Here is a 115,343-nt window from a genome sequence, read left to right as displayed (position 1 = left end):
TATTTCTCTTCTCGTGTTTGTCTGCATTCAGCCAGATCTCGTTTGGAGATTCAAAGAAAATCAATGACAACTGGAAATTCAATCTTCAGGATACCCCGGATGCTCAAAAACAAGCTTACAACGATAGCAAATGGCAGTCAGTAAACGTTCCTCATGACTGGAGCGTAAAAGGACAATTGAGCCCAACATTGGCTAGTTGTACCGGTTTCTTGCCAGGCGGAATTGGCTGGTATCGTAAATCAGTTACGATTCCTCAAAGTAAAACGGGCCAAAAAGTCTATTTGTATTTTGAAGGCGTTTACAACAGAAGCGAAGTTTTCATCAACGGACATTCATTAGGAAAACGTCCAAACGGTTATATTTCTTTTGCTTATGATGCCACTGCGTATGTAAAATATGGTGGAGAAAATACGATTTCGGTTCGTGTAGATCACAGTCAAAGTGCCGATTCAAGATGGTACACAGGTTCAGGAATTTACCGTGACGTGTGGTTGGTATATTCTAATGAGGTCCATATTGCACAATGGGGCGTTTATGCATATCCAGAAGTAAAAAAAGGAACAGGAACACTAAATGTTGAGGTTGAAGTAGAAAATGGTTCAGCAGCAAAATCAAGTCTTACAGTAGTAAATGAACTGATCTCAAAAGACGGAAAATCGGTTGGAAAATCTTCATCTAAAGTAGAGATTGCAGCCAATAAAAGCGGAAAAATCTCCACTAAAATAAATGTAAAAAATCCGCAATTATGGGATTTAGAGAATCCGAATCTATATCAACTTAAAACAACTGTTTTTAAAGACGGAAAACAAATTGACGAAACGCTAACCAAAACCGGTTTCAGAGATTTCAAATTCGATCCTAATAATGGTTTTGCATTAAACGAAAAATGGATGAAAATGAAAGGTGTTTGTCTGCACCACGACGCGGGAGTTTTAGGATCTGCAGTACCAAGAGAAGTTTGGGAAACAAGATTGAAAACATTAAAAGAAATTGGTGTAAATGCAATCCGTACCAGTCATAATCCGCAAGCGCCTGTTTTCTACGAACTGTGCGACGAGTTAGGAATATTGGTTTTAAACGAAGCTTACGACGAATGGGAATTTCCAAAACGCAAATGGCTGGAAGGATGGAATTACGGAACTCCGGGATTCGAAGGTACCTTTGATATTTTTGCAGACTATGCAGAGAAAGATCTGGAAGATTTTGTACGTCGTGACAGAAACCACCTTTCGGTTTTTGCGTGGAGTATTGGTAATGAGGTAGATTATCCAAATGATCCTTATTCTCACCCGGTTCTCGATAAAGGAAAAGACGGATTCGGACAAGCCAATTACGGTGGTTACAAAAAAGATGCGCCAGATGCTATGCGTCTTGGAGCAATTGCAAAACGTTTGGTAGCTGCGGTTAAAAAATACGACAAATCACGTCCAACAACTGCTGGTTTAGCCGGAGTTGCAATGTCTAACGAAACAGAATATCCAGGTGCTTTAGACATTACAGGATATAATTATACGGAAAGCAAATACCAATCGGATCACGAGAAATACCCAAACAGAGTTATTTTTGGAAGTGAAAATGTTCACGATATGGAACCTTGGTTAGCGGTAAAAAACAACAAACACATCTTTGGACAATTCTTATGGACAGGAATTGATTATTTAGGAGAATCAGGAAGATGGCCATCAAGAGGTTTTTACTCAGGATTGGTTGATTTTGCAGGAGTAATCAAACCTAGAGGATATTTCCGTCAGTCACTTTGGTCAGATAAACCAATGACATATATCGGAACTTATCCATTAAAAGATGTAAAAGATGTTTCCAAAGATGCATGGGCTATTTGGAATTACACTCAAGGTGAAAAAATTCGCGTAGTGGTGTATACCAATGCAGCCAAAGCACGTTTAGAACTGAACGGAAAAGTAGTGGGTGAAGCAAAAGCTTACGACGAAAAAACCGGAATTATCTATTGGGATATTCCATTTGCTTCAGGAAAATTAGAAGCAATTGGTTTAAGCAAAGACGACAAAGAGGTAAGCAGATATGCTATTTCGACTACGCAACAACCTGTAGAGTTAACAATTGCAGACAAAAACATCACAATTTCTAAAGATAAAGGAGTTGCTAAAATCATGGTTCAGGTGAAGGATCAAAACGGTTTGCCGGTTATGCTTTCGGATAATGAAGTTACCTGCACCATTAGCGGACCTGGAGTTTTATTAGGACTAGAGGCAGGAAACAACAGCGACATGACTGATTATACAGATAATGTACAAAGAGTATATCACGGTCATATTGCCGCGTACATTCAGGCAACTGGAGAAGCTCAGCCTATAAAAGTAACCTTTACAAGTCAGTGGTTAAAACCCGTTGAAGTTACCATTAATGTGAAATAATAAAATCGGCAAGACTTAACAGGTTTTTAAAACCTGTTGAGTCTAAGAAAATGTCTAAGAAATAAATAAATCAACACAAGTAAAATTTATTACAATTCACTTTAATTTGTGATAAAAAAGGAACCTGTCTGTTTATACAGGCAGGTTCTTGTGTTTAAGGACTAAATTTTATTATATTTGAAGTGTATGTTTTACATTTATTAATTTTTACAAGCTTAAAATGAAAATAAAAAATACAATTGCTTTGGCAATAGGCGTTGTTTTAGCATCTGTTTCATCGAATGCTCAGAGCACAACATTCAAAAAAGAGGAATTCAAACAATGGGCACAAACTCCGCCAATGGGTTGGAACAGTTGGGACTCTTACGGTTCGACAGTAGAAGAACACGAAGTAAAAGCCAACACCGATTATATGGTAAAAAACCTGAAAAAATTTGGCTGGGAATATGTCGTAGTTGATATCAGATGGTTTGTAGAAAATGACAAAGCAGGAGGATACAATCAAACAGATCCACGTTATGTAATGGATCAATACGGAAGATATTTGCCGGCTTTAAATCGTTTTCCATCTGCAAAAGACGGACAAGGATTTAAACCTTTGGCAGATTACATTCATAAAAAAGGATTGAAATTCGGGATTCACATTATGCGCGGAATTCCTAAAAAAGCCGTTGAAGACAAATTGCCTATCAAAGGTACAAACGGAATTACCGCTGATCAGATTTACTCAACAGCATTACAATGCGAATGGTTAAGAGACAATTATACCGTTGTTGCAGACAAGCCGGGAGCACAGGAGTACTATGATTCATTATTTGAATTGTACGCACAATGGGGCGTTGATTTCATCAAAATTGATGATTTATCAAGACCGTATCACCAAGGAGAAATCAACCTGATTAGAAACGCGATAGACAAATGCGGACGTAAAATTGTATTGAGCACTTCGCCGGGAGAAACTCCTATCGAAGCCGCACCACACGTAACCACTCACGCCAATATGTGGAGAATGGTAGACGACGTTTGGGACACCTGGCCACACATTACACATCTGATGAATGTAGCTCAAAAATGGTATCCTTACATTGCGCCGGGAACATGGCCAGATTGCGATATGATTCCCCTTGGACGTATTTCACTCAGAGGAGAACGTGGCGAAGACAGAATGTCGCGACTCACAAAAGACGAGCAATATACTTTGATTACTTTCTTTAATATTTTTAAATCGCCGTTGTTTTTTGGAGGAGATTTACCAAGTAACGACGCTTTCACTTTATCATTATTAACCAATAAAGAAGTGGTAAAAATGCACAATGAAAGTACCGATGTAAAACAACTTTTCCAGAAAGACGCAAAAATAGCGGTGACTTCAAAAAATCCAAAAGATGCAAGTGTTTATCTGGCGTTGTTCAATATCTCGGATACGGCGACAGAAACGATTTCGGTAAATTTATCAGATCTTGGAATTTCAGGTTCGGTTCAGGCTGTTAATTTATGGACAGGGGAGAAATCGACAGTTTTAGCTACGGCAGTTTCAGCAGAATTAAAACCTCATAGCTCAGTACTTTTTCAATTAAAAGCTAAAAAATAATGAAGAAGTTTTTACTGGGTCATCGAATTCTGATTGTACTTTTTGCAGTTTTTGTTTCATTTGCATTTGGTTTAAAATCAAAAGAAGACAAACCAGGCAAGGTATATCTTTTCGCGTACTCCACATTAAAAAATAATGGAAAAAACGGACTTCATTTTGCCTGGAGTACAGATCAGAAAAACTGGTTTGGCGTAGGTCCTGAACATTCTTTTTTAAAATCAGATTATGGGAGTTGGGGACCAGAGGGTAAATCAATGTCTGAAGCTTTTTTAATTGAAGATAATAACGGAATTTTTCATTGTTTTTGGGGAGTGCAGGATGATGTTTTTGCATCTGCTTCAAGTAAAGATTTGATTAATTGGACAAGACAAAGTTACACTCAGGCAATGAAAAATGTAACAAAAAATGAATCAGGAAAATCAATTATTCAAAACATAAAAGTCAGCAAAAAACAAGGAGAATATACCATTCATTGGAAGACAGATAACGCAAATTACGCTAGTGTTACCAAAGATTTTAAAACATATTCTAAAGCAATAATTGATAACAATAAAGCTCCTGGATTTAGTGAAATTACACTTCAGGGAGAAACTCAAAAAGGAACTATTACTGAAGTTGATTGGACTTTAGTGGATTCGCTGATAAAAAACATGGAATCATCAAAGTTTAGGGACAAACAAGATAATACTTCACCCAAAAGTGATAGTGTAATGTTTGTTGGTCTGAAACCTGTAAGGGCTCAAATTAGCATTGACGCAAAAGATTCTAAAAAAATAAGCAATATGCTTACGGGAATGTTTTTTGAAGATATTAATTATGCTGCAGATGGTGGTTTATATGCTGAATTGATCCAGAATCGTGATTTTGAATATTCACTGCACGATAAAAAAGGCAGCGATAAGAACTGGAATGAAACAATGGCTTGGAGTGGAAATTTTAAGCTGGAAAAGGAAAATCCAATTCACCCTAATAATTCGCATTATGCTGTACTTACAAAGAGTAAAATCAGCAATTCAGGTTTTGACGGAATTCCGCTTAAAGCCAATGAAAAATATAATTTCAGTGCTTTTGCAAAAGGAGCAAAATTTACAATAAAACTAATTGGGGCTAGGGGAGAAACTCTGGCGGAAGCCGCACTAAAACCAAATACTTCGTGGAAAAAAATTAGCGCAGTGTTAAAAGTATCCAAAACAGTAAGCGATGCTCATTTAGAAATTAGTTCTGATGGAGAAGTTGCCCTTGATATGGTGTCTCTTTTTCCTGAAAAAACCTTCAAAAACCGTAAAAACGGACTTCGTGCTGATTTGGCTGAGACCATTGCCGATATGCATCCAAAGTTTGTTCGTTTTCCTGGGGGATGTGTGGCTCATGGCGATGGAATAGGAAATATTTACCGTTGGAAAAATACTATTGGACCTTTAGAGAGCCGAACTCCCATGCGTAATATTTGGGGATATCATCAATCACTTGGATTAGGATATTTTGAATATTTTCAGTTTTGTGAAGATCTGGGCGCGCTTCCTGTTCCGGTGTTGGCGGCAGGAGTTCCGTGTCAAAATTCATCTGACGGTGGTGCCGGACAACAATTTGGTATTGCGATGCAGGACATGGATCAATACGTACAGGATGTTCTGGATTTAATTGAATATGCCAATGGGCCCGTAACAAGTCTTTGGGGTAAAAAACGTGCTGAAGCAGGGCATCCTAAAGCTTTTAATTTAAAATATGTTGGTATTGGTAATGAAGATTTAATTAGTGATGTTTTTGAAGAACGTTATAGAATGATTGTAAAAGCCGTGCAGAAAAAATATCCGGAAATTATCATTATTGGTACTGTTGGACCCTTTTTTGAAGGCACAGATTATAACGAAGGATGGGCAATTGCCAATGATTTGAAACTGCCAATTGTAGACGAACATTATTATCAAAGTCCGGGTTGGTTTATCAATAACCAGAATTTTTATGACAGCTACGACCGTTCTAAATCAAAAGTGTATTTGGGAGAATATGCATCTCGTGGTAATAAATTTTACAATGCTTTGGCCGAGGCTCTATATCTTACTGCTATTGAGCGAAATGGCGATGTAGTTACAATGGCTTCTTATGCACCTTTATTAGCGCGTGAGAAACACACACAATGGAATCCTGATTTGATTTATTTTACAGGAAATGAAGTAAAACCAACAGTAAATTATTTTGTACAGAAATTGTACGGAGAGAATCCGGGTGATATTTATTTGCAGCATAAAATAAAATTATCAGATGCTAGTAATGAAGTTCATAAGCGAATTGGCGTGTCAGTGGTTCGGGATAATGCTTCGGGAGATTTGATTGTAAAGTTGGTCAATATGCTTCCGGTTGCTGTGATTCCGTCAATAGATGTATCGAATTTAGCGACAACTGAAAATGCAGGTTATACTACATTTTCAGGAAATCCTGAGAGCACAACTGCCAGACCAATATCTCAAACTATTACAGTAAAGGAAGCCTTTTCAAAAGAATTGCCTGCTTATTCATTTACTGTGATTCGTATTAAAACTAAATAATTTTTCGACTATTTAAAGTTATTTTTTAAAAGTTGAAAAACCATAAACAGAATAGATAATGAAAAAAACACATTTTAGCCTTGTATTATTTTTAGTGATTTTGAATTTCTTACAAGCCCAGAATACTCCAAAAGGAACTCCGCCTGTAATTGCTGATAAAGATTTAACAGCTTACTTGTTTGTGTACTTTACAGGAAATTCTGTAGAAGAAGAAGCAGTACGATACGCCATAAGTGCCGATGGGTATCATTATTATCATTTAAATAATAACAAACCGGTGATCGACAGTAAAGTGATTAGTTCAACAGGAGGTGTTCGTGATCCGCATATTTTGCGTGGCGATGATGGTAAAACATTTTATATGGTCTTGACCGATATGACTTCGTCTAAAGGCTGGGACAGTAACCGCGCGATGATTTTGCTTAAAAGTACTGATCTGGTAAAATGGGAAAGCAATGTTGTAAATATTCAAACTACTTTTCCTGGAAATGAAAACCTGAAACGTGTTTGGGCGCCACAAACCATTTACGATGCTAAAGCAGGAAAATATATGATTTACTTCAGTCTGCAATATGCAGGAGGTCCCGATAAAATTTATTACGCTTATGCCAATAAAGATTTCACGGCTCTGGAAAGCGCTCCAAAATTGTTATTTGTACCAAAATCACAGAGAGCTTCTATTGACGGAGATATTATCGAAAAAGATGGCGTATACCATCTTTTCTATAAAACCGAAGGCGGAAAGGCCGGAATAAAAGTGGCCACAACAACAGATCTAACTTCAGGGAAATGGATTGAAAACGACAATTATCTGCAACAAACTAATGATGGGGTTGAGGGGTCAAGCGTTTTCAAACTCAACAATTCTGATGATTATATCCTGATGTATGATGTATATACCAAAGGAAAATATCAGTTTACCAAAACCAAAGACCTGGAGAACTTTACAGTAATTGACAATGATATTTCGATGGATTTTAATCCACGTCACGGAACTATTTTACCTATTACCCGCTCTGAGTTGAAAAAACTTATTGCCAAATGGGGAATGCCGGAAAAATTTCCAAAAATAAATAATAATCCGGTTCTTGAAGGGTATTATGCTGATCCTGAGATTTTATATTCAAACAAAACTAAGAAATATTATATCTACCCAACCAGCGACGGATTCGATGGCTGGTCAGGAAATTATTTTAAAACCTTTTCATCAGATAATTTAACCGACTGGAGAGACGAAGGAATTATTGTAGATCTTAGAAAAGATGTAAGCTGGGCCAACAGAAACGCCTGGGCACCTTGTATTGTCGAGAAAAAGATCAAAGGAAAATACCAATATTTCTATTATTTTACAGCGGCTCAAAAAGTGGGCGTAGCTTTCTCAGAGAATCCTACTGGACCTTTTAAAGACAGCGGAAAAGCTCTGATAAGCACAAGACCCGAAGGTATCAAAGGCGGTCAGGAAATCGATCCGGATGTTTTTACAGATCCTAAAACAGGTAAAAGTTATCTCTACTGGGGTAATGGATATATGGCCGTTGCTGAATTGAATGCCGATATGATTTCGCTTAAAGAAGGAACTACAAAAGTCATTAAAGTAGACAATACATATAGAGAAGGAACGTATGTTATTTACAGAAACGGACAATATTATTTCTTGTGGAGCGAGGACGATACCAGAAGCCCAAATTATAAAGTAAGATATGGAGTTTCTAAATCGCCTTTAGGGCCAATAGAAATTCCTAAGAATAATATTGTCATACAAGGAAATCCTGGTCAGGGAATCTATGCAACGGGACATAATTCGGTTTTGCAAGTTCCAAACAAAGACCAGTGGTATATTGTGTATCATCGATTTTCATATCCAACAGGAATAAAAATGGGAGATGCTGGCGGATTTCATCGTGAGGTTTGCATCGATAAACTGGAGTTTAATCAGGATGGGACTATTAAAGAAGTAATTCCAACTCATTTGGGCATAAAAGCAATTAAATAATTTTATATATTAATTTTGGTCAGTAAGGGCTATTTCTTTCGATAGAAATAGTCCTTATTTTTTTTGTATGATTCTAAAAAACAGGTGTAGTAGAAAAATGTTTTCATAAACTAAATAGTAAAGGGCGGGGAACTAATTGGAAGTAAAAATTTACATTTTGGATTTAATTACAACTTTTAGTTATATTCTATAAGAGGGTTTGTAGGAAAAAAAAACGAGATAATGCGTAATATTGCGAAGATGAATATTGTTTTAAAATAATTAAATGAAATCGTTGTTTTAACCGTTTCTATTAATTCTTTACTACAATAAAATGCATAATTTTTTTTAAATAATCCCCCCAATTATTATGTTCTTTACACTTACTCATGACCTAGTTCAATTTCAGTATGGATCAAATCAGTGGCAATACAGCTATAATGAGATTGTAGAACTTGGTTTACTCAAAAAAAAGAAGACTTACCTTCTTGAAAATTGCGCTTTTATTGCAGTAACAGCCTTAGCGTATTATTGCATGGTTTTCTCTAATTTATCTGAGTTGTATTATTTAGGGCCTACCTTACTGGTATATACAATTCTTATTATTTTGAGATTTCACAACGACATTGAATTTGAATATTATGTCATTGTCAAAGATATCTATAAAAAAGAAACCAAAGTAAAAATCAATGGTATGGATCGTTCTGTAATAGGAAAACAGATCGATCATTTCTTAACTCTGAATTTTAATCGATTATTACAGAAAACAAAAAACAACCTATAAAATTAAGCCATGTTATTATCAGGAATTTCCCCTTACGATTTAGTTTTGATGGCTGCGGCTATTTTATATGGTTTTATTATTACCACTAAAAAAAAATGAAAACACACTATTACACTAACCTACTATTGTGGTAGTATGAAATTAAACCTAATAGTATAGCTGTACTACTAAAAGTTTAATACCGGTCAGTTTTAGCTATACAAAATACCCCAAATAAAATTATGACCACTTCGATAAAAAATAAAATCAAAAGCATTAGAGAATTAAAAAATTATACCCAGGAATATATGGCGGATCAACTAGGAGTTACACAGGCAGGTTATAGTAAAATTGAAAAAGGAAAAACGATTCTTTCCTATGTAAAATTGGTCGAAATTGCCCGTATTCTCGAAGTTAGTGTAGAGGATGTTATTAGTTTTGACAGTCAGAGATATTTTAATAATGTCAATAAAGTTAGAGGAAACAATAACGGAAGTATTCAAATTAATTCAGACAATAGTGCTGCTCTTAAGGTGCTTTATGAAGATAAAATAAAGCTTTTAGAAAAATTACTACTTAAAACAGAAGAAGAATTATGTCGTTATAAAGACAGATTTGGACAAATCTAAAAACAAAAAACGGGGCAGTATAACCCCGTTTTTTCTATAATTATAAAATCTATTATTATACTGTTTGATCATCTGTAGTTGCCTCGGACGCATTTGTTTTGACAGATGCAATTCCGTTATCTCTGGCGCTTGTACTTTCATACATTTCGCTCGATCCAATGATTTGACCGTTGCTGGCTTTTAAATTGAAGTACGGTTTTCCGCTTTTAGATTCCAGCTTATCAAATTTAGAATCATCCTTGGAATTGGTTTTCACAGATTCAATTCCGTTTAAGCAAGCTGCCTTTGTCGTATAACCTTCGCTGGTTAAAATAGTCTGGCCATTACCTGCCTTTAAATTAAATTGGAATTCACCATTGGTTCTTTTAGTAATTACAAATTTTCCCATGTAGTTTTATTTAAGTTAAATATTATTTATTTTGCTACAGATAAAAATACAAAACTTGATTATATAAATCATACAAATACAAAAAATAATTGATTTTTAAGGTGTTAATAAACAGTAGGTTTTGGTTCAATTAATTCCCCATTCTAAAATCTGACACACTTTTTTGATCCAGGCTAATGTCTTCAAAAATACTTTGTGTTCCTTTATCGACAGGACATTGTGTACTGATTCCCATCCAGATTGTTTTAGGATAATTGTTTTTGTACAAACGAACCATTTGCCAGTTTTTCTTATCCAAAGAATAATAACTAGCCACCGTACGGGTGTCAGATGATATTTTCATATAAATCGTTGGATTCTGGACAACATCATGATTATTATCGTCCGAAGTGCCAATGGTACGTACCGTTACCACACGATGATTGCCGCGTTCGTCTTGCTCGAAACAAAATTTTTGGTAGAAATTATCATTGACATAAATATATAAAACACCTGCATTGTACAATCCTTTCTCTGTAAACTCAGGGGTTACCTTAGCAATTAAAGTAAAAGGTTTTGTATTATCGACTCTCGATAGCAAAATAGGAGCACTATTGTTGGATAATTCGCCATTGGGATCAGAAAAATAATCTTTCTTTTCACCTGCGCGGAAAATTACTTTGCCATTTGTATCGGCTCTTGCCAAAGTATCAGCCCCATTAATGGATTTTGTAAAATGAATATTAGCAAGTTTAATATCGCAAGGACTGCCGTTTACAAAGGCAGAATCTGTTTTTTGGCTGTTTTTTGAAGTTACTTCTGATACTTCTTTTTGGTTATTGTTTCCGCAGGCCGATAATAAAGTTAAACCGGATAAAACGCAGAAAACATAAAATTTTGATTTCATAAAGTGCTTTTTTTAAATAGAAAAATTATATTTTAGTTTATCAAAAATACCATTGCTTTCCAGAAGCCACAATACGTAAAATTAACCATTTTTAATCCTGTTTATGTCAAATGTATCCGTCGAGAGTCAATTATCAGCCACTTTATTAGAACAAACATTTTCGATAGAAGAATGCAATGATATAGAAACCTTCAAAAAATTAGTAGCAGGATATGTAAGCCTGGATCAATGCGTGGCCGTTTTATCTGATTTTCAAGCTGATTGCAGTTATATTTATGCCGGTAATTTCGGCAAAGTATTTGGTTTACCGGCAGAAAACTCCGTGATCGATTCTGCCTTCGAAGAATGTATTTTTACCAAAATTCATCCTGACGATTTAATCGAGCGTCATGTTTTGGAACTCAATTATTTTCAATATCTAAAAACACTGCCTTATCAGGAGAGTCATAAATACAGTACATCGAGCCGTATTCGTACTCAAAATATACTGGAGAATTGTGCCTATATCAATCACAGAACCATTTATCTAAAAAGCTTTAGTAATGGAAGTGTGTGGCTGGCATTGTGTCTTTACGCGCCATCGGCAGATACCCAACCCCGTTTAGGAATCGACCCTAAAATAGTAAACATTGAAACCGGTGAGGTTATTGCGATCGAAAAATACAAACATTACCAGCGAACCCTGCTCTCCAAAAGAGAACTCGAAATCCTGACACTTGTAGCAAAAGGAAGCAACAGCACACAAATTGCAACACAACTCAATATTTCGGTTTATACCGTACGGCGCCACAGGCAAAATATTATCGAAAAAATGAAAGTAGCCAATACTACCGAAGCGGTAAAAACAGCTATGGTTATGGGAATCATATCGATTTAAATATCATGGTTAAAAATATTTTTTTTTGAATTAATACTTTAAGAGATTTAGATCTTCGGCAAAAAAATAATTAGCTATTTTTGTTAAGCACGATTTATTAATATGAAGGAAATAAGCGAGATTCTAAAAGCACATTCCCAGGCAAAAGCTACCGGAAAAAAGACAGCACTTGCCACTGTGGTAAAGGTCGAGGGTTCATCTTACCGTCAGCCCGGAGCACGAATGCTCGTTACCGAGGATGGCTTGCTTACAGGCGCCATTAGCGGAGGCTGTTTAGAAGGCGATGCATTGCGAAAAGCGCTTCTTTCAATCCATCAGCAACAAAACAAATTAATTACTTATAATACAAGTAATGAAGATGATAGCGAAGTAGGTTTGCAATTAGGTTGCAACGGAATTGTGCATATCCTTTTTGAATATATTGATGATGAGGTCGGGAATAATCCAATTAAGCTTTTGCAGCAATTAGAACTGGAAAGAAAAGATGCTGTCATAGCAACCGTTTTTTCATTAAAAAGACAAGCGACTCAGCAAGGAACCATATTGTTTTACAGGGAAAATGAAGCCCCAATCTACAGAAGTGATAGTATGTCTGATATTCTGGAAGATGTAAAACAGGCATTGAATACCAAAACAACATTGATAAAAAAACTTCACGATGAGCAGCAGAATGAGCTTTTGGCAGATTATATAAATCCTCCCGTTTCTCTTATTATTGTTGGAGCAGGAAATGACGTTCAGCCATTGGTAAAAATGACTTCGTTATTAGGTTGGGAAATTACCATTGGCGAAGGCCGAGCCACACATGCTACAAAAAAGAGATTTCCCCAAGCCAAAGAGATTTTAGTTGTAAAACCCGAACAATTATTAAAGAATATAATTATCGATCAACAGACTTATTTTGTCCTGATCACCCACAATTATAGATATGATTTGGCAGTTTTAAAACTTCTGGTAAAAACCAATTGTAATTATATTGGAATTTTGGGTCCAAAAACAAAACTCAATCGTATGCTCGATGATTTAAATAACGAAGGCATAGAATTGACTGACGAAAAACTAAACACCATTTACGGCCCAATAGGACTTGATTTGGGAGCAGAAACATCAGAAGAAATAGCCTTATCGATCCTGGCAGAAATTAAAGCAGTGATGAGCGGTAAGCAAGGTATTTCATTAAAATATAAAACAGAAAAAATACATACTCCAACCAATAGAATTTGTGTGATATGAATGAGCTAACAGGAATTGTTGTTTTAGCAGCCGGAAGCTCCTCAAGATTGGGACAACCCAAACAATTGCTTTGGTATAAAAATACTTCTCTTTTAAAAAACACAATTTTCCAAGCTTCTCAGATACCAAATACTACAATTATAGTCGTGACAGGATCGAATCACGAATTGATCCAAAAAGAAATTATAGGTCCCAAAATAAAAACAATTTTTAACTCTGATTGGGAATTGGGTATGTCGTCTTCTATTGTAAAAGGTTTAAAAGAATTGCTAGGCCTAAATCCTGATATCAAAAAAGTAATTTTAGCAGTTTGTGATCAGCCCTATCTTACAAGTATAGTGTTTGAGAATCTGATAAGCGAACATCAAAAAACACAAAAAGGAATTGTAGCCTGTACATACTCAGAAACTTTAGGAACCCCAGTACTTTTCGCTAAAAAATATTTCAACGAATTACTACAACTAAAAGGCCAGGAAGGCGCAAAAAAAATAATCAATAGATTCTTAGAAGATACCATTGCAGTTCCTTTTGAAAAAGGAAATATAGATATCGATACCATAGAGGATTATAATGAGCTTATTTCTTAAGGAGGTTTAAAGGTTCAAAGAGGCAAAGGAACAAAGATTCAGAGTAAAAAAAAACAATAAAGGATTGAGATAGGGTACACAAGGATAGTTTAATCTTAGTCTGATAAAGTAACAATTTGAGTTTTCAGGAAAATTTCCAAAATATAATTCCGTTTCAGAATCTTAGCGCTTTAGCGACTAAAAAAAATCATCTTAACAGTGAAGAAAAACTAAGATCTCAGCTGTCCTACCAAATCACAAATCCTCTTAATCACTACCAAAATTTCTTCTTCAGTGGTAAATTTTCCTAAACTAAAACGAATCGAATTCAAAGCATTTTCATCAGATAACCCCAAAGCCTTTAACACATGCGAAGGTTCAGAAGTAACAGCAGAGCAGGACGAACCATTAGAAACCGAAATATTTTGCAAAGCCAGAATCAGACTTTCAGAATTCACTCCCGGAAAGCAAATATTCGACGTATTATATATTCTGTTGGTGGTGTTTCCGTTTACAAACGATCCTTCAATTTGTAGTAAAGATTTTTCTAGCTGATCCCTAAGATTTTTTATTCTTTCCTGATCTGTTTTCATTTCCTCTTGGGCAATTTCACAAACTTTTCCCAAACCAATAATTCCAGGAATATTTAGCGTTCCGCTGCGTAATTTTCGTTGTTGCCCTCCGCCGTGTATTTGGGGAGCTAATTTTATTTTCGCTTGCGCGGAAAGATATAAAGCGCCTACACCCTTTGGTCCGTAAAATTTATGTGCCGAAAGAGCCAAAAGATCAATCCCTGATTTTTGTACATCAACAGCCATTTTTCCAACAGCCTGGGTGGCATCGCACATAAAAAGAGAATTTTTAGAGTGAACGATTTCTGCTATTGCATCAATATGCTGAATTACACCAATTTCATTATTGACCATCATTACAATAACCACTAAAGTTTGATTAGTAATAGAGTCATTTAAAAGCTGAAGATCTAAAATACCATCAAAAGTCGCGGGTAAATATGTGAGCTCAAAACCAATACTTTCCATAAATTGACAAGTATCCAAAACAGCTTTATGTTCTGTACTAACCGTAACAATATGTTTCTTGTTTTGATTTACGAGCCCTTTTATAGCCAGGTTGATTGATTCTGTTGCGCCCGACGTAAAAATGATTTCTTCCGGAGTTGCCCCAATTAGGTTTGCAACTTGCCAGGCAGCCTCTTGGACAGCTTCATTTATGTTCAATCCTGCTAAATGAGCACTGCTCGCATTCGCATAGGAATCAGTAAAATAAGGAAGCATGGCATTAAGTACACGTTTATCAAGTGGAGTTGTAGCGTTATTATCGAGGTAAATGGGTTGCTGTAGGGACATTTTTAAATTCTTAATAAAGTAAAAATACAATTTAGTAATTAAAATCTAATTTTTTTAATGATTCTAAATTGTATTTAAAATGGTGTTTATGTGAATTTTGTAATTTTTTGTCACATAGGATTCTTAAATTTGTTAGGAGTAACATTAGATTTTACTAATTTAAAAACAGTATTCATGGCTGCCAAAAAAACAATTACTAACAAAGCAGTAGAAGAAGAATCCAGTTCTTCCCGACGTGATTTTATAAAAAAATCAGGCTTATTTACTGCGCTTGCTTTGACTCCGCCTTCATTGGTGATGGCTTCTGATAATAAATGGGATGAAAAAATCGCAGAATATTTAGAGACCGTTCCCTTATCACTTGAAGTAAATGGCGTAAAGCACAATATAAATGTTGAGCCCAGAACCACGCTGCTTGATTTATTACGAGAACAATTGTTACTTACCGGAACCAAGAAAGGCTGCGATCATGGACAGTGCGGGGCTTGTACCGTTCATGTAAATGGCACCAGAATACTTTCTTGCCTTTCATTGGCATCCATGCAGCAAAATGCTCAGGTAACCACTATCGAAGGACTTTCAAAAGGAAAAAAACTACATCCCATGCAGGAAGCTTTCATTAAAAATGATGGTTTTCAATGTGGCTATTGCACTCCCGGACAAATTATGTCAGGTATAGCCTGTATCAAAGAAGGTCATGCCAACAGCAGAGAAGAAATAAGGGAATATATGAGCGGAAATATTTGCAGATGTGGAGCTTATCATAATATTGTCGATGCCATTACAGAAGTTAAGGAAGGAGGGAAGCCATTATGAAAAACTTTCAGATCATAAGAGCATTATCATCAAAATCAGCAGTAACTACTCTTGCCAAAGAAAACTCAGCCATGTTTATTGCCGGAGGAACCAATCTTGTCGATTTGATGAAGAAAAATATTGTTGCTCCTGACAAGCTTATTGATATTAATGCAATCGATTTAAAACAAATACAATTCCTGACAGGAAAAGTTTCAATTGGCGCAATGGCCAAAAACAGTCAGGTTGCCGAAGATAAAGTAATACAGGAAAAATACCCTTTACTGGCTTTGGCATTAGCTGCCGGTGCATCGCAACAAATCAGGCATATGGCCAGTGTAGGAGGAAATATGTTACAGCGTACGCGTTGTTCGTATTTTTATAATACCGATATGCCCTGCAATAAACGTACTCCTAAAAGTGGGTGCGGCGCCATTGGCGGATCCAATAGAATGCATGCGATTTTTGGTGCTTCGGATAGTTGCATTGCAGTGCATCCCAGTGATATGTGTGTGGCCCTTGCAGCCTTAGATGCTACTGTTTTTGTTGAAGGTCCTAAAGGGAAAAGAGAAATTAAGTTCACTGATTTTCATAGACTTCCAGGCAATATGCCCGAAAAAGACAATACACTTGAAAATAAAGAAATCATAACTTCAATCGAAATTCCGGATAATAATTTTTCAAAGAACAGTCATTATCTAAAAGTTCGCGACAGAACCAGTTATGCTTTTGCATTAATATCTGTTGCCGTAGGTTTAGATATTCAAAATAATACAATTAAGGATGCAAGGCTTGCAATGGGAGGAGTGGCACATAAGCCATGGCGACTTACAGAAGCAGAAGAATTTTTGAAAGGAAAAACAGTTTCTCAAACCACATTCAGGCAAGCAGCTGATTTGGCTATGCATGGCGCAAGAAGTTACGGTGATAATGATTTTAAACTAACACTTGGACCAAACGCCATTACTGAAGCATTAACAATAGCGGCATCTAAATAATTTGAATTATGAGCAAGACAAGTAATATAAACAGAGTTGACGGATTTGCTAAAGTAACAGGTTCAGCCACATATTCAGCCGAGTATAAAACTCCGGGTGTGGCTTATGCGTGCCTGGTAGGAAGTACGATTGCCAAAGGAAGAATTAAAACCATCGATACAAAAAAAGCCGAATGGGCTCCGGGAGTTTTGGCTGTTATTACACATCTTAATGTCGATAAACCAGTTGGATACGAACAACCCAAAAAACGTGATAATTTAGGTCAGCCACTTCAGATTTTCAAGGATGATTCTGTTCGTTATTATGATCAGCCCATTGCTTTGGTAATTGCAGATACCTTCGAGCGTATGCAATATGCTGCCAGTCTGGTCAAAGCGGATTATCTAAAAGAAGACCACTCGACAGAACTTGAAAAAGTAAAAGATAAAGGAAAAACTCCGGAACGTGCAAAAGATTATCACCGTGGCGTTGAGGACGGCTATAAAAATGCAGAGGTAATTTTAGAAGAAGAATATACCATACCAACCGAAGTCCATAACCCAATGGAACTGGCTAATATCATTGCCAAATGGGACGGAAATAAACCTACACTTTATACCAAAAGTCAGGGTGTAGAAGGAACCCGCAGAAGTGTGGGAGATGTATTTGGGATTCCTGCCGCAGATGTATCTGTAAATTCAGAATATCTGGGAGGTGCTTTCGGGATGGGGTTACACACCTGGCCTTATGAAATTGCAGCCCTTATTGGCGCTAAAAAAATAAACCGCCCTGTAAAACTAGTATTGCATAGAGAACAAATGTTTACCAATGTAGGGTTTCGACCTTATACGATTCAGAAAATGGGTCTGGGTGCAACCAAAGAAGGCAAACTAACAGGATTAACCCATGAAGCCGTGGCAATGACTTCGAGTTATGAAGATTTTATGGAAGGCACTGTAAACATGTCCCGATTTATTTATAATTGTGCCAATGTTTCAACCCGATACCGTATTGTTCCTCTTGACACATGCACACCAATCTGGATGCGTGGTCCGGGAGAAGCAACAGGTTCTTTTGCGTTAGAAAGTGCTATGGACGAATTGGCCCACAAATTAGATATGGACCCAATTGAATTTCGTAAACTCAATTATGCCGAAAAAGATCTTGAACAAAACAAACCCTGGAGCAGCAAATATCTTCTGGAATGCTACGAAGGCGGTATGGAACGCATTGGCTGGAAAAACCGTAAGAACAAACCCGGATCTGTTCGTGAAGGCGAATGGCTTGTTGGTTACGGAATGGGAACAGGAACTTTTGGCTGTTATAGAAGTCCAACTTCAGTGAAAGCTAAATTTTTAACCAATGGTACTTTAGTTTTACAATGCAGCGTAAACGATATGGGGCCCGGAACAGCCACTATGATGACTGCAATTGGTGCAGATGTAATGGGAATGCCAAGTGAAAATGTTATGGTCGAAATGGGAAAAAGCGGTCTTGCAAAAGGACCAACCCAAGGAGGTTCAGCAACGACTTCGTCAGTTGGATCAGCGGTTAATGATTCTTGTCAGTTATTAATCACCAAAGCTATTGAACTGGCTAGTAAATCAGAGCTATTAAAGAATATACCAATTGCTGATCTGGCCTTTGTTAATGGCTTAGTAACTTCAAAAAAAGACAGTTCAAAAAGTGTTTCTTTAGCTTCGGTATTGAACTCGAATAAACTAGCAGAATTAGTAGTAGAGAATGAATCGAAAGCTTCAGAAGAAGCCAAAAAATATTCGATTTACTCTTTCTCTGTACATTTTGTAAAAGTATTGATAAATCCCAACCTTGGAAAAATCAGATTGGCACATGTGGTTTCCTGCGCTGATATTGGAACTGTAATCAACCAGAAAACTTCGGCAGGGCAAATGTATGGCGGAGCAGTTGGTGGAATCGGAATGGGATTGATGGAATCCCTGGAAATCGATCACCGATTTGGCCGTCCGATAAACAATAATTTTGCCGATTATCATGTTCCCGTAAACGCTGATATTGAAAAGCAGGAAGTGTTTTTTGTCAATAAAAAAGATCCAATCAGTAACCCAATGGGAACAAAAGGACTTGGAGAAACCGCTTTGGTAGGAATGGCTCCGGCAATTGCCAATGCAGTATTTAATGCAACAGGAGTACGTGTTAGAGATTTGCCAATTACACTTGATAAAATATTAGAATCATCTGTGGCAACGGCCTAATTATCTCTAAATAAAATCCCTAAAATGTACTGATTTTTCATAACGTTTGTTTTAGGTTTATTTGTATTATATACTTAACCATTATATTAAACAAAAAAAGAGACACTATTTTTTATTTAGTGTCTCTTTATATTTTGTTTCAATTGTAAAGGATTATTTAACCGTAATAGGCAATTCAACAGTTGTTTTATCCCAGCCAATTACCAGATTTGCTAGAGAATCTTTACTTGTAAAAGCAATTGATAATGCTTCGATTACTTCAGATACTGGTTTTACAGGAACCGAAACTCTCACAACATCTTTACTTTCTTCATAAGCATAACCTCCCCATAAATCAAGTTCTTTATTAATGATGATGGTCCATTTGTCTTTTTCAGGAATAGCAAATAAACTATAAGTACCCGCTGCAATTTTTTTACCACCAATTGTTACTGGTTTATAGAATTTGATTTCTGTGTTTTCGTTTGCACCAACTCTCCAAACTTCACCAAACTTTACAACATCACCAAAAATTGTACGTCCTTTTGCAGAAGGTCTTGCGTAAGTAACTTTTACTACAGGATTCGGATTATCAGTTTTTTTGAATTTAACTGCCTTGTTTGGGAAATAAGAAATATCAACCGGACTTGCATCAAGCGGAGCAAATTTTACTACTTCCTGAGCTTGAACTGTAAAGGCAGCAAACAAAGTAACTACCATTAAACTTAATTTTTTCATAGATTACAATTTTTAGAATAACTACAAAGTAAGTTAATAATGAATAAAAATCATATCATTACAGTTTGTTTTTTGTTAATGAATTGATAATAGTTCTTAATTTTTATTATTCATCTTTCTTTTTGGCGTACCAATTCTGCATGATATAAAAAGCTTTCTTCTTTTCACCGTCATTCGAAATTAAACCTTTACGATTATATCCGTCCTGAATTCCCGGAAGCAATCTTTTTGGAGATCTGAAATCTACCAGAATCCATGGGCTTAATCCGCTAAGATGAGGTATTTTTTCGATCATCTTCAAATTCTGAATGTATAAATATTCCTGATATTCCTCTGTCCAGCGTTCGTTTTTTTCTCCGTGAAAACCAGCTTTGGCATCTCCACCAAATTCAGAAACAATTACAGGTTTGTTGTATGGCGTGTCCCAAAAGGTCTTTTCAGCATTTTCTAAATTTCCGCCATACCAGCCCAGATATTGGTTGAAAGCAATAATATCAAGAGATTTACCAATTTCATCATCGATCATTCCAACACCTTTTACATTATGGGTTAATAATGCAGCACTGATTAATCTTGTATTATCCAGTGATTTTGTATGTACCACCAAATTTTTCAGAAACGTATTTCTGGCATCAGAAATAGGGGTTTCATTGGCCATCGACCAAATAATAATACTGGCTCTGTTTTTATCTCTGGTAATGGCCGCTGTCAATTGATCTTGAGCATTTTTATATGTTTTTTCGTTGGTAAATTCCACCGTCCAGTATACGGGAATTTCTTCCCAAACCATTAATCCAAGTTTATCGGCAAGTCTGATAATGTTTTCGTTATGCGGATAATGTGCCAGACGGACATAGTTGCAACCCAATTCCTGAGCCCAGTTTAATAAACGTAAAGCATCTTGTTCAGAATTGGCACGTCCGCCTTTTGCATTTTCTTCATGAATGGATATTCCGCGCAAAAAGAGTTGTTTTCCGTTTAATAAAATTTTGTCTTGCTGAGTTTCAATGGTTCTAAAACCAATATTATCTTTCAGTTTTTGTCCGTTAAAATCAATTACGACATCATACAATTTTGGATTTTCAGGCGACCAGTAAGAGATTTTCTTAGCAGGAATTTCAAAATTTACAATTCCGTTAGCCCCCACTTTTGCTTTATAATTGATTTTTAATTCCGGAATCGAAATCGCCACTTGGTTTTGTGCCGCATTGAAATTGTTGATTTTCACAAAACCAGAAATCAAAGCTGCATTTCCTTTTTTTAACTGAATATTATAATCTTCAATAAACGATTCATTCTCTTCGATTAAAGTAACATCGCGCGTGATTCCGCCATAATTCCACCAGTCGGTATTAACCGTAGGAACATCTTCTTTATGGCGTGTATTATCGACTTTTACCACCAAATAATTATCTTTTGGTTTTATTATCGAAGTTACCTCATAATTAAATGGCGTAAAACCGCCTTCATGAGTGCCCAATTTTTTTCCGTTCAAATAAACATCGGCTTTATAATTAATCGCTCCAAAATAAACAAAAAGACGTTTTTTCTCTTTTAAATCATAATCGAAAGATTTCTTGAACCACACGTTTCCTTCATAATATTTAAGTTCCGGAACCTGCGAATTCCAATCTCCCGGAATATTGATTTTTGCCGATTTATCAAAATCATATTCTACCAATTCCTGTTTGTTTGCAGCATGGTAATTATTAAAAAAAGCACCATTTGATGGTTTTGCCTGTTTATCGTATTGATCGAGGTGAAAGCTGTAAAATCCCGTTTGATAAGGATCGATGATATAATTCCAAACACCGTTTAAGGATGTTGTATTTCGATTAGGAACATTTGAAATTAAATTTTGCGCCTGCCCGATAAAAGCAGTTGTTATTAGTATTAAGGTAATTAGTTTTTTCATTCTTGTATTTATTTTGATCATTTTATATTCTTGGTCACTACTTGTCTTTTCCAGAAGAAGTAGTTAATTCTCGTATGGAAAAATCAGAGAATCGCATTGTTTCATCTTTCATATTAGCGATATCTTTCAAACTGCGATACATTCCCCATTTAGGTCTAATGAAAGAATTATCAGTTCGAATCGTTTGAATATTGGGATTGCTGTAATTCATTAAAACAGTTCCGTCGCTTACTTTTTTTATAGTTATGGCATAAGTTCCTTTTAAAGCAACTTTAATAGTTTCTGTCGCTTCAACCCAGTTTCCTTCAAACAGAGACATATTTACCGTTTGAAATTTTATCATTTTTGTGGCTTCGTCCTTTACATAAATAAGTTCTAGTTTGTTCGAACCATTTGTCATTTTCCTTAAAGTCAAAGTAAACAAAGGATTGCCCGCATCGCCATCGACTGCTTTAATCTGGTGAATATGGGTAAAATCCTTAGTAGGTTTAAAACCTGTAGGTATTTTAAAACGCCATTTGTATTGCACCGTTTCGCTAGTTGTTCCCTTTAAATTATCAGGAGAAGGTTCGAATGACTTTATTTCAACACGCTGCCTGTCCGTTTTACCTTTTACAGGTTCATTGTCCGGAGGCGTATTGGAAACGTGTAAATTAAACTCGAAAACGTATTTCTTCAGATCATTATCATAAACCTCCGTAATATGACGCCCAAAACTGGGATGAATAGCATCTGGAGCTTCTACGGCACCGTTTGTTGTTCCGGGCGCTAATGCTTTTGTAATTAATTCGCAGGTGCTAAGTCCCTCAGGACCATCAGCATTTAAGGTTACTTGTGCATTGGTTGCAAGACTGGTAAGTGCTAAAGCAATTGCGTAGAAGATTGTATTTTTCATAGTTGTTGATCTTTATTATTTTGCGCCTCTGCAACTTTGCGACTAAACCATTAAACCAATTATTAATTCGCAATCTTCAAATATTCCCCTTTAAAACTCTGATTCAAAGCCGTCATTTCAATCGGAATACCTGATCCATCAGGAACCACTTGGATAGAAGCTTTTCCGTTAGCCATTTTTATCGATTCGCTTCCGGTTGGAGTTCCCTGATTTCTCAGGGTTTTTCCACCTTTCAAACACTGAAAATAAACGCTTTCCTCATAATCTAAACAACGTAAATTGTTATTATCAATTGCAATTGCCGTTACCAGATAATTGCCATTTTTTAATTTTTCTGATGATAATTGTAAAGAAGTTGCCGTGTCATTTTTATTGAAACGATAATTTACTTTGATCGTGTCCGAAACTTTTTTTGCGTCTTTTGTTTCTCCAATAGCAATCAGGATGTTTTCGCCTTTTACAAAATTCACATCCCAAGTTAAGCCATTTGCGGGATAAAGCGAAAGGTTTCTTTGTTTTTGTCCCAATGATTTTCCCTGATGAAATAAAGTAACCTTGTCGCAGTTACTAAAAACACTCAACGTTCTTGGCGTATTTTCAGGACCTTGGCGTTCTGTCCAGGTATGCGATTCGATGTAGGTAAAAGGTTCATTGCTCCAGTAACTTTTAAAAACATAATAAGCATCTTTTGGATTTCCGTTACGGTCTACCAATCCTTTTTGATTCATGTATGGAATATCATCTTCTGGTCTTAACGGCGTTGCAAAATCCTTAAATGCCCATTGAACGTTACCCACGAACGTTGGGTCATTCTCGGATATATGCAAGTGCCAGTCGAATAAATCAACGATATAGTTCTCACTCCAATCGCCAATTTGTGCAATATTGGCCACTTTGGTTTGTACAATAGCTTCTTCCCAGCCTTCAGATTTTATAATGTTTTCGCCTGTAATTGGGTTTTCGCTATGACGACCAACGTGACTGTCCCCACCATATTCGGCGTGAATAAAATGCTTGTATTCTTTTTTGTAAAGGTCAATTGCTTTTTGGTAGTTTTTATAACTTCCCGAATACCATCCTGACCAGATCGAAGGGGAGAAGACATCTACAATTTGCGAACCTTCATAATATTTTCTAATGGCCGTTTTTCGCGTTGGATCCATTTTATGAGCGATGTCGTTGAGTTCTGTCAGGAATACATTTGTTTTTTCGGTATTATCTCCGTCAGGAAAATCAGGCAGCCAATTCATTTCGTTACCCAAAGACCAGATAATAATACTTGGGTGATTGTAATTTTGATTGATGATTTCGGCCAGCATATTTTTGGTATTCGTTTGCCAAAGTTCACCGCCAATTCCGCCGCGACACCAAGGCAATTCATCCCAAACCAATAAACCCAGTTCATCGCAGGCCTCATAAACTTCAGGATCTTGCGGATAATGTGCCAAACGAACAAAATTAGCTCCCATTTTTTTAATCGATTCCATATCAGCGCGATGTTGCTCGTTGCTCATTGCAGCACCGACTCCAGCTTGCTCTTCATGACGATGCGTACCACGAATCAGTAATCGTTTTCCGTTAAGGTAAAACGGACCATGATCTTTAAATTCGAACCATCTAAAACCTACTTTCTGGTTTATGCTGTCTCTAACTTGATTTTTCTCTGATAAAAAAGCAGTGACTTTATATAAATTGGGTTTCTCTGTATCCCATAATTCAGGATTCTTTAGATTCTCAAATTTAATGGTTGTTGTTTTATCCGAAACCGGAATTGTTTTACTGGCAATCTTTTTCCCTTTTGGATTTTTAAGAATTACCGTCAACGATAAATCTTTTGCATTTCCAGGATTTACAGTAGAAGCCACAATGTTTAAAGACGCTTTTTTTGTCGAAACTTCTGGTGTTGTAATTTTTAGATTCTCAATATGATTTTTGTATTTAGACAATAACCAGACATCGCGGGTTATTCCGCCATAAATAAAGAAATCACTTTTTTGAGACGGGATAACTTCAATATCATAACTGTTATCCACCCTAACAAAAATGTCGTTGTTTCCTTCTTTGATAAAATTGTTAATATCAATGGTAAAGCCAATGTAGCCGCCAATATGTCCGCCGGCTTCTTTACCGTTTACATATACTTTTGTGGTTACATTCGATCCTTCAAAATAGAGATAATAACGCTTATTTTGATCTATTTGCGGAATGTTTAGCTTTTTTTGATACCAGCTTGCATCGCGCCTGTAACCCGGATTAAGATCAGTCGCATCTTCGGCATTCCAGGTATGGGGTAAATTTAAAGTAGTCCAGTTGGTCGCTTTTTGTGCTTCGCTAAGACTTGGCGTATGATTTTCCAGATATTGCCAATTCTCATTGATATTCATTTTTGTCTGAGCAAAACTGCTGCTCAGACAAATTTGAAAAAAAACAAAAAGTGCAAAAGTATAAAATGTATTGTAGTGGTTTGATGGGTTGTTCATAAATTATAAAGCTTTTTTTGAGGTTCAAAGGTTCAAAGAGACAGAGGCTCATAGGCTAAAAACCTTTGTCCCTTTGCAACTCTGTACCTTTGCTACTTTCTTCTTAGTAATGCTTCCAAAAAATAATAGTCGGCATAGATTATTGGTTCGTCGATTTCGTCGTGTTTTGGCCAGTTTCCGGTGCTGTGATCAAATATAAAAGGCGCATTTATCTTTGGATCTAAAATGTATTTATCCGAATGTAGAGTTGCGATTATTTTATCGGCGAAAGCCAAATAACTGTTGTTTTTAGTGTAGCCGTATAATTCATATAAAGCAGAAGCCATAACGGTTGCAGCAGAAACATCACGCGCCGAATTTGGAATAGCAGGATCTCGAAAATCCCAATACGGAATTCCGTCTTCCGGTAGGTTTTTATCTGTCATAAAAAACTTTGCGGTAGCTTCAGCTTGTTTTAGGTATGCAGGATCTTTGGTGTATCGGTACGACATGGTAAATCCGTAAACCGCCCAGCCTTGCCCGCGTGCCCAAACCGAATGGTCATTATATCCCTGAAGGGTAGTTTTCTTTCTAAGAGCTCCTGTTGTTGGATTGTAATCAATAACATGGTAGCAGCTATTATCGTTTCTAAATTGATTTTTGAGCGTTGTATTGGCGTGCTGAATCGCAATATCCTGATACTTTTTATTACCGGATAGTTTTGTGGCTTCAAAAAGCAATTCGAGATTCATCATGTTATCGATAATTACAGGATAATCCCAAATTTCCTTATTGAAATCCCAAGAACGGATTGCGCCAACTTTTGCATCAAAACGAGTACATAGAGTTTCAGCTCCTTTGATGATGACGTCTTTGTATTCTTGTTTGTTTTCTACTTTTAATGCTTCTCCATAGGCGCAATATACTTTGAAACCTACATCATGAGAATTTCTGTTTACGCTTTCTTTTTTGCTGAAAGGCGTCCATTTTTCGGCTTGTTTTTTATATTCAGAGTTGCCTGTTAAGCGGTACAACTGCCAAAGATTTCCGGCAAAGAATCCGCTTGTCCAGTCTCTTGATGGAACTTTTTTGATCTCATTTGTTTTGATGTTCATACTTCTTGGCATCGACATAGAATCAACCCGATAAGCGAGTAACATTTTGTATCGCGTTTCCAGAAGATTATCTGCTGCTGCAGAGGTATTTTTTGTTGGGGAATTAATCCTTGATTTGCACGCTGTTACCAGCAATGCAAACCCCAGGATTAAAGCAAAATTACTAACTTTATTCATACTTATTATTGTTTTTAACGGAATCTAAATTTCGTTGGGCATAATTTTAAACACATAGAAACATAGTTTTTAGCAGTTTAAAAAGGTATTTTACTTATTTAAGATGCACATAGGAATGTGTAATAATTTTTTATTTGACGCAGATTTTAAAAAAAAATTAAGCAGATGCGGCAGATTCTTATTTTAAATTAAATCTGCCAAAATCTGCAGAATCTGCGTAAAACAATCATTTTTAATCCTTTAATCTGTAACAGACTTTTTAATACCCGGGATTATTTGGTTTTAAATTAGGATTGATCGCCAACTCAGTTCCCGGTAACGGGAATAAATAATCTTTTGCCGGATTAAAATTGGCGTGTGGCTCTAAACCATTCGGACCAAAAACTTCAGGACCGTTTTTGAGTCTTTTGATGTCATACCATCTGATGTATTCAAAAGCGAATTCCAGTCTTCTTTCCTCAATGACCATTTTTCTAAAATCGGCCTGAGATAATCCCGGTGTTACATTAGCGGGAAAAGAAACCAGTTTTCCGGCCTTGTTTCGGGCTCTGGCACGCACTCGGTTTATATAACCATCAGCTTCTGTAGTCCCAGGGGTAATTTCGTTTAAGGCTTCGGCAGCAGTTAGCAATACTTCGGCAAAACGCATAGTGATATAGTTGTGTTGGGATGTTCTTCCGTTAGCACCAGCTTTTCCTGGAAAACGGTAATATTTTGCAATATGCGGACGTGGCGCTTTTTCGTTATCGCTCGAAGGATAAATTTGTAAGGCTCCGCCCGGACCGGTTTTCTTTCTGATAATCGTATCAAAACTTACCGCTCTTCTGTAATCTCTCTGATCCCAGGTATTAAATACTTTTAGTGAAGGAACTGCTACTGAGAATCCTTGCCCGTAACTATAGCTGTCATCTTTTAAGGATCCTGTAAAAAATGCCGTATAATCCTGGCCGTAATTTCCTGAGACTAAATTGTTAAAGTCGATTGTAAACAAAGGTTCTTTTAGAGCCGCTGCTTTTGTAGCATTAAATAAATCCTGAAAATCAGCATCTAAACCTAAACCAAATTTTGCTTCGTTTGCAATTACATATTTCGATTCATCATACGCTTTTTGGTAATTTCCCAAAGTCAGATAAACGGATGCTAAATAACCCGCAGCTGTACCTTTTCCGGGAACGGCTTTTACTTTTGGTTTGTCCTCAAGCCATTGTTTGGCAAATTCTAAATCGGCGATGATTTTGGGATAAATTTCAGACTCTTTTGTTCGGCTTAATTTATCCACCTGAGAAACTTCGTTTACAGGAAAATCAATATAAGGAACATCTCCAAAAATGCGAACCAAATGATAGTAAGTAAAAGCTCTTGCAAAATAAGCCTGCGCTACAATTGCGTTTACTTTTGCTGGATCTCCCGGAGTTTTTTTAGCACCTGCTATGGCCTGATTTGCTGCGCCAATGATGATATAGGATTGTGGCCAAAAGTTGGCTACAAGCGCGTTAGTATCATTCATATTCATATCATTTACATCGATACGTGCCGCCTGAGTGGTTCTGTCGCCAATATCGGCCATATCATCGCGCAACATTAGTGCTATTGTAAATTCTCTTCCCCAATAATTATTGTGTGCAATGTTGGCAAAAGCTCCGTTTACAGCAGCTTGCAGATCATCTGTATTATTGAAGAAATTTTCAGGACGTATAGTTCCTACAGGATGTTCTTCCAGATCTGAACATCCAAAAGCGAATATTCCCAGGAAAAGAAAAGCTATATATTTTTTCATAACGTTGTTTTTTAAACTAGAATTTTAAATTGAAACCAAAAGTGAAGGTTCTTACATTAGGGTAACTTCCGTAATCCAATCCTAAATTGGTATTACTTCTGGAATTGTTATCATTTAAGTAATTTACCTCAGGATCAGAACCCGGATAGTTGGTAATGGTCCATAGGTTTTGTGCACTGATGTAGAAACGAACTTTACTCAAGCCGATTTTTGACACTACTTTATCGTCTAAACTATATCCTATAGACACGTTTTTTAAACGAATGTAACTTGCATCATAAACAAATCTTGAAGTAATTCTTTTAGTTCTAGCCGCATTTATTGGCACATTGGTATCGGTGTTTGTTGGAGTCCAGGCATCCAGAACTTCTGTAGTGGCATTGTTATTTCCTGAAGCCAGTTCCATCAAAGTATAATTTAAAATCTGATTCCCCTCAGAACCCTGAAAGAAGATATTTACGTCGATGTTTTTATAAGTGAAATCATTATTGAATCCGAAAATGAAATCTGGATTCGGGTTTCCGATGATTGTTTTATCATTAGAATCCAGTTTTCCGTCACCATTTACATCTTTGAATTTTTCTCCTCCGGCTATGGTTTCAAAATTTCCGGGAAGAACCGCTTCTCCCTGCTGAATTACACCATCATACACAAACCCAAAGAAGGAACCAACCGGTTGACCAACTCTTAAGATTTGAGACTCTGTTGCAAGGAAATGCCCAGGTGCAGAGTTGATCAAAAGATCTTTGTTGTCAGCCAGTTTCAGGATTTTATTCTTGTTCGAAGAAATGTTAAAATTGGTTGACCAGGTAAAATCTGCTCCAATAAAGTTTTTAGTATTAATGCCCAATTCCCAACCTTTGTTTTCTAATTCTCCCACATTTTGAAGCTGGGAAGCAATTCCTGAGATTCCTGGTAAAGGTCTGTTGAACAATAAATCTTTGGTAATCGTTTTATAATAATCGGCTGTTATGCTGACTCTGTTGTCAAATAAACCTAAATCAATTCCGTAATCCTGTTGATAAGATGTTTCCCATTTTAAATTAGGGTTATTGATTGCAGTGAGCTGAACCGCATTTACAATTACATCACCACTTACATCATACACTTCAGAAAATTTAGACAGCGTAGAGTAGGCATCGATAGAAGGATTTCCCGTTGCACCATAACTGGCTCTTAATTTAAGATTAGAAATGGTTTTGTTGTCTTTTAAGAAGTTTTCTTTGCTGATGTTCCATCCAACTGCTCCAGAAGGAAAAGTTCCGTATTTGTAGTTTTCACTAAAGCTTGAAGAACCGTCACGACGCGCTGTAAAGGTAAATAAATATTTATCGTCATAATCAAAATTCAACCTTCCAAAAGCCGATATTAATTCTGTTTCAGACAAACTCGATTCCGGTTTTAAATACACTGTTCCGGCACCTAAATTATGGTAAGAATTAGAATTGGTCAAAAATCCTCTTGATGCGGCATAAGCGCGGTCGTTTTTGTTTTTTTGATACGAATATCCTCCAAGAACCGTCAGAATTCCTTTGTCGATAATCTCGCGCTTAAACGTTAAGTAATTCTCTGTAAGGAAAGAGGAAAATTTAGTATTGTTTATCGAAGCTTCTCCCTTTACATTTTTTCCTGCAATCAAAGTCGAGGGAATATATCTTCCGGTTTGAGAATTATTATCGGTTAGACCTAAAGTCGTTTTAAAGTTTAAATCTTTGGTAATTTGGTAAGAGGCAAAAAAGTTGCTTCTGTTTACGGTAGTAAGGGTCTCCAAAATATTTTCCATCGCTGTTGCATACGGATTATCGATATCGTCGCCAATTGGAGCCGTTGTAGTATAGGTTCCGTCGGCATTATAAACTCCTTTATCAGGCATAAATCTGTAAGCCGCTGCAATTACACCTGCTGCACCTGTTCCTCCGGCGCCCGTCTGGGAGATAATTCCTTGTTTGTTTTGTTTGCTCTGAAACATATTCAAACCAACTTTAAACTTGTCTGTTAAATCAGCTTCAAGGTTACTTACAATGGTGTATTTATCGATTTCCGAATTAATGACCACTCCGTTTTGATTGAAATAGTTTCCTGAAACATAATACCTGATTTTATCAGAACCTCCAGAGAACGATAATGAGGTATTCGAGATCAGTCCTTCGCGATAAATTACATCCTGCCAGTCTGTATTTGCTCCGCCATCTGTATGTGTGGTAAAACTTTTTCTATAAGCTACAAACTGTGGCCCATCTAATAAATCTAATTTGTTGTTGACAGATTGTACCGATGTTGAATTACTGAATTCGATTACCGGTTTTCCTGGTTTACCTTTTTTGGTTGTAACCATAATAACCCCGTTTGAACCTCTTGATCCGTATATGGCTGTAGCCGATGCATCTTTAAGAACCTCAATAGAAGCAATATCCTGAGGTGCCGGCATAGAAACTCCTGCAAAACCATCGACAACGATAAGAGCGTCTCCACTTGCATTGATTGATGTTCCTCCACGAACCCTGATTTTTACCGGAGCACCTGGTTCACCGCCATTATTAGATTGTACCGAAACCCCCGCTGCACGACCTTGCAAAGCCTGTTCTGCATTAAGAGTAGGGTACGCAGTAAGTTCTTTTGCCGTTACCGAAGAAACTGAACCGGTAATGTCGCTCTTTTTACGGGTTCCGTAACCTACCACAATTACTTCGTCAAGATTTTTAGTATCTGGTTTAAGGCTGATATTAACTACAGATTTATTTCCCAAAGGAACTTCAACGGTTTGATATCCTACATAATTAAAAACTAAAACAGCGTTTTTCTCTGAAACGATAACACTGTAGTTCCCATCCATATCCGCAGATCCTCCAACAGAAGATCCTTTGATATAAACATTTGCACCAGGAAGCCCAAGTAAATCTTCGCTGGAAGTAACTTTTCCGGTGACTTTTCTCTCCTGTGCATTTACAATAACATTCACCAGTAAAAAAGCTACCAGCAAACACCATTTAAGCGATTTGAAATTTTGGTTTGTGAACATTCATTTTGGTTTTTTAGGTTAATGTCAGATAAAGTAGAAAATCAATAAACTCATTGCGATTATCACTATCACAAATAGAATTTGCAGTAATAGGAATTTTGTTTTTCTGATTTTCATAATGACAAATGTAGTAGCCGAAAACGATATAGAAATACAAAAAAGGGTATCTAAAAATACAGATACCCTTTTTTTAACCCTTTAAAACAGCGAATTTGCTATAAAACTTCTGAAGATTTAAAAAATTTGTCAGCAAACTGAGTTGGCGTTTCCCCATACTTTTTCTGGAAGCATTTGCTGAAATATTTTGGATTGTTGAAACCGACTTTATAACTAATTTCGGAGATGTTTAATTTATTTTGTTCTAATAATTGAGCGGCGCGTTTTAATCGTATTTCATGAATGAACTCGTTGGGCGTAAAATTTGTCCACGCTTTTATTTTTAGAAATAACATCGTACGGCTTACACCTAATTCTGTACAGAAAAACGGAATATCGAATTGCTCGTTCGAAATATTTTCCTCGACAATTTTGAAAGCTTTTTTCAATAGATCTTCGTCCAGTGAAGAAACCGTTATTTCTGACGGAATGAAATTATCATCGCTGGAGAATTTGTTTTTCAATCGTTCGGTCGAATTCAGCAGGTTTTTAACTCGAAGCTTGAATTCAATTAAATTGAAAGGTTTACTGATATAATCATCTGCGCCACTTTCTAAACCTTCAAATTTATAGACCAATGAAGTTCGTGAAGTCAGCAAAATTACCGGAATATGGCTTGTTTTTAGATTCTCTTTGATTTTCGAACAAAGTTCCGTTCCTACCATTTCAGGCATAATAACATCACTTATTATTAAACTCGGAACATTCTGTAATGCTTTCTCAAAGGCTACTTTTCCGTTTTCGGCTTCAATAATATTGTAATCTTCTTTGAGTAAATTTTTCATGAACGAACGTAAAACCTTGTGATCTTCGACAATCAGGATGGTTTGCTTTTCGTCGTTGACTACAAAATCATCAATGTCTTCAGGCTCTGTTATTTCGGTTTTTTCTAATTGAGCAGTGTATTGGTCGATATCATCACTAATTTTAAAATCGGTAATAATTTCGTTGTCTAAAAGATGCGCTCTGCCTAAGGGGAGTGTAACTTTAAAAACTACACCCTGAGTTTCTTTATTGGTTACCTCAATATCTCCTTTATGAAGTTTTACAATGTTTTTTACAATTGAAAGCCCAATTCCGGTTCCTTTATTATAGTTTTTCTGAACGTTGTTGTGCATTGGAACTTCAAAAAACAAATCAAAAATTTTGTCAATATGCTCAGGCGCAATTCCAACTCCTGAATCTTCTATGGCAATAAAAAGATTTTCCTTGTCGTGTGATATTTTTAGGTGAATATTTCCGCCTTTTGGAGTATATCGAAAAGCATTTGAAATCAGATTATAAAAAACACGCTCCAGTTTATAACGATCAAAATACACCAGAATTTCTTCTTGAGAGGATTCGAAAGTATAGTTGTAACCGCCATCTTTGGCATATTCAATAAAAGATAAAAAGATTTCTCTGGTAAATTTTACAATGTTTCCTTCAGCAGATTCAAGCGTAACCTGATGGTTTTCGAGTTTCCTGAAATCCATTAAACGATTGATCAGACTCAAAAGATGATTTGCACTTCCTTCAATCACCAATAACTTTTTGTACATTTCGTTAGTACCGTTATAATTGGCTAGAATTTGTTGCAAAGGCCCTAAAATCAAGGTTAACGGCGTTCTGAATTCATGTGAAATATTAGTAAAGAAATCCAGCTTGGCAATATTATTTTCCTCAATTCGTTTGGTTTCCAAATATTCCAGTTCCAGTTTTTGTTTCAGTCTGGCTTTGGATTTCATGATCCAGATCAAGCCGTATAATCCCAGACCAATTACAATTCCGTACAATAAAAATGCCCAGATACTGCGCCATGGAGCAGGTTTTACGATAACGGTCAGGGTAGTAGGGACTTTATTCCAAACACCGTCATTATTAGAGCCACGAACTTCAAAAGTATAAGTTCCGGGATTCTGAATGGCAAAAATGGCTTCGGTACTTTTGGTTGTGGTCCAGTTGTTTTCTAATCCTACCAAACGATAACTGTATTGATTGTTTTTGGATCGAATGTAATTTGGGATCGCAAAATCTATCGAGAAATTGGCCTTGTCGTAATCGAGGGTAATGGTCTTGGTATAACCAATACTTCTCTCTAAAATACCAACAGAATCATTAGGATGAATGCTTTGGTTTTTGATTTTTAGATTCGTAATTAAAACCTGTGGGGCATAAGTATTTAGGGAGATTTTCTTGGCATCAAAATACGTAGCGCCAGACGGACTTCCGAAATAAAATTGATTCGAAGAGAGTTTTAAAGCCGAATTATCATTAAATTCATTACTTGCCAAACCATCTTTTTGATCGTAAATAACCACTGTTTTTAGTATTGTGCTGTATTTTATAATACCCTGATTGGTACTAATCCATAAGTTTTTACCATCGTCTTCAAGTATAGAATGTATCGAAGTAATAACGGTGTTTCCGATTCTTAAATTGATTTTATTGAATTTTTTTCCATCAAAATAATGCAAACCTTTTGCTTTTGTTCCCACCCAGATTTTCTTTTGGCTGTCCTGAAACAAAGTTAAAATATCATCTCCCGATAAAGAAGCCGAATCGAAAAAGTAATGTTTAATCGAATATGTATTAGGAGCAAAATTGTTCAGTGGAATATAATTTAGCCCGTTTTGAGTTCCTACCCAAACGCCTTTTTTTTGATCGACTAAAATAGTACGCACAATATTATTGGTCAGATAATTGGCTTTTGTATTGTCGTTTCCTACTACTTCAAAAGTTTTAGAAATCATATTGTAGCGAATCAAACCTTTGCCAAAAGTACCAATCCAAAGAATATCATTTCCTTCTGCTTTGATAGAATAAACGCCGGATTCTCTTAATAAAAGATTTAGTTCAGCAGAGATTCTGTTGTCTTGGATTTGTTTTGAAGTAATATTATAAGCCGATAATCCTTTTGAGAAAGTTCCAATCCACAAAATATTGCCCGAAAGACACATCGATTTGATATCATTTTTAATGGTTTGACCGCTTTTGCTATTGATGTAACTCGTAGCTTCGGTATTTCTATTGTAAATCGTGATTCCGCCGCCTTCAGTTCCAAAATAAATATTCTGATTTTTATCGGCAATAATAGAACTCACAACATCAAAACTCATCGAAATCTTTTTAGAATTCTGATTGTAATTGGAGAAATTCACATTCGAAATATCCCAAATATTCACACCTTTATAATAACATCCAATCCAGACAGAACCTTTTCGATCCATGTAAATCGATTTTACCTTGTCGATTCCGTTGCTGTTATTGCTGCTGTTTATTTTTTGAACGCTTTTATCTTTTCCTAAAATATAGATTCCGTCATACGCACCAATCCATAAGGAACCTTGATTATCAAAGGCCAGAGAACGAATATCAGTATTGATTTCGCGGTATTTATCATCCGATAAAAAAGAAACAAAAGTATTGGATGTTTTATCAAATTTAAGAAGTCCTTTGTTTTTTGTTCCCACCCACAAATTACCCGACAAATCTTCGGAAATTGCCTGAACATTGAGAAGATCCGTATGGTTTAAAGGAAAATTTTTAAAGGATAAATCACCATTTTTTCGACGTACAAGCTTACATAAACCTTTTGTTGTACCAATCCAGATTTCTCCTTTTTTCGTTTTTAAAATCGTAATAATATTGTTGCTGGGAACCGTTGTAGGATCTGTATCCGAATGAAAAATCGAGGTAAAGAGTTTTGATTTTTGATTATAAATCGTCAATCCTTTTGAGGTTCCAAACCACATCTCGTCGCCAATTTCTTTAATCGACCAAATGGCATTACTGCTTATCGTATGATTGTTTTTTGTATGTAAATATCGTGTAAAAGTATTACTCACAGGATCATAACAATTAAGCCCGTTGTAAGTTCCTACCCAGATTTTGCCTGTATTATCTTCCTCGATAGACAAAATATCGTTGTTGCTTATCGAATGTTTATTGGTTACATCGTTCCTGAAAACCGTGAATTTACTTCCGTCATATTTATTGAGTCCGTCGCGCGTACCAAACCACATTTGCCCAAATTTATCCTGATGTATAGCAATGACAGAACTCTGCGAAAGTCCATCTGTAGTAGAGATATTTTTAAGGCGGTATTTATTTTGGGAAAATACATTCCCGAAAATAAGTACAGTTAGAAGAAAGGCTATTTTGTATTTCATAGCGGTCGAATTTTATTGTGGAGTTGATCTCTGGCAAAGTCTCGAAGTTGCAAAGTTTTTATTATTTAAGTTTCTCTTTAAGTTTCTCTTTAAGTTTCTCTTTAAGTTTTTCTTTGCGTCTTCGCGTCTTTGCGAGATTAAAAAAAGAACGTACTTCAAGCGCTTTTGATACGTTTCGAAGATGTTTTTCGAGAAAAGAGCAGAGATAAAGATTTTACCTTAAAAAACTTTGCGACTCTGCGACTTTGCGAGACTATTTCTTCAAGCGCCTTTTTAATTGATACTCATAAAGCGACGCCACTTTGTCCATTGGTGTATTTAAGAATTCAATATAAGGGTCAGGTTCATATTTTACTTCGAATTTAGCATTGCCATTCACACCAATCATTCTCGCAAAAGGTCCGTCTTTCATGCCGTAAAGCAAAACTGGTTTCGTGATTTCAGCTGGTTTCTCGACCAGAATATTCAGATTCCAAAAAGTACTATATGGCCCGTGTGAAGGCTTCCAGTAATCAGCACCGCCACCGCCAAACAAGTAATAACTGTTGTTTTTATCCGGCGTTATATGCAGGGTAATATGATCGAATAAGTTTTGATGATTTGCCCCCGAATGCTGATCTAAAAGAGCATCGGCAAAAATCTCACAATCCTGATACACGTTTTTAGTTGCAAAAGTGTTGAAGCTTAACGGATGAACGGCTTTGTTGTAGATCTTCAGATTCTTCACCAATACATTATGCACGCCGCCCAAAGTCACCGTGTAATGCGACATATGCGGGCCATCGGTAACAATATCCTGTATGGTAACATTTGAGATTTCTTCGCCCAAAATTCCGCTATCAGCATTTGTAATCGTAACATCTTTGACCCAACTATTAAAAACACGGGTTAGAAATATTGCATTATTTCCGGGTTCAACATGATGTGCCACTCTTGGAATATCAGGAAAAGTAAAACGAAGATGTTCAATCCCGACTTCATTCAAATGTTTCCATTCGACCAACTGCGCCTGATAAGCTGGTTTTATGGCAATGGTCAAAGGAGTTTTAATTGTTATTTTTGAGTTTGAAATTTTGGTGATTTCAACTTGTTGCCTGACAATGGGAAGTTTTGGAAATTTCCAGTGATGTGAACCCGGTTTTACATTCGCGCCTTTGTATAAATCCTTGATGATTTCGCCGTTTTCACCATCTTTATTAAAAAGCTGTAGCTCGACAATATCGCCCACTTTCAAATCTTTTACATCCGAAACATTGATCGTATGTTCACCTATATTTCCCGAACTTACTTTCGCCAACGAATTGGGCGTTGGTTCATGTTTATCCAAATACGATTTTACACGTTCACCGGGAATTTGCGTCCAGATAAATCCACCCGACCAGGCATATTGCGAGAAAGGCAAATCGACATTATTATCAGGCTCACGTTGCCTTTTATCAAGCGTAGTGAGATATTCACGAAGTTCTGCCAATGATTCGGGATCTTTAAGATACATCATCGGTCTTGGACAATAAATTTCTGTTCCTTTTTCACCAGAACCCTCACCACGAAGTACGAAATTGCTTCTTTCGATATATACAATTTCGCTCAAAATAATGCGTCCGGCAGGCAATTGCAAGATCACATTTCCCTCAATAGCATTTGCAGCTTTTACGGCCTTTAGTAATGCTTTGGAATCATCAAGACCATCATTGGCTTTTACGCCATAATCTGTAGCATTAATAATTTTTCCCTGAACTTGTGGAATTTGGCTTTCTCCGAAATGATAGCCCGCATAACTAAAATCAGGTAAATAATTCGCTTTTGAGTCCGTAAGTATTTTAGGCATTTCTTGCGCCATGGCAACACTATTTACAAAAAGGCTGCAACAAATCAGCAGGGTTTGGGTATTCATGGTTGTGGTTATTTGGTTAGTTAGTGGTTTGCAACGAAGGCACAAAGACGCAATTTTTTTGTTTCACGCAGATTTAATTAATAAAAATCTGGAAATAATCTCTGGGTAAATCCGCTTAAATCTGCTTGAAACTTTTTTTAGTTCTTTAATACTATAGCTTAAAAAAACTTTGCGACTTTGCGACTCTGTCAGATTATCTTAAAGCGACTTCTTAATTCCCATTTCAAGTCCTCGCAATTCAGCTAAACCTCTCAAACGCCCAATTGCCGAATATCCCGGATTCGTCTTTTTATTCAAATCGTCCAGCATTTGGTGTCCGTGATCCGGACGCATGGGCAACTGGCTGTTATTTCTTTTTTCGACTTCAATAATGGCTTTTACCACTTCATACATATCAACATCGCCTTCAAGATGATTGGCTTCGTAAAAGCTTCCTTCGGCGTCTCTTTCTGTGCTTCTTAGGTGAATAAAATTCATTTTATCGCCGTGACGTCTTACAATTCCCGGTAAATCATTATCAGCTCTTACACCGTATGAACCCGTACACATCGTGAATCCGTTCGATTTTGATTCGGCGCAAGCCATCAATTCTATCAAATCTTCCTCAGTACTTACCACTCTTGGCAAACCTAAAATGGGGTAGGGCGGATCGTCAGGATGAATCGCCATTAGAACGCCTTTACTCTCGGCAACGGGAATAATCTCTTTTAAAAAGAAGAATAAATTCTCCTTCAACGCTTTTCTGTCAATATGATTATAGCCGTTTAAAGTAACCAGAAAATCTTCTACAGAATACGCCTCTTCAGCACCCGGCAGTCCAGCCAGAATATTTTGCTGTAATTTTACTTTATCGGCCGCTGTCATGGCTTCAAAATAACTTTTAGCCTTCGCGATTTGCTCTTGCGAATATTGATTTTCTGCTCCGGGTCTTTTTAAAATATACAATTCGAAAGCAGCAAAAGCATTAATATCAAAGCGCAAGGCTTTAGATCCGTCGGCAGTTTCAAAGGCCAAATCCGTTCTGGACCAGTCTAAAACCGGCATGAAATTATAGCAAATACATTTTATCCCGCATAACGCCAAATTTCGGATGCTTTCTTTATAATTTTCAATATACTCAATATAATTCCCGGTTTGTTTTTTTATGTCTTCATGAACCGGAATACTTTCTACAACCGACCATGTCAAACCCGAAGCCCCTTTTTTAGGGTCACCGTTTTCGTGTTCAATTTCAACTTTTCGTTTGATAATCTCTTCAATATCCCAAACCTGTCCGTTGGGAATATGGTGTAATGCAGTCACAATTCCAGTTGCGCCGGTTTGTTTAATATCTTGTAAAGAAACCGGATCGTTTGGCCCGAACCATCTTAACGTTTGTTCCATTTTTGATTTATTTTTTGTCCTGCAAGGTTTTCAAAAGCTTGTAGGTATTATTTGTACTAATATTTTTAAGGAGCTATTTCCAGCTATCCGTTAGAATCTTTTATTCTGAACCCGGGAATAAAAGGATTTTTACCTCTATCGGGGCTAGAGCACTGGTTTTTATCACAATTATTTTTGCCTCTTATGTCATACTGAGCGGACTCGAAGCAACGCAAGAACCTCCATAAATTGAGTTGCCAATCTTTGTCGAGTTTCGTGTGTGATCCTTCGTTGCTCAAGATGACAAAACTAATACCGCTATATATTTTTAAATACTTGTAGCGGCAAATCCTCCATCGACTTTTAAGATTGTTCCCGTAACAAATTTTGACATATCGCTGCATAAAAATAAAAGTGCCCCGTCGATATCTTCAGGAGTTCCAAATCTTCCCATTGGCGTATGCTCGATAATTTTTTCGCCTCTTGGCGTTAGTTTTCCATCAGGGGCTAGTAACAAAGCCTTGTTTTGTTCTCCTATAAAAAATCCCGGAGAAATCGCATTTACACGAATTCCTTCGCCATATTTTTGAGCTAACTCAACTGCCATCCATTGTGTAAAATTGTCAATTGCAGCTTTTGAAGCCGAATATCCCACAACTCTCGTCAAAGGTCTTTGTGCCGATGCCGATGATATATTGATGATAATACCTTGTTTTTGTTTTGCAAAAAGCTCCGAAAACACTTGCGATGGCAGCATAGTACCAATGATATTCAGATCGACTACTTTTTGCAATTCGTCTACCTTCATATCAAATATCGCCTGATTAGGGCTTATTGTTGCTCCAGGCATATTTCCGCCCGCAGCATTAATTAAAATGTCAAGACCCCCGTATTTTTCTACGATAAAATCTCTTGCTTTTTCTAATTCTTCTTTGTTTAAAACATTGGCCTGAACCGCAAAAGCTTTTCCACCGTTGTTTTCTATGTTTTGTACAGCCTTATTAGCCTTTTCAATCGATTGAGAGACGATTCCAACAATAACGCCTTGTTTGGCCAAAACGTTTGCAAAGTTGCTTCCCAATACTCCGGCACCTCCGGTAATTAATGCAATTTTTCCTTTTAGATTAAATATTGAATCCATATTAAGTTGTATAATTTATTGTGTTTTTTTTCCACAGATTAAAAGATTGAAAAGGATTTTAAAATAATCTGTGTTAATCTTTTTAATCTGTGGCTAAATTTTCCAGTGCTAAATATCTAAAGTTTATATTCTTCTTATTGTCTGGATAATTTCCAGCATTTTTTTAGTTTCGTTTTCAATTACATCGTAATCCTGTTCTTCAATGCGTTTTTTGCTGATGAGTTTGCTTCCCAGCCCAACGGCAGAAGCACCGGCAGAAAACCAGCTTTCAATACTGGCATGAGTAGGTTCTACACCGCCAGTGGTCATGAAAACCAAGGATGGAAAAACATCTTTTATGCTGCTTAAAAATTCTGTTCCCAATATGTTTCCCGGGAATAGTTTTACGAGTTTTATTCCCGCATTTTCTGCTGCTATGATTTCTGTTGGAGTCATACAACCCGGAGCGTATAAAACTTCCTTATCTTTTAAGAAATCAGCCACTTCGGGAACAAATCCCGGACTGATAAAAAAGTCGGCTGCAGCATCGCTGAAGTCTTTGGCATCTTCAAGGTTTTTAATCGTTCCTATACCTAATAACATTTCGGGCAATTCGGCATTTCGAACCGCAACCATTTTTCTGAAGTTGGATAAAGCTTCAGGGCCTCTGTTGGTATATTCAACGGCTCTGATTCCTGCTTTGTAAAGCGTTCTTAGAATTTCGACACTAATGGTTTGATCTGTTGTGAAATACAGCGGAACAATACCTTGCTCAGCAATAACATCGATGTTTTTTTGAATTGTACTCATCAGTTTTATATTTTAACTTTAATGACGATTTTTTTGAGTGTTCCTTCACCAATCATAGCCGCGTGAACATCTGTAGGAAACAAAATCGCAAATTGTTTTTCCTGCAATTCAAAAAACATATCGGGTCTGTCGTGAAAAAAACGAACATCTCTTTCCTCGCTATAATCCCCATTTGGGCTCACACATTTTTCTCTTGGTTTCCAGGCAAAAGTTTCCGGACCTTTTATCGAAATCTGGATATCGATGTTTTGATCGTGACATTCAAAACCTTTTATGCTTTCTTCTCTGGTTGCGCCTTCGCCAAGAATTACAATTACTTTTAATCCTTGGGCAATTTCAAATGCGCCTTCTTCAAGTTTACTAATGTCATTTTGATTTACGTAATCAAATGCTTCTTTGAATTTAGGGTGAAGACTGAAATATTTTGCAGCGTTTTGTAATGAATCTACAATCATTTTATTTGGTTTTTATGTTCTAATTTTATTTCACACAAGGGTAACTTATGTTTTTTATAATTGAAGTTTTACTTTATATAACGTTATTTAGTATACTGGCTTTAAGTAATAACTCCTTAAGATGTCAGTAGCCATTTTTTATGTCATAATTATAGAGTAAACTCTTAATTATCAAAAATCATAATAAATAATCTATTTGATATTATGTTTTTTAAAATACACATGTGTATATTTGCGTGTACGCACACGGTATTTTACAAATGTATATAAAAAGTTAAGTAAAACAACTTATATTTGATAAAAAAAATAATAATTTCAAGTGCATTACAACATCATTTAACTTAAAACTCATCAATATCATAACGATAAAAAAAATTGCCGAATTAGCCAATGTTTCCCCCGGAACTGTTGATAGAATTATCCATAATCGTGGGCAGGTTGCTCAGGAAAATGTAGATAAAGTAAATGCTATTATTGAACAATATGGCTACAAAAGAAATATTCTGGCGAGTAATCTGGCCTTGAATAAAAAATTTCATTTTGCAGTTTTTTTACCACAATATGAAAATCTGGAATATTGGAAAAGCCAAATTACCGGAATAGAAAAAGCAGCAATTGAGTTTAGTAAGTTCGGAATTGTACTGGATTATTTCTTTTATGATTTTAATGCATCTTCGTTTAAAGAGGCCGTTAAAAAAGTATTGGAATTTGATTGCGAGGGACTTTTATTCGCGCCTATTTTTTACCAGGAGTCGGTTCGTTTTTTGGCAGAATATGAAAAGAAAAATATTCCCGTGGTGATGATCGATTCGAATATTTCTAATAATGACGAACATGCTTATGTGGGACAAGATGCTTTTCAGAGTGGTTATTTGGCCGGAAGGCTAATCAGTTTTGCGGTAAAAAACGAAAGACAAATCTTGATTTTCAAAATCACCAGAGAGATCGAAAGTACATCGGTTTATTTACAGCGCATCAATGGTTTTTATTCGTTTTTTAAAGATCATAATGAACTTAATAATTTTAAATTTTCTGAAATCACCATTAAAGATTCGGGAATTGATCAGCTCAATTTAGAAATGTTCACTGCAATAAACAGTGTTTTTGTCCCTAATTCCAGAGCGTATATTGTCGCGAGATTTTTAGAGCAAAACAATATAAAGGGCGTGAGAATAATTGGTTACGATTTATTGAAGGATAATATCGAATATTTAAATAAAGGTGTAATCGACTTTTTAATCAACCAAAGACCCGAAGAGCAGGGCTATATGGGAATTAATCATTTGTATAAAAAACTCGTCTTGCAGGAAACTATAGAGAACACACATTATATTCCGCTAGAAATTATTCTAAAAGAGAATTATTTTCCTGCGAGGAAATGATTTTTTTCCAAGCCTTTTTAATTAATCTCGCAAAGGCGCTAAGTTGCAAAGTTTTTAATCTTAGTAACCTAAAATCTTAGCCACTTAGCGTCTTTGCGAGAAACTATTTCTTCACCTTAATAACCAATGGGTTATTTATTTTTTTAGCAAACGAAGTCAAATACGTTTCCCATTGTTTTTGAGTTTGAAATGGACTTCCTTTTTTCCATCCAAAGCCAACGTAGTAAATCGCTTTATTATTCTTTACCTCAATATTTCCGAATAGATTACTTAGATCTTTATCTTCGGTAATATGATTATCAAAACTTTTTAAAGTGTTTTTGGGAGCTACGATTCCAGTTCCAATTTCAGAATCGTCGATAGGTTCCCAATGGCTTAACCAGCCTTCTTTTATATTGGTTCCAATAGTTCCTTTTTTGTCATGAAGCGTTAATCCGGCAGCAATAGATTTTGTTCCGGTAATATTGATTTCAAAACGAGAAAGATAACTTCCGTAATCCAGACTGATCAGTTTTGACTCGGTTATTTTGTTGCCTTTTGCATCCCAATCGGCATACGTCAGGATAAAACTCGTTCTGATAGGTCCGGTGGTGATAGTTTTCCAGCTAGTGAAATTCTTGGAAAAATAGTATTTATCATCGACCTTAACGGCAATTCCGCCCACGCCACGACTGTCACCCACATGAAAATTATCTAAACCTTCACCAGTATCTTTATGATACGTTCCGGTTCCGTTAGTAGCTTTTTGGTACCATTTATTGATAATTGGGTAATCGACTCTTTTTAGCCAGGCGTCAATTCCGCTGGTTAGAGTTCCACCCGCAATTTTGTCTTCTACCATTTTTTGTGCTACCGGACCATAGGTTCTAAAGGCGACTTTATTATTTTCCCACGCATAATCATCTGTTCTTTCAGGAACAAATCTCGAATAGCAGCTAATTGTAGTTTCTTTTGATGGATTTTCGGCAACCAACACTTCAAAATCTTGTTGCGATGACGCTTTTATTTTAGGTTGAAATAAGAGTACATCAATAGTTCCGTCACCATCATTATCGATAGATTGGGTGGTCAAAAAAGCATTTGTACCCACTTGTTTTACAGCATAATTTTCCAGTTTAACAGAAGTTGCTAATCCCAGAGATTTTTTAGTTAATTCAATAGTTTCGAATTCACGATCTATGGGAAGGAAATTAGTAACGGTAATGATTTTGTTTTGAGCATGAACGGCAAAACTACTTGCCAGAATTGCGGTGAATAAAATATGTTTTTTCAAAGCTTTACAGGTATTAATTAATCGAAAATTGGATTTTTTTTTTTGAATCATAAAGATACAAATCAAATATAACTTTAGAATACGGAATTGGGGTAAAAAAGTACAAAGTGTTATTTTTGAATATGTGGATTCTTTTTTTTATAAGTTGAGTTAAAAAACTTTTTTTGAGTGATAAGGGAGTGTTTTTTTTATATGATTTAGTTAGTATTCAGGTACTTATACGTGGTTTTAATCAATAATTTATTTGTTGCTTTGTCAGTATTATTAACCCCTAAAAACAATTAAAATGGAATCAGAAAGCAAAACAGTTACAGGTACAAAGAAAGAAACGATAGATATCATGTCGGGTAGTACAAGAGGTGTGGATGTGGGAACCAATACACCTTCTTTGGAAATTACAATTACGAATGAAGGACCTTCTGACAGTGTCATAGTTTCCGGAAACCGTTACGAATTAAGAAACGGTCATCAAAGTACCTTTAAATTAGGTGATTTGACAAGTGGAAGTGTTATAACTCTTCAAAATAATGGGATGGACCGTGCGCGAGTTCAAATCTCCTGGTAAACGTAGTCTTTTATAACGAAATCCATGCTCTGTTTTGTATGGATTTCTTTGAAATTTTATATCTCTTAATGGTTGGGCTTTCAATCCATGTTCATTTTTTCATTTCGATCAATAGCATCGGGCTTTTTACATTGTAAATACTTCACAGTTTGCGCAAGCCACCAATTCTTCATTACATTAGAAATATTTTCAGGTACTTGTTTTCTTAGATAAGCAGACAGGTTTAAAAAATATTATTTTAATGATGCTGTAACTTCTTATTTTATTTTTTGTAATTTACATAATGGGTAACTTCTATCAGGTTATTGTATAATTAAATGTAAATCAACAGTATGATTAAATGTATTATTTTCGATTGTGATGGTGTGCTTGTCGATACAGAAAAAATTGGTAACGGAATTATGCTTGAAATGGCAGCAGAATATGGTTTTAAGATGAAACTGGAAGATGCTTATCGCGATTTTAACGGTCGTAAATTAAAGGAATGTTTCCTGTATATTGAGAATGCTATCGGCAAAAAACTTCCCGATACTTTTGAATCAGATTATCGTGAGAAAAGTTTTGAAGCTTTCAAAACACAGGTAAAACCAATGGAAGGCATAGTTGAATTTCTTAATAAATTAAAAATCCCTTATTGCGTAGCTTCCAGCGGTCCTGTCGATAAAATACGATTGAATCTTGGAGTGGCTGGTTTGCTCGATAAATTCGAAAATAAAATATTCAGTTCTTACCAGATTAACAGCTGGAAACCAGAACCGGGAATTTTTCTGCACGCCGCAAAAGAAATGGGATTTGAGGTTAAGGAGTGTATCGTAATAGAAGACAGCAAAGCAGGAGTAATTGCCGGAATTAGCGGTGGGTTTAAAGTTTATGGTTTTGCCAATGGTTACAATAATGAAGATTTAAAAAAAGAAGGAGCGGTCCTTTTTAGTAACTATGAAGAGTTAAGTCAGCAACTTTATTTTTAGAATTTAAATTTCGTTTACTATTTATTAATATTGGTACTTTACAGTTGAGAAAGGTTTCCCATTAACAATATCAACCATTTTTGTTGTAGGATAACCTTTTGAATTGTATTCGTACAAATTAATTGTTGTGCCTATAAAAACATCTTTAGTAGTTTTAGTTGATTTAATAATGTTGTTAACCGATGGCATGAGATTTAATAATAAATTATAGCCTAAAATATTTTTGAAGCTATCATTTTTATTATCGTATTCGTACAATGTTGAAATTTCTAATACAGAATTTGAGTAATATTCCTCTTTAACAATATTACCCTCTTTAATAAAAAGTTTACCAGAAATGAGATCTTTTTCCTGTTCAGCCCCGTTTAAGGCATTAACTTTATATATTTGATATGAAACGGTTCCGTCCTCATTATAAATATACTTTGTAAGGTTTTTATATTGAGGTCCAAAATCGTACTCGATTCTCAAACAAGAATAAATTTTACCATTTGAATATTTATATTCCATAGTCGAAAAGAGTTTTCCGTTTGCGTCCAAATCTTCAATTTTTGTAATTACATTATCACTATAAGTATAATTGGTTTTTTCTCCATCTTGAAAAGTGATTGATTTAATTTTATTTTTATCATATGAAAATTTTTGAGTAATCGTTTTACCATTATAATTAACTGCAATTTCTTTAACAAAAACAGATTCTTCTAAATTTGATGATTCATTTTTATCGTTAGAACAAGAAGAAAGCAATAGTAAAGTAACGCTTAGTAAACAAAGGATTTTTTTCATATTTGATTTTTATCGGATGCAAATTAACAAATTTTAAAATTACTATTTCAAGATTGTAAAGCATAAATTATTACTTTTTAGAGAAAAAAGTTTCAGGTTTCAAGTTTCAGGTTTGCGCTACTTTTAAGGAGCTTTGTCAAAGTTTTAAACTTTGACAAAGCTTTCATATTTTAAGCTTTTTCTAATTCCCATATTCTCTAATTTATTCATTATCAAATCCTCTAATTAAAATGTAATTTGTTGCATTAAAATAATATTTTATATATTTGATTATAAAGATTTATTTTTTTTAATGCTTTTAATTGTCAAATTATAATTTTAAGAGTAGTAATAAGAATATCTTTCTTGCTTAGAAATACCTTTTCCCAAAGGGGTATTTTTGAGACTGTAGCTCTTAAAAAGCTACGCACTAACCTACAGACAGAAACAAAAATGACAAAATTTTCACTTAGAATTTTAGTTCTATCCATATCCCTTTTGTATCCAATTGCTCATGCCCAAATTAAGAAAATTGGAGTTCCCTTTATTACCAACTATAACCCTAAAACCTATAAAGCAGCATCTGAAAACTGGGATGTTTTGCAGGATTCTAAAGGCATGATGTTTTTTGCGAATCATTTTGGTATTATGCAATTTGATGGCGTGAGATGGAGTATTGTTGCACAGCCGGAAAATAAAAGCATGGTTCGTTCTCTTGCGATCGATAAAAATGATAAAATGTATGTTGGCGCTCAGGGCGAATTCGGTTATACGGTTCAATTACCAAATGGGCAATATAAATATACTTCTCTGATAAAATTATTGCCGGATTCTGCCAGAAATTTTGGTGATGTTTTGCATACGGTTATTCTAGATAAAGAAGTAGTTTTTTTCTCGAATGAAGAACTGTTTATTTATAAGGATAAGAGAATCAAAGTAATAGGATCTGAGGCCAAATTTGATGAATTTTTTGAAGTTGGTAAAGAAATCTACGTCTTAGATAATGTAAAAGGTCTGCTGAAATTAGAAAATAATGCTTTAGGCGAAATTCCAAGCAGTAAAGAATTTATCGGAATGAAGATCAGAAAAATTTTTAAAACCAATGAAGGTTTGATAATCCTGACACAAAAGAAAGGTTTATTGGTTTACAAAAACAATCAGTTAAAACCTTTTGTAACCGAAGCAGATAATGTATTGAAACAGAATCAGATCTCAACAGGAATTTTGCTCCCTGATGGCTATTTGGGAATTGGAACGCGTCAAAACGGATTGATAGTTATTAATAGTAAAGGAAATTTAATTCAGCATATTAATAAGCAGACAGGTTTGCAAAACGATTATGTGACCAATCTTAAAATGGATAGGGAAGGTAATTTGTGGGTTAGCTTGAAAGATGGAATTTCGATGATTCAGATTTCGTCGCCTTTATCAAAAATACTGGACGCGTCTAATTCAGAAACCAAAATATATTGCAGTGAGATTTATCAGAACAAATTGTATATCGCTACCGATAATGGTGTTTTTTGGTTGGATTGGAATGCTTACAAAGATGGTCAACACGAGAATGTTCATTTTCAGCATATTTCAGGAATGTCTGAAAATGTATGGAATATTAGCGTTTTTGGAAATTCACTTTTGGCTTTTGAGAAAAATGGAGTTTTTGAAATCAAAGATAATTCGGCGCAATTATTAGCCAGGACAGATGGCGCATGGCAAGGTGTTCTAATTCCGAACCATCCAGATTTATTGCTTGTGGGTGGTTATAACGGTTTATATTTATTAAAGCAGATTAATAATTCCTGGGTGTATCAGCATAAAATAAAAGGTTTTGAACAAAGCAGCAGAGTAATTGTAACGGATAAGGATGAGAATATTTGGATTGCACATGGTTATAAAGGAATCTTCAAAATGAAATTGAATCAAACATTCGATACTGTTTCGAATATTGAATTTTATAATGATAAAAATGGTTTTCCGTCGAGTCTGTTTTTAAATAATTTCAAAATTAAGAATCAGATTCTTTTTGGAACCACAAAAGGCGTCTATAAACAAGATGCTCATTCAAAGAAAATGATTCCTGATGCTATTTTCAAAAAATATCTCGGAATGGAAAGTCATATTCGGCTGCTTAAAGAAGATCCTCAAAACAATATCTGGTATATTTCGGGAGAGAATACCGGAAAGATGAATCAGAAAACAGGCGCAGGTTTCACTATCGAAGAATTGCCTTTTCGCAAACTGAGATATTTATACATTCCGGGTTTCGAGAATATTCAGACCACTACAAAGGGAGATGTCTTTTTTGGGACGCAAGAAGGTTTGATTCATTACAATACAACCAAAAGCAAGAAATATGAGGCGAAGTACAAAGCAATAATTTCTGAGGTTAAATGTATCTTTCCAAAAGACAGTTTGTTGTTTTCCAGCAGATACGATGTACTTCCAACTAATATGGAATGGGCAAATACATTTTCGCCTGTTTTATCGTATTCGAATAACGCTTTACACTTTTCATTTGCTTCACTTTGTTATGATCAGGCCGATGCAACTAAATACGAATATTGGCTGGAAGGGTTTGAACCCAAATGGTCAGAATATACTCTTCAGACTGAAAAGGAATATACCAATTTACCCGAAAACGAATATATTTTTCACGTAAGGGCAAAAAACATTTATGATGTAGTTAGCCAAGAGGCTATTTTTAAATTTGAAGTTTTGCCGCCCTGGTACAGAACAACCTGGGCTTATATTTTGTATTTGATATTATTTGGGGTTTTGATTTATACCATTATCAAATACCAAAAAAATCTGGCTGAACGCGAACGCGAACAACTAATCCTGAATCAGGAAAAGGAATTGCTTAGAAATCGCGCCGAATTAAATGAACAAAAACTGGCGTTAGAACAGGAAAACATGGCCATTATGAAAGAGAATCTTCAAACCACGATTAATCTCAAAAATGCTAAAGTAGCTTCGAATACCGTCAATCTTATTCATTTAAATGAAATTTTACTTTCGATAAAAGATCTTATTGGCCAGATTGATAAAAACAATGATTTTAATACCAATTTTGGTTTATTAAAGAAAATTAACCGAATCATTGATCACGAATTACAGGGAGATAAGCATTGGAACGAGTTTGAAGAGATTTTTAATCAGCTTCATGATAATTTCATGCAACGATTGAAAACGAGTTTCCCGGAATTGACTCCGCGTGATATGCGATTGTGTGCCTATTTGCGAATGAATTTCAATACCAAAGAAATCGCACCGCTTTTGGGGATTTCTGTAAGAGGAGTTGAAGATACCAGATATCGCATTCGTAAAAAATTGCAGCTTTCATCAGAAGCAAATATTACGGAGTTTATTTTGAATTTTTGATCTTTTATTATTCATACCAATTAAGGTTTGAAAAATCTGAAATTTGTGCCGTTAGGAACTACATGTTGGTAGTTATTAGATTTTAAATTCGTTTGCGTGCTGCAGGTACGCAACAAAATGATGAATATTACCCACCTAGGGCACGTTAAACTTATTTTCAATTGTGTTTCTCTACCAATATTTAGTGTCTAAAGGCACATTTCATATCTCGTTTTATTATTAAGTAAAATCTCAAGTAGTTTTACGCTTTTTGCGGGCTAATTATTACATTTTTTTGCAAACACCGTAGTCAAACCGTATTCAAAAATGTAAGTCTTGCCTGATTTATTTGTTAATATTGTCCCTTTATTATTACAATATAATCTGTTTTTTACAAAGCAGGTATTTATTGCGCTAATAATCTTTACTAACAAATAACCTAAAGACAAATGAAGCAAAAAGACTCTTTTTTCGGCCGACCACCGAAAAGCAATTACAATGTATTAAAAAGGTGTTTAATGTTACTGGTTCTGGCATTATTTCCACTTTTAAAAGTTCACTCACAATGCAACACTTTAATTTGGTCAGATGAATTTAACGGGACAACGGTAGATGCGACCAAATGGCAAAGTATTTCCGGAAACGGCTGTCCATCGCTTTGCGGTTTCGGAAATGCCGAAGCCCAACGTTACGATCCTGGTCAGGCAACCATTGTCAAGGAAGGAACAAACAGTTATTTGAACATTCAGGCAAAATACGAACCCAATGCGGCATTTCCCTCGCAGCCGTATTCTTCGGCCAAACTCACAACAGAAGGTAAATATGCCATCAAATACGGAAGAATCGAAGCCCGTATGAAATTATCTAACGCAATGGGCGCGTGGCCGGCTTTCTGGATGTTACCGGCAGGAACTTCAAACTGGCCTTTTACTGGTGAAATTGATATTATGGAAGCCAAACACAGAAACCCAAAATCTGTAGACGGAACGCTTCATTATGACGCAGGCGGTTATCATTATACCGGAAGAAGTTATTCTTCAACAACTGATTTATCTAACGAATTTCACGTTTATGCCGTAGAATGGGGACCAAACATTATCAAATGGTTTATAGACGATACTTTATTTCATACCGCAACACCTAATACGACTGTAAATGGCGGATGGCCTTTTAATGATCAACAGTTTTATATTATTTTAAATCTGGCTGTTGGTAGCGGGGGAACGCCTTATACAAGTGTAAACGGAGTAGGTGTAGAGCCAATTCCGGCTGACTTTCCGGCAAAACTCCAGGTAGATTATGTTCGTGTTTACAGCGGTAGTTTTACCTATGGCGTTTTAGGCGATGCAAAAGTGTATCATAACGAAACAGGTAAAACCTATTCTATCAATGCTATTGCGGGAGCGACTTATAACTGGACCGTTCCGGCAGGAGCATCCATTACTTCAGGGCAAGGAACAAATACAATCACTGTGAATTGGGGAACTACTGGCGGAGACGTTTCTGTAGCCACTAGCGTTTCAGGATGTGCTGGAAATACTTATAAATTGGCCGTGGTTACCGAAGTGCCTTTACCGGTAGAGAGAATCTACGAAGATTTTCAATCGAATCGAAATGTTGTTTATGGACTTAAAACAGGAGTTCTTACAGAAGCTGTTGCAAATCCATCGGCTACAGGAATCAACACATCGGCTTTGGTGGGGAAATATGTTCGTAACGCTTCTGAATTATACGATGTTTTAAATATCAAAAATGTAACGATCAGCAATGCGAATGATTATGTGTATGGCAGAAAAAAACTTTCTTTTGATATCTATACCTCGGCGCCTGTTGGTACAAAAATTTCGATGCAACTCGAAAATAGTCTGGTAACCACAGCCACGAATTTCCCATCAGGAAGACACAGCGGTTACAAAGCCACAACTACGGTTCAGAACAAATGGGAAACCATTGAATTTGAATTCGAAAAAGTAATCGATGCCAATACAAGTGCTTTAACAATTAATAATGTAGTATTTCTTTTTGAATCCAATTCGAATACCGCAACGACGTATTATATTGATAATTTGCTTACAAGAGCTGCTCTGGAAAAACCAATTATTGCTACAGATGTTTTACAAAACTATGATGGTATCAATAAAATAATTAAAGGAACGACAACCGGAGTATATTCTGTTGTGGCAAATCCGGGAGTAAATGCGGTTAACTCTTCTGCAAATGTGGCGAAATATGTTCGAAATATTACAGAACAATACGATGTGCTTTTCTTTAATACGCAAGGCAATATCGAAGATGCAGGTTTACTAAAAAATCAGACCAATAAAATCATGATCGATGTGTATACTACCGCGCCAATTGGTACAGTGGTCAGTCTGAATTTAGAGAATAGCGCAACGTCGCTTCCTGCTAATTTCCCCACGGGAAGAAATAGTAATTATGTAGCGATTACAACCAAACAAAATCAATGGGAAACCCTGACTTTCTACTACAATTCAAGTCCGGATCCCGGAACATCCAATCTGGCGGTAAACCAAATGGTGATACTAGCCAATTCAGGTTCTTTTACAAACGACACGTATTATTTTGATAATATCAGAATTGGTTCAACCAAATTACCGGACACTTTTACGCCCGGAGTAGTTTATGAAGATTACCAAACAGTGCACAATATCACGTTTAGAGATGCCATTGGAACCTATACAGCAAACACGCCAAATCCAAGCGTAAGTGGAATCAATACCTCTACAAACGTTGGAAAATATGTTAGAAAATCCACAGAGTTGTACGATAACTTTTCTTTCAATACCACTTTAAATAATATTGGAGATTTTAAAAGCGGAACCAAGAAATTTGCTATGGATGTGTATACTTCTGCGCCGGTTGGATCAGTAATTTCATGGCAGGCAGAAAGCAGCGCATCGGTTCCTTCCAATTATCCGGTGGGAAGACATAGTATTTATCAGGGTGTTGTAAAACAAACCAATACCTGGCATACCATTACCTTTACTTATGCGAGCGCTCCGGATGCATCGACATTGGATACTGAAGTAAATCGTTTTGTGTTCTTATTTGAACCGGGAACGAACTCAGGAAATACCTATTATTTTGACAATATCAGAGCAGTAAATTTAGTGGGAACAGAAAATCCTCCGGCAACTTTACCAGCGCCTTGGATAAGTTCAGATTTAGGAGATGTAAATCCAGCCGGAGAAGCCACTCATGCCAGCGGAACTTTCACCATAAAAGGATCGGGAACTGATATTTGGGAATCGAGCGATCAATTTCAGTTTGTAAACCAATCCATTACAGGCGATGCTGAAATTATTGCCAAAGTAAATTCATTAACCAATACCAACACTTACGCAAAAGCAGGAGTAATGTTCCGTGAAACTTTGACGCCAAGTTCTAAACACGCTATGACCGATATTACGGCCGCAGCAGGAGTAGAATTTCTATCCAGAGATACTGTTTCGGGAATCACAACAGCTCAGACAGCTACAGGAACGGCTCCAAAATGGCTTCGTGTAACAAGAGCAGGAAATGTATTTACATCTTATACCTCAGATAATGGTTCAACCTGGACACAATTGGGTACGCCAAGAACAATTGTTATGGCCAATACCATTTATGTGGGAATGGCGGTAACTTCTCACGCAAACGGAACTTTGGCAACAGGAGTTTTTAGTGATGTTATTGTTCGCAATAGTACGCCTCCTACTAACAATGTCAATTTGGCTTTAGCCAAAACTACTTTAGCTTCTTCAGAAGAAAACGCAACTTATTCTTCGGCGAAAGCCACAGATGGAGAGACAGGAACAAGATGGGCAAGTAGTTTTGTCAATGCAAGTGAATGGATTTATGTTGATTTAGGAAGTAATTACAACATCAATCGTGTAGTATTAAAATGGGAAGCCGCTTTTGCAACTCAGTATAAAGTACAAATTTCGACCGATAATGTTTTCACCGAAAATGAAACTATAAATACACAAACGGCAAGCGACGGGGGAACTGATGATTTGACGGTGAGTGGAACCGGAAGATACATTAGAGTTTTATGCACGGCGAAAGCTTTGGCTCCATACGGATATTCTTTATTCGAAATCGAAGCGTACGGGTCTGCTTCTACTGCCAAAAAAGCTGCGGTTGTAACTCAAGAAACTCATGCAAGAAGTACTGCATTTGCGGTATATCCCAATCCGGCAAGCAATTATATTGAGCTGGCAATACCTGGTGAATTAAACAACAAAGTGGTAACGATTTATGATGATTCAGGAACCTTGCTAATAGAGAAAAAATTGAATGCTGATACTCAGGAAGACCTGATCGATGTGAGTAAACTTAGAAAGGGAATTTACATTGTGAACTTTAAATCCGATCAAAAAAGCTGGTCAAAAAAACTGATCAAGCAATAATCTAAAACCCGGTTGGGTGTAATGATCCTTAATAGTTACACCCAACTTTTTATACCTATAATTTTCTCATTCTTACTAATGAATTAAAAACAAGTTTATTAACCCAAAAAAAATTAAACAATGAGAAATTTTAAATTACAAAAAAGGTTTTTTACCGCATTGCTTCTGGCATTGCTATGCAATTTTATGTACGGGCAGGGCCCAATTCCCTTTACGATAAGTAATACGTCAACATTTAATGACAACGAATTGTACGTCGCCATAGTGGGTATTGATTACAATACCGGAAATCACGTTTGGGTCAACGCCAAAACGAGTCAGGTGTTGCCTATGAGCGCTTCTTACAATACCGTTACAGGACCTACAATTGGGGGGAATACCGGACCGGGACAAAACTCAAAATATGCCAATTGTTTTACCAAATTAAGCGAAATCCCAAACAAGACTTTTACGCTGCCTCAAATTGCAGGTTGCAGGGTTTTTATTGCCAAAGGACAACAATTGTATTTCTACTTTTTTGGTGCAAACGGAGCTCCTTCGGGATATACCTCGCCAAATCCGTTAAATGCTACTGACCCGAATCAGGGCATTTTATATGAAATTATCGAATTAACGAACAATCAATATGGTTTCTTTGGAAATCCATCCAGAGTCGATTCGTATAAATACCCAATGGGATTAGAATTATTCGGTGCTAATGGATATCAGAAAAGAGTGGGTGAATTAAAAAAACACGCCGATATTGTGGCGGCTTTCAAAGCCAATGTACCATCAGAATTTCAAGGTTGTGTAAATGATGTAACGGGCGAAATTACGGCGCCATCAAAAACTCCCGCCTTCGCCGATGGAACCGGAGGAACTTCTGTAGGGGCTCAGGCGAATTATCTAAAATCTTATATTGATGCCATTTGGAACAAATATAAAAATGAAGATTTAATTTTTTATGCAGGTGATGCAGGAGTTTTTAAAGGAAGAGTGATTGGAGAACAACTTGAAGTTGTGGGACAATCAGGAGGTTTTGTGGGAAGAACAGGAAGAGTTCAAAGCCGACCTTCGACTCAGGAAGCCCTTGAAGGAAAAGGCGTTCTGGACAGAAGATTGGTCGACGGAGATCTAGATCTTGTGGTTCAGGCGCAATTAACGGCTGCCATTAACCGTCATGTGGTAAATGTGACGACGCCAAATCCTGGGCAACAAAACTGGTACGATGCTTCGAAATTCTATCAGGTAAACCCAACGAATCATTATTCTAAATTCTGGCATTTACCGGGAATAAGTGTTGATAATCTGGCGTACGGATTTGCTTATGATGATGTGGCTGATCAGTCTCCATCGCTTCATACCACACAACCTACTAAAGTGATTGCTACGTTTGGCGGATATGCTGGATCAACACCTTTGGTTCCCTCTACAACTGATGTTATTACAGTATATAAAGATTGTAACTATACCGGATTTTCCGGCGGATTGACCATTGGAGATTATAATCTGGCGCGTTTGAATACTGTAGGGGTTTTAAACGATGATATTTCTTCGCTTAAAGTGGCTCAGGGTTTTCAGGCGATTTTATATCAGGATGATAATTTTACAGGAGCTTCAACTGTAATTAATTCTGATAATGCTTGTTTGAATACCACATGGAATGATAAAGTAACTTCGATTAGAATTCTGGCAAACGGAGCAACTACTTTGAATAATCAGACCTTTTATCTTCAAAACAGAAACAGCAATTTATGCATGGACGTCTGGAATGCGAATCTATCCAATGGTGCAGCTATCAATCAGGGAGCTTTGAATTCAGGTAACAATCAGAAATTTACCTTCACGCATTTAGGCGACGGATTGTACAAAATTATAGCCAATCATAGCGGTCAATCTCTGGATGTAAATAATTTTAATAAAGCCAATGGTGCCAAAGTAGAGCAATATCCATACAATGCAACAACTAACCAACAGTTTGTATTGGTTGCAACAGGCGACGGATTTTACAAAATTGTAGCCAGACATAGCGGCAGAATCGTTGAGGTTGCAGGAGCAAGTACCGCTTCTGGCGCTGTAGTACAACAATGGGACAATAACAATCAAACATGCGGACAATGGAAACTGGTTCCGGCAACGACTTCTCAAAGTTCTATTTTAATTCAGGCCGAAGATTATTCTGCCATGAGCGGCATTCAAGTAGAAGCTACTACCGATACCGCAGGAGGATCAAATGTTGGTTATACAGAAACGGGCGACTGGTTGGCCTATAACAGTATTAATTTTCCAACGACTGGTTCTTATCTAATCGAATATCGTGTTGCAAGTGCTGTTAACGGGGGTAGATTATCGTCTGATTTAAACGGAGGAACCATTGTCTTAGGCAATGTGGATATTCCAAACACAGGAGGATGGCAAACCTGGCAAACGGTAGCTCAAACGGTAAATGTAAATGCAGGAACGTACAATTTTGGAATCTATATTCAGAATACGGGACTCAATATCAACTGGATTAAAATTACAAAAGTAAGCGCAGGTTTAACGGCTAAAACGGCTCAGGCTCCAGTGGTTGAAGAAGAAGAAGATGTTGAAACAGCTTTGAACATATATCCAAGTCCGGTTGAAAACACACTTTACATCACTACAGATGTCAGTGGAGGAAATGTAAGCATTGTAGATTCTCAGACAGGAACTGTATTTTCAGAACGAAAAGTCAATAATAACAGTTTAGATGTTTCGTATTTACGACGCGGAATTTATTTGATAGTATTTGAAAAAGACGGTCAAAAAACGGTGAAACGTTTTATCAAAAAATAATTAAATGATGTAAAAGACTCAAGATGATAAATTCCAAATTCTAACTATGACTTTACTTCTCGAAGCCTGGTAAATAGGAAATACGAAGTTTGAAAAAACTAGATTTTGGAATTTAAAACAAATTGGAATTTATTATTTCGAGTCTTTTCTTTAATTAATTACCATTTTTATTAACCTTTAAACAAAAACCTATGAAAAACAATTACAAAAGAATGCCACTAAAATGGATCCTTATTTTAGTATTGGGAGTTTTCAATTTGTCTATGGCCCAGAAGAAAGTTATCGCTTATATCCCAAATTGGGTAGACCTGAATGCCTTTTCGAGCAGCGTTCAGTACAGTAAACTGACCCATATTAATATTGCTTTCGAAAATCCTGATGCCAATGGATATCTGTCTTTTAATTCAGGAAGTAACACCATCATTAATGCAGCACATGCACAAAACGTAAAAGTTTTTGTTTCTCTTGGAGGAGGATCAGTTTCTGAAGGAGGCGCTATTCGTGATAACTATTTCAATTTGATTAAAGCTGCCAACAGAACAGCTTTTATCCAAAAAATTTATGACTATGTTGTGGCTCACAATTTTGATGGTGTCGATATGGATTTAGAAGGTCCGGCCATTAATAGCGATTATGGAGGATTTGTCATAGCACTTGCGGCGAAATTGCATGCTAATGGAAAGCTAATTTCGGCAGCGCTCTCAGAAGGATATGGTGGTGCAAATGTACCTGCATCTACTTTTGCAGCTTTTGACTGGATTAATATCATGGCGTATGATGCAACAGGACCTTGGCAACCGGGAAACCCTGGACAACATTCTCCGTATAGTATGGCCGTAAACCAATTTAATTACTGGACAGGAAGAGGTTTACCGGCAAGCAAAGCCATTATTGGACTTCCGTTTTACGGATATGGTTTTGGAGCTTCTGCCAATCAGGGAATTTCTTATGCTAATATTGTAGCGCAATATCCGGGAGCAGAAAATCTGGATCAGGTAGGGAACACGATTTATTATAACGGAATTCCAACCATTAAAGCCAAAACAACATTCGCGATTCAGAATGCGGGCGGAGTTATGATTTGGGAATTGTCTCAGGATGCGACTGGTGCTAAATCATTATTGACAGCCGTAAATCAGGTTATTACAGGGAGTAATCCTCCAGGAACAGGAACTTTAATACAAGCAGAAAGCTATTCTTCAATGAGCGGTATTCAGACAGAAGCCACTACAGATGCGGGCGGAGGCCTTAATGTTGGTTACGCAGATACAGGCGACTGGATGGCATATTCGAATGTTAATTTCCCAACTTCAGGAAATTATGTAATCGAATATAGAGTGGCAAGTGCCGTAACCGGTGCCAGAATATCATCTGATTTAAATGCAGGTACAATCCAGTTAGGTAATGTAAATATTCCTAATACAGGAGGATGGCAAAACTGGCAAACGGTATCTCAAACGGTCAATGTAAATGCCGGAACGTACAATTTCGGGATATTTATACAAAGTTCTGGTGTCAATATCAATTGGTTCAGAATCACCAAATCAGCTTCAGCTTTAGCAGCAAAATCTGCATCTTCAGAAGAGTTTGTCGCTTTAAATGTATATCCAACTTCTGTTGATAGTACACTTTCTATTACTCAGGATGTAAGCAATGCCAATGTGAGTATTATCGATTCTCAAACCGGCGCTGTTGTTTCAGGGTCAAAAGTAAATAACAATAGTATAGATGTTTCTCTTTTAAAATCAGGTATTTATTTGATTGTTTTTGAAAAAGAAGGCACACAAACCGTAAGACGTTTCATTAAAAAATAGTTTTAAGCGCAAGGTTGGCAAAGAAAATACGCAAAGTTCGAAAAGCCTATACTTAGCGAACCTTGCGTATAACCTTGCGCTTTGCGGTTAATATTTTAGCAAATTGTAACCTCAAATCCCCAAATTTTATATGAAAAACAATTACAAATTTCGATTAAGCCTACTCTTGTTTATCGCGTTTGGAAGTTTTGCAATTGCACAGACTTCGTTAGGTTCGAGCAAAACTTTTATGAATAAACTAAAGAAAGAATTGGTCAGTTCTGCAACTTCAAAGAGTACCGAAAAAACAGTTTTACTTCAAATAGACAACTCAAAGAACTTTAATGGAAAAATAAATTATAAAGAATCAAATATTTCAAGTGAATTTTTGATTGGAGAAATCAGCAATGTTGCAGAATCTTCTTTTTATATCAAAGTGAGGGACAAATCGCTGGAAGGTCATATTATTTTAAAGAAGACAAAAGAAGCCTACAAATATTATTCAGATGCTCAGGGAAATGCTTTTGTTTTGAAAGTTGATATCAATACTTTGGTTTGTATTGATTATAAAAATGTTCCTGAAAACACGAATAGAACAACCAGTAAAGTAGCCGTTGCAATTGCTCCGGCTTTACTGAATTTGCAAAGTTTGCCAGGCGCAGCAGGTTGTATATTATTAGATTTCGACGGTTATAATATGCCGGCAGGAAATCTTTGGAATAACGGAAACGCCATAAATGCCTCACCATCAGGAATGAGTGATGCAGATGTACAACAACATTGGGAAGTAGTATCTGAAGATTACAGACCATTTAATCTGAATGTTACAACGAGTGAAGCCGTTTATAATTTGTATCCAAGAAACAGAAGAATGCGTGTGGTGGTAACTCCAACCAATACTGCAGCCCCGGGGGCGGGAGGCGTTGCATATATTGGTTCCTTCAATTGGGACAATGATGTACCTTGTTGGGTATTTATTACTTCGGGTAAATCTGGTGGAGATGCCTCTGCGCATGAAGTAGGACATACTTTTGATCTGGGTCATGATGGACGAACCAATCCTGCAGAAGACTATTTCGTAGGAATAAATAATACTTCATGGGCTCCTATTATGGGAGCGGGTTATTACAGACCAGTTGTACAATGGAGTAAAGGCGAATATGATTTTGCCAATAACAAACAGGATGATGTAGCGAGTATTGCTGGCTCTAAATTTGGGGTAGGCTACAGAGGCGATGATTACGGAAATACCACAGCTTCGGCAGCTACTTTAGATTATAACGCAAGTGGAGCTATTAATCAAAAAAGCGGTATCATTTCAAGTGAAGCCGATTATGATTTCTTCTCATTTACAACTGGTGGAGGAAATGTTTCGATCAACGCTAATACGGTTGGAAGAGACGGAAATCTTCATCTTTTAATTCGTTTGTATAATTCGGCCGGAGCCGAAATGGGAACCTATTGGAACTCTGATCCTTTTGCTTTAAATGCTTCTATGAATGTCAATTTACCAGCGGGTAAATACTTTATTGGGGTTGATGGTACAGGAGCAGGAAATGCAGGTTATGGCGGTTATTCGGCTTATGGTTCTATCGGAAGTTATTCCATTACAGGAACGATTCCCCCGGGAGGAAATATAAGTGCGTCGACAGATGTGATTACCGTTTATAAAGATTGTAATTATACTGGATTTTCAGGCGGTTTAACCATTGGAGATTATAATATGGCACGTTTGAATTCATTGGGTGTTTTAAATGATGATATTTCTTCGCTTAAAATCACGCAGGGATTTCAGGCAATTTTGTATCAGGATGATAATTTCACAGGAGCCTCCACGGTAATCAATTCTGATAATTCTTGTTTGAATGCGGCCTGGAATGATAAAGTAACTTCTATTAGAATTCTTGCCAACGGAGTTACCACTTTAGGAAATCAAACTTTCTTTTTACAAAATAGAAACAGTGGCTTGAATATGGATGTTTGGAGTGACAGTTTATCCAACGGAGCAAATATTGCGCAGGGAACACCAAATTCTGGAAACAATCAAAAATATACCTTCACACATTTAGGTGACGGATTGTATAAAATCATCGCCAATCATAGCGGACAATCTCTTGATGTAAATGGTTTTAATAAAGCTAATGGAGCCAATGTAGAGCAATATCCATATAACGGAACCACCAATCAACAGTTTGTTTTAGTTGCCACTGGTGATGGATTTTATAAAATAATTGCCAGACATAGTGGGCGCGTGGTTGAGGTTGCGGGAGCAAGTACTGCAAATGGTGCCAATGTACAGCAATGGGACAATAACAATCAGACTTGCGCAGAATGGAGATTAATTGCAACAACAGCATCACAAGGTTCGACTTTAATTCAGGCTGAAGATTATGCTGCAATGAGCGGAATTCAAACTGAAACGACCACAGATTCAGGCGGAGGTTTAAACGTTGCTTATACAGATACCGGAGATTGGCTGGCGTATAACAATATCAATTTCCCAACTAGTGGTTCTTATTTAATAGAATACAGAATTGCAAGTGCTGTATCCGGCGCCAGAATATCATCTGATTTAAACGCAGGAACGACTATTTTAGGTAATGTTGATATTCCAAATACAGCAGGATGGCAAAACTGGCAAACCGTTACGCAAACGGTAAAGGTAAATGCCGGAACTTATAATTTTGGAATCTACATTCAGGTTAGTGCTGTAAATATCAACTGGATCAAAATTACCAGAATTGTTGCTGAGGGCATAATTGCTGAATCTTCATCGATTCTTACGGAAGAAAAAGAAGATACCATTGCATTAAATGTATATCCAAATCCGGTAGCCAATACGCTTTTCTTTACAAGAGATGTAACAGGAGCAACCGTTTCAATTGTTGACTCTCAAAACGGAATTTTGGTTAAGACCCAGCAAATCCAGGATAATAATATCGATGTTTCAGGTTTAAACAGAGGTGTTTATTTGATTGTTTTTCAGAAAGAGGGTCAACAAATTGTGAGGCGTTTTTTAAAGAAATAATATTGTTAGTTATGTTTATTTGAACCTTTGTCAAACTTGTAGACTTTGAGAAAGGTTAATACAATCTTGTCAGAAATGGCAAGATTGTTTTTTATACAGGTTCCCATTTCCCATTTTCCTTCGCAATATCAATAAGTTTTTGTCCGTGTTCGGTCATTAAACCCTGCTCAATCATTCTTTGGGCACGATCTCTGTTAGGTTGGCTCCATTTACTTTTCTTTGGATTTCTGGGCGTGAAGGTGAGATAAAAACTTTCGACATCTCGTTTTTTACACAAACTATCAATCCATCCAAAACATAAAGCTTCTTCGGTTGCTTCAACAAGATTAATGCTTTCTACTTTGCTTTTTTTATGATATAAAATCAACCAGACAGATTTCTCTGTTTGATTATTTTCTTGTAACCAATCTCGCCATTCTTTTCTGGTCTTGGCATAAATGGCTTGTTTTCCATCTTTTGTTTCCATGATTGATCTGAATTGAAAATGATTTATAAATTTAATAAAAAAAAAATAAACACAAGGCACACAGGGTTTTACGCCAAGTTCGAAAGGGTTATTTTTTAATCGAGTAAGGTCGAAAAGAAAATAAAAACTTTGCGCCTTCGCGACTTTGCCTGCAATTACTAGCCAGCTTCAAAAAAAACTTTGCGAACTTGGCGTAAATCTTAGCCCACCTCGCGCTTAAATCAACATCACGGCAAAGCACTAATAATTATCATTCCGTAACAATACGATAAAGGTATTTCGACTTTTAATTCCTAAAATTGCAAATCTTTTTATAACCTCATTTGCAAAAGCCTAACCCATGATTTTAAAATTTACTTCCTACTATAAAAATTACCTTGCTTTTCTGTTCTTTATTTTATTAAATACCACAATTTCAGCACAAAAAACAAAGAATCTGGAAGGCGTTCAGGTTGCTTTTTTATCCGATGTTCACTTACAGGATCTGTACGGAACATTTTCTGATAATGATTATAAAGGCATTCTGAATACGAAAAACGGAAAATATACGTTAATGAGAACAATGGCGTCTCAGCTGCATTCGACCCGAATTTTCAATGAAAATTATTTTGCTTTTATAGCCGCTTTAGAAGATATCGCAAAAAGAAAGATAAAATATGTGGCACTTCCGGGAGATTACACAGATGATGGTCAGCCAATTCACGTAAGAGGCTTAGAGAAAATTTTAGATAAGTACAGAAAAAAATACAATATAGAGTTCTTCATTACTACTGGAAATCATGATCCCGTTGGACCTTTTGCACAGGAATCCGGCAAAGAAGATTTTTTAGGTAGAGAAGGAAAAAGCCAACCCATTTATAGCAAAGAAGGCCTGTATAAGCCAAACTTAACGATCGAACAGCCTGTTGTTATTACCGCCGATATTGCTAAAATGGGTTATTTGGGAATTACTGAGAATTTGAAAAACTTTGGTTTTTATCCCAATAAAAAATATAAGTTCTGGGCGACACCTTTTTCTGGGTATACATCTCAGAATTATAGCTTCGAAAAAGCATCTCAAGCCGCTTTATTATCCAATAGAGTGTATAATGTTTCCCCTGGATTTGAAGTTCCGGATGTAAGTTATCTCGTTGAGCCTCTCGACGGACTTTGGTTAATGGCAATTGATGGGAATGTTTATATTCCAAAAAATAATGACGCAGATCCTAAAGATTCTAAAAACTATTTAGAAGCAAGTACGGGTTACAACAATGTACTTTCCAACAAAAAACACCTGATAAAATGGGTCGAAGAAATTTCAGAGCAAGCCAAACTACAAGGCAAAACTTTGATTGCTTTTAGTCATTTTCCGATGATTGATTTTAATGATGACGCTTCGGTGGAAATAAAAGAGTTGCTTGGACCAAATAAATGGCAACTCAACCGCGTTCCGGTTGAGGAAGTAGCGCAGGTTTTTGCTGATGTTGGATTGAAGATTCACTTTGGCGGGCATATGCATATCAATGATACAGGAATCAGAACCACAGCAAAAGGAAATACTTTGGTGAATATTCAGACGCCATCCTTGGCGGCATATATACCGGCATACAAATTATTAACGATCAAAAAAGACAATCTTCTTGACATTCAAACCATTACAATTGATGAAGTTCCAGGATACAACGAGCTTTTTGATTTGTATAAAATGGAGTATCAATTCTTAGAAAGTCAAAACACAAAAGACATTTGGAATATTGATATCCTAAAAACTAAAAACTACCATGATTTTACCGATTTTCATCTAAAGGAATTGGTTCGTTTGCGTTTTCTGAAAGACGATTGGCCAGAATCTTTCAAGAATTTCATACTGAATGTTTCAGGAGAAGATTTATTGGTTTTAGCCAATATTCAGTCGGATAAAGATTTTGATGTAATTCTGAAAAATAAAGAAAATTTCAAAAAACAATGGGCAGAAGCGCAAAGTATTGCTGAGAAAATTTTGGCTCAAAACAATCTCAAAAAACAAGATTTCAATTGGACAGGTTATGATTTGTTGGTCGATTTTTACCGTTTCAGAAGCGCCGATGAACTAGCTTTAGTAGATGTTGGAATTGCCAGAGCCAAACAATATAAAGTATTGTCTCAGCTGTTTTTCGAAAATCATAAAGAAGATGCATCAAAAGAAAAATTATTGCAAAACCAAATGCGATTGTTCCTGATTATATTTAATAAATTCATGCATGAAGTTGCTGCGGATCATTTTAGTGTTGATTTGAAGAGTGGAAAAATTAAAAGTTTGAATTGATAAATGGCACACGGATCATACGGATTTGCTTTGGTCAAAGCGCGGATTGTCGCGGATTTTATTCTTTTTGTCATTGCGAGTAAAGAAGCAATTACATTTGCTAAATCAAGCTTTTTCTCTTATTGTTAGTAAGGTTGCTTTGTTCCTCGCAATGACTTTGTGTAAAGAATCCGTCTTGATTGGTATAAATCGGTGTGATCTGCGTGCCATAAAAAAGTTTCAGGTTTTATACCATTCAAAACTTGAAACCTGAAACAAAATAAAAGTGAAACTATTACTCCCCAGTAACCGGATTAACTCTCACATAACTACCATCATCATACTTAATTTGATAAGGAGAATCGAAGAGAGTACTTGGCAGATAATAATCGGTTGTAATGACTTGTGCGCCCGATTTTTTGGCAGCTTCAAAGTGAGTGTAATCATTTTTGCGGGCTTCTTTTGTATCTGAATCTGCTCTTGTACGAATGATATATCCTTTTTTGACTAAATCGGTAATTTTTGGATCTTCAGAATTGCCGATCATTAAAGTTGCGGCTTCCGGTTTCCCTGGTTCTGCGCAGATAAAAGCGGCGCGTCCTTTTAAGGATGGATGATTCAGGGCGTATAAATCTCTTTTGGCTCCGTTATTATCTAAGATAAATAAAAATTTACCTTTTGCTTTTTTCAGCGTTGGCCAATTGTTGTGCAGGACTGCTTCTTCTAAGGTTTTGTATTTTCCGCGAACCATATCCGGAGTGATTAGTTTATTGCCGAGACCTTTGCGAAGTTCAGCATCTAAAGCTTCGAACAATTCAGGTGTAAATTTCTCAGATTTTGTACCTAAAAAACTATCATCATCTTTGGGTTCCAGAGTAATAAAAACCGGAATGTGATCAGGATTGGCATCAGACCATTTTTTTAGTTCTGCAAGACAGCTTTGCAAAGTGTAACAAGAGGTTCTAAAATCAATATCGATAATATGAAAGACCTTAAAACCCGGTTTGTTCATTTCTCCATTTGGGTCATAAACTTTTTCAGATTTTGCCAGATCCAATCCTTTTGGGTGTGCATATTTCCCGCCTTTAGGATCGCCCTGAACATCAATTTCGAGATTTCTTAAACCTTTATTCAATTGATCAGTAATTGAAATATGTGTGTATTGCAATCCTTTTAAGGAACGCGATGTATCTTTTGCCTGAATAAGATTGTATAAATCGGGTTCGATATTCTGGCGGTAACTATTGTGTGAACCTATTACTTGTATTTGATTGATTTTTAGATTGTCGTTTTGTGCCTGTACGCTGTTATGTAGGGCGCCGGCAAGAAATAAGGTAAACAGAATTTGTTTCATGGTTTTAAGAAGTGTAATTTTTATTAATACTGAGGACGCAGCACAAGAAAATTACCATTTTTAGAAAACACTAATGTAAAGACGGGATTTGATTTTTATGTTATTTAAAAAGAAAGAAATCGCAACCTGATTGTAATCATTGCCCGGAAATAGTAGTATTTATACATCAAAATAATTCTTTATTTAATTTAAAGATAACCTTCAGGCAAAAAACTTTGGTATAACATTTTATTATTTTACATCACCAAACAGTCTTGAAAAAAGTTATGAAAAACCCTGAAATTTTTGAAAAAGCGTATAATGATTACTGGAAAAAGCTTAATGCATTTTCTTATACGATGACTCAGGATAAAGACTTGGCGCAGAATATCGTGCAGGATGTTTTTATTGATTTATGGGAACGAAAAGACCACATTACTATAAATGCCATCGAACCTTATTTATTCAGGGCCGTAAAAAATCAGGTCTTCAAACATTACCAAAATAACAAGTTCGACAAGACGATTCTCGAGGATAAATTCGAAGATTATATTATTGATAATTTCAGTTCGATCGATCCTGAATTAATGGATTTACTGTATTGCTTATTAGATAAACTTCCGGAGAAGAGAAAAGAAGTTTTACTAATGTACAAATTTCAGGATATGTCAATTGATCAGATTGCGGAAGAGCTTGGAATTTCGAAACAAACGGTAAAAAATCAAATTTCTTCGGCTTTAAAACAATTGCGTGAAGGCTTAAAAGACCTTGCCTGGCTAGCTCCAATGATCTTTTTTAAACAAAATTTTTAAGATAACTTTCTGTTAATAGTTTCATAATATTTGGCGATAGTATGATTTTGCATTTCTGGTACTTATTGGTAATAACAAGTATTATGATAAAAAGAATCAAGCACAGTTTAGAATATCTTATCGATAAAAGTTCCCGACATAAAACTTCAAGAGCAGAAGAAGATTTGTTGCATAATTTTACTTTTAGCGAATATCAAAAATCAAAGTGGGATGTATCTTCCATGGGAAATCCGAACCAAGTGGCTCATGATATTTACGACAATATCCAAATTCGAATAGGAAAGAAGAAAAACTTCAATCCTTACTTAAAATATATGGCAGCTGCCAGCATTCTTTTTCTGGTTGGTTTAGGGTTTTACTTTAAACCAGTTACTACAGCCGAAAAGCAATTATCATTTAAAACGTCAGATACCCCCAAATCTATCCAATTAAGTGACGGCTCGAAAATTTATCTGGCAGCAAATTCATCATTTCAGTATCCTGAAAAATTTATGGGCGAACAAAGAAAAGTTTCTTTACTAAAAGGAAATGCATTTTTTGAAATAGCCAAAGACAAAAAGCATCCTTTTATTATTAGCTCAGGCGAAATTAAAACCAGAGTGGTGGGAACTTCATTTCACATTCAAATGTCAAAATCAAAATGTGAGGTAATTGTCGTGACCGGAAAAGTAAATGTTTCTGTAAAAGGGCAGAGCGTAGATTTGGTTCCAAACGAAGAAGCTTTGTTTATCGCACAAAAATTAACCAAACAAATGGCTGAAAAATCGTATTTGGTCAATTGGTACAATACAGATGTTACGCTCAATCAAACTACTTTAAAACAAGTAATTACGGTTTTACAATATAAATACGGAGTTTCATTTCAGTATGATAACAAGCTCGTATTGGCAACGCCATTAACGGTGTTCATAAAGAAGGACGCATCATTAGAGAATGTTTTAGAACAAATAAATTATATCACAAACCTAAAATTTAAAGTTTATGGCCAAATAGTAAAAGTGGATTAAAAACAAAAAAGCAGTTGCTGAGAACAACTGCCATTTATCATTAAGTATCGTAAAAAAACCAATAACTTAAATCATGTATTTTAAACCTTCTTATTTAAATCTAAAGAGTTTCATCTTTTTAGTACTAGCGTTACTGACCATTGAGAGTGGTTTTAGTAAAACTAATTCATTAAAAAAATCAAAAATAGAAAATAAAATAGAAAAAGCTACACTTGTTTCTATTTTTTCAAAATTGAGCGCGCAAACCGATTATAAATTCAGCTACGGACAAGCTATTATCGCTGATAATACCACGTATACAGTAAATTACACGAATGAATCTGTGGCATTGATTTTAAGTGATCTTTCTAAAAAAGCCAATTTCAATTACAACATTAATGGTAAATTGGTTTTAATTCAAAAAGCAGTTTTGCCAAGAGCAGTTCCTGCAAAAGCGGTTGACAAAATTAGAGTAAAAGGAAAAATTGTTGACGAAAGCAAATTGCCAATTCCGGGGGCAACAGTAATCGAAAGTGGGTCTTCAAACTCAACTGTTACTGATTTTGACGGGGTATTTGAACTTTCTGTAGGAGAAGGAAAAAATATCGAAGTTTCCTATGTAGGTTACACAACAAAAGTTCTTGCTGCACAGTCTGGTTTTATGACTGTTCAATTAGAACCAAGCACTGCCGAATTGAGTGAGGTTTTAGTTGTGGGTTACGGAAAACAAGCCAAAAAAGATGTTACCGGAGCTGTTACACAATTAGAAGCAGCTAATTTTAAGCAAGGTGTAAACGTTTCTGTTGATAATTTATTACAAGGAAAAGTAGCCGGTGTTCGCGTTGTGAATACAAGCGGAGAACCTGGTGCTGGTGTAAACGTTACCATTCGTGGAGTGGGATCTATCAGAAGCGGAAGTACACCTTTATTTGTTGTTGATGGTATGCCATTGTCTAATGATGATACAAGCCCTGCCGGAACTAATGTTGGTTTTGGAGGTTCAACGGCAAAAAATCCATTAAACTTTTTGAATACAAGTGATATCGAATCGATTACAGTTTTAAAAGATGCATCTGCTGCGGCTATTTACGGAGCAAGAGGATCTAACGGAGTTGTTTTGGTGACCACTAAAAAAGGATCTAAAGGCGAAGGAACATTAACCTTTGACTCTTATATGGGAGTTTCTACTGTTGCTCATAAATTAGATGTTTTAGATGCAGGCCAATATAGAAACGCTATAAAAGATAAAGCATTTGATCATGGCGGAAACACAGATTGGCAGGATGTAATTTTTAGATCTGCAATTACTACAAACAACGCTTTATCTTTTGCAAAACAAACAGAATCAGGAAATTATTATGCATCTGTTGCACAAATGGATCAGGAAGGTATTATTCATAACAGTAATTTCAAACGTCTCTCGGGTAGAATTAATGCTGCTGAATCATTTTTAGACAACAAACGTTTAAAAGTAAAACTGAATCTTACTGCGAGCCAGACTACAGATGATGGCGTTCCTACAAGTGATGACGGTGGTTCTAACGGACAATTGATTGTGCATACTTTGATGGCAAACCCAACAAGATCAGTTTTTGATGCTAACGGAAAGTACACCAATTTTAATATGAACGCACATTATAACCCAGCTTATTTATTAAGTATTTATGAGGATCAAACGCGTACATTAAGAGTTTTAGGAAATCTAGAGGCTTCTTTGAGAATTATTGACGGATTAGAATATAAATTAAATATTGGCGTAGATCGCTCTACATCAGAAAGAAATACTACAATTTATCCCAACCTTACCGATTTAAATCCAAAAGGTAAATATGTTCAGAACAATCTTGATTCAAAAAATTCTTTGGTTGAGCATTATCTAACTTATAATAAGGCATTCGATAAACATAAATTTGAAGTTCTTGGCGGATTCTCTTATCAAAAATTTGAAAGATCAGGAACAAGTTTCAGTATTGATGGAATTTCAGCGCAGGGAGCAGGTGTAAAACCGTCTATTAATCCAGGTTTTGCAGGAACGCAGTCTGGTACAACAGGTTATGCTCAGGAAAACGAATTGCAGTCTTATTTTGGAAGATTAAATTACGGTTTTGATAATAAATACTTATTAACAGCTTCTATGAGAGCTGATGGTTCTACACGTTTTGGAGATAATAACAAATATGGTTATTTCCCTTCATTTGCTTTAGGATGGAATATTTCTAATGAAAATTTCCTGAAAGATTCTCAAACAATCAATAACCTAAAGCTTAGAGCAAGCTGGGGACAAACAGGAAATCAAGAAGTACCCAATAAACAAACTAAGGCAAGTTACTCTTTGGCTGGCCCGGACGGATATTATTTAAATGATGATTTAAATCTTGTAAATGGTGTTTCTGTTTCCAGAACAGCAAATCCAGATTTAAAATGGGAAGTTGTTACACAATATAATGTAGGTCTTGATTTTAATTTGTGGAATGACAGATTTTATGGAACTGTAGACTATTTTAATAAAACAACTACAGATGCTATTTTGTATATACCTTCAACTCCTTTGAGTCAGACAAAATTTATTTGGACAAATATCGACGGTAAAATTGTTAACAAGGGTATTGAGATTATGCTGGGTTCTAAAATCATCGATAGAAAAGATTTCACTTGGAATGTTGATGTGAATGGATCAACATTAAACAACAAAATTGAAAACTTACCGCTTTCAGAGATCTTAACAGGTGCTATTTCTGGTCCTGGACAATCAGGGGTTAATGCTAATATTTACAAAAGCGGTTATTCGGCTGGTTCATTTTATTTGTTAGAGCACACTGGTTTTGATCAAAATGGAGCAAACGTATTTAAAGACCAGAACGGAGACGGTAAAATTGATAACAGCGACAGGATTATTATCGAAGGAGCTTTACCGACTTTTTATTACGGTTTCAACAGTGATATGAGATATAAAAACTTTAGTTTTTCATTCTCAATTATTGGGCAAACGGGCGGTTATTTGTTGAATAATACAGGATTAAATGCTTTGAATATTAACAACTTAGCATCAGATCGTAACGTGGCAACAGGATATTATGAGTCAGGGGCAAATCCAACAAACTCACCAATTTTGTCTACGCTTTTCTTAGAAAAGTCTGATTTTATAAGATTAAATGCGGCACGTATAGGTTACAATTTTGATTTGAAAGGATTGAACTGGATTAATGGCTTAACACTTTATGTTACAGGAAATAACCTAATTACAATTACAAATTATACAGGATTTGATCCATTAGTAAATACGCCTAAAGCAACCGACGGTAACCAATCTATTGGAATTGATTACGCAGCTTATCCAACTTCGAGAACGTTCAGTTTCGGAGCAACTTTAAAATTATAAATTATGAAGACAAAGACATTATTAAGCATAAAATTTTTAACATTATTTTCTTTTATTTTTCTACTAAACAGCTGTACTGATCTGGATGAAGTTTTTTTAGATGAAATACCTGGAAATACAGTTTCAGATCCAGCGGGTTCACTTGCTGCGGCTTATGACAGATTGGGTGACGGAACTTTCGTTGATCATGGAGCCATTTTTGCCATGCAGGAATACACTACAGATGAAGCTATTTTACCAACTCGTGGAAGTGACTGGGGAGATGGCGGAAAATGGAGAGATATGCACGAATTTACCTGGAGCTCTACCAATTCAATCATTGTAGGTAACTGGGATTTATTAACAAATGGTATTACACGTTGTATAACGGCTATACAATCGGCTGAACAAAGTTCAATTCCCGAAAAGAAATTATATGCTGCAGAAGCAAAAGCACTTATGGCTTTTTACACGTATACCACTTTGGATTTATACGCACAGGCTCCATATAAAGATCCAATGGATGCAAAAGCGACTTTACAAATTTTAAAAGCTGATACTCAAATAGATAAATTAATTACAGATGTTGAGGCTTTAATTCCTGATTTAGCTGATATTGGAACGCAGAGAACCTATCAGGGAAGATTTACCAAACAAGCCGCTTATGCTTTTTTAGCCAACATGTATTTAAATCGTGCTGTATTCAAAGATCGTTACAATGCATCATCAAATTTCAATTTCAATGAACCAGCTGTAACAGGAAGCGCAGGAACAGATATGGATCGTGTTATTTATTACACGTCGTTACTAATCGATTCAGGAAAATTCAGTTTAGAAAGTGACTTTTTCAAAAACTTTGCAAGAGACAACAATAACGGTAAAGAGCTTATTTTTGCCATTTCTCAAAAAATAGATTACATCCGTAACGGTTCAAACAGTTTTGCATATGTGTGTATGGAGCGTAACCAGAGAACATCTGCTGCAAACAGAGGAACAAATGCAGCTTGTACAACACCTGAATTCTACGCATCATGGGATGGCAATCATGACGATCCACGATTTGAACAACATTACCAATATGCTGATGGTACATGGTTCATGAACGATGGTACAGATGTAAGTGTTCCTGCAACAGATATCGTACCTAAAAGCAGCCCGGCTTTGCCATGGTTCCATTTCAACAGAGGAATCCAGGCAGGACTTCAATACGGCCCAATATTATTGCCTTCAGGATCTCTTGAAATGGTAGGTAACCGTATCAAAGTTTCTCCATTATTTATGGAAAAAAGTACCGGTACAAGAATGAATTTTACCCCATCATTAACATTTGCAGACCCTACTAAATCTGTTTTTGCTCAAAACGAAATCAATCAGGGAGCCCGTGTTTTTAAATACGAATTTGATCCTGAAGGAGGAAATGGTAACAGTAATGTCGATATTCCATTATTCCGTTTAGGAGGAATTTATGCCATGAGAGCCGAAGCTTATTTTAGAAAAGGAAGCACAGGTTTAGCCATGATCGATCTTAATACACTGCGTACAAGCAGAAAAAGAGAGTCATTATTTGGTAATGCTCCGGGGAAAGCCCTTACGTCTTTAGATGCAGCGCAATTGTACAAAGAATTAGGTTTCGAATTGTACTGGGAATTACAAAGAAGACCACAAAGTATCCGTTTTGGAAAATTCGATTTAGCCGGAACTGCAAAAGCTGCTTCTCAACCCTTTAGAAGAGCATTTCCAATTCCACAAACCGTAATTGACCAAAAGGTATTCAAACAAAATCAAGGATATAATTAAAAGTTTTGTGTTAGTTTATTTTTTTTTACAAAGAGCCTGTTTCGAAAGAGACAGGCTTTTGTCTTTTTAGTTCTCAAGGTTATACATAAAGTAAAAACCTTTGAACCTTTACAACTAATCTCAAGCGCTAAAAAAAATTAGAACCTTTCATCATAGTATCTCAGAGCCTTAACAATAGGGGATTCACCATCCCGATAGGAGGAAAAAGTTACCTTGCGCGTATACGCCCTCTTATCGGGATACTGTCGGGCTTTCGCTGCTACTTCGCTAACTTAGCTCTATTCCTTATGTGCGTGTAGTTTTCAAAAGAGGATTTACCGGGGTTATCTTTCAAGAATAAAAATGCATCTTTCATAGGCAAAACCCACAATGAGAAAACCTCCGAACCTTTACACCTCAAAAACAAAGTAGTTATAATATAAAACTCAACCGAGATCTTATAAGATTCAAAACCAATTCTATAACTAAATTTGATAGTAATTTTCAACCCTTCGAAAATTTCAAAAAGTATAAAAATTCAAGAATCAATAATTCAAAAAAATCACATAAAATGATACATCAAATCGATACAACAGACAATATTGTAGCTTTTAGAGCTTTGGCCGAAGTAACAAAAGAAGACTTTCTTAGCGTAGTTGTTCCCGCTGTAGAGCATTTAGTTAAGCAAAGTAACGAAGTCAACTTTTTATTAGTTCTCGACACTGATATTCAGAATTTTACAGCCGGTGCCTGGTTGCAGGATGCTTTACTAGGATTAAAACATTTAGGAAAATGGAATAGGGCAGCAATTGTAACAGATTCTGACGATATCATAACTTTTACAAACGGTTTTAGTTTTGTCGTTCCCGGAGAATTTAAAGGATTTAAAAAATTAGAATTCAACAAAGCTTTAAATTGGGTCGAAGGAAATATTCAAATTAAATAATCATTGGCAGTATACGCTTATAAATTGATTTTAATTGAAGTACATTAGCTCAGATGTCAAGGCTTTAAATTAAAATTGGTTTATGTTTTTACCCCCAGTATCAGATCCAAGGGTTAATGCTGTGGGTTAAGATACTGTAAAAAATCTTGCCCATAAAGAGAATACAGTACAAAAAGCAGGAACAGGGAGACAACAACAACCCAATACGCCTAAAGTAGTTATCAGATCCAACAGCTAATCCTGTTCGATTGGATACCGTAAAAAGTCCCACTAAAAAATAGAAGTTAAGTTGAATCTTAAGAATGTAAATGGCCTGTAAATATTCAGGCTTTTTTTATTTCCAAAATTTAAAAGCCACGAATTCAGGAATCTTTCTAGCTGATGATGTAGCATGATCCGTGAATTCGTGGCTGACAAATATTTTTTTTGGTTTCTTATTTAAACTAAAAGAAATTTTTAGTGATTGTATTCGATACCACTACTATCAGTAAGTTCTTTCTTTGCTTTAGATACCTTAGTAAATTGTTTGTAAGCTGCTGACGCCAATAATGGTAAAGCAAGACCTCCAATAAGGTTCCCTACTTTATTTTGTCCCGCTTTTTTTAGTACAGCGCCAACTATAAGAGAACTAACTCCAGCGCAGGCAAGCTGTTTTGCAGAAAGGTTTGGTATTTTGTTATTTGTTTTTTCAGGGGTAATTCCGTGTAATAATGGATCTATAAAATTTAAATTTTCCATAAGTTTTCAATTTATTTAGTTATACTTTTTTTATGCAGATAGCTTATCGCCATCTGTCTGGTTCTCAATTTTTTCGATTTCTACTTTTTCTTTTTTAATAGCCTGTCTCAATAAAGCAAAAAGGCTCATATAGACATTAGCCATAAAAACAAGCGAAAATCCTGCCAAAATATAGCCACGCCAATCATTTAGCAAAAGTTTATAATTACAAAGGATTAAAAAAGCAATTGTGACATAATGGCTAAAACAGTATTCGCAGGTAAAGAGATAAAAAACCTTTCTGGACAAAATTGTCTTATCGTTTTTAGAATGTTTTACACACCATTCGCGAGGCTCTTTAAATATTTCTTCATGCGTTACAGTCCAGCTGATGCAAGCTATCGGGATAGCCAGAACAAACAACCAGACAATTTGAATTGTTATCTCCATCATACAAATGCATTTTCTTAAGCGATTATAATTTGTTTAAAACCAATAGCTTAAAATTACATCAATTTGCATTTAAATAGATTACATAGTTTTAATTTTTTATTATAGAATTTTATAGCAAATTTCAGATTTCAATTTACAAAAAATAACCGTTAAGTTTTAAGTGCTTAACGGTTATCTAACTATAATATTTCATGATTTCTAGAAATTTTCCGGATTTGTACTCGGAAAAGGATCGTGGGATACCTCGTCTAAATCCTCTTCAATATCTCTCAGATTTTCATCATCTTCTGAATCATCATCATCCAGATCGCCGTCTTTTTCTACTGCATTATCCAAATCTTCGGGATCGTCATCATTCGTGATTTGATCTTCTCCGTTTAGGATAGGTTCTCCGCCAGGATTATTTTCGTTTCTGTTATAATCGTTTGTCTGGTGATTTACATCATCGATAAATTCTTCCTGAATCTGGTATTTTTCACCCTGATTAGCATTTTCTTTATCAATAAGTGTGTCTAAGTCCTGATTAAAATCACGATTTTCCTGACCGTAATTTTTATTGTTTTCATTTTCCATAGTTAATATACTTTAGAATTAATTACTTCTTTGCCGAAGGCTTCTTCGCATCCTTTTCATTTGGTTTAGTTTCTCTTTTTGGAGATGTTTCTTTTTTGTCTATTTTTTTTGTCCATAGACTTTGCACCGGATGTCGAGGTGCTGCTGTTTTTTTGATCTGTAGTTTTCATGATATTTTTTTTAAATGTTTGTTATGGTACAAATCTACTTCCTCAATGCTGCTTGTTTTTTACAAAAAAACATATTCTAATTGTATAATTAACAGCACCTTATAATGTAAGTTTTTTGTTTAATGATATAACTTTTGAGGAAAGGCAAAAATCTATTTTCTAAAAGGAATAATTAGTATTTGTAACTGATTATCAAACGTTTAAATGATGTAATTTTTGCGTATAATCATGTAAGCAGTTGGTTGTATTGTACCCTACATTTGTCAGGCTTGTTACAGTTTATAATTCTCCCTAACTACTTTAATGACTTATTAAATGAGAATATAAACTACTTTTTAAAGCCATTTTAAAAATCCTAAACAACTATCAAAAAAATGAAAAATTCAAAGAAACCAAGTCAGGATCATGCTGATGAAAAACAAAGAGATTTAGAATTTAATAAATCAAATGCTGAGAATCAATTTCTGACCACCAATCAGGGAGTGAAAATTAATGACAACAACAATTCACTAAAAGCTGGTGAAAGAGGACCATCTTTACTGGAAGATTTTATTCTTAGAGAAAAAATTACCCATTTTGACCACGAACGTATTCCCGAAAGAATCGTACATGCAAGAGGTTCGGCAGCTCACGGTTATTTTGAATTGTATGAGTCGATGGAGAAATATACCAAAGCCGGTTTTCTTAACGATAAAAGCATCAAAACGCCTGTATTTGTTCGTTTTTCAACTGTCGCAGGTTCAAGAGGTTCAACCGATTTAGCGCGTGATGTACGCGGATTCTCGGTTAAATTTTACACACAGGAAGGAAATTATGATTTGGTAGGAAACAATATGCCTGTCTTTTTTATTCAGGATGCCATGAAATTTCCTGATTTAATACACGCAGTAAAACCCGAACCACATCACGAAATGCCTCAGGCAGCATCTGCTCACGATACTTTTTGGGATTTTATTTCCCTAATGCCAGAATCGATGCACATGATTATGTGGGTAATGAGCGACAGGGCAATCCCGAGAAGTCTAAGAATGATGGAAGGTTTTGGAGTTCACACCTTTAGATTCATCAATAAAAATAACGAATCGCATTTCGTGAAATTTCATTGGAAACCTAAATTAGGAACTCACGCTGTAGCCTGGGATGAAGCACAAAAAATATCAGGTAAAAACTCCGATTTTCACAGGCAGGATTTATGGGAAGCGATCGAAGGCGGAAACTTTCCTGAATGGGAATTAGGCGTACAAATCATTCCTGAAGCCGACGAACATAAATTCGAATTTGATCTTTTGGACCCAACCAAATTAATTCCGGAAGAACTGGTTCCCGTGCAAATTATAGGTAAAATGGTTCTGAATAAAAATCCGGATAACTTTTTTGCAGAAACAGAGCAGGTTGCCTTTCACCCAGGACATGTAGTTCCTGGAATCGATTTCTCGAATGATCCATTATTACAAGGAAGATTATTTTCTTATACAGATACACAATTATCAAGATTAGGAAGTCCTAATTTTCATGAAATCCCAATCAATCGTACTGTTGCGCCTATGAACAATAATCAGCGTGACGGACATATGCGCCAGGAAATTCCAACCGGTCGTGTGAGTTATCATCCTAATTCATTAGGCGGTGGTTGTCCGTTTCAGGCAAAAATAGACGAGGGAGGTTTTAGTAGTTTCAACGAACGAATCGATGCGCAAAAAATACGTGAAAGAAGCGAGAGTTTCTCAGACCATTTTAGTCAGGCAAAACTTTTCTTCAACAGCCAAACGCCAATTGAGCAAAACCATATTGGAGAGGCTTTGTCTTTTGAACTTGGAAAAGTAGAAACAAAAGCCATTAGAGAACGTATGTTGGGATTAATTTCTCAAATCGATAAAAATCTGGCGGCAAAAGTAGGTAAGGCATTAGGTATGAATGTACCAACTGAACTTGAAAAACCAATTAATCACGGTGTTGGAGCTGACGATGAAGGGAAACAAGAGCCGAGAGAAGTAAAACAATCTATCGAGAATTCGGATGCTTTAAGTATGTTGAAAAATCCAACTATTTCGAATACAATTGCCACAAGACAAGTTGCTTTTTTATGTGCAGAAGGTGTAAATGCCGAATCTGTAAAAACCATGAAACTGGCCTTACAAGATGCCGGAGCAAAAGCTGTAATTATTGCACCGCATTTAGGTACAATTGTATCAGAAGAAGGTCTGGAAATTGCTGTAGATCAAAGTTATCTTATTGCCGCTTCGGTATTGTTTGATGCTGTTTATATTCCGGCAGGAAAAGGAATTTTAGCACTTAAAAACAAGAAAGAAGTAGGTGAATTTATAAAAGATGCTTACCATCACTGTAAGTTTATCGCAGCCGAAGGTCAGGGCGTTCAGGTTCTTCCTTTAAAAGACGACGTGCACAAAGATGCGGGAATTTTAACCAGCGAAAAAATAGGGGATAAGGCTTTGGCCACTTCTTTTATAAAAGCAATGGGAAGACACCGTTTCTGGGAAAGAGAAGAGTTATTAAAAAAAGAATAATTTTTTTGAAATGTAATTTCTAATAAGCAGGAAATGAAAAAGTTTTTCTACCATAACAGTTTGTCCATTGTGTTTCTGTTACTTTTTATCGGTGCCTTTATAGGTCAGATATTTTTTGGTATAGAAGAATATAACAAAGAGCTTTTAGAAAGCGGTGGTCATGCAGTTACGATGAGCAATTATCTGACCACCGGACATTTCATAGAAGCGACTTTCGAAAATTGGGAAAGTGAGTTTCTACAAATGGCTTTGTTAGTATGGCTTACTATTTTTCTCAAACAAAAAGGATCATCAGAATCTAAAGGTTTTGATGGAGATGAAGAAGTTGACCGTGAGCCTTCACCCAACCGAAAAGGCGCACCATGGCCGGTGAAAAAAGGAGGAGTTTGGCTTTGGCTATATAAAAACTCATTGACAATCAGTTTGTTTTTGCTGTTTTTTGCTTCTTTTGTACTTCATTTTTATGGAAGTTTAAAAGACGAAAATACAGCGAATGTTTTAAAAGGAAATCCACAACTTTCTTTGGTGGATTATCTGGGAGAATCAAGATTTTGGTTTGAATCTTTTCAGAATTGGCAAAGCGAATTTCTTTCGGTTTTTGCCATTATAGTATTGTCTATTTTTTTAAGACAAAAAGGATCTTCACAATCTAAACCTGTAGACGCGCCTCATAGCGAAACAGGAGAATAAATAAGTATAATTAATTAGATAATAATATGGCCTCAGAAAAAGTGACTGCATGTTGCCAGGCTCTAATAAAAAAAAATTGGACCATCGCTTTTGTAGAAAGTGCCTCGGCAGGAAAATTAAGTTATGAATTTTCGACCGTGATCAATTCGGGACAAATCCTCATTGGTGGAATGGTTTGTTATCATACCTCAATGAAAGAAGATTTGCTTTTGATTCCGCAGGGAACGATTAGAAAACATACCGCAGAATCAGCCATTGTTACCAAGTTAATGGCACAGAATTTCCATCGTTATGTTCTGTCTGATATTTGTGTTGGCTTAACCGGGCTCACAACGCCGGGTGGAAGTGAAACCCCACGCAAACCTGTAGGAACCATTTTTGTTCATATTATCTTTCCCGATAAGGAAATCGCTAGACAATTTACATTTAAAGGAAAACCTGATAGCATCGTTGATCAGGCTATTGATGCAGTTTCAGAATTGATTTTGGAAGAGGTATAAATATAAGATTTAAATCAGTTTTAGGCCTTTAAATGCACAGTAAAATGTTATTTTAAATAAACCGTTTAAATTTTTACCGATTAAAATGCTACATTTACCAGAATGCCATAATGGTGTTTTTCACATTACCTAAAAACATGAATTAGATGGCATATCGTCCAAAATTAATTTATATTTCTACAATCTACTACAATGACTAACAATTTAGATTCCACTATAAATGTTGATTTTTTAGATAAGCTAAAAAATCAAACAGCAACAGCGCATAAAAAGCTTGAAAGTCTTCCGGTTTCAGCATCTATACTTTCTCCTCAAATGAAGATAGCTGACTATTGCCATTATTTATCTCTAATGTATGATGTACATTATAGTGCTCAGGAAATTGTTTTTCCTTTGCTAAAAGATCATATTACAGATTTAGCAGAAAGAGAAAAAACGCAATTAATAAATAAAGATCTTTCTTTTTTATATTACACAAAAAATAATACAGTTTGGGTTTTTAGCAATAAGGTTATAAATGTTCCATTTGCATTGGGTATTCTCTATGTTATAGAAGGATCCTCGCTTGGAGGGCGTTTTATTCTAAAAAATATTGAAACAATTCCGGGATTAGATCAGCAGCAGGGAGTTTCGTATTTTACAGGTTATGGTAATAAAACAGGAAGTTATTGGAAAACTTTTTTAAACCAGCTTACAACATACCAACAGCAGAATAATTGCCAGGACGAGATCATAAATGGTGCTGTTTATGCTTTTGATACGATTTACAACCATTTTTCGAAAACTGTCAAGAATGAAGATTAAGGATATTGTTAACCGCGATTTGGTCACACTAACAAATTGTGAGCATGAACCCATACATATTCCGGGAAGTATTCAGCCGCATGGTTTTTTGTTGGGAATTGATTTAGATTGGAAAATTGAATTTTGTACTGCCAATATTAATTTGTTTCTCGATTTAACGTACGATGAATTATTAGGACATAAATTCAGTAAAATTTTTGGAGCACCAGCACAAAAAGAGCTTTATGATTATGTACACAATCAAAAAGAGCAACTTGTTTTTCCGCTTGAAGTGCAATTAAAAGGAGTAGCATTTCAGATTACAATACATAAATCCGGTGCTATTTATGTGCTTGAAGCAGAGCCTCAATCTACAGGTAAAGAACAATTGGCCAATATTTACGCGCAGACCATTCAGTTTGTATCTAATATGAATAATACCCGATCATTAAAAGAGTTATGCGCACTTGTTGCAGAGGGAACAAGGGAAATAACAGGATATGATCGTGTAATGATTTACCGTTTTGATGAGGATTATAACGGCGAAATTTTTGCCGAAGATTGCAGAGAAGATCTGGAGCCATTTTTAGGACTTCATTATCCTCATACTGATATTCCTGTGCAGGCGAGAGAATTGTATATGAAAAATCTTTTGCGGCTTATTGTTGATATTGGTTACGAACCGGTTCCTATCTTTACCATAGATGATAAAGAAAATAAAAATCTTGATCTGAGTCTTTCGTCTCTGCGTAGCACATCGCCAATTCATGTAGAGTATCTTAAAAATATGGGTGTTGGCGCTACACTTACCATTTCGCTTATTCATCATGGCAGATTGTGGGGACTTATTGCCTGTCATCATTATTCGCCTAAAAATATTTCTCCCGAAATTAGACTGGCAGCCAAACTTCAGGGACAGTTTATTACTTCTCAAATCGATTTAAGACAATCGAATGATGAATATGAGATTGCCCGTAAAACCAATAAAGCTCTGGAACGATTAACGGATTTAAATCTTCCGTTAGTACATGACTCTTTCGAGATTATTTGCGCTAATCCTGAATTGTTAAAGCTTTGTAATGCTACCGGAGTTTCTATTTGTATTGGACGTAAAACGTATAAAAACGGAGTAACGCCATCTGATCAGGAGATCGAAAAGATCATCATGAGTATGCAGGATAACGAGTATGGAAAAACATTCAGTACCAATAAACTGAGCAATTTTGTAACAGATTTAAAAAGTTACGAGGATGTTTCCGGAATAATTTATTATGCTTTGGGCGATGGCAACAATATTATTTGGTACAGGCCGGAAACGGTTGCTGTGATCAATTGGGCTGGAGATCCTGAAAAAGCCATTATTATCGATAGTAAAGGACTGCATCCCAGAAATTCATTCAATTTATGGAAACAGATTATAAAACATCAAAGTAAAGCCTGGTTACAACCGGAGCTAAATGCGGCGGCAAGTTATGCACATTCTCTTCATAATCAGATTATAATGTTATTGCTTAGTGAAGAAGAGGAGAAATACCGAAATCTGAGTGATGTATTGAAAGAAACAAATCTGGAACTGGAAAACATTAACTGGATTAGTACGCACGATTTGCAGGAACCTTTACGTAAGATTCAGTTTATTGCTTCGAAAGTATTATCAGATACTACCGAAATCCCTTCTGTGGCGATAATAGATTCGTTACAGCGAGTGACCAAATCGGCAAATAGAATGCAGAATTTATTGATAGATATCCTTAAATATACCCGAATAAAACATACCAAAGAATCCATTCAAAAAGTAAACCTTAATACGATTATGGAAGAAACTTTGCAGGATATGAAAGAGATAATTGAGGAAAATAGAGCCACTTTTGAATGCGAAAGTCTTCCTGAAGTGCATGCAGTTCCATTTTTGATGAAGCAGTTATTTTCGAATATCATGCAAAATTCATTAAAATACGCCTCTGTAAACCGACTTCCGTTGATTAAGGTAACAGCTTCAAAAGAACCGGAAATCAATGAATATTCTAATAAAGTATATTGTAATTGGGTAACTTTTACTGATAACGGTATTGGTTTCGAACAGGAATATGCCGAATCTATTTTTAAAATATTTACCAGACTACATACGCTCGAAAAATACGATGGTTCAGGTGTTGGACTGGCATTATGCAAAAAAATTATGCAAACCTGCCACGGAAATATCCGCGCAGTTGGTAAACTGAATGAAGGAACAGAAATTACGATTTATTTCCCTTGTGATCCAAAAGATTCCCTTATTGTTAATTGAGCTTAATTAGTTGTTAGTGAGTTAACTAAGAGTTTAAAAGGATTTGATAAAAGTCGCAAAGATGAATGCCTTTGCGACTTTTTATTTTTAGGTTATTTTCTACTATAAAGTGAACCATTCCTGATTGATTTTTTATTCAATTCTCCTTTTTCGTATAAGCTTTCTAAAATAGTTGTCGCTTCAGAATACGATTTATCCAAAATCACAGCGTATTCTTTTGGAGCCAAAGTGGGATAAATTTCAAAAAGGGCTAAAGAATTTGCAACTATAAATAGTTTCTTTTTAGCATCAGGATATAAAGCTAATATAGCGTTTTCATACGATGCGTAAGGTTTAGAACCGTAAACCGTTAGCTGATTATTATTTGCATCAGAAAAAAACAAAGTAGGAAAACCTCTTACGCCAAGTGTTCTCCCATAAGTCAAATCGTCCTGAAAAAGAATTTTTGCCTGACCATCATAATCGGTTTTTAATTTATTGAGATCAAGACCGGCAAGCTCAGCGGCCTGGGCAATGTTTTCCCATTTTGCAATATTTTTCTTTTCGAGATACAATTTCTCACGAAGAATTCGCATAAATTTTATTGCTTTTTCCTTACTCTGAATTTGTGCCGCTTTCAGGGCAATACAAGACGGATAAGAAGAATCCAGAGGATCTTCAAGCCATACATTTCCATCGATAGGCATTTCGTAATGCAAACTTGCTTCATCCCAATGATGTGCTACATCTGCAGGTTTGCTTATTCCGCCGCTGTTGTATGACCAGTCGGGTAATAGGCCCCCCATTCGATAATCAATCTCAATATAGTCGCCATATTCGAGTTTTAGTTTTCTCAATTGTGGCTCAATTCCCCAACACGAAGAGCAGATAGGATCTGTGTAGTATACTATTTTTACCGGTTTGCTTTCTGTCGTAATTGTGCCATTTTCATTCGGTTTTTCATCAACAGGCATTTCGCATGTTCCGGTTTCGGGATCGCATAATAATGGATTTATTTTGTTTTCGTTCATTTTTGAGGTTGTTTGTGATTGGCAGCTAAAACTGTACATCAGGATTAATAATAGCGACAGCATTTTCATAAATAACTGTTTTAAATTTACGCTTCGGTTTTTAATTTTATAATTTTACTGCAAACTTCGCTCATCTTTAATCACAAGTCAATTAGTCTAAAAAATATGACTATAGAAAATAAATCTCAAAAAGAAAATGAATGTCCGGCAGAAGGGCTTCTAAAATTGTTATCCGGAAAATGGAAACCACAGATTTTTTTGCTAGCGGTTAATGGTCCTTTGCGCTTCAACGGACTTTTAAGAGAGATTAAAGGCGCTAACAAACAATCGATCGCCGTGGCGCTTCGCGAGCTGGAAGATTTTGGAATTTTAGACAAAAATGTGATCAAGCTGAAACCACTTCATATCGAATATAATTTATCTGAAAAAGGAAAATCTTTGATTCCGGTTTTTAAGCAATTGGAGTTTTTTTTGGAAAGGTAATCTCTGCGCAACTTAGATTTAAACAATAATTGAAATGACCATAATACAAAAAATTAAACGCCTTTATAACCTTTCGGAAAATGAAAATTATGGATTTTCGGAAGCTGAGATTCTTGAACTTGAAAAAAAATTAGAGGTAACGCTTCCGGCAAAACTTAAAGAATATTATCTGGAATTAGGAAAAGAAGAAAACCTAAATCACTCTTTTAACAGGCTTTTGAAACTAGAAAGCGAAATTGGTTATTCAGAAGATGGATATTTGGTTATTTACGAAGAAAACCAAGTTGTAGCATTTTGGGGAATCAAAAAAGAAGATTTAAAGTTAGATAATCCGCCAATATATGGCAATTATGATACCATTGAAAAATCGGACTGGGAAATTGAAACCCAAACCACTGAGATTTTTTTTCTTTTTATGGCTGTTTTTAATGGCACTTTGGGCGGACTAAAATATAACGGAAATTATTTTGGTGGAATTGATTCAGATATTGTAAAGTTTGTTGAGCAAAACTGGATCTTAATACCGGATATAAGTCGTGATAATCAAAAAGTATATACTGAACATTACAATGAGCTGATCAGTCTGTCTTTTGATCAAGATAATAATTGCACGGCAGCTTTTATAGGAACAAGCCATCAGGATCGTTTCGATAGTATTTTAGAGAATTTAGATATTGACTGGTCTTATCTTTCGTATGATGATGACGGGGAATATGAAGAAGAGTAGTGGTAATAAATATTATTTTTGTAAGAAGGAAACTTTCAAAAAAGGAAACTTTCAAAATAAATATCAAACAAACCATTAAACACTAAAAATGATGAAAAAACTATTTTTAATTTTACTGTTGTTATTGCAAATACCTACAATCTCAGGACAAAATCAAAGTGAAGACCCTTCATCAAAAAAAATTATCGGAACCTGGTACATGGATCAAAACCGGGATACGAAATGGGTTTTCAGTCAGGATGGAAAAGTCTACAACTATAATAAAAACATTTTTAAGGTAATGTATGGCTATACCATTTCGCACTCCTGTCAAAATTATTTATCTGAGACTATTGAATTTATAACATTAATGGACAAAGACGGAAATGAATTTTGTTTTAGAATAAATGCAATCAATGAAAACAAAAATGGCATATTATCACTTACTAAAATGGATAATATGGAGCAACTATTATTTGTAGACAATACTGATGTAATCGTAAGGAACTAAACAATTTAAAATTAATTATTGATAATTTAGTTTCGAAAAAATGAGCATACCTTTAATCTTATTTGTGTTGTTTTTAATAGCAATTGTTTCCTGTAAACGAAATACTGCTGACACTATTTATTCCGTTTCTTATAGTATCGAAAATGGAGGTAAGGGCGCTGCCAGTTTCAGTCTTTTAATTTCAAAAGATTCGACAAAGTACCTATGGGCAAATTATAAAGAAACAAAAACCAGATCTGAAGTTACATCCAGCGATAGATGGAAAAAAATAATAAATAGCATAAAGTTGGTAGATTTTAAGCATATTAATAGTGGTAAACGTCGTATTCAGTATGATAGTTCAGATGTTGTAATAACAATAAATGCAGATAAAGAATATAAATTGATCAATAGAGAAGAGGATTCTGTAAATTATACTAAGATAAAACCTTTAGAAATATTGCTGAAGCAAGAATATAAAAAATTAGATTCTTTAGCATTACATCTTTAATTAATACAAAAATGAAGCAATTACAATTAATACTCCTGGTAATCTTATTTGCTAATACAGCACAATCGCAGGCAATTAATGACTGTGAAACTTGTTTGTCTAAAACAATAAAACAAGAACAAATAAAAAACTTAAGCGCAGATGAATTGCGTTTTCTTACCAATGATTTATACGCCCGAAAAGGATATAAATTCAAAAGTGTTGAAATAGACAGTTACTATTCTGATAAAAAATGGTATAAACCAATCAATGAGAATGAGAAAATTGTTTACAACACAATTGAACAGCAAAATTTGCAATTATTTAAGCAAAGAACAGCTGAACTTAAAACAGATCGTGATAAGTTAATGAATGAGTTAAAGATATTTAAAGCTACAATATTGAGTAATGATAAAGTTACCCTAAAAAATAAATATTCATTTACACCCCAAAACGAGCAATACAAAAATATTACTGAAGCTTTAACAAAATTAAATCTTGAGGATGTAAACTGGTCAAAAAATAAAGGTTTATATAGTGTAACTATTGATAACGGTGATTATGTAATGACGTATGAGCTAAAGATAGAAAAGAATCATGTAACAGTACAATATAGCAGCAGAGGAGGATCTGATATTGCAGAATCTTTGTACCCAAGCGAGTTCTCTGATGAATTTTCTTTTTGGTGGGGATTTGAATGGAAAAATGACACGCTGAAATTCATAAAAATGAATGTAGCAGGCTAGAGAATAGATTTTTTTTTAGATCATTTAGAAAATCAAAATTTAAAACAACAACATAAAATCACCAATATGTCTCTATACAAATTCGACGAAGTTTTAAATGACTTAATGGATTATTTCATTTTAGGCGATCCGGATTATTTATTGCAGTATAAAACTGAAAATAATTTGCCTGATGATTTGCTTACGGAATTTACTACAGAAGAAACTGGTGATCAGGTTGTAGAACAAGGAGTAATGGTACCGATGATAGGAATTGAAAATCATCCGTACACCATATACTTCAATCTTTCGGTTCAAACTCCGGAGCTTTTAAAACCAGAAAATGAACTTCAGCATCAGCGTGACGGATATTGCTTAAAAGTAGTCAACGGACGAATTTACCTTTATACAATTCCTTATCTAAGAAATTTTGCAACACCAACAGTCGAAGCCTTAAAGAAATTCAAAAATGCTACGATAGAATTACCAAATGGCTGGTATACAGTTTCTGTGTTAGCCGGATTAACAAAACAGCTTACAGAAATAGAAACGGTTTCAGGCGAAATAAAAGAATTTGAAAGCATGGAACCCACTTTTGAATTTGTTTTGAAACCATCAACTGAAAAACCAGATTATACAGCAGATTTTAATTATCAGTTTAAAGTGGAAGTATAAGTTATAAAATAGAAATAGTGGAATTACGAAAAGAAATAGAGCCTCAATTTGATGTTGCAGAAAACCGTTATCCTGAAGTATTAAAATCAATTTTGGTTTACACAGATTATTGTGAAAAAAATGGAGATGAAGAGAATATAGAATATAAAAAACTCGAAGAAAAACTTCATCTCATGACAGGTAAAGAGATGTCGAAATTTAATTTGTGGGAATGGTGGGAAGAAGAGGGTGCCGAAAATCTGGCTTTCGATATTTCGTTACCAGACCCGCAAAAAGTAAATTCTCTTACCAAAGAGGAAGTCTATGAAATAGTAAGAAGATTAAAAACTTTTGAAGAAATTAATACCAAACATGTTTCAGATTTTTTTTCAAGGTTTTATCAGAATACAGTTTACGGAAATGGATATTTTATGAAATTTCTGGAAATTAATTTTAATAAATTCAGACTTAATTTATTTCAAAGAAACAAAGATAAAGACGGAAACTATTTTGAATATTCGATTGATGAGGTTATTGCAATTTTAATAGAATAAGATTTGTTCGAAATATAAAAAGACAGGGGATAAGCTCTAAAAAGATAATAATATGAAAATGTACATTTTAGTAAAACAGGGTGTTCCTGATAAGTTGGTTCCTGTAATTACCGCGCACGCTTCTTTAGCCTGTTTTAGAAGATTTGAACAGAATGAAAACATGCAAACCTGGATCAACGGAATCTTTAAAAAAGTAGTTTGTGTTGTTTCTGAAACAGAATTTAAAAATGCACAGAAAGAACCGGACAATATTGTATTAACTGAATCTGCTTTGGATAATCAGGAAGTTTGTTTGGCATTTGTACCCAGAGAAGAATATCCAAAAATGTTCAAATTCTTTAAAATGTGGACTCCACAAGATAATTTAAAGAATGAATAACGAAATAAATATAGAAGAAATCAGGGAAAATGCTTTTTTCTGGAAGTTTTATTTATGCTGGTTCAGAGGTTTTGATGATAAAGAAGAAATTAATATCGATGAAGCAGTTGATGTTATAGAAACCAATGAAACCGAATTTTATAATTGGGAAAGATCATTTTTTAATCATGAATCGATCGAAGAAAACCCAAGATATATTGCGGGGAATCTAACAGATAATTTAAATTTTGCTGTTGAATTTCAGGAATATGAGATCAATTTTTTTCTGAATGATATTTATATTGGTAATTTAGGAGGTCATTTTGAAGCTTGGTTTTTAACATTGAATGAATTGCTGGCTTTTGAAAAAAAAAACATTTTCTTTTTGCTTCTGTTACCAATGACAGGAATACAGGAAAATCAGAAATCTGTCTTAAAACCAACAATTATAAAACATCTGGAAGCTATTCCTAATTTTGAATCGCATTCTGAATATATTGCTAATTGTATTTTAAATGGTTTAATAATGGACTCTTCATTTCAGGAAACAGCTGAAATTGGTATAACAAATAATGAAAATCACAGTGTGAGAAATGTAATAAAGTACTCGCGCTATGAGGAAGATGTAAAAGAGCTGAATAAAATTCTTCATTCGTTCAAATAATAATCTTCGATCCTACACGCCTTAGCGGTTAAATTGAAAAGCATTAAACTTTTATTAACAAAAAGTAAGTGGTCATTAATTTATATTTGTAAGGCAAATTTAATTTTAAGCCTTACGAGTATGAAAATCCCCATTTTTAAAATTTTACTTTTTCTTTTATTCGCTTTTTCGGTAAGTGGTTACAGTCAAAATGTAAAGCTGCTAAATATTGATCAGCTGAACGAAAGAATCAAAAACGGAAAAGACAGTACTTATGTAGTGAATTTCTGGGCAACATGGTGCGCGCCCTGCATTAAGGAATTGCCTCATTTTGAAAAGTTAAACGCAGAATTTAAATCAGAAAAACTCGCTGTTTTGCTGGTTAGCGTTGATTTTAAATCAAAATTAAACTCTGCTGTAATTCCTTTTGTAAAAAGAAAAAACATGAAAAGTCAGGTTTTCTTACTGAACGAAAGCGATCCTCAAAAGTACATTGACCGAATCGATAAATCCTGGTCAGGCAGTATTCCAGCAACACTCTTCATTAAAGAAGATCAAAGAAAATTTATCGAATCTGAATTTACCTACGAACAATTATTAACCGAATATAAAAAACTATAAATTATGCAAAAGTTCATTACTACAGTTACAATACTAGTATTTAGTATTTTATTTGCCCAGGCACAAACGGCAACGCTTAAGGCAGGACAAACAGCACCTGAATTTAAATTAAAAAATGTTGATGGGAAAGAGGTTTCTTTTGCCAGTTACCCAAAAGCAAAAGGTTTTATCGTTGTTTTTACTTGTAATACCTGCCCGTATGCAGTGGCTTATGAAAAAAGAATAATTGAGCTGGATAAAAAATTTAAACCGCAAGGATATCCTGTAATTGCTATTAACCCAAATGATCCTGAAGCTTCGAAAGCTGATGCTTACGATAAAATGCAGCAATTGGCAAAAGATAAAAAATATCCTTTCCCTTATTTATTCGATCAGGGACAAGTGGTTACAGATCAATATGGAGCAAAGCATACACCGCATCTTTTTATTGTTTCTAAAACATCAAAAGGAAATATCGTAGAGTATGTAGGAGCAATCGACAATGATCCGGAAGGCACTAAAACAGAGAAAACAAAATATGCCGAAGATGTAATCGCATCATTAAAAAGCAATCAAAAGCCAGCTATAACTGAAACTAAAGAAATTGGCTGTACGGTAAAAAGAAAAGCGAAAGCATAGTTTTTTATATTTTCGTATAAAGAAACACCACTGAAAAGTTGGTGTTTTTTTGTTTAAAGATGTTTTTATAATTGTTCTTTTATTGTTTTGAAATGGTGGTATCCTCATTTTTTGTCATCCTGAAACAGGAGGATCACAATAGAAACTCGACAAAGAATCTCGATAAAGATTAGGAAATTACTTTGCAGAGTTTCTATTGTGATCCTTCGTTGCCCAGAACGATAAGATTGTGGTTACTTTGGTTTTGTCAGATGAAGTCGAAGCCCGTTTCAATAGACACTCTCTTCGACTCCGTTAAGGCTGACATTCATTATGTATAAAATAAAAAACAACTAATTTTAAACAAAAAAAAAGACTGTCTAAAAAGAACAGTCTTTATTATACTTTTTACAAACTTTTCAGCTTTTTCATAAAAACAGGAAACACTTCGTTCAATTCTTCAAAAAGAGGATTCTTACGGTGCTTTAGTTTTATTTCGCTAAACAATTTCAGACCAAGTGCAAATTGTGTCGCTTCGTTAGGATCTTCAAAAATATTTTTCTCTTTTATTTTTTCAATAATGCTAAAAACTTCGTCGTGATTGTCAAATTGTATTCCGAGTTCTTTTGCCGGTTCGGTTTCGCCGTTTGCGTATTCTTTTAAGCTTAATGTCAGGTAATATTTATTTGATCTTTTTTCCATTTGATTTAAATTATAATTATTTCAACCATTTCTCTACAATGGTTTTAAAGGTTTCCTTGTACTGTTCCCCAACAGTTATTTCGGTTTTATTAATGAATATTGAATTTTTACTGATCGCATTTATTTTTTCTAATGAAACAATAAAAGAACGATTGATACGCATAAATTTTGATGCAGGGAGTTTTTCTTCCAACGCTTTAAGGGAGATTAAAGACATTACGGATTTCTGAGTATCTTCAAGATGAACTTTTACATAATCTTTTAAGCTTTCGATGTATAAAATGTCTTTTAATGAAATTCGAACCCATTGATATTCCACTTTCAAAAAAATAAATTCATCATCAGCAGTAACAGAAGGATATTGACTTGATGCTTCTTCAGACATTTGTAAAACCTTATTGGCAGCCCTTAAAAACTCTTCATAACTAAAAGGTTTTAAAAGATAATCTACTGCATTAACCCTGTAACCTTCAATTGCATAATGGTTATATGCGGTCGTGAAAATAATTTTGGGCAATGGTCCGGGTTGTTCCTGCAAAAGTCTGGCCAGCTCCATACCTGTTAAATTGGGCATATTGATATCCAGAAAAACAATATCAGGTTGCTGTTCGCGTATCAAACTCATTGCTTCAACTGCATTATCGCAGCTGCAGCTTAATTCTAAAAAAGGAGTTTGTTCTATAAAAGTTTCCACCAGTCTTAATGCGAGTGGTTCATCATCTACTGCTATACATTTTAATACCATCATTGTTCTAAAGTTATTTGCAGATTTACTTTGTATTTGCCATTTGAGGCAATTCCGCATGTCATCATATGCTTGTGCGGATAAATTAAGTGCAGTCTGCGTTTCGTATTTGTTAATCCAATCCCGCCTTGATCTGTTGTTGCTGTTTTTTCGAAAAAAGTATTTTCAACTTCAAATTCAAGATTGTTTTCTTTTTGTCTAAGCTTAATATGTATTTCACTTTTGTCTGTGGCATGTACGCCATGTTTAAAAGCATTTTCTACTAAAGGTAATAACAACATGGGAACAATTGGGTAATCGTGTATTTTTTCGGGAATATCTGTTGTTATGGTAAGCTTGCTATTGGCACGAAGTTTCATTAAAGCTATAAAATCTTTCATGAAGTCGGCTTCTTTTAATAAAGTAGTTCTTTCGCCTTCGGTACTGTACAGTAAATATCGCATCATACGGCTTAAGGTATGAAGTGCACTTCGTGAATCTTCGATATTGGTATAAGTAAGCGAATAAATACTATTAAGCGAATTAAAGAAAAAATGCGGATTGATTTGTGCTTTTAGCATTGCCAGTTCGGCCATTGTTTTATCCTGCTCGAGTTTTTGTTTGTGTTGTGCTGCTCTTTGCCAGTGGTGTAGCATGGCCCAGCTCGTACTAATACCCAAAACCAACAAAGTAAGCATGAAAACATAATTGTCAAAATAGGGATTTTTGTATTTTTTAAACCCTAAAACCAAACTGATTTTAGTATGAAGATCAGTTTGAGATGTATAGAAATAGGCGATAACCTGCATAACAAAGATGATACAGAACTCCCAAAGCAAAAAAGGAGATGTACTATCTTTTATAATGGTTTTAGGAACGATGATTTTGGCATTAGAATAAAATATAATAATAAGTAAAACCAATACAATCATTTGCCAAATCCAAAAAACTGTAGGAAGCACTACATTCCAGGTTATAGGAATATAAAATAACATTATAAATCCCAATAAAAGCCAGGCAAGAATATGTAATCCGGTGAAAATGTATGGTTTAAAAAAGTTTGGTGACATTTTATATTATGATTTTATGACAATATTACATTATATTTATAGAAGATATAAAAGCAATCGCCCAAAATTGTATGAGAACCCGTAAAAACCATTTTAGAGCCGACGAGCATGTTGTAACACGTGTTGTTATTGATTAATAAACTTCTATCGGTTCTTATGTGATATCTATCGATTGTTTCTTGCGCTCCGTCTATTGTAAATTTTTTGTTTGTTATATTTTAGTTCTTTTGTTTCGATATAAATTGATAATTACACATTTTTCACAATGAATAAGCAATCCTTTTTAAGCATTCTCGCAGTAGCTGTTATTATCACATCGTGTGGTAATAAAAATGACAAATCGGCTCAGGCCGGAGGTGCACCACAAGTTAAAGAGTATAAAACGCTGACTTTAGAGACTAAATCAGCCACATTAAATACAGACTTTCCTGCCAGTATCCAGGGACAGCAAAACATCGAAATTCGCCCTAGGGTAGAAGGTTATATCGATAAAATTTATGTTGATGAAGGTGCTGTTGTTAAAGCAGGGCAGCCTTTATTTAAAATCAGCGCACCAGAATATGAGCAACAAGTTCGTACAGCAACTGCAAGTATAAAAAGTGCTCAGGCAGATTTAAGTTCAGCAAAACTGGCAGTAAATAAAGTAAAACCACTGGTAGAAAAAGGAATCATTAGTAAATACGATCTTGAATCGGCTCAATATACTTATGAGTCGGCTTTGGCGTCAGTAGCCCAGGCAAATGCAGCTTTAGTAAATGCCAAAACCAATTTGGGATATACTACAGTTACAAGTCCAGTTAATGGAGTTGTGGGTTCAATCCCGTTTCGTTTAGGAAGTTTGGTGAGTTCTAATACAACTGAACCTCTTACAACAGTTTCCAGTATAGGAAACGTTTTTGCTTATTTTGCAATGAACGAAAAAGCTTTGCTAAATTTTAGTCAAAGCGGTACGGGAACTTCATTAGAACAAAAAATCAAACAATTGCCAGCCGTTTCACTTTTACTTTCAGATGGTTCAACTTATCCTGAAAAAGGACGCATTGAAACCGTAAACGGGTTAATCAATACCGAAACTGGTTCGGTAAATATCAGAGCGCGTTTTCCTAATCCAAAAGGAATCATTAGAAGCGGAAGCAGTACAACTGTGAGAATCCCGAATGAAGTAAAAGACGTTATCTTAATTCCTCAGAGCGCTACATTCGAACTTCAGGATAAAATCTTTGCTGTTACTGTAGGGAAAGACGGAAAAACAAAAAATGTCAATATTGCTAAACTTGAAAACACAGCAGGGAATTACTACGTTGTAACAAGTGGCTTAAAAGCAGGTGATCAAATTGTATTAGAAGGAGTCGCTGCTTTAAAAGAAGGAACCGAAATTAAAGCTCAAAATCAGAATCAGGAAACGGTTTACGCTGACTTAAAATAAGAAAAAATGTTTAAAATATTTATACAAAGACCTGTACTTTCGACGGTAATATCTGTTATTATTGTCATTCTGGGAGTTTTAGGACTTATTGAGTTACCTATATCTCAATATCCTGATATCGCCCCACCAACAGTAAACGTTTCGGCAAGTTATACAGGTGCCAATGCTGACGTTGTACTTAAAAGTATCGTAATTCCGCTTGAAGAGCAAATTAACGGTGTAGAGAACATGACTTACATGACTTCTACAGCAACAAATGATGGTAATGCCTCTATAAAAATTTTCTTTAAAGTAGGAACAAACCCGGATTTAGCAGCGGTAAACGTTCAGAACAGGGTTTCCAGAGCAACTAGTTTATTGCCTGTAGAGGTAACTCAGGCGGGTGTAACAGTAACAAAGAGTCAGAGTAGTAACTTAGTGATTTTCTCTTTATATAGTGATGATCCTGCTTATGATCAGACCTTTCTTCAAAATTATGCTAAAATCAACCTTGTACCGCAAATTCAGCGTGTAGTTGGGGTAGGAGATGTAACGGTTTTTGGTGCAAAAGATTACTCAATGAGAATCTGGTTAAAGCCGGATATCATGCAACAATACAAGTTGATTCCCAGTGATATTTCAGCTGCTTTGGCCGAACAAAATATCGAAGCTGCACCAGGTAAATTTGGTGAGAACGGAGATCAGGCTTTTCAATACGTAATTAAGTATAAAGGACGTTTAACCAGCGACAAGGAATTTGGCGATATTATCATCAAATCTGTTGGAAACGGACAAATGCTGCGATTAAAAGATGTTGCTAAAGTAGAGCTAGGATCTTTAAGTTATACTTCAACGATTAAAACAAATGGTGTAGAATCTGCTGCAATGGCAATTAGCCAGACTCCAGGATCTAATGCCCGTGATGTAATCAACAACTCTAAAGCCCTTATTGAAGAGGCTGCAAAAATCTTTCCAAAAGGAGTAAAATATACGATTCTTGTTGACGTTAATGAAAACCTTGATGCTTCTATCGAAAAGGTAATTCATACGTTGATTGAAGCTTTTATATTGGTTTTTATCGTAGTATTTATTTTCCTTCAGGATTTCAGATCAACTTTAATTCCGGCCATTGCAGTTCCGGTAGCCATTGTAGGAACATTTTTCTTCCTGAATTTATTTGGGTTTACCATTAACTTATTAACCCTTTTTGCCATGGTACTGGCCATTGGTATTGTGGTCGATGATGCTATTGTCGTCGTCGAGGCGGTGCATGCCAAGCTGGATCACGGTTATAAGTCGTCTAAGAAAGCGACGATTGATGCAATGGATGAAATCTCCGGAGCGATTATTTCGATCACTCTTGTAATGGCAGCGGTATTTATTCCGGTAACTTTTATTACAGGATCTACTGGGGTTTTCTACAAACAATTTGGTATTACGTTAGCCGTTGCAATTATCCTTTCTGCGATTAACGCCTTGACTTTAAGCCCTGCATTGTGTGCTTTGCTTTTAAAACCACATGCTGACGATCACAAACATAAAAGTTTTATTCAAAGATTTTATACATCGTTTAACGTTGCCTTTGATAACGTTACGAGTAAATATAAAAAATCAGTTCAATTTCTTTCTGTAAAAAAATGGATCGTATTGGCCTCTATTGTTATTGCTGGTGCATCTTTATTTTATATGATGAAAACAACACCATCTGCTTTCGTTCCTGCGGAAGATCAGGGAACTGTTTTTGCCAACATAAGTTTACCGCCATCTGCTTCTATGGAACGTTCTGATATTATTGCAAAAAAAGTGGATAGTATTGCCAAAACAATTCCGGGTGTTAAAAACACACTTCGAATTGTGGGACAGAACTTTACAGCCGGAGCGGGAAGTGCTTACAGTATGGTAATTGTAAAACTGGAGACTTGGGAGAAACGTGATCTGAGTGTAAATGATGTAATTGGCCAGCTTTTTGCCAAAACAAGCGGCATTCGTGAAGCTAATATCTTCTTTATTTCTCCGCCAACAATTCAGGGATTTGGACAAAGTGGAGGATTCGAATTCCAATTGCAGGATAAAGGAGGACACACTACGGCTGAATTCTTTAAAGTAAATACTGATTTTTTAGAAAAGTTGTCAAAACGCCCTGAAATTCAATATGCCACCACGCCATTTAATCCAGGTTTTCCTCAATATATGATGGATATTAATCTGGCAAAAGCAAAAGATGCAGGTGTACCTGTCAACACGATTTTATCAACGATGCAAGGTTATTACGGAGGATTGTATGCTTCAAATTTCAATAAATTCGGAAAACAATACCGTGTTATGATTCAGGCTTCTCCGGAATTCCGTACCAATACAGAAGGATTAAATAAAATCTTTGTTAGAAACAGTGCAGGAACAATGGCTCCAATTACAGAGTTTGTAAAAATGACCAGAGTTTTCGGGCCGGAATCTATTTCAAGGTTTAACCTTTTCTCTTCTATTGCTATTACGGGAGCTCCAAATCCTGGATTTAGTTCAGGAGATGCCATTAAGGCCATTCAGGAAGTTGCAGCAGAAGAACTTCCAACAGGTTACGGATATGAATTCTCAGGATTAACACGTGAGGAATTGGCTTCAGGAAGCGAAACCATTTTTATCTTTATATTATGTCTTGTCTTTGTATACTTCTTATTAAGTGCACAATACGAGAGTTATATTTTGCCATTTGCAGTATTATTATCGATTCCGTTTGGATTGGCAGGAGCGTATTTGTTCTCGATTATTTTCAAATTAAACAGTAACATTTACCTTCAGATTTCTCTAATCATGTTGATTGGTTTGCTGGCGAAGAACGGTATTTTGATTGTTGAATTTGCCCTCGAAAGAAGGCGTAAAGGAATGCCAATTGTACAGGCAGCAGTTGAAGGAGCCGTTGCGCGTTTAAGACCGATTTTAATGACTTCTTTTGCCTTTATTTTAGGACTTGTTCCTTTGATGTTTGCTTCCGGAGCAGGAGCTGTAGGAAACAAATCAATTGGTACAGGAGCAGTAGGAGGAATGTTAATTGGTACCATTTTGGGAGTATTTGTTATTCCAGTATTGTTTATCATTTTCCAGACCTTACAGGAAAAAGTGAGTGGCCCGGCAAAAGATGGTTATGATGATGAAGATGATGATGAAGAGGTACAACTAATCGAAGCTCATAAAGAGTAATAATTTTAATTAAGAAAAAATGACTCATAGTTCAAATAAATATATTCTTATGGTAGTTGCAGTCACTCTTTTGAGTGCCTGTGTTACCAAAAAGTACGAGCGTCCCAAAACATTATCGACAGATAATTTATACAGGGATCAGGCTTCTGCTGACTCGACTACTATCGCCAATATGCCTTGGCAGACTATTTTTAAGGATCAAAAACTAAACGCTTTAATTCAGAAAGGACTAGACCAGAACCTGAACTTAAAAAATGCAATAGAAAATATCGTACAGGCGCGCGCAACTTTACGTCAAACCAAATTGGCTTATTATCCAACTTTGGATTTTGATGCTAATGCAACACGTAATAAGCAATCTAAGGCAGCTTTGAATTTTCCGGCAGGAATCAATATCAATACGTTAACTACGACTTATAAAATGGGTCTGAGTACGTCTTGGGAAGCTGATATTTGGGGAAAATTAAGCAGTTCTAAAAGAGCAGCTTTAGCCACTTATCTTTCTACAGATGCGGCAAAACAAGCGGTACAAACCCAGTTGATTTCGGATATTGCTAATAATTATTTCTTATTATTATCGTATGACAAGCAATTAGAAATCACGAAATCTACATTAGAAAGCCGTATTAAAAATGTCGAAGTTATAAAAGCTTTAAAAGAAGGAGCAATTGTAACAGGTGCTTCTGTTGTACAAAGTGAGGCCAACCAGCATGCAGCCGAAGTGTTGATTCCGGATTTAAAAAGAAGTATTCGCGAGACAGAAAACGCACTTAATATTTTATTAGGACAACCATCAGGACCAATCGAAAGAGGGGTTTTAGGTGAGCAGGTTATTCCTGAGAAAATAGCTATTGGTTTACCAGCGCAATTGTTAGAGAATCGCCCGGATGTTCGTCAGGCTGAGTTTGATTTCAGAACCGCTTTTGAGACCACTAATATGGCTAAAACTTATTTTTATCCAAGTTTAACACTTACCGCAAGTGGTGGTTTGTCTACTTTGCAATTAAAAAACTTCTTCGATCAGTCTATTTTTTATTCTATAATTGGAGGATTAACACAGCCTATTTTTAATCAAGGACTTAATAAAGCAAGATTAACAAACGCGCAATCAAGACAAGTGCAGGCTTTTAATAATTTTCAACAAAGTCTTTTAGTTGCAGGTCAGGAAGTTTCGAATGCCTTGTATGCTTATGAAATGGCGGTTGAAAAAGAAGATTCAAGAGAAAAACAAATCGAAGCATTAGAAAAAGCAGTAGATTTTACACAACAACTTTTAGAATACAGTTCTGCCACTAATTATACAGATGTATTAACCTCAGAACAAAACCTTTTAGCAGCTCAATTGAGTGGTGTAAATGATAATTTACAGAAATTACAAGCTGTAGTTGATCTGTACCGCGCTCTGGGTGGTGGATGGAAATAAGAGATATCGATAAATCATTTTTATGATGATCGTCACAAATTAAAATATGTATAAAAACGCCTCAAAATTTTGAGGCGTTTTTTTATACATTTTGTCGGCTCTGAGGTACTATTCGTCGATTGGTTTGGTGTTTTTGTATAATGAGGAGTATAAAAGCAAATAAATGGCACTACTTTAGCATTGTATTAAATACATTAATACTAAATACTACAAAAATGAAAAAAATAGTAATTGCAATAATGCTCTTGATGAGTGTTTTTGCTCACGCACAAGTTTCGATCAATGTAAATATTGGTACACCTCCAAGTTGGGGGCCACAAGGTTATGACGATAGTAGATATTACTATTTGCCGGATATCGATACCTATTATGATGTTACCCAAAAACAGTTTATTTATGATAATAACGGCAGATGGATCAGACAAAGCAGATTACCTTCAAACTACAGACAATATGATCTGTACGGAGGATATAAGGTAGTTTTAAATGATTACAGAGGAGATGCTCCTTATACGTATCATAAAAAACACAGAGCAGAATATCCAAAGGGATATCACGGGAAACCTCAAAAAAACAGAGGTAACAAACCGGATAAAGCATATAAAGAAAATAACAAGTATAAAAATAAAAACGGAAATTCTAAAAACGATCATCCAGATAAATCTAAAGGGAATTCTAATAAAGGTAAGGATCACCGACATGATAATCACCACTAAATAAAAACATGACTAATTTTGAAGAACGCCTCAGCAATGAGACGTTTTTTTTGTTTAATGCGATGTTTTTTTTTAGTGTTTCATTTTTTAACTGCGATATATAAAAACAAAAAAGGCTGTCCTGGCAAAGACAACCTTTAATGACTAATAAAATAAAAATGTATTCTAAAGTTTTACTTTCCTGATTGATTTTCAGGGCTCATAATAACTTCGACACTACTAGAACTATCCAAAACGTGCTTACTAAACTGTTGAATAGTTTTTTGATTAATTTTAGAAATTAAATTTTTATATTCTTCCTCCTGTAAAAACGGAATCTGACTTAAACTGTTGTTATAGAGCGTGTTGATCCAGAAAGAATTGGTTTTAAGTGATTCTTCCCTGTTTTTTAAAAGCGCCTTTTTAATGTCCTCTAAATCATTTGCATTGACCGGATTTGATTTTAAATCGTTTAATTCTTTCCAGACAATCTGCATTAATTTTTCTTCTTTATCAGGATTACAGTCAAAAGTCAGGGCAAGACTAAAAGTTGGTTTTGGGATTATTTCAAGATTTCCGCCAACGTTTACGCCGTAACTGCCGCCTTCTTCTTCGCGAATCGTCTGCAGGAACCGCTTTGATAGTATTTCTCCAATGATATACATCGACAAAGCATTTTCTTTACTGTATTGGATTGTTCCGGTTAAGTTTAAATAAACCGTTGTTTTCGCCACTTCCATCGGACGTGTGAAATGCACTTCGGTTTTTCCTTTCTTAGGTTCAATATTATGATCTACATAATTTTCCTTTAAAGCCGGATTTGATTTAATGTTTCCAATGTATTTCTGAATCAGTTCTATGGCTGAATCCGGAATGTTTCCAACAAAAATAAAGGTGAAATCACCAGCATTTTTAATTCGGTCACGATAAATACTTTCTGCTTTTTTCAGATCAATAGTCTCAAGGAATTTCTCGTTAAATATAAATGTACGCGGGTTATAATTAGAATTGGCCAGTTCAATAGTATCCTTAAAAGTGTTTGCGTTGTCTTGTTTGATATTTTCGAGATTGTTTTTATACTGCTCTTTCAGAATACTAAAAATATTGGGATCAAAACGTGGCACTTCAAAAGAAAGATAAAGCAATTGCAGCATCGTTTCGAAATCGGCTTTGTTGGAACTTCCCTGAAAACCCTGCGTATTTTCGCCAATAAAAGGGGAGGCCTGTGCTACTTTTCCGGTTAGTTTTTCTTTTAAGCCCATGTTATCAAAATTGCCTAAACCGGAAGATCTTGCAAGTGTTGTTGCAATTTCGGCGGAAGCCAGATCTTCTGTTTTTACCAACGATTTACCACCTTTTGAAAATGCAGAGAAAACAATCTGATCTTGTGAATATGTTGTTGGAAGCACAATTATTTTAGCATCATTCTCTAAAATATAACCTTTAGCATCCTTAATTCCGGCTACTTCGAATGTCTTTTTGATAGCAGCAGGTTTTAATTCTTTTTCTATTAAAGGTGCATTGTTTTCTTTTTTTGTGTACGGTTCTAAAGGCATACTTTCAACCTTTTTCATCACATTAACAACAGCTTCCTTATTTGGGAAATCATTTTTATCCTGATCAGAACCAGTCACCAAAACTACTTGATTTATAGGTTTCTGGATAGTTTTCGCGTAAGTGTTCAATTCTTCCAGACTGATGCTTTTAATAATACCAACAATCAATTTATAATCATCGTCTGCAGAAAGAAAAGGTTTTGCTTTTAAGAAATAATTCGTCAGTTTATCTGCCCAGCTGTCGTTGTCGACTTTATCTTTATTGCTGAGAAAATCATCGTATGAGCTTATGAAAATCTTTTTTGTTCGGTCTAGTTCAGCTTGTGCGGCACCAAAACGTTTTAAGCGTTCTGCTTCGGTATACGCTTCTTCAAAAGCCTGAATCGTTTTTCCTTTTTTGGCTAAAGCCGAAATATTAAAGGATGTACTTAATCTTGAAACAGGTTCGAAATAAGTTTTTAAGTTTAATGCCGAACCTTGGTTTTTTAGGATTAATTCTCTGAAACGATTGTTTAAAATACTGGTATAAAAAGAGTTCATTACGTTTTTACGCGTTACAGTGCTGTCTTTTAATAAGGGCTCATCGAGAACATACTGAAGCGTAATAGAAGTTGATGAAGCCTCTTTATCTGATGCAGTTCCGAAATACAATTCATCATGTTTTGGAATCTGCGCATAGGTTCTGGCAGCTGCTTTTTTAGCCAAAGCAATACCCGAAAATATTGCTTTGACCTTTTGCTCCATTACTTTTACATCAATATCTCCCACAATAATCACAGCCTGTAAATCGGGTCTGTACCATTTTTTATAGTAATTGCGTAATTCGGCATATTTGAAGTTATTGATGATATTTAAATCACCAATAACATCTCTTTTACTGTATTTTGAACCTTTGTATAAAACAGGATCCGTCTGCATTTTTAAGCGAAAACCGCTCGTTCTTCGGGTTCTCCATTCTTCCCTGATTACACCTCTTTCTGCATCAATTTCTGCATCAGTTAAAGACAGCGATCCTGACCAGTCATGAAGTACCCAAAGTGTAGAATCAATTAGTTTCTGATTAGCAATGGGAACACTGCTAATATTGTAAACAGTTTCATCCTGAGCGGTATAAGCGTTGATGTCTTTACCAAAACTTACTCCGTTTTTTTCCAGCATTTTAATGATACCTTTTCCTTTAAAATGTTCTGTTCCGTTAAAGGCCATGTGTTCCAGAAAGTGCGCCAATCCGTTTTGATTATCATCTTCAAGTATGGCGCCAACGTTTTGAACAAAGTAAAAACTCGCTCTGTCTTTTGGCTCTTCGTTGTGCAGAATATAATACGTTAATCCGTTTTTTAATTTTCCGGTTGTCACGTTTTTATCCAGCGCAATATTGGTTTTGAATTGAGCAAACGCACCCTGAACAGACAGCGCTAAAATGCCTATGATGATATTTTTTTTAGTATACATTTTAATGTTTTTTATCTTCTGTTTCTTCTAATTAGTATAAAAGCACCGCTTAAAATGATCAATAAAGGAAATAGCCCAATAAAGACAATTTTATTGATGAAAACCTGATTCGCATTGATGATTATTTTCTTATCTGTATTTTCCGGACGGGTAGTATCGATTGGATATTGGTAATTGCTGAACCAGCTGAAAACATCAGTAAAAAACTGAAATGTTCCTGAACCGCTTCGGCTTAACTCTGCATTACCCATAAAATCAGCATCTCCGGCAACAATTATTTTTTGGGATTTTCCGTTAATATTTCTCGTTAATGCCACAACCAGGGGAATAGTCGTTACAGAAGGCTGTTTCTTCAAATTTTCGGAAACTGAAGTAATTCCCATTTGAGATTCCCATGCAGGCTGGTTATTGGTTTTTAAAAGTGGTGTAACTTTAAATCCGGCATTTTTAACGATTTTGATTCCGCTGCTTCCTAAAAGCGGAATTGGATAATCATTTCTGGTTTTACTAAATTTAATGATAGCAGGATCTGTATTTTTTTGAAGATCGGTTACTAAATAATCCGGAGAATTGGTTTCACTTTCCTGAACCAGTGTTTGTTTGGTATAACTCAATCCTAATTTATCTGTTATAGCAGCTAAAGCCGAATTAGTCTCAGGTTCAGATAAAAGCATTACATTTTTTCCTTGGTCGATATACTTGGTAATACGGTCAATGGCACCCTGACTCAATTGTGTTTTTGGATCGGCAATAATTAAAATACCGGTTTGTTCCGGAATATTCTGCGCATTAATATCTACAGAGGAAACATCAAAACCTTGATTGATAAGTGAATATCTAAAAGTGATTTCATTGAATCCTGTTTTGTAATTTTTATCTCCGTTTTTATCAATGCTTCGCTCCATGTTTCCGGTGGCAAAAACAATTTTTGGAGCAGGAACCACTAACCTTTTTAAAGAAGCAGAGATTTCTTTTTCGCCCGGAGCTTTAAATAAATCATCAAACATTCTTAAAAATGTTTTCTTTCCGTTGTATTGGATTGTTCTTACCACTCGGTTTTGTTCCGGTTTCAGATCAATAACTTTTTTAATTTCCTCAGGAGAATATAATTTTTTAAGTTTTACATTCTGCGTTTCGATCAGTTTATCGGCAAGCTGTTTATCATTTAATCCCGGGTTTTGGGCATACAATGCTTCATTGTTTGAAGTGTCGTAATAATACACATATTCCATTTGCATTTGAGGCAAAAAACGGGTGTAGTTTTGAAAACTTGAAATATCCTGATTTTGCGAATACGGCATAGCCATATAATAGTTAATATCTAATAAGTTTACATAAGTAGTAAGCGTAATTGGTCCTTCTATTTTATTGACAATATCTAAACTCGTTTTGGTTAATGTTCTGTCTTTATTGCGTGTCATATCTTCATAGAACGTCAGAGATGCTCTTGAAGTAATATAGCCAAGGGCCAAAACAACACTTATAAGTAAAGTATATTTTAAAACTCTTTTAGAAACGGGCTGTGCATCTCTTCCGGTTTGTAATTTGTAAATACTCAAGCCAATAAAAAGACTGCTAACCAGTATAAAATACAATACATCTTTACTTATAATTAGACCTTCTAGCATTTCGTTTGCACGACCGGCGATCGATAGAAAATAAGTGATATCTTTTACATACTCGACATCCTGCCATAATTTGCCAATAAAATTTAATCCTGCCAAAACTACCAATGTACTAATCGCAGCAACAACCTGATAAGAAGTTAAACAAGACATAAAAAGCCCAATTGCAGCATAGGTACAAACCAATAAATACAAACCAATAAGTCCCGAAATAGCAAATTTTAAATCTAAATTTTCGACAGAGAAATAAGAAATAACAACCTGTAACCCCAATATACCAACAAATAAAAGACAATAAGCGGCAATGGCTAAATATTTGCCTAGTACAATTTCTTTGATTTTAATGGGCGAGGAAAGTAACAATTTGATAGAACCACTGTTGATTTCACGGCTTATCAATCCCATTGTTAATAGCGGAACATATAGATATAAATAATTCTGCATTTCAGTATATAAGCCCATGAATCCTGAAAAAATAGCTTGCGACAAATTACCCATTCCGTCGCCCATTTTCTGAGATTTTTCAAAGCGTTCCAGAGAGTCAAAGAATTTCCAGTTGGACTGGATGGAAAATATGACTAAAACGACCCATGCAACAGGCGAATAAAACATCGTGTTGAGTTCTGTTTTAGCGATTCTGTATATTGTTTTCATTTGTTTGTTTTTTAAGAAAGAATAGCGTTTTTAGAAGGCGCTTTTTTAGATAATTGAGCAAAAATTTCGTCCAGAGATACTTTTTCAAATTGAATTTCTCTCAATTTCCAGTTGTTATAGACACTTAGCGAAATAATTTTTTCGGCGACTTCCTGAGTTCCGGTAAAAGTGATCTGTACTTTTTTTGGAGACAGGAAAACAGCATTCGTTATCTCGGCTATATCTGTTAATGCTTCAAGAGCTGGCGGATTTTCAAAACTTGCCATTAATTTGTCTGCTTCGATATAATTATTAAAAGCATCAAGCGTATCGGAAAAAACCATATGTCCGTTTTCGATCATTCTGATATCCTGACAGGTTGCCTGAACTTCAGATAGAATGTGAGAGGAGAAAATAACGGCTTTGTCTTTGGATATTTTTTTGATTAATTTTCTAACTTCTAAAATCTGGTTAGGATCAAGCCCGTTTGTTGGTTCATCTAAAACTACTAATTTAGGTTCGTGAATAATAGCCTGGGCAATACCTACACGCTGTCTGTAACCTCCTGATAAGTTTCGGATTAAACGGTTGCTGAAATGTGCAATGCCGCATTGTTCTTTGGCTTTTTCTAAAGCATACTTTAAATCTTCTTTTTTTACATGTCTTAATTCTGCACAATGAATCAAATATTCATCTACCGTTAAATCCAAATGCAATGGCGGTGTTTGTGGCAGGAAGCCAATTAATTTTTTGGCTTCGACAGGGTTTTCTTTTAAATTAATTCCATCAATAAAAATGTTTCCTTTGGTTTGGTTTAAAACCCCGCAAAGAATATTCATAGTAGTTGATTTTCCAGCACCATTAGATCCTAAAAGACCTAAAATTCTGTTTGTTTTAATTTCAAAACTAATATTTTGTATTGCCCAATCCTTACTATATTGATGTGACAAGTCCTCAACTCTTACAATTGTTGTTTCCATAGTGTTTTTAAAATCGCAAGAATGTTTTTAAGTAACATTCTTGCGTTTATTTTATTTGTTTAGTATCCAGAATTTTGGTTTAAGAAAGGATTAGAGCGAAGTGCCGGCTCTGGAATAGGATATAAATTATCCGTAGATTTCCAGATTTTATCCGATAAAGCAGAGAGTGTTTCATCTAGTTTTCCGGTTCTTTTAAGATCCAGCCAGCGATGTCCGTTTTCGGCAAAAAACTCGCGTTGTCTCTCAAGAGCAATTAAGTCCAATAATTGATTTGGATTTGTTAGCGTAGTATTCTCTAATAAAGCTCTATTTCGAATTGCATTAATATCCTGCTGAGCTCCGGTAATATCATTCGATTTTACCCGGGCTTCGGCGCGTATTAAGTAGAGTTCTGCTAATCGAAGCAGGGTAGAGCGCTCTGAGGGAGAGTCTCCAAAATCATTTTGATATTTGCGAGGTGCAATACCTAAAAATACGCCCAATCTGTCAGTAATATCAATGGTCCAGTTTATTTTTCTGGCATCACCGGTTTCAAAAAGCGCATTACCTTTTCTTAGCAATAAAGTCCCCCCGGTTGTAAATACAGTAGATCCTTCGTAAGTATAATCAACATTATAATACGGTATTTGAAGAATCGACTCTTTATTATCTGCAATAAAAGGGCTGTTAGATTCTGTTAATCCCGTAATTAAACCATAAGTACCAGTTTGATTAATTACAGCAGATGCATGGGTTGATGCCTCATTCCATTTTCCTAAATAAAGATTCACCCTTGCCAATAAAGCTTCTGCCGCCCATTTTGTAGCTCTGATTCTTTCCTGATCATAATTTTTATAATCTGTTGGAAGATCTTTTGAAGCATCTGTTAAGTCCAGTAAAATTTGTGCATAAACAGCCTCTTGCGAAGATTGCGGCAACAATGCTGATACATCAACATTTGTAGTAAGTACCAGCGGCACACTTCCCCAAAGATTGGTCAGGTAGAAATAAGAATACGCTCTTAGAAATTTAGCTTCGGCAATCCATTGTTTGCTTTTTACGGCATTAATAGAGCTACTTTTACTAAGCCCTTCGATGACGTTGTTAGTATTGTAAATAGTTTTATACAATTCGCCCCAGTTAGCGTTTATAGTTCCGTCAGTTTCCGGAATTTCATTCGAACTGTAAACATTGGCAATACCTGTTCTTGGCACTAATTCATCAGCTGTTTGCCCAAGAAGCGCATGTACCCTGTTATAAAAAAAATCGGCAACCATGCTTTGGTAAATTCCGTTTACAGCAGCTTCGGCTGTTGCCTCGGTAGCATACACACTTTCTGATGAGAGCTGATTGCTTGGAAGATCAACATCCAGAGCATTATCACAACTTGTAAGTCCTAATAAAAGAAAAAACGAAAATACACAGGTATATTTAGTAGAAAAATTTTTCATGATTTTTTAGATTTAAAATGTAAACTGAGTTCCTAGAGTGATGGTACGCAATGGAGGCAATGCCAAACCTTGTGTTTCCGGATCAAGACCTTTGTACTTTGTAAATGTTACCAAGTTTTGTCCCTGAACCGAAAGGCGAATGCTCTGTAAATATTTCTTTGTTGCCTGATCTAAAGGAATCTGGTAAGAAGCGCTTACATTTTTAAGTTTTATATACGATGCATCTACAATAGAAGCATTGGATCCTAAATAATTAAAAAAACTATTTTGAAAACCTGAACTTAAAACATTTCCTTGTGCGATATAATCATTGTATTCATCTACCTGAAAATTCGCCGTTGAATAAGGATAACCCGGCTGAGCTCCTGTAGAAGACATTAGAGTAGTACCATCCTGTTTGACGAATTGAAACAAAAAGTCAAGAGTAAAAGCTCTATAGGTAATGGTATTCGAGATCCCACCGTAATATTGAGGGTAAGATGGCCCGCCGTACTTTCTGTCACCTTTGCCTGTTTCAGCATATCCTGAAGAGATTCTTCCGTCTCCGTTTAGATCTTCAAACTGAGCAATTCCATTAGCATTTACACCGGTATAATTATACAAATACCTGCTGTTTAAAGGGTTTCCTACTACATATTGAGAGTAATAGCTGGTGAACTCTATACCCGGAAATGATACTAACTTATTTGAATTGGTCGAAATATTAAAGGACGTTGACCAGTTGAAGTTTTTAGTATGAATATTGGTAGTCGCTAGAGTAAATTCCCATCCTTTATTTTCAACTTTTGCAGGTAAGTTTGCTGTATAGGTTGTAAAACCTGCCTGCGCACTAAGGGTATAGTTTACCAATTGGTTACTTGACGTATTTTTATAATAAGCAGCGGTAAAAGAAATACGATCGTTTAGGAAACTTAAATCTAGGGCAGCTTCAAATTTCTTTGTTAATCCCCATTTGATGTTAGGATTTGCAATTCTGGCTGCTGCCATAGAAGCATTTCCATCGCCGTAAGTACGAGTGTCAAAAGTTTCAGCATATTGATAATCGCCAATTTCGTCACTTCCAATTTCTCCATAGCTGGAACGTAGTTTTCCAAAACTTAACCATTTTACATTATTTAAGAATTTTTCCTGAGTAAATACCCATGCACCACCCACAGAACCAAAGTTTCCAAAACGATTATTCGCTCCAAAACGTGATGAACCATCCCTTCTAAAGTTAATGTTCAGGATGTATTTATTATCAATATTATAGTTAAGTCTGCTAAAAAGAGAAATGTACTTATATTCTGCACTTCCGTTAGTAGCCGTTACGTTTTCTGCAGTTCCCAGATTTCCAATTAAATTGTCCGAACTATAGCCGCTTGAACTAACGTAAGATGGCATTTCAGATTTCCTGTTCTGCCATGAACCTCCAACTAATGCAGTTAAGTTTCCTTTCCATAATTCAGTGGTGTAATTCAGCTGTGGCTCTACAGTAAAATTATTGGTATTATTGGTCGAAACAGTATAGGATCTTTGAAAGTTCATATCCATGCCATTGGCTTCGGCATAAACATGATTACTTGCTGATGCCAGCATGAATTGTTTGGTCTGCATTTGCGCTCTTCCGTATCCAAGATCTGTTTTAAAAGAAAATCCTTTTGCAATCTCATACTGAAGGCTTAAACTTGTAATTAAGTTCGTTCCTTTATCGTCTACTCTTTTCTCTAAAGCAGCAAGCGGATTAATATCGCTAAAATAGTCCGGAGACCAGTAATAACTGCCATCTGCATTGTACAACGGACGGTTAGGAGCAGTGCCTACTGCATAAGTTGTGATATCAAAAAAGGGCAGTTTATTATTATCTGTGGCAAAAATTACAGAAGCCCCAACTTTTAATTTATTATCAAGTGTACTGTGATTGATATTAAAGTTGGTAGAGAATTTGTCATAGCTAAAATTTCCCGGTACAACAGTAGTTTCCTTATGATAAGTACCACTTAAAAGGAAATTTGTGGTGTCATTTCCGCCTCTTAATGACGCAGAATAGTTATTGAAATTAGCTGTTCCGCCTATTAATTTTTTCTGCCAGTTTGTTTGCGCATTCGGGTCCCAGTCAGTAATAGCAATACCGTTACTATCAACATCAGCAACATCACCGTTATTGGTCAATGCCGTTTGCAGCATGTTTAAATAAGCAGGCGTTCCTAATGTTTTTGCCATATGGGCTACTTCAGAAACTCCTGAATTGGTAGTTACCGTAAATTCTGTTTTTCCTGATTTTCCTTTTTTGGTCGTAATTAATACCACACCATTGGCTCCTCTTGAACCGTAAATTGCCGTTGCATCTGCATCTTTTAAGATCTCGATGCTTTCTATATCATTTGGATTGATGATATTAAGAGGGCTGGTCGATTTTTGGGCACCTCTAATAACATTTTGATCCTGAACCTGTTCCTTAATATCGTCTCCAATATAAGGAACCCCATCAACAATATAAAGAGGTAAATTGTTTCCGGCAATAAAATTTCTTCCACGAATACTAATATTCATATCAGATCCTGCATAACCGGATGTTTGGGTTACAAAAACACCCGGAGTTCTTCCCTGAAGTGTTTGTAAAATATTGGTTACCGGCTGTTTTTCGATATCTTCTGCCGTAATTTTCACTACAGATCCTGTCGAAGTTCTTTTGGTTGTAGTACCGTAACCAATCACGACGATTTCATCTAGTTTAGCCAAATCGGGCTGCATTTTGATGGTAACAGATACTTGGTTTTCAACCGTAATATCTTGTGTTTTATAGCCTAAATAAGATATTCTAAGGGTATGTTTTCCTGACGGAAGCTGAACATAAAACTGTCCGTCGAAATCAGAAACACCTTGTCTGTTTCCGCCTAAAAGCGAAATAGTAACACCTGGTAGCGGCTGACCGTTTTCATCAAGAATTTTTCCTGACAGCATATAATCGGCATCTTCAAATTTTTCTTTTTTAGAAGCACTAGTTTCTGTATCAGCTTCAGTTTTAGATTTTTCTTTTTTGTAAATCACTACATTTTTGTCTACTTGTTTGTAGATCAAATTGCTGCCCTGAAGTACACTATTTAAAATATCGCTTACACTGCGGCGTCCTTTTGGAGTACTTACTTTAGGGAAATCTTTTATGATCTGTGGCTGGTAAGCAAATAGTAATCCTGTCTTATTTTCAATCGTTTTAAAAAGGGTTTTAATATCCTGATTATGAAGTTCAATATCTACAGATATCGCTTCCAGATTCTGACCGCTCATTTCATTGGCAAAGACCATGTGCGTGCCGCAGGTCAGTAAGAAAATGTGGAATAAACTGATTCGCATGATCATAATGGTTTTTTTTGACAGGTTAAAAAAAGACGTAGATGTCTTTTCCCTGTCAAACATGGTTGTTTTACAGCGTAATTTCATAAATTTGCATGTTTTTTAATGGTTACTGGAATTAATTATTAAGAATCGCGGCCATCTGGTGTAGGAGCTAGATGGCTTTTTTATTTTGGTTTTAGCTAGTTTTTATATCGTTTTTAAAAAGGTTAATACTCCGTTATTGGTGCTATTCGCAGCCTTTCCCTTCCAGGACAATGGCGTTATTTTGATTATAATGATATGTAGTTTCTATAACACTACATACTACCTTTAGAACATGATCTAAATCTTCTTCGTTTAAGAAACTGGCAGTAATCCTGCATTTTTTAATGTTTTCATTTTCTAATACAATCGAGACTTTATATTTTTGAGAAATTAGCGCAACCGCCTCTTCCATATTGATATCATCCAGAATCAGGTAATTACTTTTCCAGGCGATTGCAGTTTCGATTTTAATATTGTTTTGCTCAAAGTCTAAGGTGTTTTTGTTTACCTTTATTTGCTGGTTAGGGGTGATTATACCGTATGTTTTCTTTACATCTCCCACTTGTACCTTACCACGTTCCACCGTAACTTCTATATTGTCAGATGTGTCGTACGCATTGATGTTAAAGGCAGTTCCTAAAACTTTTGTACTTACTTTGCCCGTATGCACGATAAATGGTTTTTTCTCATTTCTTTTAATATCAAAATAAGCTTCTCCCGATAGTGTAACTTCTCTGGTTTCTTTGTCAAAATCATTTTGGTCATACGTGATACTGCTCTTATCGTTTAGGATAATCGTACTTCCGTCAGGTAAGCGAATAAGCTGTTTTCCGTTAAACGCCAGAATCGAGCTCTCTTTCTCTACATTTTCTTCTTTTGTTTTTATGACATTGGGCACATTTTCAGAAACAAAAGCAGTTCTTAAAGCAAACAAAATGGTAATCGCTGCGGCAATGGCAACTAGCGTTCTTCCAATTTTTCTATAGGATCTTTTATTATCATGAATCGAAATAACTTTTGAAGCCGATGATTGAGAAAGAATAAAACTCAGTATATCATCACTTTTTTGTTTATCCAGAATTTCAAGATTCTGATTTTCCTTCATCAGCGATTGAATCTTTTCTTTAATAAAATCATCATGCGTACCTGACTGGATAATCTCCATCAGCTTTTGTTGTTCTGCCTCAGATAAATTATTCTGCAGGTAGTTTTCGAATAATTCTTCAAATACTTTTTGTTGCATTTGCGTTTTGATTGTGAGTTAATAATCGTTTATAATAGTAAACCTGGGTGTTTTTTGTTTTTGTTTTAATGCAATGATCTTGTTAAAATAGGATAGAATCCTATGTCAAGTAATGATCTTTATTATAAAGACGATTGAAAAACAGGGAAGGAGTAGTCGAAAGTGAAAAAAATGTAAAAAAAATGTAAAATAATATAAAACAGCCTTTTTAGCCGTGGCTGAAAGTTTACATTTTAAAAAATAAAAACAAGGTCATGAACATATTCATGTAAGGCGAAATTTTTGTGCGAACAAATTTCAGAGCCTGAGCCATATGTTTTTTTACCGTTTCTGTAGAGATGCCTAAATCTTCACCAATTTTCTGGTGGCTTAAACCATCCCATTTTGCCATTTTGTAGATTTTTTGCTGCTGTGGCGGAAGCTGATCGACAATTTGGTTTAAGATAATATTGTACTGATCGTCTTTTATGGCATCTTCAGTATCATTTGTCGATGTGCTTTTGTAGTTAGTCTCAACAACTATAGACGTATCTCTCGCAATTTTCTTGATCATGTCAAAAATATGATTGCGGGAAATAATAAAAAGATAGTTTTCGATATTGGTAATTTCAGCCAGATTTTCGTGATTTTGCCAGATTTTCAAAAAGACATCCTGAACCACTTCTTCAGCTAAAATTCTTGATTTTGTTATTTTTAAAGCAGTGGAAAAAACAACATTTTTGTATTCATTATACAGTTTTGTAAACGCCAGTTCATTCCCTTGCGATAACTCGTAAAGGAGCTTGCTTTGGTCGGAATTGGAGTTTAAAGACATTGAGATAATAATTTGTTAACTTGGACAATATTATCACTTTTTTGAATATATGCACTATTACCACTAAAAATATTTAGTCGAAATGTTATTTTGCTAATTATTTACTACAAAATTTGTTTAATTTGTAAAAATACATCAGTCATTTTATAAATCAACGAAACGTACTATTTTGAGTACGAAATTTTTTTAAAGTTGCTGTTTATCGCATTTAAGAGGTTGATATTATAAAATATACGAAAATATGGAACTATTGGTTTTGGATATAAAAAAGAAGAATTGTTGTGGAAATGTAACTATTTATGAATAGTAAGAAAATTTAAATTTTGAGTCTATTAAATTTGCTTGTAGATCTTCCGTCTGTCTGAAAAGAAATTATATAAACTGTGTTACATTAGGTAGTTTACCAGCTTCCTTTTAAACCTTCTTTAAGTGCGCTGTTATATTTCTCTAAATCAAAGCTGTACAAGTCAGGGGCTTTATGCGCGCCACCTTTTCGGGATTCATCTAGTTTGGTGAGAATATCATAGCGAAGGATTTTTCGATAAAAATTACCTCGATTTAATTTTTTTCCTAAAATGGCCTCATACAATTTCTGCAATTCCGGCATTGTAAATTTTTCACTTAGAAGATTATAGCCAATAGGATGATTGTTCAATTGCTCGCGGAGAGTAAGCAATGCTTTATCTAAAATCGATCTGTGATCCATCATAAATGGCGGAAGATTGTCTATGGAGTGCCATTCAACGGCAGTAGAATATTCGTCGATAACCAATTTTACGTGCGAATGTTCTGCGAGCGCATAATAACCAATAGATACAAAACGCTGTTTATTCCAGATGCTGTCATCATGCTCTTCAAAAGCACTTTCAGAACGTTTTAAATTTCCAAAAGTATAAAACTGCTGCAGGTAGATATTCTCTGTTCCTGTTCTGTCTTTTAATATTCTAACTGCCGCATCATCAACGTTTTCCTCTTTTTTTACATAACCTCCCGGAAGTCCCCAGGAATTTTGATCTTTCATTTTTACGGTTAAAACATGAAGCGAATTTTCGTTAAAACTAAAAATAGCACAATCGATAGAAAGCGTCGGAATATATTTTTTAAAGGACTCTGCAGATTGTTTTTCAAGTATATGTTTTAATTCCATAAGGTTAAAGTTAACTCCAAATTTAATCTTTTTAAGAATTATAAGCCAAATCGTTTCAATTTTTTCTGACATTTTTTTTTAAGGCATAAAAAAAAATACTGATTTAGAAATCGAAGTTTTAATTTGAATTTGTTGTTCTGTATTAAAATAGGGGCAACATGACTTTAACCAGTGATTTTAATACTTTACGCAAACGAGGTAGTAGTTTTTTTGCTGTTTTTTAATTACATAAGCATATTTCTTCTTTATTGTTTTTATGAAATTTATATGCTTGAAATAGTGAGATTATGAAAATTATTTAGGTATTTATTTGTTGATATGGGAATTTGTTTTTAATATTGCTTCATAATGAAGCAATGAAATTAAAACTTACTTAAACTAACTTACCACTTATGAAAAAAATGCTAATCTCAGCAATCTGTATGGCTGTTTTTCCGACTCTTGATGCCTATTCTCAAGATGATAAAAAGCAACAAAAAGCCGTAGACTCCATTAAAACAATTACCAAAATTGTAGAAACAGATACCAAAGAAGAAAAAAATAGAAACGTAATGCTTAACGCTGCCAATAACTCAGGTCCGCGTGATGTAAATATCGGATTACCATCAACTGTTGGTGGAATCACGATTCAGGAAAATGATTTGCCAGTTGTGTATTATTTCTGGCCTGAATTACCAAACAGAACCTGGAGACAAAGTAAAAGTTTGGAGAGAACCGGTTTACTAAAAATTGGAGAAGCGGCTATTACAACCGGAGATTTAGGTTTTGCGGTAAACTCATACACTAAATTAGGAACAGATAAATTAGAAATTGTTGGTAATCTCTCAGGTTCAAGTTTTGGCTGGATGAAAGGAGATCTTAATGTTTCAGGACCTTTAGCAAAAGGCTGGTCCTATACAATGGGAGCTTACGCTAATTTCGATCCCAATTCTTTCGATTTAAAATTTGCCAATTATTCTGACCGAACTCAAATTTACAGAGCCGGACTTACCAAAAAATTCAATAACGGAAAAGGGAAAATAAGCTTTTTATATAAATATGCCAACTCAGCTTCTTTAACCAACTATGCCGTTTTTAGATATAAAGAAGGCGGAAAAGTCGAAGAATACAATGATTTTAAAATTGGTCGTGACTCGTACATCGTAAATGATGGAACAATGAAATTCAAAGACATACTTACCGGCGAAACTAAGTTTGCGGATATGGGCGCGAGCGATGCAGCAACAACTTCACACACATTTGATATCTTAGGAAATTACGATTTGGCCAACGACTGGAAATTTACGTTCTCAACTCGTTTTAGAACTTCAAAAGCATCACAGTTAATTGCCATTCCGTTGAGTATTTTTCAGGGAACTGCAACTGATAATTTTACATACGAGGCAACTGGTCAGCCTTATGTAGGAAATGTAAATTCGATGTTGGGATTGTATACTGACGGAACGCCAACAACAACCTTTTTATCCCGTTTCGAAATTAAAAAGAATGTAGAGAAACATAAATGGAGATTTGGATTATTAGAATATTATTATAATGTGGACGAGTTTACTTCAAGCCGTTCTTTCTTTAACCAGACTGTAAGTCCAAATCCTGACAAGTTGGTTCGTAATACTCCGGGAGGAACTTCAAATACGGATGCTGACGGATTTTACAATTACAATGTTGGTGGAGAATACCACAACGGATTCGAGAACAAACTATCAGGTTATTTCTCTGATAACTGGACTATTTCAGATCGTCTGACATTGGCTTATGGTATCAATTTAAGATACCACAAACTAAAAGGAGATTATTACCAAACGCCAAGAACGCCAAATGTAGTTTTCGATCCAAGCCAAAAATCATACTTTGATAACAACTGGTTTCATTTAGGAGGTTCTGTAAATGCAGTTTACAAAGTGACAAAAAGTGCCGGAGTTCTTGCTGATTTCACTTATACAGAAAAAAATGGCCAGCTTGAAAGTTATTCAGGATCTGTGGCGCCCAATTTGGCCAAAACAAAAAGTCCGTTGGCAGCATTTGGATTGTACTACAATCTGAAAAATTTAAGCATTGTTTCCCAAGCAACTTATTTGACAAGAAACAATTATCAGGCAAGATTGAATCTGGTAAATCCTGCAGATGGAAGTCAGTCAGAAGTAGCAACCGTTTTCTACGATATTCAAACCTTAGGCTGGACTACAGACATTGTAGCAACACCATTTAAAGGTTTTAATCTTCATTACTTAATTACGTTTCAGGATCCGGTTTACAAGAATTATGATTTCTCTGCTTTTGGAAATAACTATTCTTATAACGATAAAAACGTTTTGGAAATTTCTAAAGTATTGATGGAAATT

General features: G+C 35.5%; 82 protein-coding genes (2 of these 82 running past the window's edge). 47 read left to right on the top strand and 35 right to left on the bottom strand.

Annotation, left to right across the window (positions count from 1 at the left end; all coding sequences use genetic code 11):
* From IRZ78_RS09205 to IRZ78_RS09180, 6 genes are all read left to right on the top strand, one after another.
* Positions 1-2,393: the 3' portion of a sugar-binding domain-containing protein gene (locus IRZ78_RS09205; RefSeq protein ID WP_194616242.1), read on the top strand. The gene continues 28 nt to the left of window position 1, outside the view; 2,393 of the gene's 2,421 nt are visible here — the last part of the coding sequence; the start codon falls outside the window, past its left edge; it ends in the stop codon at positions 2,391-2,393.
* A gap of 220 nt (positions 2,394-2,613) precedes the next feature.
* On the top strand, positions 2,614-3,984 hold the full coding sequence (locus tag IRZ78_RS09200) for a glycoside hydrolase family 27 protein (RefSeq protein ID WP_194616241.1): 1,371 nt from the start codon (positions 2,614-2,616) through the stop codon (positions 3,982-3,984).
* Positions 3,984-6,530, top strand: coding sequence for an alpha-L-arabinofuranosidase C-terminal domain-containing protein (locus tag IRZ78_RS09195; RefSeq protein ID WP_194616240.1), 2,547 nt, complete (start codon positions 3,984-3,986; stop codon positions 6,528-6,530). The genes IRZ78_RS09200 and IRZ78_RS09195 overlap by 1 nt, the downstream gene beginning before the upstream one ends.
* Positions 6,531-6,588: 58 nt before the next feature.
* Positions 6,589-8,523, top strand: a complete 1,935-nt coding sequence (locus IRZ78_RS09190; RefSeq protein ID WP_194616239.1) for a family 43 glycosylhydrolase — start codon at positions 6,589-6,591, stop codon at positions 8,521-8,523.
* 349 nt (positions 8,524-8,872) lie between these two features.
* A complete protein-coding gene (locus IRZ78_RS09185; RefSeq protein ID WP_194616238.1) occupies positions 8,873-9,286 on the top strand; it encodes a hypothetical protein in 414 nt (137 codons plus the stop codon).
* Between the two features lie 221 nt (positions 9,287-9,507).
* Positions 9,508-9,894 carry a helix-turn-helix transcriptional regulator gene (locus IRZ78_RS09180; protein ID WP_194616237.1) on the top strand — a complete coding sequence of 129 codons (387 nt, stop codon included), beginning with the start codon at positions 9,508-9,510 and terminating at the stop codon, positions 9,892-9,894.
* A gap of 55 nt (positions 9,895-9,949) precedes the next feature.
* On the opposite strand, the gene IRZ78_RS09175 is transcribed toward IRZ78_RS09180, so the two are convergent.
* Both IRZ78_RS09175 and IRZ78_RS09170 read right to left on the bottom strand, forming a co-directional pair.
* Positions 9,950-10,282 (bottom strand): YegP family protein, encoded by a 333-nt coding sequence (locus IRZ78_RS09175; protein WP_194616236.1) that lies wholly within the window; start codon positions 10,280-10,282, stop codon positions 9,950-9,952.
* 130 nt (positions 10,283-10,412) lie between these two features.
* Positions 10,413-11,168 carry a DUF1349 domain-containing protein gene (locus IRZ78_RS09170; protein WP_194616235.1) on the bottom strand — a complete coding sequence of 252 codons (756 nt, stop codon included), beginning with the start codon at positions 11,166-11,168 and terminating at the stop codon, positions 10,413-10,415.
* Between the two features lie 103 nt (positions 11,169-11,271).
* Between IRZ78_RS09170 and IRZ78_RS09165 the strand changes: the two genes are divergently transcribed.
* The 3 genes from IRZ78_RS09165 to IRZ78_RS09155 all read left to right on the top strand — a co-directional run bounded on the left by IRZ78_RS09165 (position 11,272) and on the right by IRZ78_RS09155 (position 13,865).
* A complete protein-coding gene (locus tag IRZ78_RS09165) occupies positions 11,272-12,045 on the top strand; it encodes a LuxR C-terminal-related transcriptional regulator (RefSeq protein WP_194616234.1) in 774 nt (257 codons plus the stop codon).
* A gap of 102 nt (positions 12,046-12,147) precedes the next feature.
* Positions 12,148-13,278, top strand: a complete 1,131-nt coding sequence (locus IRZ78_RS09160; protein WP_194616233.1) for an XdhC/CoxI family protein — start codon at positions 12,148-12,150, stop codon at positions 13,276-13,278.
* A complete protein-coding gene (locus IRZ78_RS09155; protein WP_194616232.1) occupies positions 13,275-13,865 on the top strand; it encodes a nucleotidyltransferase family protein in 591 nt (196 codons plus the stop codon). The genes IRZ78_RS09160 and IRZ78_RS09155 overlap by 4 nt, the downstream gene beginning before the upstream one ends.
* A gap of 209 nt (positions 13,866-14,074) precedes the next feature.
* Here the strand turns inward: IRZ78_RS09155 and IRZ78_RS09150 are convergent, their stop codons facing one another.
* Positions 14,075-15,211: a cysteine desulfurase family protein gene (locus IRZ78_RS09150; RefSeq protein ID WP_194616231.1), complete on the bottom strand. Its 1,137-nt coding sequence runs from the start codon at positions 15,209-15,211 to the stop codon at positions 14,075-14,077.
* A gap of 174 nt (positions 15,212-15,385) precedes the next feature.
* On the opposite strand from IRZ78_RS09150, the gene IRZ78_RS09145 reads away from it, so the two are divergent.
* The 3 genes from IRZ78_RS09145 to IRZ78_RS09135 are packed head-to-tail and all read left to right on the top strand — an operon-like array spanning position 15,386 to position 19,217.
* Positions 15,386-16,027 (top strand): 2Fe-2S iron-sulfur cluster-binding protein, encoded by a 642-nt coding sequence (locus IRZ78_RS09145; RefSeq protein WP_194616230.1) that lies wholly within the window; start codon positions 15,386-15,388, stop codon positions 16,025-16,027.
* Complete coding sequence (locus IRZ78_RS09140) at positions 16,024-17,004, top strand: xanthine dehydrogenase family protein subunit M (RefSeq protein WP_194616229.1); 981 nt, start codon at positions 16,024-16,026, stop codon at positions 17,002-17,004. The genes IRZ78_RS09145 and IRZ78_RS09140 overlap by 4 nt, the downstream gene beginning before the upstream one ends.
* A gap of 8 nt (positions 17,005-17,012) precedes the next feature.
* Positions 17,013-19,217, top strand: a complete 2,205-nt coding sequence (locus tag IRZ78_RS09135; RefSeq protein WP_194616228.1) for a xanthine dehydrogenase family protein molybdopterin-binding subunit — start codon at positions 17,013-17,015, stop codon at positions 19,215-19,217.
* Between the two features lie 153 nt (positions 19,218-19,370).
* Here the strand turns inward: IRZ78_RS09135 and IRZ78_RS09130 are convergent, their stop codons facing one another.
* The 13 genes from IRZ78_RS09130 to IRZ78_RS09070 form a co-directional block, all read right to left on the bottom strand.
* The gene (locus IRZ78_RS09130) at positions 19,371-19,934 is read right to left on the bottom strand and encodes a DUF2911 domain-containing protein (protein WP_194616227.1); all 564 of its coding nucleotides are present in this window, start codon (positions 19,932-19,934) and stop codon (positions 19,371-19,373) included.
* Between the two features lie 106 nt (positions 19,935-20,040).
* The gene (locus tag IRZ78_RS09125; protein WP_194616226.1) at positions 20,041-21,849 is read right to left on the bottom strand and encodes a glycoside hydrolase family 2 TIM barrel-domain containing protein; all 1,809 of its coding nucleotides are present in this window, start codon (positions 21,847-21,849) and stop codon (positions 20,041-20,043) included.
* A 37-nt stretch (positions 21,850-21,886) separates the two neighbouring features.
* Positions 21,887-22,744: a heparin lyase I family protein gene (locus tag IRZ78_RS09120; RefSeq protein WP_194616225.1), complete on the bottom strand. Its 858-nt coding sequence runs from the start codon at positions 22,742-22,744 to the stop codon at positions 21,887-21,889.
* Between the two features lie 62 nt (positions 22,745-22,806).
* Positions 22,807-25,224: a glycoside hydrolase family 2 TIM barrel-domain containing protein gene (locus IRZ78_RS09115; protein ID WP_194616224.1), complete on the bottom strand. Its 2,418-nt coding sequence runs from the start codon at positions 25,222-25,224 to the stop codon at positions 22,807-22,809.
* Between the two features lie 92 nt (positions 25,225-25,316).
* On the bottom strand, positions 25,317-26,495 hold the full coding sequence (locus tag IRZ78_RS09110; protein WP_194616223.1) for a glycoside hydrolase family 88 protein: 1,179 nt from the start codon (positions 26,493-26,495) through the stop codon (positions 25,317-25,319).
* Between the two features lie 259 nt (positions 26,496-26,754).
* Positions 26,755-28,272 carry a RagB/SusD family nutrient uptake outer membrane protein gene (locus IRZ78_RS09105; RefSeq protein WP_194616222.1) on the bottom strand — a complete coding sequence of 506 codons (1,518 nt, stop codon included), beginning with the start codon at positions 28,270-28,272 and terminating at the stop codon, positions 26,755-26,757.
* A gap of 16 nt (positions 28,273-28,288) precedes the next feature.
* Positions 28,289-31,291: a TonB-dependent receptor gene (locus tag IRZ78_RS09100; RefSeq protein ID WP_194616221.1), complete on the bottom strand. Its 3,003-nt coding sequence runs from the start codon at positions 31,289-31,291 to the stop codon at positions 28,289-28,291.
* Between the two features lie 215 nt (positions 31,292-31,506).
* Positions 31,507-35,598 carry a two-component regulator propeller domain-containing protein gene (locus IRZ78_RS09095; protein WP_194616220.1) on the bottom strand — a complete coding sequence of 1,364 codons (4,092 nt, stop codon included), beginning with the start codon at positions 35,596-35,598 and terminating at the stop codon, positions 31,507-31,509.
* Positions 35,599-35,851: 253 nt separating this feature from the next.
* Positions 35,852-37,492, bottom strand: a complete 1,641-nt coding sequence (locus IRZ78_RS09090; protein ID WP_194616219.1) for a hypothetical protein — start codon at positions 37,490-37,492, stop codon at positions 35,852-35,854.
* A gap of 198 nt (positions 37,493-37,690) precedes the next feature.
* Positions 37,691-38,875 (bottom strand): mannonate dehydratase, encoded by a 1,185-nt coding sequence (gene uxuA / locus IRZ78_RS09085; protein WP_194616218.1) that lies wholly within the window; start codon positions 38,873-38,875, stop codon positions 37,691-37,693.
* Positions 38,876-39,182: 307 nt separating this feature from the next.
* Complete coding sequence (locus tag IRZ78_RS09080) at positions 39,183-39,995, bottom strand: SDR family oxidoreductase (protein ID WP_194616217.1); 813 nt, start codon at positions 39,993-39,995, stop codon at positions 39,183-39,185.
* A gap of 123 nt (positions 39,996-40,118) precedes the next feature.
* Positions 40,119-40,784, bottom strand: a complete 666-nt coding sequence (locus IRZ78_RS09075; protein WP_194616216.1) for a bifunctional 4-hydroxy-2-oxoglutarate aldolase/2-dehydro-3-deoxy-phosphogluconate aldolase — start codon at positions 40,782-40,784, stop codon at positions 40,119-40,121.
* Positions 40,785-40,789: 5 nt separating this feature from the next.
* Positions 40,790-41,239, bottom strand: a complete 450-nt coding sequence (locus IRZ78_RS09070; protein ID WP_194616215.1) for a YhcH/YjgK/YiaL family protein — start codon at positions 41,237-41,239, stop codon at positions 40,790-40,792.
* A 323-nt stretch (positions 41,240-41,562) separates the two neighbouring features.
* Here IRZ78_RS09070 and IRZ78_RS09065 point away from each other — a divergent pair, with 323 nt between their 5' ends.
* Positions 41,563-42,621 carry a LacI family DNA-binding transcriptional regulator gene (locus IRZ78_RS09065; protein ID WP_347349819.1) on the top strand — a complete coding sequence of 353 codons (1,059 nt, stop codon included), beginning with the start codon at positions 41,563-41,565 and terminating at the stop codon, positions 42,619-42,621.
* Positions 42,622-42,724: 103 nt separating this feature from the next.
* On the opposite strand, the gene IRZ78_RS09060 is transcribed toward IRZ78_RS09065, so the two are convergent.
* Positions 42,725-43,894: a DUF4861 family protein gene (locus tag IRZ78_RS09060; RefSeq protein ID WP_194616214.1), complete on the bottom strand. Its 1,170-nt coding sequence runs from the start codon at positions 43,892-43,894 to the stop codon at positions 42,725-42,727.
* Between the two features lie 286 nt (positions 43,895-44,180).
* On the opposite strand from IRZ78_RS09060, the gene IRZ78_RS09055 reads away from it, so the two are divergent.
* Positions 44,181-44,459, top strand: a complete 279-nt coding sequence (locus IRZ78_RS09055) for a hypothetical protein (protein ID WP_194616213.1) — start codon at positions 44,181-44,183, stop codon at positions 44,457-44,459.
* Between the two features lie 332 nt (positions 44,460-44,791).
* The gene (locus IRZ78_RS09050; RefSeq protein ID WP_194616212.1) at positions 44,792-45,427 is read left to right on the top strand and encodes an HAD family hydrolase; all 636 of its coding nucleotides are present in this window, start codon (positions 44,792-44,794) and stop codon (positions 45,425-45,427) included.
* A gap of 24 nt (positions 45,428-45,451) precedes the next feature.
* Here IRZ78_RS09050 and IRZ78_RS09045 read toward each other — a convergent pair whose 3' ends face one another.
* The gene (locus IRZ78_RS09045) at positions 45,452-46,213 is read right to left on the bottom strand and encodes a hypothetical protein (RefSeq protein WP_194616211.1); all 762 of its coding nucleotides are present in this window, start codon (positions 46,211-46,213) and stop codon (positions 45,452-45,454) included.
* Positions 46,214-46,645: 432 nt separating this feature from the next.
* On the opposite strand from IRZ78_RS09045, the gene IRZ78_RS09040 reads away from it, so the two are divergent.
* From IRZ78_RS09040 to IRZ78_RS09020, 5 genes are all read left to right on the top strand, one after another.
* Positions 46,646-49,573, top strand: a complete 2,928-nt coding sequence (locus IRZ78_RS09040) for a triple tyrosine motif-containing protein (protein WP_194616210.1) — start codon at positions 46,646-46,648, stop codon at positions 49,571-49,573.
* A 497-nt stretch (positions 49,574-50,070) separates the two neighbouring features.
* On the top strand, positions 50,071-53,964 hold the full coding sequence (locus tag IRZ78_RS09035) for a family 16 glycosylhydrolase (protein ID WP_228520418.1): 3,894 nt from the start codon (positions 50,071-50,073) through the stop codon (positions 53,962-53,964).
* Between the two features lie 120 nt (positions 53,965-54,084).
* A complete protein-coding gene (locus IRZ78_RS09030) occupies positions 54,085-56,760 on the top strand; it encodes a beta-1,3-glucanase family protein (protein ID WP_194616208.1) in 2,676 nt (891 codons plus the stop codon).
* A gap of 191 nt (positions 56,761-56,951) precedes the next feature.
* A complete protein-coding gene (locus tag IRZ78_RS09025; RefSeq protein ID WP_194616207.1) occupies positions 56,952-58,574 on the top strand; it encodes a glycosyl hydrolase family 18 protein in 1,623 nt (540 codons plus the stop codon).
* A gap of 130 nt (positions 58,575-58,704) precedes the next feature.
* The gene (locus tag IRZ78_RS09020) at positions 58,705-61,581 is read left to right on the top strand and encodes an RICIN domain-containing protein (RefSeq protein ID WP_228520417.1); all 2,877 of its coding nucleotides are present in this window, start codon (positions 58,705-58,707) and stop codon (positions 61,579-61,581) included.
* Positions 61,582-61,672: 91 nt separating this feature from the next.
* Here IRZ78_RS09020 and IRZ78_RS09015 read toward each other — a convergent pair whose 3' ends face one another.
* Positions 61,673-62,047 carry a hypothetical protein gene (locus tag IRZ78_RS09015; RefSeq protein ID WP_194616206.1) on the bottom strand — a complete coding sequence of 125 codons (375 nt, stop codon included), beginning with the start codon at positions 62,045-62,047 and terminating at the stop codon, positions 61,673-61,675.
* Positions 62,048-62,387: 340 nt separating this feature from the next.
* Between IRZ78_RS09015 and IRZ78_RS09010 the strand changes: the two genes are divergently transcribed.
* Positions 62,388-64,331: a metallophosphoesterase gene (locus IRZ78_RS09010; RefSeq protein ID WP_194616205.1), complete on the top strand. Its 1,944-nt coding sequence runs from the start codon at positions 62,388-62,390 to the stop codon at positions 64,329-64,331.
* Positions 64,332-64,605: 274 nt separating this feature from the next.
* Here the strand turns inward: IRZ78_RS09010 and IRZ78_RS09005 are convergent, their stop codons facing one another.
* Entirely contained in the window at positions 64,606-65,664 is a 1,059-nt protein-coding gene (locus tag IRZ78_RS09005) for a phosphatidylinositol-specific phospholipase C1-like protein (RefSeq protein WP_194616204.1), read from the bottom strand.
* Between the two features lie 266 nt (positions 65,665-65,930).
* Here IRZ78_RS09005 and IRZ78_RS09000 point away from each other — a divergent pair, with 266 nt between their 5' ends.
* The 5 genes from IRZ78_RS09000 to IRZ78_RS08980 all read left to right on the top strand — a co-directional run bounded on the left by IRZ78_RS09000 (position 65,931) and on the right by IRZ78_RS08980 (position 73,521).
* The gene (locus IRZ78_RS09000; RefSeq protein WP_194616203.1) at positions 65,931-66,455 is read left to right on the top strand and encodes an RNA polymerase sigma-70 factor; all 525 of its coding nucleotides are present in this window, start codon (positions 65,931-65,933) and stop codon (positions 66,453-66,455) included.
* Positions 66,456-66,538: 83 nt separating this feature from the next.
* A complete protein-coding gene (locus IRZ78_RS08995; RefSeq protein WP_194616202.1) occupies positions 66,539-67,462 on the top strand; it encodes a FecR family protein in 924 nt (307 codons plus the stop codon).
* Between the two features lie 73 nt (positions 67,463-67,535).
* Positions 67,536-70,820 (top strand): TonB-dependent receptor, encoded by a 3,285-nt coding sequence (locus IRZ78_RS08990; RefSeq protein WP_194616201.1) that lies wholly within the window; start codon positions 67,536-67,538, stop codon positions 70,818-70,820.
* 3 nt (positions 70,821-70,823) lie between these two features.
* Complete coding sequence (locus IRZ78_RS08985) at positions 70,824-72,596, top strand: RagB/SusD family nutrient uptake outer membrane protein (protein WP_194616200.1); 1,773 nt, start codon at positions 70,824-70,826, stop codon at positions 72,594-72,596.
* Between the two features lie 550 nt (positions 72,597-73,146).
* The gene (locus IRZ78_RS08980) at positions 73,147-73,521 is read left to right on the top strand and encodes an STAS/SEC14 domain-containing protein (protein WP_194616199.1); all 375 of its coding nucleotides are present in this window, start codon (positions 73,147-73,149) and stop codon (positions 73,519-73,521) included.
* 456 nt (positions 73,522-73,977) lie between these two features.
* Here IRZ78_RS08980 and IRZ78_RS08975 read toward each other — a convergent pair whose 3' ends face one another.
* From IRZ78_RS08975 to IRZ78_RS08965, 3 genes are all read right to left on the bottom strand, one after another.
* Positions 73,978-74,259 carry a PrgI family protein gene (locus tag IRZ78_RS08975; RefSeq protein WP_194616198.1) on the bottom strand — a complete coding sequence of 94 codons (282 nt, stop codon included), beginning with the start codon at positions 74,257-74,259 and terminating at the stop codon, positions 73,978-73,980.
* Positions 74,260-74,289: 30 nt separating this feature from the next.
* Positions 74,290-74,691, bottom strand: coding sequence for a hypothetical protein (locus IRZ78_RS08970; protein WP_228520416.1), 402 nt, complete (start codon positions 74,689-74,691; stop codon positions 74,290-74,292).
* Between the two features lie 198 nt (positions 74,692-74,889).
* A complete protein-coding gene (locus IRZ78_RS08965; protein ID WP_194616197.1) occupies positions 74,890-75,264 on the bottom strand; it encodes a hypothetical protein in 375 nt (124 codons plus the stop codon).
* A gap of 544 nt (positions 75,265-75,808) precedes the next feature.
* Here IRZ78_RS08965 and IRZ78_RS08960 point away from each other — a divergent pair.
* The 5 genes from IRZ78_RS08960 (at position 75,809) to IRZ78_RS08940 (ending at position 82,219) form a co-directional block, all read left to right on the top strand.
* Positions 75,809-77,959 (top strand): catalase, encoded by a 2,151-nt coding sequence (locus IRZ78_RS08960; protein ID WP_194616196.1) that lies wholly within the window; start codon positions 75,809-75,811, stop codon positions 77,957-77,959.
* Positions 77,960-77,992: 33 nt separating this feature from the next.
* Positions 77,993-78,649, top strand: a complete 657-nt coding sequence (locus tag IRZ78_RS08955) for a DUF6766 family protein (protein WP_194616195.1) — start codon at positions 77,993-77,995, stop codon at positions 78,647-78,649.
* A gap of 41 nt (positions 78,650-78,690) precedes the next feature.
* Positions 78,691-79,149: a CinA family protein gene (locus IRZ78_RS08950; protein ID WP_347349818.1), complete on the top strand. Its 459-nt coding sequence runs from the start codon at positions 78,691-78,693 to the stop codon at positions 79,147-79,149.
* Positions 79,150-79,341: 192 nt separating this feature from the next.
* Positions 79,342-79,953 carry a biliverdin-producing heme oxygenase gene (locus IRZ78_RS08945; protein ID WP_194616193.1) on the top strand — a complete coding sequence of 204 codons (612 nt, stop codon included), beginning with the start codon at positions 79,342-79,344 and terminating at the stop codon, positions 79,951-79,953.
* Positions 79,943-82,219 carry an ATP-binding protein gene (locus IRZ78_RS08940; protein WP_194616192.1) on the top strand — a complete coding sequence of 759 codons (2,277 nt, stop codon included), beginning with the start codon at positions 79,943-79,945 and terminating at the stop codon, positions 82,217-82,219. Before IRZ78_RS08945 ends, IRZ78_RS08940 begins: the two co-directional genes overlap by 11 nt.
* A 92-nt stretch (positions 82,220-82,311) precedes the next feature.
* On the opposite strand, the gene IRZ78_RS08935 is transcribed toward IRZ78_RS08940, so the two are convergent.
* Positions 82,312-83,229, bottom strand: a complete 918-nt coding sequence (locus IRZ78_RS08935) for a DsbA family protein (protein WP_194616191.1) — start codon at positions 83,227-83,229, stop codon at positions 82,312-82,314.
* A gap of 165 nt (positions 83,230-83,394) precedes the next feature.
* Between IRZ78_RS08935 and IRZ78_RS08930 the strand changes: the two genes are divergently transcribed.
* The 11 genes from IRZ78_RS08930 to IRZ78_RS08880 all read left to right on the top strand — a co-directional run bounded on the left by IRZ78_RS08930 (position 83,395) and on the right by IRZ78_RS08880 (position 89,571).
* Positions 83,395-83,712, top strand: a complete 318-nt coding sequence (locus tag IRZ78_RS08930) for a helix-turn-helix domain-containing protein (protein ID WP_194616190.1) — start codon at positions 83,395-83,397, stop codon at positions 83,710-83,712.
* Between the two features lie 34 nt (positions 83,713-83,746).
* A complete protein-coding gene (locus tag IRZ78_RS08925) occupies positions 83,747-84,439 on the top strand; it encodes an SMI1/KNR4 family protein (RefSeq protein ID WP_194616189.1) in 693 nt (230 codons plus the stop codon).
* A 91-nt stretch (positions 84,440-84,530) separates the two neighbouring features.
* Positions 84,531-84,929, top strand: a complete 399-nt coding sequence (locus IRZ78_RS08920) for a hypothetical protein (protein WP_194616188.1) — start codon at positions 84,531-84,533, stop codon at positions 84,927-84,929.
* A 40-nt stretch (positions 84,930-84,969) separates the two neighbouring features.
* A complete protein-coding gene (locus tag IRZ78_RS08915) occupies positions 84,970-85,419 on the top strand; it encodes a hypothetical protein (RefSeq protein WP_194616187.1) in 450 nt (149 codons plus the stop codon).
* Positions 85,420-85,430: 11 nt separating this feature from the next.
* Positions 85,431-86,144: a YARHG domain-containing protein gene (locus IRZ78_RS08910; protein WP_194616186.1), complete on the top strand. Its 714-nt coding sequence runs from the start codon at positions 85,431-85,433 to the stop codon at positions 86,142-86,144.
* A 66-nt stretch (positions 86,145-86,210) separates the two neighbouring features.
* Complete coding sequence (locus IRZ78_RS08905; RefSeq protein WP_194616185.1) at positions 86,211-86,798, top strand: hypothetical protein; 588 nt, start codon at positions 86,211-86,213, stop codon at positions 86,796-86,798.
* 17 nt (positions 86,799-86,815) lie between these two features.
* Positions 86,816-87,331, top strand: a complete 516-nt coding sequence (locus IRZ78_RS08900; RefSeq protein ID WP_194616184.1) for a hypothetical protein — start codon at positions 86,816-86,818, stop codon at positions 87,329-87,331.
* A gap of 52 nt (positions 87,332-87,383) precedes the next feature.
* Positions 87,384-87,710, top strand: coding sequence for a hypothetical protein (locus IRZ78_RS08895; protein ID WP_194616183.1), 327 nt, complete (start codon positions 87,384-87,386; stop codon positions 87,708-87,710).
* Positions 87,703-88,353: an Imm19 family immunity protein gene (locus tag IRZ78_RS08890; protein ID WP_194616182.1), complete on the top strand. Its 651-nt coding sequence runs from the start codon at positions 87,703-87,705 to the stop codon at positions 88,351-88,353. Before IRZ78_RS08895 ends, IRZ78_RS08890 begins: the two co-directional genes overlap by 8 nt.
* Positions 88,354-88,473: 120 nt before the next feature.
* Positions 88,474-88,953 (top strand): TlpA family protein disulfide reductase, encoded by a 480-nt coding sequence (locus IRZ78_RS08885; protein ID WP_194616181.1) that lies wholly within the window; start codon positions 88,474-88,476, stop codon positions 88,951-88,953.
* Between the two features lie 3 nt (positions 88,954-88,956).
* Positions 88,957-89,571, top strand: coding sequence for a thioredoxin family protein (locus tag IRZ78_RS08880; protein ID WP_194616180.1), 615 nt, complete (start codon positions 88,957-88,959; stop codon positions 89,569-89,571).
* A gap of 387 nt (positions 89,572-89,958) precedes the next feature.
* Here the strand turns inward: IRZ78_RS08880 and IRZ78_RS08875 are convergent, their stop codons facing one another.
* Genes IRZ78_RS08875 through IRZ78_RS08865 form a run of 3 tightly spaced genes read right to left on the bottom strand, consistent with a single transcriptional unit; the run spans position 89,959 to position 92,046 of the window.
* Positions 89,959-90,252: a DUF3861 domain-containing protein gene (locus IRZ78_RS08875; protein WP_194616179.1), complete on the bottom strand. Its 294-nt coding sequence runs from the start codon at positions 90,250-90,252 to the stop codon at positions 89,959-89,961.
* Between the two features lie 16 nt (positions 90,253-90,268).
* The gene (locus tag IRZ78_RS08870; protein WP_194616178.1) at positions 90,269-91,000 is read right to left on the bottom strand and encodes a LytTR family DNA-binding domain-containing protein; all 732 of its coding nucleotides are present in this window, start codon (positions 90,998-91,000) and stop codon (positions 90,269-90,271) included.
* Positions 90,997-92,046 carry a histidine kinase gene (locus tag IRZ78_RS08865; protein ID WP_194616177.1) on the bottom strand — a complete coding sequence of 350 codons (1,050 nt, stop codon included), beginning with the start codon at positions 92,044-92,046 and terminating at the stop codon, positions 90,997-90,999. The genes IRZ78_RS08870 and IRZ78_RS08865 overlap by 4 nt, the downstream gene beginning before the upstream one ends.
* A 265-nt stretch (positions 92,047-92,311) precedes the next feature.
* Between IRZ78_RS08865 and IRZ78_RS08860 the strand changes: the two genes are divergently transcribed.
* The 4 genes from IRZ78_RS08860 to IRZ78_RS08845 all read left to right on the top strand — a co-directional run bounded on the left by IRZ78_RS08860 (position 92,312) and on the right by IRZ78_RS08845 (position 98,785).
* Positions 92,312-93,472: an efflux RND transporter periplasmic adaptor subunit gene (locus IRZ78_RS08860; RefSeq protein WP_194616176.1), complete on the top strand. Its 1,161-nt coding sequence runs from the start codon at positions 92,312-92,314 to the stop codon at positions 93,470-93,472.
* A 6-nt stretch (positions 93,473-93,478) separates the two neighbouring features.
* Complete coding sequence (locus tag IRZ78_RS08855; protein WP_194616175.1) at positions 93,479-96,646, top strand: efflux RND transporter permease subunit; 3,168 nt, start codon at positions 93,479-93,481, stop codon at positions 96,644-96,646.
* Between the two features lie 19 nt (positions 96,647-96,665).
* On the top strand, positions 96,666-98,069 hold the full coding sequence (locus IRZ78_RS08850) for an efflux transporter outer membrane subunit (RefSeq protein WP_194616174.1): 1,404 nt from the start codon (positions 96,666-96,668) through the stop codon (positions 98,067-98,069).
* A gap of 215 nt (positions 98,070-98,284) precedes the next feature.
* The gene (locus tag IRZ78_RS08845) at positions 98,285-98,785 is read left to right on the top strand and encodes a hypothetical protein (RefSeq protein WP_228520415.1); all 501 of its coding nucleotides are present in this window, start codon (positions 98,285-98,287) and stop codon (positions 98,783-98,785) included.
* Positions 98,786-98,958: 173 nt separating this feature from the next.
* Here the strand turns inward: IRZ78_RS08845 and IRZ78_RS08840 are convergent, their stop codons facing one another.
* From IRZ78_RS08840 to IRZ78_RS08805, 8 genes are all read right to left on the bottom strand, one after another.
* Complete coding sequence (locus tag IRZ78_RS08840; protein WP_194616173.1) at positions 98,959-101,772, bottom strand: insulinase family protein; 2,814 nt, start codon at positions 101,770-101,772, stop codon at positions 98,959-98,961.
* Positions 101,773-101,783: 11 nt separating this feature from the next.
* Complete coding sequence (locus IRZ78_RS08835) at positions 101,784-104,051, bottom strand: Gldg family protein (protein WP_194616172.1); 2,268 nt, start codon at positions 104,049-104,051, stop codon at positions 101,784-101,786.
* An 11-nt stretch (positions 104,052-104,062) separates the two neighbouring features.
* Positions 104,063-105,010: an ATP-binding cassette domain-containing protein gene (locus tag IRZ78_RS08830; RefSeq protein ID WP_194616171.1), complete on the bottom strand. Its 948-nt coding sequence runs from the start codon at positions 105,008-105,010 to the stop codon at positions 104,063-104,065.
* Positions 105,011-105,069: 59 nt separating this feature from the next.
* Entirely contained in the window at positions 105,070-106,440 is a 1,371-nt protein-coding gene (locus tag IRZ78_RS08825; RefSeq protein ID WP_194616170.1) for a RagB/SusD family nutrient uptake outer membrane protein, read from the bottom strand.
* A gap of 12 nt (positions 106,441-106,452) precedes the next feature.
* Positions 106,453-109,860, bottom strand: coding sequence for a TonB-dependent receptor (locus IRZ78_RS08820; protein WP_194616169.1), 3,408 nt, complete (start codon positions 109,858-109,860; stop codon positions 106,453-106,455).
* A gap of 142 nt (positions 109,861-110,002) precedes the next feature.
* Positions 110,003-111,043 (bottom strand): FecR domain-containing protein, encoded by a 1,041-nt coding sequence (locus IRZ78_RS08815; protein ID WP_194616168.1) that lies wholly within the window; start codon positions 111,041-111,043, stop codon positions 110,003-110,005.
* A 226-nt stretch (positions 111,044-111,269) separates the two neighbouring features.
* Positions 111,270-111,857 carry an RNA polymerase sigma-70 factor gene (locus tag IRZ78_RS08810; protein WP_194616167.1) on the bottom strand — a complete coding sequence of 196 codons (588 nt, stop codon included), beginning with the start codon at positions 111,855-111,857 and terminating at the stop codon, positions 111,270-111,272.
* Positions 111,858-112,257: 400 nt separating this feature from the next.
* Entirely contained in the window at positions 112,258-113,004 is a 747-nt protein-coding gene (locus IRZ78_RS08805; RefSeq protein ID WP_194616281.1) for an NUDIX domain-containing protein, read from the bottom strand.
* Between the two features lie 392 nt (positions 113,005-113,396).
* On the opposite strand from IRZ78_RS08805, the gene IRZ78_RS08800 reads away from it, so the two are divergent.
* Positions 113,397-115,343, top strand: partial view of a TonB-dependent receptor gene (locus IRZ78_RS08800; protein WP_194616166.1) — the 5' portion only. 312 nt of this gene lie beyond the right edge of the window; the window shows 1,947 of its 2,259 coding nt (coding positions 1-1,947); the start codon lies at positions 113,397-113,399; its stop codon lies off the right edge, out of view.

Origin of the sequence: Flavobacterium sp. CSZ (assembly GCF_015350725.1) — a bacterium.
In the GTDB taxonomy this organism is placed as follows: Bacteria; Bacteroidota; Bacteroidia; order Flavobacteriales; family Flavobacteriaceae; genus Flavobacterium.
The sequence above is the reverse complement of the archived record's forward strand: the minus strand, read 5'-3'. Positions and strand labels throughout refer to the sequence as shown.

Bases quoted from the DNA above. Each gene is read 5' to 3' on its own strand.
- IRZ78_RS09020 (WP_228520417.1), top strand. From the start codon at position 58,705: ATGAAAAACAATTACAAATTTCGATTAAGCCTACTCTTGTTTATCGCG.
- IRZ78_RS09090 (WP_194616219.1), bottom strand. From the start codon at position 37,492: ATGAATACCCAAACCCTGCTGATTTGTTGCAGCCTTTTTGTAAATAGT.
- IRZ78_RS09175 (WP_194616236.1), bottom strand. From the start codon at position 10,282: ATGGGAAAATTTGTAATTACTAAAAGAACCAATGGTGAATTCCAATTT.
- IRZ78_RS08815 (WP_194616168.1), bottom strand. From the start codon at position 111,043: ATGCAACAAAAAGTATTTGAAGAATTATTCGAAAACTACCTGCAGAAT.
- IRZ78_RS09015 (WP_194616206.1), bottom strand. From the start codon at position 62,047: ATGGAAACAAAAGATGGAAAACAAGCCATTTATGCCAAGACCAGAAAA.
- IRZ78_RS09155 (WP_194616232.1), top strand. From the start codon at position 13,275: ATGAATGAGCTAACAGGAATTGTTGTTTTAGCAGCCGGAAGCTCCTCA.
- IRZ78_RS08930 (WP_194616190.1), top strand. From the start codon at position 83,395: ATGACTATAGAAAATAAATCTCAAAAAGAAAATGAATGTCCGGCAGAA.
- IRZ78_RS09045 (WP_194616211.1), bottom strand. From the start codon at position 46,213: ATGAAAAAAATCCTTTGTTTACTAAGCGTTACTTTACTATTGCTTTCT.
- IRZ78_RS09195 (WP_194616240.1), top strand. From the start codon at position 3,984: ATGAAGAAGTTTTTACTGGGTCATCGAATTCTGATTGTACTTTTTGCA.
- IRZ78_RS09075 (WP_194616216.1), bottom strand. From the start codon at position 40,784: ATGAGTACAATTCAAAAAAACATCGATGTTATTGCTGAGCAAGGTATT.
- IRZ78_RS09200 (WP_194616241.1), top strand. From the start codon at position 2,614: ATGAAAATAAAAAATACAATTGCTTTGGCAATAGGCGTTGTTTTAGCA.
- IRZ78_RS08940 (WP_194616192.1), top strand. From the start codon at position 79,943: ATGAAGATTAAGGATATTGTTAACCGCGATTTGGTCACACTAACAAAT.
- IRZ78_RS09105 (WP_194616222.1), bottom strand. From the start codon at position 28,272: ATGAAAAAATATATAGCTTTTCTTTTCCTGGGAATATTCGCTTTTGGA.
- IRZ78_RS08975 (WP_194616198.1), bottom strand. From the start codon at position 74,259: ATGGAAAATTTAAATTTTATAGATCCATTATTACACGGAATTACCCCT.
- IRZ78_RS09055 (WP_194616213.1), top strand. From the start codon at position 44,181: ATGGAATCAGAAAGCAAAACAGTTACAGGTACAAAGAAAGAAACGATA.
- IRZ78_RS08910 (WP_194616186.1), top strand. From the start codon at position 85,431: ATGAAGCAATTACAATTAATACTCCTGGTAATCTTATTTGCTAATACA.
- IRZ78_RS08830 (WP_194616171.1), bottom strand. From the start codon at position 105,010: ATGGAAACAACAATTGTAAGAGTTGAGGACTTGTCACATCAATATAGT.
- IRZ78_RS09095 (WP_194616220.1), bottom strand. From the start codon at position 35,598: ATGAAATACAAAATAGCCTTTCTTCTAACTGTACTTATTTTCGGGAAT.
- IRZ78_RS09050 (WP_194616212.1), top strand. From the start codon at position 44,792: ATGATTAAATGTATTATTTTCGATTGTGATGGTGTGCTTGTCGATACA.
- IRZ78_RS09150 (WP_194616231.1), bottom strand. From the start codon at position 15,211: ATGTCCCTACAGCAACCCATTTACCTCGATAATAACGCTACAACTCCA.
- IRZ78_RS09120 (WP_194616225.1), bottom strand. From the start codon at position 22,744: ATGAAAAATACAATCTTCTACGCAATTGCTTTAGCACTTACCAGTCTT.
- IRZ78_RS08885 (WP_194616181.1), top strand. From the start codon at position 88,474: ATGAAAATCCCCATTTTTAAAATTTTACTTTTTCTTTTATTCGCTTTT.
- IRZ78_RS08935 (WP_194616191.1), bottom strand. From the start codon at position 83,229: ATGAACGAAAACAAAATAAATCCATTATTATGCGATCCCGAAACCGGA.
- IRZ78_RS08870 (WP_194616178.1), bottom strand. From the start codon at position 91,000: ATGATGGTATTAAAATGTATAGCAGTAGATGATGAACCACTCGCATTA.
- IRZ78_RS08945 (WP_194616193.1), top strand. From the start codon at position 79,342: ATGACTAACAATTTAGATTCCACTATAAATGTTGATTTTTTAGATAAG.
- IRZ78_RS09100 (WP_194616221.1), bottom strand. From the start codon at position 31,291: ATGTTCACAAACCAAAATTTCAAATCGCTTAAATGGTGTTTGCTGGTA.
- IRZ78_RS08840 (WP_194616173.1), bottom strand. From the start codon at position 101,772: ATGTATACTAAAAAAAATATCATCATAGGCATTTTAGCGCTGTCTGTT.
- IRZ78_RS08960 (WP_194616196.1), top strand. From the start codon at position 75,809: ATGAAAAATTCAAAGAAACCAAGTCAGGATCATGCTGATGAAAAACAA.
- IRZ78_RS08925 (WP_194616189.1), top strand. From the start codon at position 83,747: ATGACCATAATACAAAAAATTAAACGCCTTTATAACCTTTCGGAAAAT.
- IRZ78_RS08895 (WP_194616183.1), top strand. From the start codon at position 87,384: ATGAAAATGTACATTTTAGTAAAACAGGGTGTTCCTGATAAGTTGGTT.
- IRZ78_RS09125 (WP_194616226.1), bottom strand. From the start codon at position 21,849: ATGAAAAAACTAATTACCTTAATACTAATAACAACTGCTTTTATCGGG.
- IRZ78_RS08890 (WP_194616182.1), top strand. From the start codon at position 87,703: ATGAATAACGAAATAAATATAGAAGAAATCAGGGAAAATGCTTTTTTC.
- IRZ78_RS08920 (WP_194616188.1), top strand. From the start codon at position 84,531: ATGAAAAAACTATTTTTAATTTTACTGTTGTTATTGCAAATACCTACA.
- IRZ78_RS08835 (WP_194616172.1), bottom strand. From the start codon at position 104,051: ATGAAAACAATATACAGAATCGCTAAAACAGAACTCAACACGATGTTT.
- IRZ78_RS08820 (WP_194616169.1), bottom strand. From the start codon at position 109,860: ATGAAATTACGCTGTAAAACAACCATGTTTGACAGGGAAAAGACATCT.
- IRZ78_RS09180 (WP_194616237.1), top strand. From the start codon at position 9,508: ATGACCACTTCGATAAAAAATAAAATCAAAAGCATTAGAGAATTAAAA.
- IRZ78_RS08805 (WP_194616281.1), bottom strand. From the start codon at position 113,004: ATGGAATTAAAACATATACTTGAAAAACAATCTGCAGAGTCCTTTAAA.
- IRZ78_RS09170 (WP_194616235.1), bottom strand. From the start codon at position 11,168: ATGAAATCAAAATTTTATGTTTTCTGCGTTTTATCCGGTTTAACTTTA.
- IRZ78_RS09190 (WP_194616239.1), top strand. From the start codon at position 6,589: ATGAAAAAAACACATTTTAGCCTTGTATTATTTTTAGTGATTTTGAAT.
- IRZ78_RS09070 (WP_194616215.1), bottom strand. From the start codon at position 41,239: ATGATTGTAGATTCATTACAAAACGCTGCAAAATATTTCAGTCTTCAC.
- IRZ78_RS08875 (WP_194616179.1), bottom strand. From the start codon at position 90,252: ATGGAAAAAAGATCAAATAAATATTACCTGACATTAAGCTTAAAAGAA.
- IRZ78_RS09135 (WP_194616228.1), top strand. From the start codon at position 17,013: ATGAGCAAGACAAGTAATATAAACAGAGTTGACGGATTTGCTAAAGTA.
- IRZ78_RS09040 (WP_194616210.1), top strand. From the start codon at position 46,646: ATGACAAAATTTTCACTTAGAATTTTAGTTCTATCCATATCCCTTTTG.
- IRZ78_RS09010 (WP_194616205.1), top strand. From the start codon at position 62,388: ATGATTTTAAAATTTACTTCCTACTATAAAAATTACCTTGCTTTTCTG.
- IRZ78_RS08995 (WP_194616202.1), top strand. From the start codon at position 66,539: ATGATAAAAAGAATCAAGCACAGTTTAGAATATCTTATCGATAAAAGT.
- IRZ78_RS09145 (WP_194616230.1), top strand. From the start codon at position 15,386: ATGGCTGCCAAAAAAACAATTACTAACAAAGCAGTAGAAGAAGAATCC.
- IRZ78_RS08965 (WP_194616197.1), bottom strand. From the start codon at position 75,264: ATGGAAAATGAAAACAATAAAAATTACGGTCAGGAAAATCGTGATTTT.
- IRZ78_RS08990 (WP_194616201.1), top strand. From the start codon at position 67,536: ATGTATTTTAAACCTTCTTATTTAAATCTAAAGAGTTTCATCTTTTTA.
- uxuA (WP_194616218.1), bottom strand. From the start codon at position 38,875: ATGGAACAAACGTTAAGATGGTTCGGGCCAAACGATCCGGTTTCTTTA.
- IRZ78_RS08825 (WP_194616170.1), bottom strand. From the start codon at position 106,440: ATGAAAAATTTTTCTACTAAATATACCTGTGTATTTTCGTTTTTTCTT.
- IRZ78_RS09110 (WP_194616223.1), bottom strand. From the start codon at position 26,495: ATGAATAAAGTTAGTAATTTTGCTTTAATCCTGGGGTTTGCATTGCTG.
- IRZ78_RS08845 (WP_228520415.1), top strand. From the start codon at position 98,285: ATGAAAAAAATAGTAATTGCAATAATGCTCTTGATGAGTGTTTTTGCT.
- IRZ78_RS08915 (WP_194616187.1), top strand. From the start codon at position 84,970: ATGAGCATACCTTTAATCTTATTTGTGTTGTTTTTAATAGCAATTGTT.
- IRZ78_RS09030 (WP_194616208.1), top strand. From the start codon at position 54,085: ATGAGAAATTTTAAATTACAAAAAAGGTTTTTTACCGCATTGCTTCTG.
- IRZ78_RS09080 (WP_194616217.1), bottom strand. From the start codon at position 39,995: ATGGATTCAATATTTAATCTAAAAGGAAAAATTGCATTAATTACCGGA.
- IRZ78_RS09130 (WP_194616227.1), bottom strand. From the start codon at position 19,934: ATGAAAAAATTAAGTTTAATGGTAGTTACTTTGTTTGCTGCCTTTACA.
- IRZ78_RS08955 (WP_194616195.1), top strand. From the start codon at position 77,993: ATGAAAAAGTTTTTCTACCATAACAGTTTGTCCATTGTGTTTCTGTTA.
- IRZ78_RS09035 (WP_228520418.1), top strand. From the start codon at position 50,071: ATGTTACTGGTTCTGGCATTATTTCCACTTTTAAAAGTTCACTCACAA.
- IRZ78_RS09000 (WP_194616203.1), top strand. From the start codon at position 65,931: ATGAAAAACCCTGAAATTTTTGAAAAAGCGTATAATGATTACTGGAAA.
- IRZ78_RS08980 (WP_194616199.1), top strand. From the start codon at position 73,147: ATGATACATCAAATCGATACAACAGACAATATTGTAGCTTTTAGAGCT.
- IRZ78_RS09160 (WP_194616233.1), top strand. From the start codon at position 12,148: ATGAAGGAAATAAGCGAGATTCTAAAAGCACATTCCCAGGCAAAAGCT.
- IRZ78_RS08905 (WP_194616185.1), top strand. From the start codon at position 86,211: ATGTCTCTATACAAATTCGACGAAGTTTTAAATGACTTAATGGATTAT.
- IRZ78_RS09025 (WP_194616207.1), top strand. From the start codon at position 56,952: ATGAAAAACAATTACAAAAGAATGCCACTAAAATGGATCCTTATTTTA.
- IRZ78_RS08855 (WP_194616175.1), top strand. From the start codon at position 93,479: ATGTTTAAAATATTTATACAAAGACCTGTACTTTCGACGGTAATATCT.
- IRZ78_RS08860 (WP_194616176.1), top strand. From the start codon at position 92,312: ATGAATAAGCAATCCTTTTTAAGCATTCTCGCAGTAGCTGTTATTATC.
- IRZ78_RS09005 (WP_194616204.1), bottom strand. From the start codon at position 65,664: ATGAAACAAATTCTGTTTACCTTATTTCTTGCCGGCGCCCTACATAAC.
- IRZ78_RS09115 (WP_194616224.1), bottom strand. From the start codon at position 25,224: ATGAACAACCCATCAAACCACTACAATACATTTTATACTTTTGCACTT.
- IRZ78_RS08880 (WP_194616180.1), top strand. From the start codon at position 88,957: ATGCAAAAGTTCATTACTACAGTTACAATACTAGTATTTAGTATTTTA.
- IRZ78_RS08970 (WP_228520416.1), bottom strand. From the start codon at position 74,691: ATGATGGAGATAACAATTCAAATTGTCTGGTTGTTTGTTCTGGCTATC.
- IRZ78_RS09165 (WP_194616234.1), top strand. From the start codon at position 11,272: ATGTCAAATGTATCCGTCGAGAGTCAATTATCAGCCACTTTATTAGAA.
- IRZ78_RS09185 (WP_194616238.1), top strand. From the start codon at position 8,873: ATGTTCTTTACACTTACTCATGACCTAGTTCAATTTCAGTATGGATCA.
- IRZ78_RS08865 (WP_194616177.1), bottom strand. From the start codon at position 92,046: ATGTCACCAAACTTTTTTAAACCATACATTTTCACCGGATTACATATT.
- IRZ78_RS08850 (WP_194616174.1), top strand. From the start codon at position 96,666: ATGACTCATAGTTCAAATAAATATATTCTTATGGTAGTTGCAGTCACT.
- IRZ78_RS08985 (WP_194616200.1), top strand. From the start codon at position 70,824: ATGAAGACAAAGACATTATTAAGCATAAAATTTTTAACATTATTTTCT.
- IRZ78_RS09140 (WP_194616229.1), top strand. From the start codon at position 16,024: ATGAAAAACTTTCAGATCATAAGAGCATTATCATCAAAATCAGCAGTA.
- IRZ78_RS08810 (WP_194616167.1), bottom strand. From the start codon at position 111,857: ATGTCTTTAAACTCCAATTCCGACCAAAGCAAGCTCCTTTACGAGTTA.